General features: G+C 58.6%; 104 protein-coding genes and 3 pseudogenes (1 of these 107 running past the window's edge). 57 read left to right on the forward strand and 50 right to left on the reverse strand.

Translation table 11 applies throughout. From position 1 onward, the window contains the following. Positions 1-553 precede the first annotated feature (553 nt). The 4 genes from GGD50_RS19420 to GGD50_RS19435 all read right to left on the reverse strand — a co-directional run bounded on the left by GGD50_RS19420 (position 554) and on the right by GGD50_RS19435 (position 3,438). The gene (locus tag GGD50_RS19420) at positions 554-1,138 is read right to left on the reverse strand and encodes a YceI family protein (RefSeq protein ID WP_183938663.1); all 585 of its coding nucleotides are present in this window, start codon (positions 1,136-1,138) and stop codon (positions 554-556) included. 19 nt (positions 1,139-1,157) lie between these two features. Next, complete coding sequence (locus tag GGD50_RS19425) at positions 1,158-2,012, reverse strand: hypothetical protein (RefSeq protein ID WP_183938664.1); 855 nt, start codon at positions 2,010-2,012, stop codon at positions 1,158-1,160. Positions 2,013-2,413: 401 nt separating this feature from the next. Further along, complete coding sequence (locus tag GGD50_RS19430; RefSeq protein WP_183938665.1) at positions 2,414-3,031, reverse strand: TetR/AcrR family transcriptional regulator; 618 nt, start codon at positions 3,029-3,031, stop codon at positions 2,414-2,416. 56 nt (positions 3,032-3,087) lie between these two features. Further along, a complete protein-coding gene (locus GGD50_RS19435; RefSeq protein ID WP_183938666.1) occupies positions 3,088-3,438 on the reverse strand; it encodes a DoxX family protein in 351 nt (116 codons plus the stop codon). 140 nt (positions 3,439-3,578) lie between these two features. Here GGD50_RS19435 and GGD50_RS19440 point away from each other — a divergent pair, with 140 nt between their 5' ends. From GGD50_RS19440 to GGD50_RS19475, 8 genes are all read left to right on the forward strand, one after another. Further along, positions 3,579-4,685, forward strand: a complete 1,107-nt coding sequence (locus GGD50_RS19440) for an alcohol dehydrogenase catalytic domain-containing protein (RefSeq protein WP_183938667.1) — start codon at positions 3,579-3,581, stop codon at positions 4,683-4,685. An 11-nt stretch (positions 4,686-4,696) separates the two neighbouring features. Continuing rightward, on the forward strand, positions 4,697-4,972 hold the full coding sequence (locus tag GGD50_RS19445) for a DUF3861 domain-containing protein (RefSeq protein WP_183938668.1): 276 nt from the start codon (positions 4,697-4,699) through the stop codon (positions 4,970-4,972). A gap of 51 nt (positions 4,973-5,023) precedes the next feature. Next, a complete protein-coding gene (gene fghA / locus GGD50_RS19450) occupies positions 5,024-5,860 on the forward strand; it encodes an S-formylglutathione hydrolase (protein ID WP_183938669.1) in 837 nt (278 codons plus the stop codon). Between the two features lie 60 nt (positions 5,861-5,920). Beyond that, positions 5,921-6,493: an S-(hydroxymethyl)glutathione synthase gene (gfa, locus tag GGD50_RS19455; RefSeq protein WP_183938670.1), complete on the forward strand. Its 573-nt coding sequence runs from the start codon at positions 5,921-5,923 to the stop codon at positions 6,491-6,493. A gap of 450 nt (positions 6,494-6,943) precedes the next feature. Continuing rightward, the gene (locus GGD50_RS19460; protein WP_183938671.1) at positions 6,944-8,389 is read left to right on the forward strand and encodes an aldehyde dehydrogenase family protein; all 1,446 of its coding nucleotides are present in this window, start codon (positions 6,944-6,946) and stop codon (positions 8,387-8,389) included. Positions 8,390-8,526: 137 nt separating this feature from the next. Beyond that, a complete protein-coding gene (locus GGD50_RS19465; protein ID WP_183938672.1) occupies positions 8,527-9,645 on the forward strand; it encodes a serine hydrolase domain-containing protein in 1,119 nt (372 codons plus the stop codon). A 23-nt stretch (positions 9,646-9,668) separates the two neighbouring features. Continuing rightward, a complete protein-coding gene (locus GGD50_RS19470; RefSeq protein ID WP_183938673.1) occupies positions 9,669-10,055 on the forward strand; it encodes a VOC family protein in 387 nt (128 codons plus the stop codon). A gap of 166 nt (positions 10,056-10,221) precedes the next feature. Then, positions 10,222-11,103, forward strand: a complete 882-nt coding sequence (locus GGD50_RS19475; protein ID WP_183938674.1) for an MBL fold metallo-hydrolase — start codon at positions 10,222-10,224, stop codon at positions 11,101-11,103. Positions 11,104-11,269: 166 nt separating this feature from the next. Here the strand turns inward: GGD50_RS19475 and GGD50_RS19480 are convergent, their stop codons facing one another. Beyond that, entirely contained in the window at positions 11,270-12,292 is a 1,023-nt protein-coding gene (locus GGD50_RS19480) for a LacI family DNA-binding transcriptional regulator (RefSeq protein ID WP_183938675.1), read from the reverse strand. A 258-nt stretch (positions 12,293-12,550) separates the two neighbouring features. Between GGD50_RS19480 and GGD50_RS19485 the strand changes: the two genes are divergently transcribed. The 8 genes from GGD50_RS19485 to GGD50_RS19520 all read left to right on the forward strand — a co-directional run bounded on the left by GGD50_RS19485 (position 12,551) and on the right by GGD50_RS19520 (position 20,528). Beyond that, the gene (locus GGD50_RS19485; protein ID WP_183938676.1) at positions 12,551-13,885 is read left to right on the forward strand and encodes an ABC transporter substrate-binding protein; all 1,335 of its coding nucleotides are present in this window, start codon (positions 12,551-12,553) and stop codon (positions 13,883-13,885) included. A 100-nt stretch (positions 13,886-13,985) separates the two neighbouring features. Further along, a complete protein-coding gene (locus GGD50_RS19490) occupies positions 13,986-14,933 on the forward strand; it encodes a carbohydrate ABC transporter permease (RefSeq protein WP_183938677.1) in 948 nt (315 codons plus the stop codon). Further along, positions 14,930-15,871 (forward strand): carbohydrate ABC transporter permease, encoded by a 942-nt coding sequence (locus GGD50_RS19495; RefSeq protein WP_183938678.1) that lies wholly within the window; start codon positions 14,930-14,932, stop codon positions 15,869-15,871. Before GGD50_RS19490 ends, GGD50_RS19495 begins: the two co-directional genes overlap by 4 nt. Beyond that, on the forward strand, positions 15,868-16,056 hold the full coding sequence (locus GGD50_RS19500; protein WP_183938679.1) for a hypothetical protein: 189 nt from the start codon (positions 15,868-15,870) through the stop codon (positions 16,054-16,056). The genes GGD50_RS19495 and GGD50_RS19500 overlap by 4 nt, the downstream gene beginning before the upstream one ends. A 4-nt stretch (positions 16,057-16,060) precedes the next feature. Further along, on the forward strand, positions 16,061-17,158 hold the full coding sequence (locus GGD50_RS19505; protein WP_183938680.1) for an ABC transporter ATP-binding protein: 1,098 nt from the start codon (positions 16,061-16,063) through the stop codon (positions 17,156-17,158). Then, positions 17,151-18,146, forward strand: coding sequence for an ATP-binding cassette domain-containing protein (locus GGD50_RS19510; RefSeq protein ID WP_183938681.1), 996 nt, complete (start codon positions 17,151-17,153; stop codon positions 18,144-18,146). The genes GGD50_RS19505 and GGD50_RS19510 overlap by 8 nt, the downstream gene beginning before the upstream one ends. 11 nt (positions 18,147-18,157) lie before the next feature. Beyond that, on the forward strand, positions 18,158-19,837 hold the full coding sequence (locus GGD50_RS19515; protein WP_183938682.1) for a dihydroxyacetone kinase subunit DhaK: 1,680 nt from the start codon (positions 18,158-18,160) through the stop codon (positions 19,835-19,837). 271 nt (positions 19,838-20,108) lie between these two features. Then, complete coding sequence (locus GGD50_RS19520; RefSeq protein WP_183938683.1) at positions 20,109-20,528, forward strand: DUF4168 domain-containing protein; 420 nt, start codon at positions 20,109-20,111, stop codon at positions 20,526-20,528. 215 nt (positions 20,529-20,743) lie between these two features. Here GGD50_RS19520 and serA read toward each other — a convergent pair whose 3' ends face one another. The 3 genes from serA to GGD50_RS19535 all read right to left on the reverse strand — a co-directional run bounded on the left by serA (position 20,744) and on the right by GGD50_RS19535 (position 23,504). Next, positions 20,744-21,982: a phosphoglycerate dehydrogenase gene (gene serA / locus GGD50_RS19525; RefSeq protein ID WP_183938684.1), complete on the reverse strand. Its 1,239-nt coding sequence runs from the start codon at positions 21,980-21,982 to the stop codon at positions 20,744-20,746. Between the two features lie 181 nt (positions 21,983-22,163). Further along, a complete protein-coding gene (locus tag GGD50_RS32790; RefSeq protein WP_343069971.1) occupies positions 22,164-22,898 on the reverse strand; it encodes a L,D-transpeptidase in 735 nt (244 codons plus the stop codon). A 279-nt stretch (positions 22,899-23,177) separates the two neighbouring features. Next, positions 23,178-23,504 (reverse strand): hypothetical protein, encoded by a 327-nt coding sequence (locus GGD50_RS19535; RefSeq protein WP_183938685.1) that lies wholly within the window; start codon positions 23,502-23,504, stop codon positions 23,178-23,180. A 466-nt stretch (positions 23,505-23,970) separates the two neighbouring features. Between GGD50_RS19535 and GGD50_RS19540 the strand changes: the two genes are divergently transcribed. Both GGD50_RS19540 and GGD50_RS19545 read left to right on the forward strand, forming a co-directional pair. After that, positions 23,971-24,804, forward strand: coding sequence for a creatininase family protein (locus tag GGD50_RS19540; protein WP_183938686.1), 834 nt, complete (start codon positions 23,971-23,973; stop codon positions 24,802-24,804). Next, complete coding sequence (locus GGD50_RS19545; protein WP_183938687.1) at positions 24,801-25,973, forward strand: YncE family protein; 1,173 nt, start codon at positions 24,801-24,803, stop codon at positions 25,971-25,973. The genes GGD50_RS19540 and GGD50_RS19545 overlap by 4 nt, the downstream gene beginning before the upstream one ends. A 59-nt stretch (positions 25,974-26,032) precedes the next feature. On the opposite strand, the gene GGD50_RS19550 is transcribed toward GGD50_RS19545, so the two are convergent. Continuing rightward, the gene (locus GGD50_RS19550; RefSeq protein WP_183938688.1) at positions 26,033-26,473 is read right to left on the reverse strand and encodes an RbsD/FucU family protein; all 441 of its coding nucleotides are present in this window, start codon (positions 26,471-26,473) and stop codon (positions 26,033-26,035) included. A gap of 193 nt (positions 26,474-26,666) precedes the next feature. On the opposite strand from GGD50_RS19550, the gene GGD50_RS19555 reads away from it, so the two are divergent. Genes GGD50_RS19555 through GGD50_RS19570 form a run of 4 tightly spaced genes read left to right on the forward strand, consistent with a single transcriptional unit; the run spans position 26,667 to position 31,265 of the window. Next, the gene (locus GGD50_RS19555; protein ID WP_183938689.1) at positions 26,667-27,665 is read left to right on the forward strand and encodes a LacI family DNA-binding transcriptional regulator; all 999 of its coding nucleotides are present in this window, start codon (positions 26,667-26,669) and stop codon (positions 27,663-27,665) included. Further along, the gene (locus tag GGD50_RS19560) at positions 27,662-29,179 is read left to right on the forward strand and encodes a sugar ABC transporter ATP-binding protein (protein WP_183938690.1); all 1,518 of its coding nucleotides are present in this window, start codon (positions 27,662-27,664) and stop codon (positions 29,177-29,179) included. The genes GGD50_RS19555 and GGD50_RS19560 overlap by 4 nt, the downstream gene beginning before the upstream one ends. After that, positions 29,179-30,222, forward strand: coding sequence for an ABC transporter permease (locus tag GGD50_RS19565; RefSeq protein WP_183938691.1), 1,044 nt, complete (start codon positions 29,179-29,181; stop codon positions 30,220-30,222). The genes GGD50_RS19560 and GGD50_RS19565 overlap by 1 nt, the downstream gene beginning before the upstream one ends. A gap of 53 nt (positions 30,223-30,275) precedes the next feature. Then, entirely contained in the window at positions 30,276-31,265 is a 990-nt protein-coding gene (locus GGD50_RS19570; RefSeq protein WP_183938692.1) for a substrate-binding domain-containing protein, read from the forward strand. A gap of 768 nt (positions 31,266-32,033) precedes the next feature. Here the strand turns inward: GGD50_RS19570 and GGD50_RS19575 are convergent. Continuing rightward, entirely contained in the window at positions 32,034-32,684 is a 651-nt protein-coding gene (locus GGD50_RS19575) for a hypothetical protein (RefSeq protein ID WP_183938693.1), read from the reverse strand. A gap of 496 nt (positions 32,685-33,180) precedes the next feature. Here GGD50_RS19575 and GGD50_RS19580 point away from each other — a divergent pair, with 496 nt between their 5' ends. The 4 genes from GGD50_RS19580 to GGD50_RS19595 all read left to right on the forward strand — a co-directional run bounded on the left by GGD50_RS19580 (position 33,181) and on the right by GGD50_RS19595 (position 36,206). Further along, the gene (locus GGD50_RS19580) at positions 33,181-33,723 is read left to right on the forward strand and encodes a hypothetical protein (RefSeq protein ID WP_183938694.1); all 543 of its coding nucleotides are present in this window, start codon (positions 33,181-33,183) and stop codon (positions 33,721-33,723) included. 313 nt (positions 33,724-34,036) lie between these two features. Continuing rightward, complete coding sequence (locus GGD50_RS19585; RefSeq protein ID WP_343069973.1) at positions 34,037-35,266, forward strand: TadE/TadG family type IV pilus assembly protein; 1,230 nt, start codon at positions 34,037-34,039, stop codon at positions 35,264-35,266. A gap of 131 nt (positions 35,267-35,397) precedes the next feature. Next, positions 35,398-35,829, forward strand: a complete 432-nt coding sequence (locus GGD50_RS19590; RefSeq protein WP_183938696.1) for a TadE/TadG family type IV pilus assembly protein — start codon at positions 35,398-35,400, stop codon at positions 35,827-35,829. Next, complete coding sequence (locus GGD50_RS19595) at positions 35,826-36,206, forward strand: TadE/TadG family type IV pilus assembly protein (RefSeq protein ID WP_183938697.1); 381 nt, start codon at positions 35,826-35,828, stop codon at positions 36,204-36,206. The genes GGD50_RS19590 and GGD50_RS19595 overlap by 4 nt, the downstream gene beginning before the upstream one ends. Before the next feature lie 90 nt (positions 36,207-36,296). Here the strand turns inward: GGD50_RS19595 and GGD50_RS19600 are convergent, their stop codons facing one another. Together GGD50_RS19600 and GGD50_RS19605 are read right to left on the reverse strand one after the other, a co-directional pair. Further along, positions 36,297-36,770, reverse strand: coding sequence for a chemotaxis protein CheW (locus tag GGD50_RS19600; RefSeq protein WP_183938698.1), 474 nt, complete (start codon positions 36,768-36,770; stop codon positions 36,297-36,299). Next, positions 36,770-38,803, reverse strand: a complete 2,034-nt coding sequence (locus tag GGD50_RS19605) for a methyl-accepting chemotaxis protein (protein WP_183938699.1) — start codon at positions 38,801-38,803, stop codon at positions 36,770-36,772. The genes GGD50_RS19600 and GGD50_RS19605 overlap by 1 nt, the downstream gene beginning before the upstream one ends. A 556-nt stretch (positions 38,804-39,359) precedes the next feature. Here GGD50_RS19605 and GGD50_RS19610 point away from each other — a divergent pair. From GGD50_RS19610 to GGD50_RS19620, 3 genes are all read left to right on the forward strand, one after another. Beyond that, entirely contained in the window at positions 39,360-40,274 is a 915-nt protein-coding gene (locus GGD50_RS19610; RefSeq protein WP_183938700.1) for a DMT family transporter, read from the forward strand. A gap of 452 nt (positions 40,275-40,726) precedes the next feature. After that, the gene (locus GGD50_RS33515) at positions 40,727-40,909 is read left to right on the forward strand and encodes a YcxB family protein (protein WP_425503987.1); all 183 of its coding nucleotides are present in this window, start codon (positions 40,727-40,729) and stop codon (positions 40,907-40,909) included. A gap of 203 nt (positions 40,910-41,112) precedes the next feature. Further along, positions 41,113-41,592 carry a DUF2231 domain-containing protein gene (locus GGD50_RS19620; RefSeq protein WP_246451338.1) on the forward strand — a complete coding sequence of 160 codons (480 nt, stop codon included), beginning with the start codon at positions 41,113-41,115 and terminating at the stop codon, positions 41,590-41,592. Between the two features lie 34 nt (positions 41,593-41,626). Here the strand turns inward: GGD50_RS19620 and GGD50_RS19625 are convergent, their stop codons facing one another. From GGD50_RS19625 to GGD50_RS19665, 9 genes are all read right to left on the reverse strand, one after another. Then, entirely contained in the window at positions 41,627-42,040 is a 414-nt protein-coding gene (locus GGD50_RS19625) for a curlin (protein WP_183938702.1), read from the reverse strand. Between the two features lie 179 nt (positions 42,041-42,219). Then, a complete protein-coding gene (gene csgH / locus GGD50_RS19630) occupies positions 42,220-42,621 on the reverse strand; it encodes a curli-like amyloid fiber formation chaperone CsgH (protein WP_183938703.1) in 402 nt (133 codons plus the stop codon). A gap of 36 nt (positions 42,622-42,657) precedes the next feature. Further along, positions 42,658-43,095 (reverse strand): curlin, encoded by a 438-nt coding sequence (locus GGD50_RS19635; RefSeq protein ID WP_183938704.1) that lies wholly within the window; start codon positions 43,093-43,095, stop codon positions 42,658-42,660. A gap of 346 nt (positions 43,096-43,441) precedes the next feature. Then, the gene (locus GGD50_RS19640) at positions 43,442-44,452 is read right to left on the reverse strand and encodes a zinc-binding alcohol dehydrogenase family protein (RefSeq protein ID WP_183938705.1); all 1,011 of its coding nucleotides are present in this window, start codon (positions 44,450-44,452) and stop codon (positions 43,442-43,444) included. Positions 44,453-44,603: 151 nt separating this feature from the next. Next, a complete protein-coding gene (locus GGD50_RS19645) occupies positions 44,604-45,395 on the reverse strand; it encodes a transporter substrate-binding domain-containing protein (protein WP_183938706.1) in 792 nt (263 codons plus the stop codon). A 33-nt stretch (positions 45,396-45,428) separates the two neighbouring features. Continuing rightward, complete coding sequence (locus tag GGD50_RS19650; RefSeq protein ID WP_183938707.1) at positions 45,429-46,157, reverse strand: amino acid ABC transporter ATP-binding protein; 729 nt, start codon at positions 46,155-46,157, stop codon at positions 45,429-45,431. Next, entirely contained in the window at positions 46,141-46,791 is a 651-nt protein-coding gene (locus GGD50_RS19655) for an amino acid ABC transporter permease (RefSeq protein ID WP_183938708.1), read from the reverse strand. Before GGD50_RS19655 ends, GGD50_RS19650 begins: the two co-directional genes overlap by 17 nt. A 13-nt stretch (positions 46,792-46,804) precedes the next feature. Continuing rightward, complete coding sequence (locus GGD50_RS19660; RefSeq protein ID WP_183938709.1) at positions 46,805-47,488, reverse strand: amino acid ABC transporter permease; 684 nt, start codon at positions 47,486-47,488, stop codon at positions 46,805-46,807. Then, positions 47,485-48,600, reverse strand: coding sequence for a mannitol dehydrogenase family protein (locus GGD50_RS19665; RefSeq protein WP_183938710.1), 1,116 nt, complete (start codon positions 48,598-48,600; stop codon positions 47,485-47,487). Before GGD50_RS19665 ends, GGD50_RS19660 begins: the two co-directional genes overlap by 4 nt. Positions 48,601-48,811: 211 nt before the next feature. Between GGD50_RS19665 and GGD50_RS19670 the strand changes: the two genes are divergently transcribed. Beyond that, positions 48,812-49,708, forward strand: coding sequence for a GntR family transcriptional regulator (locus tag GGD50_RS19670; RefSeq protein ID WP_183938711.1), 897 nt, complete (start codon positions 48,812-48,814; stop codon positions 49,706-49,708). A 424-nt stretch (positions 49,709-50,132) separates the two neighbouring features. Here GGD50_RS19670 and GGD50_RS19675 read toward each other — a convergent pair whose 3' ends face one another. The 4 genes from GGD50_RS19675 to GGD50_RS19690 form a co-directional block, all read right to left on the reverse strand. After that, positions 50,133-50,819: a class I SAM-dependent methyltransferase gene (locus tag GGD50_RS19675; RefSeq protein WP_183938712.1), complete on the reverse strand. Its 687-nt coding sequence runs from the start codon at positions 50,817-50,819 to the stop codon at positions 50,133-50,135. A gap of 158 nt (positions 50,820-50,977) precedes the next feature. Further along, entirely contained in the window at positions 50,978-51,997 is a 1,020-nt protein-coding gene (locus GGD50_RS19680; RefSeq protein ID WP_183938713.1) for a sensor histidine kinase, read from the reverse strand. Then, positions 51,997-52,701, reverse strand: coding sequence for a response regulator (locus GGD50_RS19685; RefSeq protein ID WP_183938714.1), 705 nt, complete (start codon positions 52,699-52,701; stop codon positions 51,997-51,999). The genes GGD50_RS19680 and GGD50_RS19685 overlap by 1 nt, the downstream gene beginning before the upstream one ends. Positions 52,702-52,746: 45 nt before the next feature. After that, positions 52,747-54,234, reverse strand: coding sequence for a DUF4153 domain-containing protein (locus tag GGD50_RS19690; RefSeq protein WP_183938715.1), 1,488 nt, complete (start codon positions 54,232-54,234; stop codon positions 52,747-52,749). A gap of 328 nt (positions 54,235-54,562) precedes the next feature. Here GGD50_RS19690 and GGD50_RS19695 point away from each other — a divergent pair, with 328 nt between their 5' ends. Together GGD50_RS19695 and GGD50_RS19700 are read left to right on the forward strand one after the other, a co-directional pair. Beyond that, positions 54,563-54,733, forward strand: a complete 171-nt coding sequence (locus GGD50_RS19695; protein ID WP_183938716.1) for a hypothetical protein — start codon at positions 54,563-54,565, stop codon at positions 54,731-54,733. 143 nt (positions 54,734-54,876) lie between these two features. Continuing rightward, positions 54,877-55,980: a porin gene (locus GGD50_RS19700; RefSeq protein WP_183938978.1), complete on the forward strand. Its 1,104-nt coding sequence runs from the start codon at positions 54,877-54,879 to the stop codon at positions 55,978-55,980. A gap of 241 nt (positions 55,981-56,221) precedes the next feature. Here GGD50_RS19700 and GGD50_RS19705 read toward each other — a convergent pair. Both GGD50_RS19705 and GGD50_RS19710 read right to left on the reverse strand, forming a co-directional pair. Beyond that, a pseudogene (locus GGD50_RS19705) lies at positions 56,222-56,895 on the reverse strand (VIT1/CCC1 transporter family protein). Positions 56,896-57,121: 226 nt separating this feature from the next. Beyond that, complete coding sequence (locus GGD50_RS19710) at positions 57,122-57,430, reverse strand: PepSY domain-containing protein (RefSeq protein WP_183938717.1); 309 nt, start codon at positions 57,428-57,430, stop codon at positions 57,122-57,124. Between the two features lie 491 nt (positions 57,431-57,921). On the opposite strand from GGD50_RS19710, the gene GGD50_RS19715 reads away from it, so the two are divergent. Continuing rightward, complete coding sequence (locus GGD50_RS19715; RefSeq protein WP_246451366.1) at positions 57,922-60,000, forward strand: putative bifunctional diguanylate cyclase/phosphodiesterase; 2,079 nt, start codon at positions 57,922-57,924, stop codon at positions 59,998-60,000. A 259-nt stretch (positions 60,001-60,259) separates the two neighbouring features. Here the strand turns inward: GGD50_RS19715 and GGD50_RS19720 are convergent, their stop codons facing one another. After that, the gene (locus tag GGD50_RS19720; protein ID WP_183938719.1) at positions 60,260-61,132 is read right to left on the reverse strand and encodes a TIR domain-containing protein; all 873 of its coding nucleotides are present in this window, start codon (positions 61,130-61,132) and stop codon (positions 60,260-60,262) included. 202 nt (positions 61,133-61,334) lie between these two features. Here GGD50_RS19720 and GGD50_RS19725 point away from each other — a divergent pair, with 202 nt between their 5' ends. Then, on the forward strand, positions 61,335-62,585 hold the full coding sequence (locus tag GGD50_RS19725; protein WP_183938720.1) for a sensor domain-containing diguanylate cyclase: 1,251 nt from the start codon (positions 61,335-61,337) through the stop codon (positions 62,583-62,585). A 143-nt stretch (positions 62,586-62,728) separates the two neighbouring features. Here GGD50_RS19725 and GGD50_RS19730 read toward each other — a convergent pair whose 3' ends face one another. Beyond that, positions 62,729-63,748: a LacI family DNA-binding transcriptional regulator gene (locus tag GGD50_RS19730; RefSeq protein WP_183938980.1), complete on the reverse strand. Its 1,020-nt coding sequence runs from the start codon at positions 63,746-63,748 to the stop codon at positions 62,729-62,731. 253 nt (positions 63,749-64,001) lie between these two features. Continuing rightward, positions 64,002-65,208, reverse strand: a pseudogene (locus GGD50_RS19735) (ABC transporter substrate-binding protein); the annotation flags it as partial. A 286-nt stretch (positions 65,209-65,494) separates the two neighbouring features. On the opposite strand from GGD50_RS19735, the gene GGD50_RS19740 reads away from it, so the two are divergent. The 3 genes from GGD50_RS19740 to GGD50_RS19750 all read left to right on the forward strand — a co-directional run bounded on the left by GGD50_RS19740 (position 65,495) and on the right by GGD50_RS19750 (position 68,913). After that, entirely contained in the window at positions 65,495-66,484 is a 990-nt protein-coding gene (locus GGD50_RS19740; protein ID WP_183938721.1) for a tagatose kinase, read from the forward strand. Continuing rightward, the gene (locus tag GGD50_RS19745) at positions 66,481-67,749 is read left to right on the forward strand and encodes a class II D-tagatose-bisphosphate aldolase, non-catalytic subunit (RefSeq protein ID WP_183938722.1); all 1,269 of its coding nucleotides are present in this window, start codon (positions 66,481-66,483) and stop codon (positions 67,747-67,749) included. Before GGD50_RS19740 ends, GGD50_RS19745 begins: the two co-directional genes overlap by 4 nt. A 228-nt stretch (positions 67,750-67,977) precedes the next feature. Further along, on the forward strand, positions 67,978-68,913 hold the full coding sequence (locus GGD50_RS19750; RefSeq protein WP_183938723.1) for a sensor domain-containing diguanylate cyclase: 936 nt from the start codon (positions 67,978-67,980) through the stop codon (positions 68,911-68,913). Between the two features lie 44 nt (positions 68,914-68,957). Here GGD50_RS19750 and GGD50_RS19755 read toward each other — a convergent pair whose 3' ends face one another. Further along, positions 68,958-69,173, reverse strand: a complete 216-nt coding sequence (locus GGD50_RS19755) for a hypothetical protein (protein ID WP_183938724.1) — start codon at positions 69,171-69,173, stop codon at positions 68,958-68,960. A gap of 152 nt (positions 69,174-69,325) precedes the next feature. Further along, positions 69,326-70,366: an AraC family transcriptional regulator gene (locus tag GGD50_RS19760; protein WP_183938725.1), complete on the reverse strand. Its 1,041-nt coding sequence runs from the start codon at positions 70,364-70,366 to the stop codon at positions 69,326-69,328. Between the two features lie 213 nt (positions 70,367-70,579). On the opposite strand from GGD50_RS19760, the gene GGD50_RS19765 reads away from it, so the two are divergent. The 6 genes from GGD50_RS19765 (at position 70,580) to GGD50_RS19790 (ending at position 77,761) form a co-directional block, all read left to right on the forward strand. Then, positions 70,580-71,731, forward strand: coding sequence for an ROK family transcriptional regulator (locus GGD50_RS19765; protein ID WP_183938726.1), 1,152 nt, complete (start codon positions 70,580-70,582; stop codon positions 71,729-71,731). An 899-nt stretch (positions 71,732-72,630) separates the two neighbouring features. Beyond that, positions 72,631-73,968: an acetyl-CoA hydrolase/transferase family protein gene (locus GGD50_RS19770; RefSeq protein ID WP_183938727.1), complete on the forward strand. Its 1,338-nt coding sequence runs from the start codon at positions 72,631-72,633 to the stop codon at positions 73,966-73,968. 177 nt (positions 73,969-74,145) lie between these two features. Further along, on the forward strand, positions 74,146-74,994 hold the full coding sequence (locus GGD50_RS19775) for a PA3715 family protein (protein ID WP_183938728.1): 849 nt from the start codon (positions 74,146-74,148) through the stop codon (positions 74,992-74,994). A 181-nt stretch (positions 74,995-75,175) separates the two neighbouring features. Further along, the gene (locus tag GGD50_RS19780) at positions 75,176-75,919 is read left to right on the forward strand and encodes a CDP-diacylglycerol diphosphatase (RefSeq protein WP_183938729.1); all 744 of its coding nucleotides are present in this window, start codon (positions 75,176-75,178) and stop codon (positions 75,917-75,919) included. A 216-nt stretch (positions 75,920-76,135) separates the two neighbouring features. Next, a complete protein-coding gene (locus GGD50_RS19785; protein WP_183938730.1) occupies positions 76,136-77,008 on the forward strand; it encodes an undecaprenyl-diphosphate phosphatase in 873 nt (290 codons plus the stop codon). Positions 77,009-77,524: 516 nt separating this feature from the next. Further along, on the forward strand, positions 77,525-77,761 hold the full coding sequence (locus GGD50_RS19790) for a hypothetical protein (RefSeq protein ID WP_183938731.1): 237 nt from the start codon (positions 77,525-77,527) through the stop codon (positions 77,759-77,761). 142 nt (positions 77,762-77,903) lie between these two features. On the opposite strand, the gene GGD50_RS19795 is transcribed toward GGD50_RS19790, so the two are convergent. Further along, positions 77,904-78,209 (reverse strand): hypothetical protein, encoded by a 306-nt coding sequence (locus GGD50_RS19795; protein WP_183938732.1) that lies wholly within the window; start codon positions 78,207-78,209, stop codon positions 77,904-77,906. A 405-nt stretch (positions 78,210-78,614) separates the two neighbouring features. On the opposite strand from GGD50_RS19795, the gene GGD50_RS19800 reads away from it, so the two are divergent. Continuing rightward, the gene (locus GGD50_RS19800; protein WP_183938733.1) at positions 78,615-78,953 is read left to right on the forward strand and encodes a carboxymuconolactone decarboxylase family protein; all 339 of its coding nucleotides are present in this window, start codon (positions 78,615-78,617) and stop codon (positions 78,951-78,953) included. A 66-nt stretch (positions 78,954-79,019) separates the two neighbouring features. Here the strand turns inward: GGD50_RS19800 and GGD50_RS19805 are convergent, their stop codons facing one another. From GGD50_RS19805 to GGD50_RS19835, 7 genes are all read right to left on the reverse strand, one after another. Next, on the reverse strand, positions 79,020-79,568 hold the full coding sequence (locus tag GGD50_RS19805) for a DsbA family protein (protein ID WP_183938734.1): 549 nt from the start codon (positions 79,566-79,568) through the stop codon (positions 79,020-79,022). Between the two features lie 109 nt (positions 79,569-79,677). Continuing rightward, the gene (locus GGD50_RS19810) at positions 79,678-80,469 is read right to left on the reverse strand and encodes an amino acid ABC transporter ATP-binding protein (protein WP_183938735.1); all 792 of its coding nucleotides are present in this window, start codon (positions 80,467-80,469) and stop codon (positions 79,678-79,680) included. 11 nt (positions 80,470-80,480) lie between these two features. Next, positions 80,481-81,770, reverse strand: a complete 1,290-nt coding sequence (locus GGD50_RS19815) for an amino acid ABC transporter permease (protein ID WP_183938736.1) — start codon at positions 81,768-81,770, stop codon at positions 80,481-80,483. A gap of 1 nt (position 81,771) precedes the next feature. Further along, positions 81,772-83,025, reverse strand: a complete 1,254-nt coding sequence (locus tag GGD50_RS19820; RefSeq protein WP_183938737.1) for an amino acid ABC transporter permease — start codon at positions 83,023-83,025, stop codon at positions 81,772-81,774. A 115-nt stretch (positions 83,026-83,140) separates the two neighbouring features. After that, positions 83,141-84,157, reverse strand: a complete 1,017-nt coding sequence (locus GGD50_RS19825; protein ID WP_183938738.1) for an amino acid ABC transporter substrate-binding protein — start codon at positions 84,155-84,157, stop codon at positions 83,141-83,143. A 111-nt stretch (positions 84,158-84,268) separates the two neighbouring features. Beyond that, positions 84,269-84,742, reverse strand: coding sequence for a RidA family protein (locus GGD50_RS19830; protein WP_183938739.1), 474 nt, complete (start codon positions 84,740-84,742; stop codon positions 84,269-84,271). A gap of 12 nt (positions 84,743-84,754) precedes the next feature. Further along, the gene (locus GGD50_RS19835; RefSeq protein ID WP_183938740.1) at positions 84,755-85,993 is read right to left on the reverse strand and encodes a PatB family C-S lyase; all 1,239 of its coding nucleotides are present in this window, start codon (positions 85,991-85,993) and stop codon (positions 84,755-84,757) included. A gap of 119 nt (positions 85,994-86,112) precedes the next feature. Between GGD50_RS19835 and GGD50_RS19840 the strand changes: the two genes are divergently transcribed. Beyond that, positions 86,113-87,012, forward strand: a complete 900-nt coding sequence (locus GGD50_RS19840) for a LysR family transcriptional regulator (RefSeq protein WP_183938741.1) — start codon at positions 86,113-86,115, stop codon at positions 87,010-87,012. A gap of 60 nt (positions 87,013-87,072) precedes the next feature. Here the strand turns inward: GGD50_RS19840 and GGD50_RS19845 are convergent, their stop codons facing one another. The 9 genes from GGD50_RS19845 to GGD50_RS19885 all read right to left on the reverse strand — a co-directional run bounded on the left by GGD50_RS19845 (position 87,073) and on the right by GGD50_RS19885 (position 97,728). Continuing rightward, a complete protein-coding gene (locus GGD50_RS19845; protein ID WP_183938742.1) occupies positions 87,073-87,915 on the reverse strand; it encodes a VOC family protein in 843 nt (280 codons plus the stop codon). A 14-nt stretch (positions 87,916-87,929) separates the two neighbouring features. Further along, positions 87,930-89,162: an MFS transporter gene (locus GGD50_RS19850; protein WP_183938743.1), complete on the reverse strand. Its 1,233-nt coding sequence runs from the start codon at positions 89,160-89,162 to the stop codon at positions 87,930-87,932. 11 nt (positions 89,163-89,173) lie between these two features. Beyond that, positions 89,174-90,283: a flavin monoamine oxidase family protein gene (locus GGD50_RS19855; protein ID WP_183938744.1), complete on the reverse strand. Its 1,110-nt coding sequence runs from the start codon at positions 90,281-90,283 to the stop codon at positions 89,174-89,176. Positions 90,284-90,486: 203 nt separating this feature from the next. After that, complete coding sequence (locus GGD50_RS19860) at positions 90,487-91,167, reverse strand: cupin domain-containing protein (protein ID WP_183938745.1); 681 nt, start codon at positions 91,165-91,167, stop codon at positions 90,487-90,489. Continuing rightward, positions 91,154-92,194 (reverse strand): alcohol dehydrogenase, encoded by a 1,041-nt coding sequence (locus GGD50_RS19865; protein ID WP_183938746.1) that lies wholly within the window; start codon positions 92,192-92,194, stop codon positions 91,154-91,156. Before GGD50_RS19865 ends, GGD50_RS19860 begins: the two co-directional genes overlap by 14 nt. 23 nt (positions 92,195-92,217) lie before the next feature. After that, positions 92,218-93,345, reverse strand: a complete 1,128-nt coding sequence (locus GGD50_RS19870; protein ID WP_183938747.1) for a flavin monoamine oxidase family protein — start codon at positions 93,343-93,345, stop codon at positions 92,218-92,220. 296 nt (positions 93,346-93,641) lie between these two features. Beyond that, positions 93,642-94,565 (reverse strand): transcriptional regulator GcvA, encoded by a 924-nt coding sequence (gene gcvA, locus GGD50_RS19875; protein ID WP_246451340.1) that lies wholly within the window; start codon positions 94,563-94,565, stop codon positions 93,642-93,644. A gap of 159 nt (positions 94,566-94,724) precedes the next feature. Beyond that, positions 94,725-95,189, reverse strand: a complete 465-nt coding sequence (gene cueR / locus GGD50_RS19880) for a Cu(I)-responsive transcriptional regulator (RefSeq protein WP_183938749.1) — start codon at positions 95,187-95,189, stop codon at positions 94,725-94,727. 55 nt (positions 95,190-95,244) lie between these two features. Then, a complete protein-coding gene (locus tag GGD50_RS19885) occupies positions 95,245-97,728 on the reverse strand; it encodes a heavy metal translocating P-type ATPase (RefSeq protein WP_183938750.1) in 2,484 nt (827 codons plus the stop codon). 161 nt (positions 97,729-97,889) lie between these two features. Here GGD50_RS19885 and GGD50_RS19890 point away from each other — a divergent pair, with 161 nt between their 5' ends. From GGD50_RS19890 to moaA, 12 genes and pseudogenes are all read left to right on the forward strand, one after another. Beyond that, positions 97,890-98,081: a heavy-metal-associated domain-containing protein gene (locus tag GGD50_RS19890; RefSeq protein WP_183938751.1), complete on the forward strand. Its 192-nt coding sequence runs from the start codon at positions 97,890-97,892 to the stop codon at positions 98,079-98,081. Positions 98,082-98,183: 102 nt separating this feature from the next. After that, on the forward strand, positions 98,184-99,731 hold the full coding sequence (locus tag GGD50_RS19895) for a multicopper oxidase family protein (RefSeq protein WP_183938752.1): 1,548 nt from the start codon (positions 98,184-98,186) through the stop codon (positions 99,729-99,731). A 187-nt stretch (positions 99,732-99,918) separates the two neighbouring features. Then, entirely contained in the window at positions 99,919-101,280 is a 1,362-nt protein-coding gene (locus GGD50_RS19900; protein ID WP_183938753.1) for a cation diffusion facilitator family transporter, read from the forward strand. A gap of 99 nt (positions 101,281-101,379) precedes the next feature. Continuing rightward, positions 101,380-101,655, forward strand: a complete 276-nt coding sequence (locus GGD50_RS19905) for a metal-sensing transcriptional repressor (protein WP_183938754.1) — start codon at positions 101,380-101,382, stop codon at positions 101,653-101,655. A 676-nt stretch (positions 101,656-102,331) separates the two neighbouring features. Further along, positions 102,332-105,082, forward strand: a complete 2,751-nt coding sequence (locus tag GGD50_RS19910) for a nitrate/nitrite transporter (RefSeq protein WP_183938755.1) — start codon at positions 102,332-102,334, stop codon at positions 105,080-105,082. Positions 105,083-105,097: 15 nt separating this feature from the next. Further along, positions 105,098-108,840 (forward strand): annotated as a pseudogene (locus tag GGD50_RS19915) (nitrate reductase subunit alpha). Next, positions 108,837-110,363, forward strand: coding sequence for a nitrate reductase subunit beta (gene narH / locus GGD50_RS19920; protein WP_183938756.1), 1,527 nt, complete (start codon positions 108,837-108,839; stop codon positions 110,361-110,363). Before GGD50_RS19915 ends, narH begins: the two are co-directional and overlap by 4 nt. Next, positions 110,363-111,073, forward strand: a complete 711-nt coding sequence (gene narJ, locus GGD50_RS19925; protein WP_183938757.1) for a nitrate reductase molybdenum cofactor assembly chaperone — start codon at positions 110,363-110,365, stop codon at positions 111,071-111,073. Before narH ends, narJ begins: the two co-directional genes overlap by 1 nt. A 12-nt stretch (positions 111,074-111,085) precedes the next feature. After that, a complete protein-coding gene (gene narI, locus GGD50_RS19930; protein WP_183938758.1) occupies positions 111,086-111,817 on the forward strand; it encodes a respiratory nitrate reductase subunit gamma in 732 nt (243 codons plus the stop codon). Positions 111,818-111,916: 99 nt separating this feature from the next. Continuing rightward, positions 111,917-112,708 (forward strand): peptidylprolyl isomerase, encoded by a 792-nt coding sequence (locus GGD50_RS19935; RefSeq protein ID WP_246451373.1) that lies wholly within the window; start codon positions 111,917-111,919, stop codon positions 112,706-112,708. Positions 112,709-112,717: 9 nt separating this feature from the next. Next, on the forward strand, positions 112,718-112,999 hold the full coding sequence (locus GGD50_RS19940; protein WP_183938760.1) for a hypothetical protein: 282 nt from the start codon (positions 112,718-112,720) through the stop codon (positions 112,997-112,999). Then, entirely contained in the window at positions 112,996-114,000 is a 1,005-nt protein-coding gene (gene moaA, locus GGD50_RS19945) for a GTP 3',8-cyclase MoaA (RefSeq protein ID WP_183938761.1), read from the forward strand. The genes GGD50_RS19940 and moaA overlap by 4 nt, the downstream gene beginning before the upstream one ends. 33 nt (positions 114,001-114,033) lie before the next feature. Here the strand turns inward: moaA and GGD50_RS19950 are convergent, their stop codons facing one another. Continuing rightward, positions 114,034-114,347: the 3' portion of a LysR family transcriptional regulator gene (locus tag GGD50_RS19950; RefSeq protein WP_246451343.1), read on the reverse strand. Its footprint extends 730 nt past the window's final position; 314 of the gene's 1,044 nt are visible here — the last part of the coding sequence; its start codon lies beyond the right edge, outside the window; it ends in the stop codon at positions 114,034-114,036.

The following is a 114,347-nucleotide window of genomic DNA, read 5'->3' on the forward strand; positions in this document are numbered from 1 at the left end:
CCAGCACTTCGCCGGCCCTTGGGCCTTCGAGCTGAACGGTCATGACTTCCAGCGGTTTACCGGCGGCAACGGCTACGGCGGCGCGTACGTCCATTAGATTTCCTTTCGATGGTTGCCAGAATTGCCGCGGTGCGGCCTTGATTGCGAGTGTCAGGTCGCGGAAGAATAAGGAATGCGTCGGCTGAAGGTTCGCGGTCCGCAAATGGGCGAGCTTGGCCGCGCGGGTGTACCGCAAACGAGCGAGATTGCAGGCGAAAGCATTGACAGATCCTCCCGATGCGCGCTTACGGTTTTATCTCCGTCCTCCAGCCGCATGGATCTTCGTTAACATACTGATTAGAATTTGCATACTAAAAAGTATCCGAAATAGTTGGAAATTTCACCCGGCCGCCACCCCCGCGCCGGGCGACTATGGAAGCTGCGAAGCGACCGGTGAAGCGGCTATTTGTTCTGGGCAAAGCGTTTTCTGATGCGCCTATACAGAAAAGGTACCGTCTGCGACAGCGACGGTACCTTTCTCACGAAATGACCCTGCGGTCGGGATTGCGTTTAATCAGCCTTGGTGCTCGCGGCCTTCCACCTGGATCACGAGATCGACATCGTCACCGATCATCCCAAGTGCTGCCTTCATGCCGAAATCGCTCCGCTTGACCTTAGTTGTCGCGCTGAAGCCGACAACGTGGCTCTTGTCCCACGGGTTCTGACCTTCCTTATTGAACTTGACATCCAGCGCAGTGGATTTCGTGACGCCCGCAATCGTTAGGTCGCCAGTAATTTGGCCCGTGGTGTCGGAGGTCTTCTTGAACTCCTTGCCGACGAAGGTGATTTCCGGAAATTCCGTCGCATTGAACCAATCAGCACCCTGGATGTCGCCGTCGCGTTGCTTGTTGTTCGTCGAGATCGAACCGACCTTGACCTTGACATCAAGGCTGCTTCCCTCGGGCTTCGTGGCGTCGAAGTCGAAAGCGCCTGAGAATTCCTGCGCGACCCCAATCACTTTCGAGAAGCCCAGGTGATCGATGTAAAACGCGATTCCCGAATGCACGGGGTCGATGTCGAACTTGGTGGCCCAAGCGGGCGACACTGCCCCGGCGAGCGACGTCATCGAAAGCAACAAAGCTGCAAGTCTATATTTCATTTTCATTCTCCTCCTCAGGTTAAGCTGGAAAACTCGATCCATAGTCCAGGAACGCGACAGCGAGCGCCAACGCGGCCGGAAGCACAGCCAGGGCGACATGGACGAAAAGGCGCGGAAACTGCCGGGATACGCCGAGCATCCGGCAGATACCCTCCGAGAACACTGGCAGCACGACGCAGAGGCCGAGGATCGCAATGGCGACGGGATCGGCTTTGCGCGTGATCAACACCACGGTGAAAGCGACGGAAATCAGTCCACCCAACGCGCCGATCGATGAGGCGCCGCCAAAGCGGAAAACGGGGTTGACGATGTGTACCAGGAGAATTCCCAGGCAACCGGCTGCGAACATCAGACAGAGCTGAAACGAGGAGGACGATGCGCCGAGAAGGGCTATCGGCGCGAAGCCGAGCGCAAGCACGGCAACGACGCCGCCCCGCTTTACGTCATCCTCCGCGCGAACCGACGTCCCGCGCAAGATGAGCCACATTATGGCCACGCCGGCCGTCGCAGCAGTCACCACTTCCCACGTCGCCACTCCCAAGCGGGGCAGGCCAATATAGAATGCAGCCGCCACCGGCTGAAAAAGGGACACAACTCGAACCGCGCGTTGGGCGGCGATCTCGACCGCAAACCCCACTGCCGTCCCGATAACAATCACGTAGAACAGCTTGTTGACCGCCCCGACAGGCGGAAAAGCCGGCACTTTGTTGTAGACAAGCCAATAGGCTGCCAGCAATGCGGCAGGCATTAGGAGGTCAGTAAGGCGCACCAGGCGGCGCCAGCGCATCAGGCCCGACGCGAAAATGCCGACGAGCACCATGACGAGCAGAGACGCGGCCAGCGCCTCCTGCGGAGAGTTGCCAAATCCAAGCATGCGACGTTTTCCGAATTGCGACAGGTATTCTGCGGTGCCCGGTCCGCTAGCGCGTGACATGCGGCACCAAAGCAGCCGGCGCTTTAGCGTCCGGGTTGCTTGCTCCGACAGATCGCTGTCATCCTACTTTTGCTCATAGTCCCCCCCAATAACCGCATGCTCCTCAACAGCGGTCGCCACTTCCAGTTTGGATACCAAATAGTTTTCACATACTATCTGGTTTCTGGATGAAAGCTAGTCTCTGAATTTTTGGATGTCAAGCGCGCTATGGACGCAAAAACGGGCTCTCGCCCCGCTGCGTGCCGGCTGTCCTGATCGATAGATTGTTGAGACGTTAAGAGCGCGCGGCGACTAACGGTACAGCCGTGCGTCTGTCATGCCGTATGGCATGATGGTCCCCGTCAGGCCTTTACCGGGACGCCAGACTTGGTTGCTCGCGACGACCGATACATGTCTCGTAAAACGACCCGGACCATGTCTCCAGGGGCTCCCTCCTTGAGGAAGCTCGAAATACCGCCATAGGTGAGCTCGAGAACGATACCGCCGATATAGAACGGGTTTGCAGGGGACTGCATGACGAGATCCAACTTGTCGATGAGGATCTTGCCGACGCCCTCCCACTGATCCCGGAAAAGCTTGATGTGACGATCTCCCAGTGTGTGATCATGCTGTGCCATGCGCAGCAGCTCGATCGCCAGCATTCCCCACCGTCGGTCATCTCCGCGGTTGTTCGCCCATGTCGCGAGAACGTCAATGAGCTCCATGGGATCATCGCAGTTCCCGAGAAGTTCCGTCAGTTGAACCACGTCGCCGCCGGCATTGCCGGCAAGGAGTTGGAGGAAGATGTCTTCCTTATTGGCAAAGTTCGAGTAGAACGCCCCCTTCGAATAGCCGGCCTCCTCGGCGATCCGCTCAATCGAAGCCCCGGCGTAGCCGTATCGTGCCATGACTTCATAAGCGGACGCTAGAAGCTTCTCTTTCGTTCGAGCCTGACTTTGCTCACGTGTCAGCCGTGCCATTCGCAATTCCTGTTCTCGCGTATCCAGACACCGAGGCGTACCCCAAAATGCAGCGGTCATACAAGAGCTGTTAGCAGACAAATGAGCGCCCAAAAGATTGGATATTCCGGGCCCATCTTCTGCCAGCGCCAATTCAGACCGTTGATCTTCACGACCGCGTATCCGGCCCCAAGCAATACCAAAGCACCGCACACGGCTGCAACCCTGGGGTACACGGAAAAAATCATTCCGACAGCCGCGCACGTCTCGGCAACCATGGTAAGCACCACGAACAGCGTCCCGGGTTTGAAGCCCGCCGCTTCGAATGTTTCGCCGGCCTTCTCACGGTGCAGGCCCTTGCCAACGAGGTGGGGAATGAACCAGACGCCGCAGAGAATGCGGAGCCAGTCAACCAAAACGAAATCCATTTCTCCTCCTTGACGCCGGGCCTTTGCCGGGTCCGCGAGGATAGTTGCATTCCTCGCTTGCCTTTTAAGATACTAAACGGTATTCACAATCCAAATGGTATGTCAATACGAGGCAATCTTTGAGTTTGGGAGGAATACCGATGGAAATGATGCGTGCCGCGCGGCTCCACGCCGTGGGTCAGCCGATGAGCATTGACGAGGTTGAGCGTCCGAAGGCAACCGGGAGCGACGTGATCGTCCGTGTAAAAGCCTGCGGAATGGTTCCGAACCTCGCGAATGTTCTGGCTAACTGGGAGACTTGGTATCCGCAGATGCCGCTGCCGCCTCGGCCTGCGATTCATGGTCTCGATCCGAGTGGCGTGGTTCACGAGGTCGGTCCCCAAGTTGTCAGTATCAAACCGGGCGACCGGGTCTATGTGAACCCCGGGCGTTTCTGCGGCGCATGCCATCATTGTTCTTCGGGCAAACCGCAGGCCTGCGAATATTGGACGCTCGGCGGATACTTTGGATACAACCAGAAAAGCATGGAAATGTTCGCCCGCTATCCTTATGGCGGTTTCGGCGAATTCATGGTCGCCCCACAGGCGCAGGTCATCAAAATCCCCGACAACATGACGTTCGTCCAAGGTTCCCGCATGGGCTATCTCGGTACGTCCTACGCCGCCCTCAAGAAATGCGGTTCGTTGATGGGCAAGACTTTGATCATCAACGGCGCCACCGGAACGCTGGGCCTGGGTGCGACGCTGTTCGCGTTGGCGATGGGTGTCGCAAAGATTTATGCCGTGGCCAGGGGCGAGGCGCTTCTTGAACGGTTGAAGGCGATTGCGCCGGATCGCATCGTCACTTTCTCGAACGTGAAGGGATCCTCAGGAGCCTTCGTCAAGGAGCAGACGAACGGAAGCGGTGCGGACTTGATGCTCGATACGCTCGGCGCCAAGGCGCCGCTCGACTCCATGCTGGACGCCATGGGCGGCGTCAGACGAGGCGGCCGCATCGTCAACATCGGCGGCACGTCGGGGGCTTTGCCCGTCGACGTCAAATGGTGGATGGACGAGCAGATGGAATTGATCGGCTCGGTATGGTTCACGGCCGCGGAAGGCATGGAGATCGCGGCGATGGTCGAAGCTGGGATCATCGACATCTCGATCATGTCGCCGATGGTATGGCCGCTGGAGAAGATCAATGACGCCATTTCCGGCGTCGGAAAAGACGAAGGCGGCTTCACCTACTACGCTGTCGAACTGTAGCGGAGTTCCACTTGGCCTATACCTACCGGATCACCGTCGAGCGGCTTGAGGGGGATATTCCCTCGGCCGCCGACAAGGCCCTCGTCTTCGAAGCAACCAATCATGACGACCTTTTCAAGGTCCTGTCGATGGTGCGCGAGAAACAGATGCTGCCCTGCGACGAGACGGCCGAGTTCACCGTTGGTCTGAAACTGTTCACGGAAGTTCTCTTGAGGCACCGCTCGGATACGCCTTTCAAGGAACTGTTTCCCCATATCGGCAGCTTCATGAACTCACTGAAACGCTGAATCTCATCCGCGGCGACTGCGGCGCGGTGGCGGTCGATAAAGGATTACGACATGAAGACCATTTCGCTTGAGCGGTCCTATGGAGGGACGCAAGGTGTCTACGCGCACCGTTCGAGCACCTGCGGCTGCGACATGACCTTCGCCGTATATTTGCCTCCGCAGGCGGATGAGCGTCCGTGCCCGGTTGTTTGGTACCTATCGGGGCTGACCTGCACGCACGCCAACGTCATGGAAAAAGGCGAGTACAGGCGAGCGGCAGCCGCTCTCGGATTGATCGTCGTCTGCCCTGACACCAGTCCAAGAGGTGAGGGTGTGCCCGATGATCGGGACAATTGGCAGTTTGGCAGCGGCGCGGGGTTTTACCTTGACGCGACCTGCCCCCCATTCGACGCAAACTACCGCATGTACTCCTATATCTCCGAGGAGCTTCCACGTCTTGTTGCGTCGGAATTCCCGGCGGATATGTCTCGGCAAGGCGTCTTTGGACATTCGATGGGCGGGCACGGCGCGATCACACTCGCGCTGAAGCACCCCGACCGCTTTCGGAGCTGCTCCGCGTTTGCACCAATCGCGCGCCCCATGGCGGCGGGTTGGTCCCGTCCGGCGTTCGAGCGGTATCTCGGCACCGATGAAGAGACCTGGAGACAATACGACAGTTGTGCGCTCATCGAAGATGGCTTCCGGTTTCCGGAACTTCTCGTCGACCAGGGCACTGCCGACACGTTCCTGGAGGACGGTCTGCGTCCATCGGAACTCCAGAGGGTATGCGACCAGGCAGGCATTCGCCTGAGCCTGCGCATGCAGGAAGGCTACGGCCATTCCTACTATTTCATTTCGACTTTCATGGAAGACCATTTGAGGTGGCATGCGGAGCGACTCAATCGCTAATCGGTCACCCGCCGTTCTGAAGGTCGGGCGAGGTGTCCGGCCAAATAGGAGGAAGAAACTATGGCAAATGTCGGCATACACCCCCATGTCGATGGGGGATTGAGGAAAGGCGGCGCCGCGTTCACCGGTGGTACTCTCGTTTGCGAATGCACCACGAACCCGGTTAAGGTGAAGATCAAGGGCAATATCGCCCACAATCATGCCTGCGGCTGCACAAAGTGCTGGAAGCCGATGGGCGCAAATTTCTCCATCGTTGCGGTGGCACCGACGGAAGCCGTCGAGGTTGTCGAGAACGGCGATAAGCTCGCGGTCGTCGATGAAAATGCCCTGATCCAGCGACATGCCTGCAAGGAGTGCGGCGTTCATATGTATGGACCGGTGGAGCGGGATCATCCGTTCAAGGGCCTGTCCTTCATCCACCCTGAGCGTTTCGAAGAAGAAGGATGGGCGGAACCCGGGTTTGCCGCCTTCGTATCCTCAATCATCGAGGCAGGGTATGACCCCTCGAAGATGGACGCAATCCGCGAGCGCCTCGCCGAGCTCGACCTTGCACCCTACGACTGCCTCTCCCCGGGGCTGATGGACTACATCGCCACATGGACGGCAAAGAAAAGCGGCGTCTTGGCAGCTTAAACTCCGAGGAGCCGGACGGCCGTCCGGCTCCGACGTTGGTTCGTTTCACAGATTGGTTTTCTCGTTCATTCTGTGAGCTGTAGTTCGCGTCCATTCAAGAGCAGTCAACGTCACCCCGACAACCGAGTGCGCGATTGGAGGTTGACGCTAGCGATACGGACGCTCACTTCGAACGGATTCGAAGCTTCAAACACTGCTGGCGTTCGCAATTAAGTTCTGTCCTACGATCCCGGATAGGCAGATTGCGCTGGATTGAGCCGACTATCATCGGGAAGCAAATGAACTCAACCAGAGGGTGCTCCCTATGAACTATCTCGCGGCAAATCGATAGTCCAAGGACAAGCTTCAGCGCACCCACATGGGAGAACCTTCCCGGCTATCAGGATTGTGGGAATTTCGCCGACAGCATCACCGAATTGGTGAGCAGCACGGAAACCGACGGATAAAGCAGTGAAACAAGCGCACAAGTTCTATATCGGCGGAGACTGGGTCGACCCGACGCTATTAAGCACGCGCGAGGTCATAGACCCGTCCACCGAGCAGCCGATAGGAACGATTGCGATTGGCAGTGCGGCTGACGCCCATAAGGCGATCGCCGCGGCGCGTAGCGCCTTCGCTTCTTTTTCTCAGACGACGAAGGAGGAACGCTTGGCGTTGTTAAAACGCATTCTGGCGATCCTCAAGCGTCGCAATGACGAGATCGGCGATGTCGTCTCCCGCGAAATGGGAGCGCCGCTTCTCATGGCTCGGGCCGAACAAGCCGCCCTCGGCGCCATCCATTTCGAGCAAACGATCAAGGCTTGCGAAACCTTCGCCTTCGAATACATGCAAGGCTCGACTCGCATCGTGCATGAACCTGTTGGCGTGGTAGCAATGATCACGCCGTGGAATTGGCCGATAAACCAGATCGCCTGCAAGGTGGCTCCGGCACTTGCGACCGGCTGCACGATGGTGCTCAAACCCTCGGAGATCGCGCCGTTCAACGCGGTCATCTTTGCCGAGATCATGGATGAGGCCGGTGTACCGGCGGGGGTCTTCAATCTGGTCCAGGGTGACGGTCCAACCGTTGGAACAATACTCGCCAGCCACCCGGACGTCGACATGGTATCCTTCACGGGCTCGACGCGGGCCGGCATCGCCGTCGCACAGGCAGCGGCACCGACAGTCAAGCGGGTGCATCAGGAACTCGGCGGCAAGTCGCCAAACATCATATTGCGGAGTGCCGATTTCGCCGCTGCCGTTAGCGCGGGCGCACGCCGGTGTTTTGGCAATTCCGGGCAATCCTGCAATGCGCCGACGCGAATGCTCGTGCCGGCGGAGCGAATGGATGAAGCAAGCGCAATCGCCGCGAGAGAAGCGGCCATGCTCGTTGTCGGTCCTCCTTCTGATGCTCGCACGAACCTGGGGCCGGTGGCCAGCGTGGCCCAGTTCGAAAAGATACAGGCGTTGATCGCGGCCGGTATCGCGGAAGGGGCTGAACTTGTTGCCGGCGGCCTCGGGCGCCCCTCGCATCTCAACGCAGGCTACTACATCAGCCCGACCATATTCGCCCGTGTGACGAATTCGATGACGATCGCGCGCGAGGAGATCTTCGGTCCTGTACTGTCGATTATCGGCTATCAAACCGAGGACGAGGCGGTGGCGATCGCCAATGACACGCCCTATGGTCTTGCCGCCTATATACAGGGCGATCCGCTGGAGGCACGGTCGGTTGCTTGCAGCCTCCGTGCCGGCACGGTTCGCCTCAATCAATCGGCATGGGATGGTGCCGCGCCATTTGGAGGATACAAGCAATCCGGCAACGGCAGGGAATATGGGAAGTTCGGCCTGCATGAATTTACCGAAATCAAGGGTATCGTCGGCTTCACGAGTGATGAAGGCGTGACGAAAACCTGAATGCCGGTACAACCGGAATGAAGTCGCACTACTTGCATTGATGTTGCGCTGCGCGAACGATATCGCATACCTTGCAGAACATAAGCGGAACATGTAGTTCTGTATCCGCTGTTCGGAAATTCTGGAGGATAGTTGCGATGAAGGCGCGGATCGACGCGGTCATGGAGAGGGCGATCAGGGCCGGCAAGATCGTCGGCACTGTCGTGATCGTCACCAAAGACGGGGAGACCGTTTATTGCCGCGCTGCCGGCTATGCCGATCGCGAAATGGGAAAACCCGTTGAGACAGAGACGATTTTCCGTCTCGCTTCCGTGACGAAACCGCTCGTGGCAGCGACGACTCTCGCTCTTGTCGACAAGGGCAGGCTGGCGCTTGGCGACCTCGCGCGAGATTATCTTCCCTATTTCCAGCCCAGGCGGCCGGATGGGGAGATCGCCGATATCACCATCCGGCACCTGCTGACTCATACGGCAGGCCTCAGCTATGGCGCGGATCGCAAAACCACGCCACCGGAGCGGATGTTCGATGCCGGCCTTGCCGACACCGACCTCGATTTCGAGGAGAATTTTAGCCGACTATCGACCTTTCCGCTCCTGGCCGTACCGGGTACGCTCTGGTCTTATTCGATCGCCATCGACGTTCTTGGTGCAATTCTATCGCGGATCGAGGCGTGTAGCCTGAATGAGGCCGTGCGTCACCATGTGACCGGACCGCTAGGGATGAGCGATACCGGTTTCTCGGTCGGTGACCGGGAGCGGCTTGCCACGCCCTATGCCGATGCCCATCCGGCTGCCGTCAGGATGGAGGATCGCCATCTGATTCCGGACAGTGACGGCAATCTGATGACTTTTGCGCCGACCCGGCTGTTCAACCCCAAGGCTTTTCAATCCGGCGGCGCTGGCATGGTGGGCACGGCGCCGGATCTGATCACCTTTCTCGAAGCCGTCCGCCGGGGCGGGGCACCCATCTTGGAGGCCGATACGGCGAAAGCGGCACTTCTCAACCAGATCGGCAATATCCCGCGCCCAGGCGAACCAGGACAGGGGTTCTCCTTTTTAGGTGCGGTGATTCAGGACTCGGTCCTGGCCGAGACTCCGATGTCGAAAGGATCGGTAACCTGGGGTGGAGTTTATGGGCATAGTTGGTTCATCGATCCCATGAAAGGCATTTCGGCTGCCATCATGTCCAACACGGCGGTCGAAGGCTGCCTGGGAGCTTATCCGCAAGATATCGTGCGGGAGATCTACGGCGCTTGAGGCATCGAACATGAGGAGCCAAGATGATTGATCACACCGGTATTAACGTTCGGGATCTGGATTACGCCAAGAACTTCTATCGCGCGGCGCTAGCGCCGCTCGGCTACACAATATTGAAGGACTTTCCGAATGCGGCGGGATTTGGTGCTCCGCGCCCGGATGGCGGCGGCGATCCGGGTGGAGACTTCTGGATTTCGCAGGGCACGCCTTACGAGCCGCGATCGCACATCGCGTTCAGTGCTCAAACCCGTCACGATGTTGAGGCATTTCATCAGGCCGCATTGGCGGCTGGTGGCACTGACAACGGAGGACCTGGGATTCGCGCCCATTATCATGCAAATTATTATGCCGCGTTCATACTTGACCCGGACGGCTACAATATCGAAGCGGTTTGCCATCGAGAGATTTAGGAATGCGTGATGAGCGGTGGGCTGACGCAGTTGCCAGCCCTATGAACACTGACCCGGCCGGCCCGAAGAATAGCAATTGCCGCCTGGTGGCAGGTCCGCGCTTTAGTGATCCGCAATGCCGCCTACATGAGTGAATCTGATCGGGATTTTTAAGGAGGAGCATCGCGTGAGTGTCGCTGTAGAATTGTGCTCTTACCCTGGCCTTGACGATCGAATCATAATTGTCAGGGCGGGAGACGAAGTCGATGGCGTGCTTGTGCGCACGGCAAGATATAACGTCCTGATCGATACTCTCGGGACGCCCGACCAATGTCAGATGGCGCTGGATCTGCTTGGGGAAAAAGCGAATGATCGCCCGCTGATCGTCGTCAATTCACATATGGATTGGGATCATTTCTGGGGCAACGCGGCCATCGCCGGAAAAGCCCCGATCATTGCCCATGCGGCAGCGCTCGAACGCCTACGCGATCCATCGTCGCCGCAGACCTTGAGCGAAAAGGCGAACCAGGACGCGCGGTTTCGAACCGTTGAACTCATTGGGCCCGACATTACCTTTTCTGGCTCGATGGTGCTTCATGGTGGTGATCTCACCCTGGAACTCATTCACACCCCAGGACACACACCAGACCATATTGCCGTGTGGATCCCTGAAATCCGGGTCTGCCTAGCCGTTGACGCGGTCGAGCATCCGATTCCGGAAGTCTGGAGTGATAATCCGGATGATCTTCGATTGCTCTGCTCATCACTGAAGCGCATCCGCGATCTCAAAGCGAAGTTCGTTATCCCGGCTCACGGCATGACATCGTCTCCCGCCACGGTGGACAAGAATGTGGCCTATTTCGAAACATTGGCGGATCGTGTCGGCAGGCTGAACGAAGAGCAGTTGGCGGACCAGGCGCTCAGCAAATTGCCGGGTCTCCGGCTTCAAGATCTTGTGGCAATCCCTAGTGGGATGACCGCACCGACCATCGAGTTTTATGAGAAATGCCACGAAACGAACCTTCGGGCGACCGTAGAGGCATGCAAAGAGAGAATTAAGTTCGGATAGCAGACGATGGCAGCCAGTCGGAAACTATGCAAAAACACTTACCTGGATGTTTGATCCCAGGCTTTGATGGGGCAGCCGCTAGGCCTTCCCGGACGAGGTAGACGCTCCAATTGAGGTGCGAACATCAAAACGAGCGGAACTTTCGAAGGGGCGGCGAGGATGCCGCCTAAAGATTTTCTTTGAGAAGGACCTCGATCCTGATGCGTTCTTGTTCGGCCAGCGGCTCGCGTGCGTCCGCGCGGGCCCGCATGATGCGGATGGCGCTGCGCACCGCGTGACCGGGGTCCTGGGCGATGACGGCATCAATGCGGCCGTCGCGTAGCGCTTCCTCGCTGAAGGGCGTACGCTCGTGGACGACCACCGAGAGATTGACGAGATCAATGTTCGCGGCGGCTGCCGCAAGGGGCACGCGCGCTTCTGAGCTCAGTACATAGACGGCAATGATATCCCTGTTGTTTTCGAGGACACGAGCAATGATCTGGTTTGCGCGTTTTTCGTCAGCATGGGTCTCGATGGATGGAAGAGACCTAAGGTTCGGAAATTGCTCATTGATTATGGTGTCGAAACCGTGCCGGCGCTGAATGCTGTCGAGCGATTGCATCGTGTCTGCAACAACCATCACCTTGCCCGGCGCCCGGCAGACAAACGTGCCTATCAACTTCCCGGCGGTTGCCCCAGCCGCGAAGTTGTCCACGCCCACGAAATCGGCCGCTGGAAGCTTTTCCTGACCCGATAGAAATTGCACGACCTTGATGTCTCTTTCGAGGAGACGCGCCAAAGCATCGCGCACTTGGGGCGACTCCGGCGCCATGAGGGCGACGCCATCGAGCTCGTCTTCGCCTATCCCAGCGAGGTACTTGGCAATGCCATGGGCGTCTTCGGTCGGGATTTGAACATAGTCGATATCCGTCAGGTCCGCCTTGAGGGCCGCCCCCAAATCCTCCACTCGGCGTAAAAGCTCGCGAAGATAAAGATCGCCTGACTTGGGCAAGACGAACCTGAAGCGATAGCTTTTATTGCGTGCCAGGCTGACGGCGGCGGGATTGCGAATAAAGCCAATGCGTTCAATGGCTTCGTGAACGCTGCGGACCGTTTTCTTGCTCACATTCGGGCGGTCGTTCAGGACGCGATCCACGGTCGCGAGACTGACGCCGGCCGCTTCCGCGAGGTCTTTTGCTGTTGGCCGCATGTAGGCTCCAATCGATTTTCAGTCAGCCACATCTCTCCCAAAAAATTGAAAAATGCAAGAATTGATGTGCGGACCTCAAAATTTGCTTGCATTGAGGTCCGCACCTCAGTTATTAATTTGTTGTGACGGCCTCGGCGGCCAGAACTGAAAAGGAAGTCGAGAAACCGGCTCGGGAATGCGTTTCGCAACGCCCTTGCCGCAACGCTTTCATTTACCCTCTCGATGGAGGTCGAGAGGTTCAACGGGAGGATCCCAGTTATGAAATCTCTATTGATGAACTCGGCACTCGCTGCCGGGATGTATATCGCTGTGTCTGCAGGTACGGCTTCGCATGCACAGGCCGCAGACCTTACCCTCTGCTGGGCAGCCTGGGATCCCGCCAATGCGCTCGTGGAGCTGAGCAAGGATTTCGAAAAGAAGACCGGCAACAAGATGCACTACGAGTTCGTGCCGTGGCCGAACTACGCCGACCGCATGCTCAACGAGCTGAATTCCGGCGGCAAGCTTTGCGACCTGCTGATCGGCGACAGCCAGTGGATCGGTGGGGCCGCCGAGAATGGGCAATACGTCAAGCTCAACGATTTCTTCAACAAGGAAGGAATCAAGATGGACGACTTCATCCCGGCGACCGTGGTCGGCTATGCCGAGTGGCCGAAGAACACGCCGAACTATTGGGCAATGCCGGCCTTTGGTGACGTCGTCGGCTGGACCTACCGAAAGGACTGGTTCTCGCGGCCGGAATTGCAGGCCGAATTCAAGAAGAAGTATAACCGTGATCTCGCCGTTCCGAAGACTTGGGACGAGCTGATGGATATCGCCCAGTTCTTCCAGGGCCGTGAGATCGACGGCAAGAAGGTCTACGGTGCGGCCATCTATACCGAACGCGGCTCCGAAGGCATCACCATGGGCGCCATGAATGCGCTTTACAGCTACGGCTTCGAATATCAGAATCCGAAGAAGCCCTACGATCTTGAAGGCTTCGTCAACTCGCCCGGAGCGGTCGCCGGCCTCGAGGAATACAAGAAACTCTACGACTGTTGCACACCGCCCGGCCATTCCGACGCCTACATGACCGAAGACGTCGATGCCTATAAGTCCGGCCAGGTCGCCTTGCAGATGAACTTCACCTTCACCTGGCCGGGCATCAGCGCCGACGCCAACGTCGGTGGTAACAAGTCAGGCTACTTCCCCAATCCGGCCGGCCCGAATGGCGTTCAGTTCGCCCAGCTCGGCGGCCAGGGTATTTCCGTAGTTTCCGCCTCCGACAAAAAGACGGAAGCGCTCGAATACATCAAGTGGTTCGGCCAACCCGAGATCCAGCAGAAATGGTGGAAGCTCGGCGGCTATTCAGCCTTGAACGCGGTCGTCGACGACCCGAGTTTCGCTTCCAGCCAGCCCTACGCCAAGCCGTTCCTGGATTCGATGGCGATCGTGAAGGATTTCTGGGCCGAGCCGTCCTACGCATCCCTTCTGCAGGCGTCGCAGAAACGCTTCCACGACTATGTGATCGCCAACCAGGGTAGCGCGAAAGACGCTCTCAACGGCCTGGTGAAGGATTGGAAGGGCGTCTTCCAGGACGACGGAAAATACTGACGCTAACACCGCTTCCTCCCAGCAGTGAGCGTCGCGCAGGGCCGGCCACGCGGACCGAACCGGCCCTGCCTATCATCATCTTTATGCCAAGGAGACGGACATGCTCCACTCACCGATCGATCGGATCGCCAGTGCGACTCCGCCTGCAATCGCGACCCGCGTCAGGGGCCTATCTGATCGCGCCATAGCCTGGCTCTTCGTAGCGCCGTCGATTGTGTTGCTGCTTGCCATAAACATCTTTCCATTGATTTGGACGATTCGGCTCAGTTTCACGAACTTCCGGGTGAACCGGCCTAACGCGCCGATAGAGTTCGTCGGCTTGCGGAACTACATCAACATCCTGACAGACAGCGATATCTGGCAGAGCATGCAGGCGACCGCGCATTTCCTGATCTGGACCATCGTCCTGCAGGTGCTGATCGGCTTTTCGCTCGCCTACCTGATCAACAAGAAGTTCCGCGGCAACGACCTTTGGACGACGATCATCGTGCTCCCGATGATGCTGAGCCCCGCAGTCGTCGGCAATTTCTGGACGTTCCTGTACCAGCCGCAAATCGGTCTCTTTAACTACGTGGTCGGCTTCTTGACAGGACAAGACCCCTCCAGCTTCTCGATGATTGCGAGCACCCAGCTTGCGCCCTGGGCGATCGTCATTGTGGACACCTGGATGTGGACGCCCTTCGTGATGCTGATTTGCCTTGCGGGACTGCGCTCCATTCCGAACAGCATCTACGAGGCGGCCGAATGTGACCGCGCCAGCAAATGGCGGCAATTCTGGACCATTACCATCCCGATGGTGCTGCCATTCCTGATGCTGGCCGTCCTCTTCCGCGGGATCGAGAATTTCAAGATGTTCGATCTGGTGGTGCAATTGACCGGTGGCGGTCCGGGATCGATCACCGAGCTGACGTCCATCAACCTGAAGCGCGCCGCTTTCGAGCAATGGCGCACCGGCTACGCGTCCGCCTATGCCGTCATTCTTTTCGTCACCGTTTTCGGCCTCGCGTCGATCTATGTCAAAGCTCTGAACAAGGTGAAACAACGATGAGCAGCTATTCCGTAACCGAGCCATCAGGGCGTCAGAAGTGGTTTGCCGGTATTCTGGTCGTCCTCTATTCCGTCATCACGCTTCTTCCGCTGTTGTGGATCATCGCGACCGGTTTCAAATCGCCGGCCGACGCAATTGCCTACCCGCCGAAACTGGTCTTCCAGCCGACGGTGGAAGGATACGTCAACCTCTTCACCACCCGTACCCGTGTGCCTGAGGATCAGCTCAAGGCGCTCGGCGAGCCAACGACCTGGTATGACAAATTGGTTCGCAAGGATGGGGTGATCATTACCGGCGCCTCCCGCTTTGCCGAGCGGTTCTATAATTCCGTCATCATCGGCTTCGGCTCGACGGTTCTGTGCATCGTGCTCGGTACGGCCGCCGCTTATGCCTTCTCGCGCTTCAAGGTGCCGCTGAAGGACGACTTGCTGTTCTTCATTCTTTCGACCCGCATGATGCCGCCGATTGCCGTCGCGATCCCGATCTTCCTGATGTTCCGATCGCTCGGCCTCAGCGACACGCATGCCGGCATGATCCTGCTCTACACGGCCGTCAACCTGTCCCTCTCCGTTTGGTTGCTCAAGGGTTTCATCGATGAAATCCCGATCGAATATGAGGAGGCTGCGTTGATCGACGGCTACACGCGCTTCCAGGCCTTTTACAAAGTCGTGCTGCCGCAGGCCGTCACCGGCATCGCCTCAACCGCGATCTTCTGCCTGATCTTCGCCTGGAACGAATATGCCTTTGCGGTGCTGCTCACATCCGGCAATGCCCAGACGGCGCCGCCGTTCATCCCGACCATCATCGGCGTCAGCGGCCAGGATTGGCCAGCCGTCGCCGCCGGTGCAACCATCTTCCTGGTTCCGGTCATGGTCTTCACCATCCTGCTTCGTAAACATCTCTTGCGTGGCATTACCTTTGGAGCGGTACGCAAATGACGACCTTTCTCAATCGCCTAATCCGCTTGCGCCGCGATGCATGGGAAATGCTGGCGTCAGTCCTGATTGCGCTTGGCGTCGTCATGCTGATGCAGCCCCTGTCGCTGTCGCTCTACTCCTACTCTTTCCTCGTGACGCTGGTCGGAACGGTCATGTTCATCATCGTCAGCCATTTCCCGGAGTGAACCCATGGCACAGATCAGAATTCAGAATGTGCGCAAGGATTTTGGGGCGTTCAACGCGGTCAAATCCTCCACCTTCACCGTCGAGGATGGCGAATTCTTTATGCTTCTCGGACCGTCGGGATGCGGGAAGACGACGACGCTTCGGATGATGGCCGGCCTCGAGCTTCCAACCAGCGGTGAAATCTACATCGGTGGCGAAGAGGTGGGCATGAAGCGGGCGAGCGAGCGCGACATCGCCTTCGTCTTCCAGATGTTTGCTCTTTATCCGCACATGAACGTCCGCAAGAACATCTCCTATCCCCTGGTCAGCCAAGGCATGAGAAAGGCGGAAGTCGCCACGCGGGTCGCGGAAGTGGCCAAGATCCTGAGGATCGAAAACATCCTCGACAAGCCCGTCGGCGGCCTCTCCGGTGGCGACCGGCAGCGCGTCGCGCTTGGTCGTGCCATCGTGCGCAATCCGAAAGCCTTCTTCATGGACGAGCCTTTGGGCGCTCTCGATGCCGAGTTCCGCGAGCATATGGCGGAAGAACTGCGGGCTTTGCACGACCGCATGGGCGCCACCACTGTTTATGTGACCCATGACCAGTTGGAAGCCATGCAGATGGGCGACAAGATCGTGGTGATGAACCACGGTGTCGTCGAACAGTTCGGTAAGCCCCAACAGATCTACGACTGGCCGGCGACGAAATTCGTCGCAAAATTCATCGGCTCGCCGCCAATGAATTTCCTGGAATTCGAGGGCTCGATTACAGCAGGCAGCAACTTCGTGACCCTCTCGGGACACAGGGTCAAGGTGCCGGAATCTCGTGACGAACGTCTTGGCAAACTGGCGCTCGGCGTCAGGCCGGAGCATACCAGGTTTAATGACGGTTCTGCTTACAGAGGGCGGGTTGTCGCCGTTGAATATCTCGGTACGACCCAAATCGTCACGATCGATACGCCACATGGCGAGATCAAGGCCCGTACACCATCCAACCAATCCGCACGTGTCGACGACCTGATTGGCCTGGACTTCGATTCCAGAAACCTGACGATCTTTGACTCTGCGACCGGAAACGCGCTTGTTTCCGAGGCCAACGAAGGAGTGTTGCGCCGTGGCTGAGGTTATCTTGAAAAACATCACCAAATCCTTCGCCGGCCATCGGGCGCTCGATGAGATCTCGATGATCGTCCCTGACGGCTCGTTCGTCGTCCTCCTCGGACCGACGGGTGCGGGCAAGACGACGACGTTGCGGATGGTGTCGGGTCTCGATAATCCCGACGTCGGCGAGGTCATGATCGGCGGACGGTCCATGCGTGGGCTGACACCGGCGCAGCGCAACGTTGCGATGGTGTTCCAGCAATACTCGCTCTATCCGCATCTATCGGTCCGCCAGAATCTGGAGTTCCCCCTGAAGTCGCCGCTGCTGAAGACGCCGCAACGGACGATCGACGAGAAAGTGCATGCGATCGCGGAAATCCTCCAGATCTCCCACAAGCTCGACAACAAGGCGACGGCGCTTTCCGGCGGCGAGATGCAGCGCGTGTCGATCGGACGCGCGCTGGTCAGAAACCCGCAGATCTATCTGATGGATGAGCCGTTGAGCTCACTTGATGCGAAACTGCGCGCCGATCTGCGTGTCGAACTCAAAAGCATTCAGGCTAAATCCGGTGCGACGCTGCTTTATGTCACCCACGATCAAGTCGAGGCGATGACCATGGCAACCCATGTCGGCGTTCTGCACGAGGGCAGGCTCGTCCAGTTCGGTTCTCCGCGCGAAATCTACGAACAGCCGGTCAGCGTCTACGCCGCGACGCGCCTCGGGCAGCCCCGCATCAACGTCGTTCCTGCCGAGCTTTTCCCCGGCGCGCCGGCGAGGGCCAAATCGATAGGCTTACGCCCGGAACATATCGATCAAGGCGATGGACAGGAGGCGACTGTTACCCGCGTCGAGCATCTCGGCGATCAGACCCGCCTGCATCTTTCGTTCCAGAAACACAATCTGATAACCGTTACCGATGCCCATACTAGGCTCAAGGGTGGCGAAACCATTAAGATCCAGCCGAACAAGCCGCTCTATTTCGACGCGGCCGGCATGCGCTTAGTTTAAGGGAGGCGAGAATGTCACAGTTCCTCAACAGCAAGGAAAACGCAGTCACCGAAGCGATCGACGGCCTTCTGGCCGCATCCGGCGGCGCACTCAGCCGCGTCGACGGCTATCCGCATATCCGCGTCGTCGTCCGTTCGGACTGGGACAAGAGCAAGGTGGCGATCGTCTCTGGCGGCGGCTCTGGTCACGAGCCCGCGCACGCCGGTTTCGTCGGCAGGGGCATGCTCACTGCCGCCGTCTGTGGAGACGTGTTTGCGTCCCCCAGCGTCGATGCGATCCTCGCCGGTATCCTGGCGGTCACCGGACCGGCCGGCTGCTTGCTCATCGTGAAAAACTATACTGGCGACCGCCTCAACTTCGGTCTGGCGGCCGAACGCGCCCGCGCCTTCGGTCTGAACGTCACCATGGTTATCGTCGATGACGACATTGCGCTGCCCGATCTGCCGCAGTCCCGCGGCGTGGCCGGAACGCTTTTCGTTCACAAGATCGCGGGTGCTCTGGCAGAGAGCGGTGCTGATCTTGAGGCCGTCGCTGAAGCCGTGCGCAAGGTCATCGCCGCCACCAGCTCGATCGGAATGTCGCTCGACACTTGCACCGTGCCCGGCTCCCCGAAGGAAAACCGAATTCCCGAAGGTCGCGCCGAACTCGGCCTCGGCATTCACGGCGAGGCCGGCGTCGAGCAGATCGAGTATTCCGGTGCGAGAGCAGCGGTTGCTGCGATGGTGGAGCGCCTTGCCGCAGCGATGGATGACAGACCCCACGTCGTCCTCGTCAACAATCTCGGCGGCACGTCGATCTTGGAAATGTCGGTCGTGGTTCACGAACTCGCCCAATCGGCCATCGCAGGCAAGATTTCGCACATCATCGGACCGGCTGCGATGATGACGTCGCTCGACATGCAAGGCTTCTCCATCTCGGTCTTTCCCGCCGACAAAACAGAGCTGGCGCTGTTGTCCAAGCCGGTTGCTCTCCCCGCCTGGCCGGGCGTCACCGCCATCAAACCCGTTGCCGTCCTTTCGCTCCCGGACGGACTGACGCCCATCGCCCCGCTGGCGTCCAGGCACGAACCCACGCGCCAGTTCCTGACGGATTGCTGTAACCTTCTCATCGAGGCAGAGGGGGATCTGAATGCTCTCGATGCCAAGTCGGGCGACGGTGATACCGGTTCGACGCTCGCTGGAGCCGCGCGAGCCCTCATCGAGGCGCTCGACCGTCTTCCCCTTTCAGATCATACGCAGCTTTTCCGCGCCATGGGGCAGGAACTCAGCCAGACCATGGGCGGCTCGTCGGGCGTACTTCTCGCGATCTTCTTTGCCGCGGCCGGTGACGGCGCGTCGAGCGGGCTGACTATGCGCGAAGCGCTGAAGGCAGGCCTGTCCCGAATGCAGGAGATCGGTGGTGCGCGCCTGGGAGATCGAACGATGGTCGATGCTCTCTTGCCCGCATTGGATGCACTCGACGAAGGATTCTCCGCAGCAGCAGCAGCAGCGCGCGCCGGCGCAGACCTAACCGCGACACTCGTTCACGCCAAGGCCGGGCGCGCCGCATACATCAATGCCAAGCAACTCGAAGGCCACATCGATCCCGGTGCGGAAGCGGTGGCCAGGCTGTTCGAATACCTGGCTCGTCGCTCTGATGAAGCGGGGCAGCGCTCGGATGATCAAGCGATGGGTAGGCGCGTAACGGGCTGAGCTTGGGCCCCGGCTTTATGCAAAGACTGCCGCCTGCGGTGGAATGCCACGACGACAAGAAAAAGCATAGGGTCAGTTCGTAACCGCCATAAAGCGGTCGCGCTGTGGTCAGCAGATCGCCGCGCTATTGCCCCATAGAAAACGTTTGACGGTCACATTGTCGTCAGATCGTTCTTCAACCCTAACCGGCGGCCAAATCAATGCGATATGCCGCCACTCGCTCTACGCCATCAAAGAGGTGTTCTCCCCGTACTCCCAAAGAGGAATTAAGATGATCACTCGTATCCCTGCCGCATCGTTGACCGCTGCCGCCTTGAGCTTGATGTTTCTCGGCAATCCCGCGTCCGCACAGCAAGCAACGCAAGAGAAGCCGACGCAAGGACAACAACCAGAGAGCAATGGTGCGGCTGCGGCCGTCAGCGATCAAAAGATCGAGGCTTTTGCGGTCGCGTATCAGCAGGTGGACAAGATCAGGCAGGAATATTCGGCCAAGATCGGAGCAACGTCGGATCCAACCGCGAAGCAACAGTTACAGACCGAGGCAAGCAAACAGATGGTGCAGGCCGTCCAGACCTCTCCAGGCATCTCGGTAGACGAATACAGGACAATTCTAGCGGCTGCCCAGAAGGACCCGGTGCTCGTTAAGAAAGTTCAGGACAAGCTTCAGAAATCCGCGCCTGCTCAGCAGTAAACGACGCCACGATCAGCAAGCAAAATTGACCATCCATAAAAGCCGCGCCGAGTGTCGCAATCTTGGCGCGGCGTCGATGAGAACTTCTTCATCACAATGACCGCGAGCCGCCCACGCCGGTCGACATGTCACGGCTCTTCCACACTATTGGCTTTTCCAAAGAGACGAAACTCGCCGTCGTGGCGTGGATTCTAACTTCTTTTGATCGCCAGGCGTCAGTAAAGCAATCGAGCTCGTATCGTTCCCGGAATCTGGCGAAGCGCATCAAGTATGTCACCCGCTGCCTGGTCAGCACCCTCGGCTTCAATGACCACGTATCCCGTTTCGCCATACGTCTGCAGGAACTCGCCGACGATATTGAGCCCACGGGACGAAAAAATCACATTCAGGCTGTTTAGGATACCAGGGCGATTTTCATGAACGTGGATGAAACGCGTGCCGTTTGGACGTGGCGGCAATTGAACCTGGGGGAAATTGACTGCACCCAGCGTCGAGCCGACGTCTGAGTACTCGACCAGCTTCCTGGAAACTTCCATTCCAATGCGCTCTTGGGCCTCTTCGGTCGACCCGCCAATATGTGGAGTGAGAATGACATTGTCCAAACCCTGCAGCGGCGTTTCGAAGCGCTCCTTATTGGATGCCGGCTCCTTCGGGAACACGTCCACGGCCGCGCCTGCAAGATGTCCGTCCTTCAAAACCTTCGCAAGCGCCCCAAGATCGACCACGGTGCCGCGGGAATTATTGATGAAAAAGGCTCCCTTTTTCATTCTCCGCAGCTCGGCCTCAGTGATCATGTTTTGCGTCGAACTGGTTTCTGGAACATGCATCGTCACAAAATCGGAGATTGCGAGAAGCTCGCCGAGCGAAGCCATCGATTCCGAATTGCCATGGCGGAGCTTGTCTGAAGGATCAAAATAGCGAACGTTCATACCCATGCTTTCCGCAAGAACGCTGAGCTGCGAACCGATGTTGCCGTAGCCTACGATCCCTAGCGTTTTCCCGCGTACCTCGCGGCTGCCTACGGCGGATTTGTCCCATCCGCCTTCATGAGCAGACGCCGACCGCGGGAAAATCCGCCTGGTCAGCATTATGATCTCGCCGATTACAAGCTCTGCGACCGAGCGCGTATTCGAATAGGGGGCATTGAATACGGGAATCCCGCGTCGGCGGGCGGCATCCAGGTCGACCTGGTTTGTCCCCACCGAGAAACAACCCACGGCAATAAGCTTTTTGGCGGAGCTGAAAATTTCGTCTGTCAGATGCGTGCGTGAACGAATGCCGACTATATGCGCCTCGGCTATATGGCTTTTGAGATCCTTGTCATCCAGAGCCTTCGGCAGATGAGTCAGATTGACGTAGCCAGACGACGAAAAATAGTCCACGGCGCTCTGACTGATGCCTTCCAACAAAAGCACGGAAATCCGATCGCGGGGAAGAGAAAGCTGTCGAGTCATTGAATTGCCTTCGGGTCTCGAATTCGATCAGGCCGAGTCGCTTCTCGGCCGCAAAGCTCACAGATGACTTAGCGACCAACCAACGGACAGCGCAAGAACAAACTCAGCTCCCTCGGCGGACAAAAAGGGATGTGTCTGCTGCTTGATCGAAATGCAATCACCAGCACCCGGCAGCCCCTAATCAGAGCACAACGACCTTCGTTCCCACGCCGACCCGGCCATAGAGATCCATCACATCCGGGTTTGCCATTCGGATGCAGCCAGAAGATACCGCCTTGCCTATCGAATTGGGCTCGTTGGTGCCATGGATGCGGTAGAGGGTGGAGCCGAGATAAAGCGCTCTCGCTCCGAGGGGATTGTTGAGGCCGCCATCCATGTGGTCCGGTAATTCCGGCCGGCGAGCGATCATTTCCTTCGGCGGCGTCCAATCCGGCCACTCCGCCTTGCGGCTGATCGTCTGCGTGCCCTTCCAGGAGAAGCCCTGCTTGCCGACACCAATACCGTATTTGAGAGCAGTTCCGTCGTTGAGCACTAGATAGAGGCGCTTTTCCTTGGTGGAGATCACGATCGTGCCCGGTTCGTAGCCGGAGAAGGGGACGACCGTACGTGGGATCGACGACCGCGCCAACCCGGCCCGCCTGTCATCTTTGGCGCCAGGATTGAATTGCGGATAGCTTGCGCCCGGATCGATCGATGCCTGCCGCTGTGGACGTCGGCGGTACGGGAAATCGCCGTCTTCGTCGTCGTAATAGCCATAGGGGTCACCCCGGTAGGAATAGCCATCGTCGGAACGCCGATAATCACGATAGTCCGGCGCCTCCCGCCGAGAACGCGGAGCAACATATCCGCCATCCGCGTCGTCGCCATAATCCGACAAATATCGCCATTCCTGAGCATGCGCAGCGACGCTTGCCATCAGGACAGCCAGAGCGGCTAAAAGGGCTAATTTTATAGTCTTCATGTTCACAGCTATACTTTTCCGAATAACGCGCCGGCGACAATTCCCGGAAACAGCAGGCGTAATTGTGGCAGCGGCAATTGAAATTCGTGATTTGCCGGCCTGTTTCTAGGCCCTGATGCAGATGCGAGATGTGTAAGAAAAGGATGCTATGCAAACGTGTTGAGTGATCGAGATCATGCCGCGCATTTCATGGCCGCGGACGAGCAGCGGTCGGGGCCATCGATTCAGGGCAACTCAGGTAAATACGGCAATACCCACGGCCATCCAGATTAACATTGTCCCCAATGCCATCGCTCGCCTGGCGCCGACGACTTTCTCTGCATCCCCCTCCGCTACAGGTGTGGTCACAATCCAAGGCACAAAACCAAGTGCTGCAAATCCGATGAGAGCTAAAACCAGCACAATATAATCGACTGTATGCCAGCGCCCCTGTTCATACACCCCCCAGTAACCCAGAAAGGCCATTCCCACTGCAAACATGGTGGCGGACGCGGAGCAAAGCCCAGTAACGGATCCGACAGGTGCGCGCTGGTTGCTTTTTTCACGTGTTTGCAAATTCATGAGGCGATATCCACCACGGTTGGTCGTCTCTCTGGAAATATGTCAGGAATTGAGCCCGGCGTGAAGCGCTGGTCAGCTCCGGACCGAGTTAGCTACATACCTGGAACGAGACATCTCCTTGCTTGGCCTTAAGACGATCAACTCGTTCAGCTCGGCAGATATTCGGCGCTCAACCACCCTTGCATTTATGGAGCGCAATTCCGCAATCGCAATGCACAATGCAAATCGGAACGGCAAGAGTTGCTGCATCGCTTCTAAATAACCAGCCGTGTCGCGCGGCCCATCGTTCACTCCGCATTGAAAAAAAGGCCTCCGTAACCCCTGGTGCGAGAACAGCCGTGCGGATGCATTCGGATCGAAGAAGTGCGCCGGAATATTCAGGCAATCGTTACCTTACTCTTCTATAAAACATCGGCGGGCAGCTGCGGATTTTTTGCTGGATGTGAAGCTCGATTTGTGAGGCACCATGATTTGTCGGGGCAAGTTCACCTTCGTTGGTATCTATCTCGCTGTTTTGTCTACATTTATGTTTCTTTCGGCATATCCTTCAGGCGCATCGGTCTTGCTTGAAGACCAAACCTGGACGGAACTGCGCGACCTTATTAAATCCGGAACAACAACAATCATTGTGCCGATCGGTGGCGTCGAACAAAGCGGTCCCGCTATAGCGCTGGGCAAGCACGATGTGCGCGTGAAGTATCTTGCCGCAAAGATAGCCGAGCGGCTCGGTAACGCGCTGGTTGCGCCTGTGATATCGTATGTTCCCGAAGGTTCGATTGATCCGCCGACTGGGCATATGAAATTTCCGGGCACGATTTCGATCAGCGACAAGGTTTTTGAACAGTTGCTCGACTCCGCAGCCCGCAGCTTCAAGCTGCACGGCTTCACGACGATTGTCCTGATCGGTGATCACGGAGGCTATCAAGCCGATGAGCGTCTGGTAGCCGATCGTCTGAACCGTGAATGGGGCAATACGCCGGCCAGAGTATTCGCCGCGCTCGACTATTACGAGATTACTCAAGGCGCCTATGTCGAGAAGCTTTTGTCTTCCGGGGCAAAGAGCAGTGAAATCGGGACGCACGCCGGGTTAGCCGATACATCGCTTATGCTTGCCATCGATCCATCAATGGTCCGCATGGATCGCATCCGAACGGCTCCGAAGCTTGGCGCGGCTGACGGCGTCTACGGTGGCGATCCGACGCGATCATCCGGCGAGCTTGGCCAAATCGGTGTGGATCTGATCGTCAATGGGACGACCGATGCGATCCGTGAGTTTATCGCAAATCGGCGGCCGCAATGACGAGAGAGCACAATCGTTTCAAGGCTATTTTCGTATTGGCCCTATGTGTCGTCGCACTGGAAGCGACCTCAGCTTCAGCCGACCCCTGCGCGGAAGCGTGCGGTGAGCAGTCGGCGCCGCATGAGGCCGTCAACATCTACAGCGAAACAACGTCCGACCACATGGCGCCGGCGACACTTGATGCTCTGCCACGCGTCTATGTCCCCAATCATGGGTCAGACAGCGTATCGGTCATCGACAGCCAGACGTTAAAGGAAGTCGACAGGTTCCGAGTGGGACGGCATCCGCAGCACATCGTGCCTTCCTGGGATTTGAAGACGCTTTGGGTTGCCAACGACGCCGGCCTCACAAACAAGGGCAGCCTCACACCCATCGACCCGAAGACGGGAAAACCCGGTAAGACAATTCCGGTAGACGATCCCTACAACATGTATTTCATGCCGGATGGCAGTTCGGCGATCATCGTCAATGAGGCCTACAGACGGCTCGAATTGCGTGACCCGCAAACGATGGCGATCAAATCGTTTATTCCAACGCCCGCCTGTCATGGCATCAACCATGCGGATTTTGCTGCCGACAATTCCTATGTCATCTTCACTTGCGAGTTCGCCGGAGGCGGCCTTGTGAAAGTCGACTTGTCGACCCAAAAGGTCGTCGGCAATCTCACTTTGTCTAAGAAAGGGATGCCGCAGGACATCAGGCTTTCACCGGATGGCAAGGTTTTCTACGTCGCCGATATGATGAATGACGGCGTCTTCATGATTGATGGCAGCAGCTTCACCGAGATCGGTTTCATTCCGACCGGCGTGGGAAGTCACGGGCTTGCCGTCAGCCGCGACGGGACTCGGCTCTTTGTCGCAAACCGCGGCTCGCACAATATGAAGCGAGCAGGTCCACACGGTCCAGGCAGCGTAACGGTGATCGATTTCGCCACCCGTTCGGTTGTCGCACAATGGCCCGTACCTGGCGGTGGCAGTCCCGATATGGGAAATGTCAGCGCCGATGGCAAACAATTGTGGCTATCCGGTCGCTTCGACGGCGAGGTCTATATGTTCGACACCACCTCCGGTACCGTGAGTAAGGTTCGAGTGGGCGTGGAGCCGCACGGCCTGACGGTTTGGCCACAGCCCGGCAGATATTCGGAAGGCCATACAGGTAATATGCGTTAGCTTGCATGCTCGATTTCTATCCGGTGGCTTTGACCGCCGCATCGTTTGAAGGATAACCCTCAGACGACGCCCTTCTTGAGGATGAAGTTTCCGTAGGGGCGCGATTCAGCCGTCTGGATCACCGCAAACGATCGCATCGCGATCGGATAGTACGCAAATCTCTCGATGGGCTGGCTCGCTATCAAGCGCCCTTCTGCCTGACTGCACTCGGCGATGACGTCTCGGTGTACTTCCAGCAGCTCACCTGGCGCATCGGCCGCTTCCATGTGCATGAGAGGCGCCTCAACGAAAGCGTCCAAGGGCATCATCTGAAGGATCCCGCGAACTGCGGTCGGTGCATCGACACCCTCCAGGATCAGGAGCTTTCCGCTCGTGGTATGCGTCGCCACACGAAAGCCCGAGAAGTTTCGATCGACGATCGCCAGTTCGTCGCCATGACCCATGGAGGCCATGATCCATAACACGTCGGCCGTAATGAACGGCGGAACACCCTTCAGCATGACAATTCCCTCCCAGGAGATCATCTCCGATAAGAACGATAATCAGAAAAAAACGATTGCGCAAACGTTTCGATGACGCTAGCGTGGCCACATTAGCGGATCCTGGGAGGCCTCCTGGAGGTTGGAATTCCGCTTGGGAGGATACTTTGAAAAGCCTGTTTGTTGCGCTGCTGGCGAGAGCCGGAGTGCGCCCATGACGACTATTTCCGAAGTGGCAAAGGCGGCTGGCGTTTCAGTCTCCACGGTTTCGCACGTCCTCAACAAGACGCGCTACGTCTCGCCCGAGAAGGTGAAGCTCGTGATGGAAACCGTGGAGGCGATCGGGTATATCCCCAACGCGCTCGCTCGCTCGCTCAAACTTTCCTCCACGGGCACCATCGGCCTCGCGATATCGGCGATTTCGAACCCTTACTTCAGTGACATCATCTGCGCGATTGAAGCCGAATGTTCCAAGCGAGGCTTGATCGTGTTCCTGTGTGACACGCAGGATAACCCAGATCGAGAGCTGGAGCTGGTCCAGCATCTGCATCAGCGCCGCGTCGACGGAATTATTCTTGCTCCTTCGGGCGATGCTAAAAAATCGCTGGATTACCTTATCGAATCCGACCTTCCCTGTGTGCTCGTTGACAGGCTGTCCGATAGCCGTTTCGACCAGGTCGGGACCGATAACGTCGCTGCCATTCGCACGCTCGTCGATCATCTCGCGACGCTCCGTCATAGACGAGTCGGGATCATTCTTGGGCAGCCCGGTTTTGCGACGACCGTGGAGCGAATGAATGCCTTTCGGGCTGCAATGGCGGAAACGGGAATAGAGGTGCCGGACGAGCTGATTAGCGACAGCAATAACAACACTGCTGACGCCACTGCTTCGACGCACCGTCTGCTCGAATTGAAGGAACCGCCGACGGCCATTCTTGCGTCGAACAATCTGACGATGATCGGGGCTATGAGGGCCATTCGGGAACGCGGACTTCGCGTCCCCGCGGATATTTCCGTACTCGGGATCGATGATTTCGAGTGGGCGGATTATTTCGAGCCGCGCCTGACACTGATGGCTCAGCCTTGCGATGAGATCGGCCGGAGGGCGGCGGACTTGCTGATCGAGCGGATAGGCAACAAGCGCCGCCCCTGCCAAACCGTTCGACTGTCGCCGGTTTTGCGGCTGCGTGAATCGTGTGGAGAGGCAGCATGAGCGAGGTTGTTCTTTCAGCGAAAAGTGTCGTCAAGCGCTTCGGCGGCGTTCAGGCGCTGCGCGGGGTGGATTTCGAACTAAAGGTTGGCGAAATCCACGCGCTGCTTGGTGAAAATGGTGCCGGAAAATCTACGTTGATGAACCTGTTGTCCGGTGTGCATACACCGGACGAGGGAGAGATCTACATAGCCGGCAAACCCGCGCGATTTCACGGCCCGCGCGATGCGCAAGCTGCGGGCATCGCAACGATCTTCCAGGAGCTAGACCTCGTTCCGAGCCTGAGCGTGGCTGCCAATCTCTTTCTCGGGCACGAGCTTGTCCATCCGCATGGCATGCTCGACGGTAAGGCAATGCTGCACGAGGCGCGCAAAAGACTGGAAGCGATCGATCAATCTATCGATCCCACTCAGCTCGTAAGCGAGCTTTCCATCGGCCAGCGCCAGGTCGTCTCCATCGTCAAGGCGCTCTCCTACGCATCGAGAGCCCTCATTATGGACGAGCCAACGGCCGCCTTGACCGTTGGCGAAGTGGATCGATTGTTCGACATCATGCGTGGCCTGGCGTCCTCTGGCGTTGGCATCGTCTATATCTCGCACCGTCTTGAGGAAGTTCCCCAGATCGCTCACCGCGTAACGGTCATGCGCGATGGCAAGGTGGCTGGTGTCACCGAACCGGACGCGCCGCAGGCCGAGCTGGTGCAGCTTCTCGTCGGACGTCCCTTGAACGAGCTTTATCCGCGCCGCGCAGACAGTGTTGGTGACCTACTCCTGCGGATGCGGCAGGCTTCCTTCCACCCACATCGCGCGTCTCCCGGTTGGCGGGCTCCAGTCAAAGTCGATCTGGATGTTCGGCGTGGCGAAATCGTTGGGCTCGCTGGCGTTATGGGAGCGGGTCGAACCGAGCTTTTGAGCGCTCTCTACGGAGCAGGCGTGCCGGGCCATTGGCAGGGCGAGATTGCGATTGGCGGTAGGCCGGCCACGCTCAAATCGATCGCGGCCGCTCGTAGGGCAGGGTTGGCATTCGTAACCGACGACCGGCGTGGGGCCGGCCTTATGCTGCGTATGTCGGTAGGTCTCAATCTGGTCATGTCGATCATCCGCCGGATATCACCAAATGGCTTGCTGTCTGCGCGACGCCAAGAGGATGCAATCAAGAGGTCTTTCGACCAGTTCGACATCCGTCCAAAGAATCCCGGTATCGCGGTCGGCGCTCTCTCCGGGGGCAATCAACAGAAGGTGGTTCTTGCAAAGGAAGTGCAGGGCAATCCGCGTCTATTGCTTCTCGACGAGCCGACACGCGGCGTCGACGTCGGCGCAAAGGGGGAAATCTACACCCGCTTGCGCAAGCTTGCTTCCGAGGGATTGGGGATTCTTGTCGCTTCGAGCGAAATGCCTGAGCTGATCGGTCTATGCGATCGAATAGTGGTTTTGCGCAACGGCTGCAGCGTTGCCGAGTTTTCTGGCGGCGTCAGCGAACATGAAGTCCTGGCGGCCGCCAACGGGAGGGAGGCCTGATGTCCGAACAGCAAATCACGTCCAGTCCAGCGATTCAGCCCGCCAAGCGCATTGATCCGCTTGCGGTGATGGTCCGCTTCCAAAGTTTGATCGGCCTTATCCTTGTCTTCGCCGGCGGCATCATTTTCTCGCCGCGCCGACATGGTGTCATCCTATTCCTTCAACCCGACAACATCGCCAATATCGTCCGCGCGGTGTCCGAAACTGGCATCATCGCGATCGGAATGACGTTCGTGATCATCACTGCCGGGATTGATCTCTCGGTCGGGGCGACACTTGGTCTTGCGAGCGTCGTGACAGCAACGTTGATGGTCTCAGGCGGTTTCGGGCTGATTACAACGGTGCTCGCAGTGCTGCTGATGGGCACGTGTTTCGGGTTGATCCAGGGAGCGATTTCAAGCAAGTTTCGGCTTGAGGCATTTATCGTGACCCTTGCCGGTTTACAGGCGGCTCGTGGACTTGCGCTCGTCGTATCGGGCAATCAGTATATCAATATCTCCTATGGCGATGGCCCCGGTCTCGCTCCACCCATCTTTGCCATTCTGGGCGGTCGACTATTCGGCAATGTCGTTCCCGTGGCCACGATCGTCTTTCTGATCTTTGCCTGTGTCGCCACGCTTGTGCTGAACACAACCAGGTTCGGCCGTTACGTCTATGCCGTCGGCGGAAACGAGCGTGCCGCTCGCATCTCAGGCGTTCCGGTCTCAGCAATCAAGATCGCCGTTTACGCCATTACAGGCTTTGCATCGGCGCTTGCTGGCATCGTTCATGCTGGGCAGTTCAATTTCGGAAGTGCCAATGATGGAACAGGATACGAACTGACGGCCATCGCGGCTGTCGTCATTGGCGGAACCAGCCTTTTTGGCGGTTCTGGTTCCATGGTCGGAACAATCGCCGGCACGATCATGCTAGGCGCTTTGGCCAATATTCTTCAGCTCAACAACATTACGCCAGCCATGCAGTTGCTTGCCACAGCGGCAATCATCGTTCTGGCGGCGGTCCTTCAATCCCTCGTTCGTCGCCGCGAAGGATTGGGCAGGTAGTGTGGCGGCATCTCCCGGAAGGTGGATTCGGGATCAATGTGGAGGAGACAGTAATGACACAGAATGCACTTCGATTGTCGAATGCCTGGCGCATGGCACTCCTGGCCGGTCCTTGCCTTGGTATTGCCAGCGTGGCCCAGGCTGCTGATCCGCTGGTGAAGGCTTGCGCCAAGAATGGCGAATTCGTGATCGGCTTCTCGCAGGCAAACAACGCGGAACCCTACCGCCAGCACGTCAATGATGAACTGCAGGCAGCCGCCAAGGCAGTCCCGCAATTCACGCTGCAGATTGCCGACGGGGCCGGCAACGTCAACACTCAGACATCGCAGGTTGACAATTTCATCACCCAAAAGGTTGACCTTCTGTTGATCTCGCCTTTCGAGGCGGCTCCGCTCACACCGGCCGTCAAGCGGGCGATGGACGCGGGTATCCCGGTCGTCGAACTTGATCGTAAGACGAACGGCGAAGCTGGCAAGGACTACACATCTTTCATCGGAGGAGATAACTACAAGATCGCTTTGGCTGCCGGCGAATATACGAGCAAGACGCTTCTGCCGGATGGCGGCGAGGCTGCCGTGCTGGAAGGGCTGCCAAGTTCCACACCGGCCGTCGAAAGGCTCAATGGTTTCAAGGATGGCGTGAAGGCCAATTCCAAGATCCAGATCGTGGCAGAACAGGCCGCCGACTGGCTGCCGGATAAAGCGCAGACGGCGTTCGCCGCCATGCTGCAGGCTCACCCCGATATCAAGATGGTCTATGCCAGTAACGATATGATGGCGGCGGGTGCACTGCTTGCCGCAAAGGGTGCCGGAAAGAGCGTGAAGATCATCGGCACCGATGGCCTGCCGGGTCCGGCAGGCGGAATCGAAGCGGTCGCGAAGGGCGACTGGTCTGCGACTTTCACGTATCCGACAGGAGCGAAAGAGGCGATCGACATGGCAAAGTCGATATTGCTGGACTGCGCTTCGTCGGTGCCGGCAACCGTAACGGTCGACACCACCGCTATTACGCCTGACAACGCGAAGCAGATGATGGGCAAATAAAGCTCCAGGCTCTGACTGGCTGGATGTGTCCATCCGGCCGGTCAGAGCCAGATCATCTCTGGCACCTGAGCACCACCGTTCAGCCAAAATCGACGAGACTGGCGTTGCCGCTACCGCGATTAAATCGGTCCTGTGCGAAAGAAAGTGACCTACAAAGGCTGATCCTGAATTGCAAAATAGGGATCGATCACGCCTTCAAACCCGTCAGGATACAACGCCGATTTTCCCTGGACGTCGTCGTCGGGAAGGGTATCGACGCGGAGGTAACAAGCATACCCTGCGCAAGTTCTCCGACGAATGCCGGGCAGGCCGAAAGATGCCCGTCGAAATGATCGCCAAGCCGGCGTTCTACGCACGAAAACTGGGTGCCACATTGCAGTATGAAATTACTGCATCACGAGTCTGGCAAGGGGATGAAAATAGCAACCCGCTGAAAAGAGCTGCAACCAAACGAGAGGCCCTACCTCGTGAGGGGAGGCAGGGCCAGGGAACCGGGGGTCGGTTCATTTTGCGCGAACAATTTGACGAGGGGACGTCTTGTTCGCGCCCAAAGATACTACCGCCACAAGATGAAACCAGGCTGAATACCCGCCGTAGAACCGGCAATTCTCTTCCGGGCATATTACAAACTTGTCCGAAAACGAGCATTTTCGAATAGGGCCAAAGTAGAACAAACCATCATGCTGGTTCGCGACGGAGGCTTATACCCTGTTCAGTCTTCTAAGCGTGTCGGGCATGGTCCGATGCCCATGGCAACTCTGATACAGTTCAAGCACATGACTGGCGCCATTGCACGATCATGGTCAGGAATACCGCTACGAATGCTAGAGTCAGGGCAGTGTCGGGAAACAAACCCAGCGGACCCCAATAGGAGACCCGTCTGATCGCATATGATATTTGCAGACCTTCCGGCAGAATCCACATCGGATAAAGGATCACCGGTGCCAATCTCGCCAATTGAAGAGTCCCCAGCAGATACAGGGTGCCAGGCAGAAATGCCCTAACATCGCCCCGATCGGTGAACTCGGGAATCCACAGCGGAGTAACAACAATAAAAAGGGAGAGAAACAAGGTTGTCATAGGCTCCCAAGATAGGTTCGCAAACAATGCGGGAGCCTGCATAACAACCTGAATGTTTCCAATAATTATCAAACAGGCGAACGCCGTGTACCATCGTGGCAGTTTCAGCCACTGCAAACGGCGCACCGCCGTCCAGATAACGTTAAGCAACACAGCCACCAAAACAGGCAAAGCAATAAAGAATATGAAAACGATGCCTATGTCGCCGCAGCCTCCTCCTGGGCTCGCGTGACACGCGGAATAAGCGACACCGAGAACACCCAGCGGAGCCAAGATCAGGAAGGCAAGGACAAGAGCGCCAGCCAGAAAAAGCCGATGGCGATATACTGTTGCGGGCATCGGCGCCTCCACTATCATCCAGGCGAACGCGGTTAAGCAGTTAATTTCAGCGTTCTCAGCCTATAACACTTGCATTTGCGCTTCCTTAAGGTCGTCAGAAGTTAGTCTCGGCTGGCCAAATGGCTTGCGATTTTTGACCATCACCAATCCGTCGGTCGTCGAGGAGCAGATGCTTCCGCGAGATGCAGGTTCCACGCACGCCGTTCAACCTGCTTACGGCCCCAAGATCAGCCGCCTTCCTGACCGGATTTACGGCCTTCTGTCGGAGCCAATTGATCCGATTGCCGAGATGATCGAAGTCAACTGCAGCTCCTGCACAGTCAAGCGCCATTCGGGATTCTTCTTGTTTTGGAGATCAATGCGGACGACGTCACGATCCTTCCGCAAGTCAGCGTCCGCCAGTCCTCGTTTTCGATCGCCCGAGCTTACGAAGTAAGAGTTCATTCGGCATGGCGCGCTAGGATGTCGCGCAAACCGGAGTAGGGTGATGGTAGTCTTGGACAGCGGCTTTTTCTCGAGCTTCGACTGCAGCCAGCGGATGGGGGCGGTATTTGTGACCACCTACCTGGCACAGATCGCGATCGTTGCGAGCCTCTCGGCATCCGTTCGCAGGCCTAATCGATATGGTCCGGTTGTCGAAACGATTGACCGCCCGCCATTTTTGACGCGGAGGCGGGTCATTGTTTGGGCCATCTGGGCCTCAATCTTTGCCGTAGTTGCGGCCACCTGTGGTCTTTTGCGAACGACGACGGCAGTTCTCTTGGACTCCACATCGATCGTCGAGACGAGTTGCACCGGACCGCTATCCGTCGAGTATCGGCTCGATCGGGCCAAACTCAAGGTTGCCTTCGGACACGATCCGACCTGGCTCACCAAGCGCCCGCTTGAGTCCGCCTATCTGGAAGTTACACAAGTCGATAAGCCCAGACCGATTTTCATCCGTCTTCTGGGGCGTCCCGGCTCGAAGGAGCTTCTCGAGCTCGCACCGGAAGCCATGGCCCAATACTCTCGCTATCGATCATATCTTGGCGTTCGCTAGCATAGCGAAAGCAGCGGCTTGAATGGTAGGACAACGGTTTCAAGAGCAAACATCAGACATAAAAAAGCGGGGGCGAAGACGCCTGCGAGGCTGTCTCACTTCTTCGCCCATTGGCTCATTGAACCAAGTGATAGTCTGAAAACTCAGCTTCTCTTCCACCCGTTTAATTTTACTGTTTTCTGTTCAATTCGAACTTCTTAAAAAAGAGAAAAATAAAGAATTAAGCCGCACAGTCCTCCGACGGATTTTCCGTATAATTTAAGGGGGGACAATGCTTCGACTTCCTGTTGGCTCGCGCCACCGGAAGGCAATCGTGGACTTCATTCACGATTCGTCCGGTGCTTACCTGATCATCTTTGCTTTGTCGCTCCCGGTTCTGATCGGTTTGATGGGGCTCGGCACGGATTATGGGCTGTGGACCTACAAGCAACAGAAGATGCAGTCGGCAACCGATGCCGCCGCTGTGAGCGGCGCGGCGGCCTATACCAGCAGCGGCGACGGGCCGGTTCAGTCCCAGGTCAATGCGATAGCGGCGAGCTATGGGCTGGTTAATGGCCAGAATAACGTGGTGATATCGATCCATCGCCCTCCGACGCAGGGATCCTACGCTGGAAATAATTCGGCGATCGAAGTCGTCGCGCAACAACCGATGGACGTGCTGTTCTCTGCGCTTTGGCAGCAGGCTTTCGTCGTTTCGACAAGATCCGTTGCCATCGCGAATGCGGGCAACGCCTGCGTCCTGGCGCTTGATCAGACCGCAAGTGCTGCCGCCTCGGCTCAGGGTTCAACCACGGTGACGCTGAATAACTGCAGCTTGGTCTCGAATTCGAATAGTCCCACGTCGGTTAGTGTCGGCGGTTCTGCGCTGATCCAAGCGCTGTCTGTCGGGGCTGCCGGCGGCATTAACGGTCTTAGCGGCATTAAAGCGAGCGAGGGAACGGCGACCGGAATTTGGCCTCTTACGGACCCTTATGCCGACGTTCAGATGCCGACCTACTCGGGTTGCACGACCAACGGCAAGCAAAACATCAAGGGGAAGACCGCACTCGATCCAGGTGTCTATTGCGGCGATATTACGGTGAACGCCGGCGCAGTCCTCACGCTTGACCCCGGGATCTACATTCTCGATCGCGCCAATCTGAAGGTCAATGGTGGCGCGACTTTGATCGGCCACGGTGTCACGATCGTCTTCACCTCCAGCACGGGAAGCAATTATGGCACCGCGTCGATCAATGGTGGGGCGATCCTGGATCTCACGCCACCGCTGACGGGAGACACGGCCGGTATCGTCATTTTCGGTGACCGTAACATGCCGGTCGGCACGGCCTTCAGCTTTAATGGCGGTGCGACCCAGAGTTTGGCGGGATCGATCTATCTGCCAAAGGCGGCCGTCAGCTACTCGGGGGGCAACACCGCGACAAATGCCTGCATCAAGATTATCGCGGATACGGTCACCTTTACCGGCAACTCCAACCTATCCATCGATTGCAGTGCTTATCCGACCCGCGCCATCGGCGGCGCCGCCGGCAAACTGGTCGAGTGAGGAGAACGATGGCTGTAAAAACAACGATACCAACTGAAGTATCGCACTCCGGGATGCTCGTCGCCGAGGGGCGGCTGGGTTCACCCGCTCGGGCAATACCGACGCGGATTCGGAGAAGGCTCTGTCGGGACTTGCTCAGTGAACAGCAGGGCACGGTCGCCGTCGACCTGGCGATCATGCTGCCGGTTTTGATTGCGATGACATTTGGACTTGTCGACTATTCGTTCGCACTGCTCCAGCAGGCGCAGGTGGAGAATGCTGCTCAGCGCGGTCTGCAATATGCTTTGGCTCGCGGCTTCGATAGTTCCGCCATGTCGAATGTCATCACAAGAGGTACCGGCTCTGCCGTCATCTCGGCGGCGCCTGCTCCGTCGAAATTTTGCGGTTGCCCCAGCGGTCAAGGCATCGCCAGCACGGCGTGCTCCGATGTCTGTTCGGACGGATCGCGAGCGGGCACCTATGTTTCTGCCTCGGCCGCCGCGACCTACGTGCCGTATATCACGCTTCCCTTCGTGCCCGCATCGTTTGCCCTGCAGTCAACGGCAACAGCGAGGGTTCAATGATTCGTCGTCTTGCGAGGGAGGTTGAGGGAACGAGCGCAGTCGAGTTTGCCCTGACTGCTCCCCTCTTCTTCATTCTTGTATTTTCCATCGCTCAATTTGGACTTTTTCTATGGACCCAATTGGGATTGCAACATGCCGTCGATCTCAGCGCCCGATGTGCGAGCCTGATGCACACCACCTGTCCGGATGAAAGCTCAATCCAGGCATATGCAGCCGACCAGGCTTATGGGCTTAACATAGATCCCAGCGTGTTTTCAGTGACTCAAGACACATGCGGACAGAATGTTACGGCATCCTATACCTATACGATCGCCGTTCCCTTGTTGCCCTCGGTGCAGGTGCCCATTGCCGTAACATCGTGCTTCCCGACTTATTGAACCTGCTCTCGGCGGATCTGCGATCCATGTCTGGCGATTTGCCGGCCCCCATCCGCGTCTGTCCATACGGGAGCCGGCGAATAAGGGCTGTCATGCGGCTGAGGCCACCTCAAGATTTGCGAACATGTGATCGAGGTTGAGAAAGCACACCATGCCGCGTTCAAGGGGGATGATACCATGTGAATATGCGGGGTCGTAGGCCGCACCAAAATCGGGCACCGGCTGAATACCGTCGGTGCTGATCGACAGGATATCCGAGACCTGGTCGACCACGAGACCGAGGATACCTGTTCCCACTTCCACAACGACGATGGCGCTGCGGCTGCTGTCGATAGTGCCGGTGACGCCAAGGCGCGCCGCCAGGTCGATGACGGGGATGACAGAACCGCGCAGGTTCATGACGCCGAGAACGTGGGCCGGAGCGTGGGGCAGCGGTGTTGCCGCCGCCCACCCCCGGATTTCCCGGATGGAGGTCGTCTTGATGCAGAACTGCTGCTCACCGAGATTGAAGGCGATGATTTCGAATGTCGTCGCCTGACTTTGGGCTGAAGATGTCGCCTCCATCAGAATTCCTCCCATTCCTTGGTCGCTGTCGCGGTTGCCGCCTTGCCGCCGAAGGCGCCAGCGAGCTTGCGCGTGAGTGCCCGAGCAGGCGAGGCGACCGGTTTGCTGTCTGCAACGGCAGTGCGCGGGGTGGCTCTCACTTCGATCTTGAAGCGGGCGATCAGCCGGGAAAGGTTCGCCGCCTCGTCGGCCAACCGGTTCGTCGCCGCCGTCGATTCCTCCACCATCGCCGCATTCTGCTGCGTCACCTGATCCATCTGGTTGACGGCGGTCGAGACTTCAGAGAGACCCGTCGACTGTTCCTTGGCAGCGGTGGCGATCGAATGCACATGCCCGTTGATCTTGACCACGTGACCCTCAATCAGCGTCAGCGCTTCGCCGGTCGCCGTCACCAGCTTGACGCCGGAATGGACCTCTTCGCCTGACCGGTTGATCAGCATCTTGATGTCCTTGGCCGCATTGGCCGACCGTTGCGCCAGTTCGCGCACTTCCTGAGCGACGACGGCAAAACCCTTTCCAGCCTCGCCGGCGCGCGCCGCCTCGACCCCGGCATTCAGAGCAAGCAGGTTGGTCTGGAAAGCGATCTCATCGATGACATTGATGATCTGGCCGATCTCGCCCGAAGCCTGCTCGATTCGTCCCATCGCCGAGACCGCATCTTTGACCACGGCGCTCGACTGCTCGGTGCTTCTGCGCGCTTCGTCGACCATGTGGCTTGCCTCAAGGGCACGCTCGGTCGAGTTCTTTACCGCGACCGTGATTTCCTCGAGCGCCGAGGAGGTTTCTTCCAGCGAGGCAGCTTGCTGCTCCGTGCGTTTGGAAAGGTCGCCGGACGCTATCCGCATCTCACCTGCACCGCCATTGATCGTATCGATGGCAGCGCGTACCTCGCCGAGCACGGAGCGTAGATTGTCCATCGTCGCGTTGACGTTGTCCTTGAGCTCACCAAAGGCCCCCTGGAACTCGCCCCTCATGCTTTCCGTCAAATCGCCCTCGGCCAGCGCGGCGACGACACGGCGGGTCTCGGTGATGCCGTTGTCGACAGACGCCACCAGCTCGTTGACACCGGCTGCGAAGCGGTCGAGATCGGCATTGTCATAAGCCTTGGTGATACGCTGCGTGAAGTCGCCGGCAACCGCCGCCGACACGACGGTGCTGATGCTTGACTGCAGGTCTGCACTCTTTGCCTGCAACGCTGCTTCCTGCGCATTCAGCTCGCGCACCTTGATGCCGTTCTGTTTAAATATCTCGACCGCGCGCGCCATCGCACCGATTTCGTCAGGGCGACCGACGTAGGGAACGTTCGCATCAAGGTGTCCGTCGGCCAATGTCCTCATGCTGCCCGTCAACGCGGAGATCGGTTGCGCAATGGCGTTGACACCCAGCACGGCGGACGCGATCAGGGCCGCCATAGTCAACAGGCCGACGCCAATATTGAGCCGTAAGGCGAGTGTTTCGGCCTCAGTTGCATCGCTGTCAGCCTGCGTCGCCATCGTCTTCGCCGCTTCAACGCCCTCATCAAGCAATTTCGATATCTCGACTGTGGTTGCGAACAGTTTTGCCTGGATTTCTCTTTCTCGTCCTTCGAGGACGGGGTCTTCACCTTTGATCTGCGCCTCCGCCTTTATGACCTCGATCATGTCGGCCGCAGTCGTAAGATAGCTTCCGGTCAATGCTTTGAGCTTTTCAATCCGGTCTCTGTTGACCTGTAATTGCAACCCGCCCAAGGCCTCGTCCAGATAATTGATAACCGACTTGTTACGGGTGGTAATGGAGTCGACAGCACTGGTGATTTCCTCCGGGGAGGAGGCAAGACGCAGATCTCGCACGCCGACTTGCATGCCGCGCATCGCTGCCTTGGCATCAACCAAATTGCGGGAAACAATCAGTTGGCTTTTCAGATAAGTCGAGCGTTCTTCCACCGCGAGGCCACCTTGCCACACGATGAAAAGCATGACCGTTACCATGGCGATGCTACAGACAGAAAGCGCGGCCAGTTTGGCGCCGATGCGGGACGAAATATATGACAGCATTACTATTCTCTCAAAATCGCCTGCGAGATGCTGTCATGCGGCTCGCCAAAGCCCAAAACATCGCTCTGCGTCATGCACACGATGACGAAGTTTTGCGGCGCAAGAAATTAACAGTTTATTGTTGCTATATCCGTCGATCGCTCGTCTTTTCGTAATTCGGATATTGGTGCGCTTTTAGGACTAGGCGAAGTGATGGCAATCGAAGGTTTCAAGCAGCAAAATTGATGAATATCAATTCTTTATAGTTTCAAACGCGGCGAGTTTCTGGCGAATCACTGCAGGCCAAATCAATGCGCATGACAACTCAAACGTGTTCAGCCATAGCCAATAATTTCTGCTGACGTGCCGAGTTCCTCAATGAGTTCTCGCCTTGTGCCCGGATCGGAGAGCTCGCGCACTGCTCTTATGTCGACGGTGGCGTACGCCTGGACGAACTTCCTTCGAATCCGTGAAAGACCTTCAGGGCGTTTGAATGCGCATATATGCGCCTTGCGGGGAAGGGGCGAAACCGGGTAAAGCCGGCCAGGAGAAACTTGAACTAGCTTGAGGAAAGATCATGAATTTTAGCAGGGTCGGCACGGGCGGCAACCTCGTGCTTGCCGGTGTGCTTCTGATGCTTCTCGGCGATTTCATGTTTTCGCTGAACGATGCCATGGGCAAATGGCTGGTTGCAAGTTTCTCGGTCGGCCAAATTCTAGTGGTGCGCTCGTTCGGTTCCTTCATTGTTCTCGCGCCGATGATCGCGCGGCAGGGAAGTGATGCACTCTTCCGTCTCGAACGGCCGCCCCTGCAGATCCTGCGGATCGTCATGACGACTGCCGATGTTGCTCTCTTCTATGCCGCTGTCGCCTATTTGCCGCTTGCCGATGTCATAACCTTCTACATGGCTGGCCCTATCTACGTTGCCGCAATCTCGCATTTCTTCCTTGGTGAACGCATCGGCTGGCGGCGGTGGCTGGCCGTTTTCGTCGGCTTCATCGGGGTGCTGATCGCGCTCAGACCTTCCGCGGCAATGTTCTCCTGGCCATCGATTTTCGGCCTTGGCGGGAGCCTTGGATTCGCGCTCACGCTGGTCCTTGGACGTCGACTGCGGCAGACGAGCGATGCAACCCTTGTCGCTTGGCAGACGCTCGGCGCTCTGGCCACAGGTTTGGTTCTCAGCATCGGCAATTGGCGTTCCGCCTCGACACTCGATTTCGCGGCCATGCTGGCACTCGGCGCCATCGCCGGCGGCGCCCATTTGCTGATCACCCGTTCCTTAAAACTCGCGCCGGCCTCACTGCTCGCGCCGCTGCAATACAGCCTGCTGATCTGGGCGATCGCCCTGGGCTTTCTGTTCTTCGGCGACATTCCGGACGCCCAGATAATCGTTGGATCGATCATCATCGTGCTTGCCGGCCTCTTCATCTTCCACCGGAAGAACCTGACCGATGGCATCCCAAAGGATGCTGTCGCAAAGGACGGGCATTGAAATCATTGGCATTCCGCACTCTTTTCGTGTGGTCCCCTTTCACTCGAACATGAACCTTTAGAGAATGAACTGAATTGGCCTTAATAGTTTCATATGGCTTTACTCGAAACGACTATGTCCTGATGTCGGTTGCGCTAAGCCGTCGCCCATTGCCTCGTCGGCTGTTTCGCGCCGTTGCTCTTGTTCTCGTGGCACTTCTCGTCGGCACTTGGGCCGGAATGGATTCTGAGGATGGGTATTTTGCGACGTTGTTTGAGGTCGTTAAGGCGCTTGCGTCCGGCGAGGTGCCAATCTGGATCTACAGCGTCTGCATGGTGGTGGTGCTTGTCGCGTTGTTCGGGCATTGGATAACTGGTTTGTTCGCTTATTTCTTGTTCAGGAAAATGCCGACAGCCGGGCAGCGGCATGAGGTTGAGCTGGATGAAACGGAGGTTGCCTTCCGAGCACCGAATATGGCTTCGACTATCAAATGGTCGGCAATCAAGCGAGTTATCGAAGGCCGGACTTTCTTCCTGATGAGCCTCACGAGCCGCCAGGCTGTTCTTCTGCCACGGCGCGCTTTCCCCGATGATGCCGCCTACGCCGACGCACTCGCCTTCGCCCGCGTCCATGCAAATGCAGAGGCAGCGCGATGAAATTTTGCGGCTGTCGCCGTTCAAATTGCCCCACCTGTCGCATGATCAGATAGCACCTACCAGAAGCGCCCCGCGTACGCGAAGGTGTGGAACATTCCCGTGCAACCGGAGTTCAGAATGTATCGGCAAGTTTGCTGCCAAACCCGTCATACGTTGTGATGTGGTCTGATGGCGGCGCTCGCCACGCCTTCGGGAGGCATACGATGGCCCAGGGCATGATCACCCACAATCCGCACAGCACGGCGAGCATTGCCGGCCATCCGGTCCATGCAATGCTAGTACCGTTCCCTATTGCCTTCTTCGTCGCGACCTTCCTTTGCGACCTCATCTTCTGGCGAACCGGTAATACAGCCTGGTTCACTGGCTCGCTCTGGCTGCTTGGGGCCGGGCTGGTGATGGCCGCGCTGGCCGCCCTTGCCGGCCTCACCGATGTCCTGGGGGACGCCCAGATCCGCAACCTCCGGGACTTATGGTTTCACGCCGGCGGTAACGTCCTCGTCGTCGTGATCGAGCTTTACAACTGGTACTCGCGCTATGCTCACGGCGATGCGGCGGTCATGCCGGTTGGCCTTGTCCTGTCGCTCATCGTCGTCCTCATCCTCCTGTTCACCGGTTGGAAAGGCTGGGGAATGGTCTATCGGCACCACGTCGGCGTCGCCGACGGATCGGACGAAATGCTCTGACTACGATTAGCGGGGCACAAGAACTCGTCTGCCGCTACCAACCATAGCTGAAGGTAGCGCCGCTTCCGCCATCGCCATCCTGCACCACATCGGTGCTGGTGTGTTTCCCGTACTGGAAAATGCCGTAAGCATTGTCGTTGCCGTTCTGCTGCAAGGTTGCGGAGTGGCCGTTGCCCCGCTGCTGGATAATGCCGAGATTGCCTCGGCCGTTCTGAGCCAGGCCGGCAACATTGCCATGGCCGGACTGTCGGATATCGCCATCGCGCAGGCCGCGATACAACGAGTAAAAACGGAGACCGGTCGCAAAGGTACCAGCGTCTTCGGCATTGGCCGGAGCGAAGTTTACGGAGATCCGGCCGCCGGCATAGGCTGGCAGCGACAAAGCCGCCGGGCCGATGCTGCCGGCAAGAAGAGCGACGGTAACGATCTTGAACATTTTCGGGGTCATCTTGGTCTCCATTTTCCGGCTGTCCTCAAGCCAATGGCCAACCCTCGCATTTTGCGGCTGAACCCAATCGGAATTCATTGTTCAGCTATCATTTATCAATCGGTCATGTCCGAGAGCGGCTGACACCACAAAGGGTGCCGGAAACCTGGCGCCCTTTGTGGTGAATTTTGCGAATATGCTCAGTTCGCGGCATCGATCCGCCGCGTACACCGGATGGTGTTGCTGTCAGCGGTGACATCAAGCGTGGCGTCGTAGGCGCCAGCTTTGGAGCTGAGCGAGACGGAACCGAGTGTGGCGGCGCGCCCTGGAGAGGCATCGAAGGCACCACTCTGATCGATATTGGAGCCGCCTGTGCCTCCGACACTTTCGACATGGAAGGCATAGGTGCCGCTGACGCGCTTGTCAGTACGGGCAAGCGCCTCCAACGTGACCATGCCTGCCTCCGGCGTGATGCGGATCTCGCAACGCAGGCCCCCATTGGATTGGTCGGTCGCAACCATGGCCGCCAGCGCGCCGGCGGGGAGAAGGACCAAAGCGAGCGCCGTCATAAGACGGCGCGGCTGATTGACGACATTTGGCATGGTTCGTCTCCTTGACGTTCCATCAATGCTTGCAGGTTACGGGCAGGCCTGGACGAAGGCAGCGACGTTGCCGCTGCCGCCCTGGCTGACATTGGCATTGCAGCCATGTCCCACCTGAACCCCGGCGGCGATGTTGCCGTTGCCGTCCTGCGTAAGGATGGTGGTATGGTTGGAACCGAACTGGCCGATACCGGCAACATTGTGGTCGCCATTCTGATAGGTGGCGCCATAGTTGCCGTTGCCTTCCTGGCCGACGGCGGAAAGGTTGTGGCTACCATATTGCTGGCCGACCATCCTGTTGTAACCACCATTCTGGTAGACTCTGATCCGGTTTCTGAACCCTTGTTGGGCACCACCGGCCGAATTGGACCAGCCATATTGTTCGATGCGCACATCGTTGGCCATGGCGGGGGCTGCGGTGGCAATGCCGACGATTGCGACGAGTGCGGTTGCAATGAAAGAACTACGGATCATGACTGCGTCTCCTTTGGCAGACGGTACCGGTTGAACATCTTCCTTTTAGAAACTGTCGTTGGAACCGATGCTGAAGACACCATTCAGTTGTGGTTCATTCTGAAGGGGTCATGCGCGTCAGGATGATCGCGGTCCTTAAGGTCTGCTAACCTGGAGGCCATGAGGTGGGGCGCTCGGAAACACGCCCGAGCAACCGCGGCCACCGGATCCGAAGCGCTGTTGATCGGCGCCGGCGCGGATATCCGGTCGAGATTAAAAATTCGCAGCACACTTCCCCATCGAAGTCCTGTCGTTGAGTGTCGCTCGGCACGGATTGAGCCGAAGGGTCTTCTTCGCGTTTATTGCCTCAGACATCCAAGATCGCTTTGATCACACCTGCTTCGGGACGGGCCCATTCTACCAGCAGTCCCGTGCCGTCTTCCAGGCGGCCGCGGTGGGTGTTGAGCGCGCGGGTCGGTACGCGGCCCGCCTCGATCTGGCGCACGACCTCGGCAAAGTCGTCCGGCTGCGCATTGCGGCTGGCGAGAAGGGTCGCTTCGCGTTTGTGGAACTCCGGATCGGAGAAGGTAATATCCTGCCGTACAACGGAGAGCAGCACATAGCGCGCGCCGTGGGCAAGGAACCGGAAGCCGCGTTCGATAGGGCCGGCATTGCCGGTTGCATCGATCACCACGTCAAAGCCGTCGCCGCCGGTCAGGCGGTTTGCTTCCGCCTCGGCGGAGGTGTCGGCAAGCATCGCGGCATCGGCGCCGAGCCTGTCGGTGGCGAAGGTGAGGCGATCGGCGCGCGTGTCCATGACGGTCACGTTCGCCCCGCGTGCCTTGGCGAAGATGATGGCTGACATGCCGATCGGGCCGGAACCGGTGACGAGCACGCGGTCGGCGGCGGTGATCGCGCCGCGCTTGACGCCGTGTGCGCCGATCGCCAGGAATTCGATCATCGCCGCATCGTCGAGCGCGATGCCGCCCGTCGGCACGACATTGGCCTCGGGCACCGAGACATATTCGGCCATGCCGCCATCGCAATGCACGCCGAGCACGCGGATCGACTGGCAGGCGTTCGTCAGTTCCTTTCGGCAGGCATGGCAACTGCCACAGGAAAGATAGGGCACGATATAGACGGGCTCTCCCACCTTGAGGCGGCTGCCTTCCGGGACTTCCTCTACCGTGCCGGAAAGTTCGTGGCCCATGATACGCGGATACTCAAGAAAGGGATGCTTGCCGGCGAAGATGTGAAAATCTGTGCCGCAGATGCCGACATGGCGGATGCGGACGAGAACCTCGCCTGCGCTGCGCTGCGGGGCAGGACGGGAGACGAGCGTGAGACGGCCGGGTTCCTCGCAGAAAAGCGCTTTCATGGGTATCTTCCTGTTGTCTGAAGGGGAGGGCAGCGCCATCAGACGGCCGCCGTTTATCGTAAAAATCCCCTCGCTTTCCATTTCATTGGGAAACGGACCGCATGAGCGGGACGTATCGGGCGACCGAGAGCCGGCCGCCCGTTTTATTCGCTTATGGCTTCGGCATTTCCGCCGGAAGGTCGACGTTGTTGTACTTCTTGTAGATCGCGTTCAGCTTGCCGTTGGCGAGATCTGTTTTGACCCAGTCGTTGACCGCGGCCTTGAGCGCGTCGTCGCCCTTGCGCAGGCCGACTGCATAGGGGTTCACCTTGAGCACGAACTTGACCTCCAGCGGGTCGTTCGTCCGACGCTTGTTAACGGTGTTCATGATCTGCGGCGCAGAGATCATGATGTTGTTCTGGTCGGAAACGAGCGCGGTGACGAGCGTTGCATCGTCGTCGTAGCGTACGATGTTGGCTCCAGTCGCCTGTGCCGTTGCCTCCTTGTCATTGGTAGTGCCGCGGGTCGTGGCGACATCCTTGCCCTTGAGGTCCTCCAACGCCTTGATTTCGACCGCCTTGGGCGCCGCAGCAATGATCTGAATGACGCCATGCGGGTCGGCGAAGTCGATCACCTTCTTGCGCTCGTCGCTGATAGAAAGGGAGGCGATGACTACGTCGGCCTTATTGGTGAGCAAGAAGGGAATACGGTTCGGGCTCGTTACCTCGACGATTTCAAGTTTCACGCCAAGATGATCGGCGAGCAGCTTGGCGCTTTCCACTTCTGAGCCGGTCGGCTGCATGTTGGCGTCCTGCATGCCGAAGGGCGGCGAGCCGAGGTCGATGGCCGCGCGCAGCGTGCCGCGTGTTTTGATGTCGCTCAGCGTGTCGGCCGCGGCTACCGCCGGGGCGGCGCCAAAGAGGGCGAGCACCAAAGCGCCGGTCATCAGGGTTCTGCGTTTCATTTCTCGATCTCCTCCTTGAGATGTTTCGATGGACTAGAGGTCGTTGCTGAGGAACTCGGTGAGTTCCTTCGTTTGCGGACTGCCGAGCATCGACCCCGGGCCGGTCTCCCAGACCTTGCCCTGATGCATGAAGATCACCTTGCTCGCCACCTTGCGGGCGAAGGCCATTTCGTGGGTGACGAGGATCATGCTCATGCCGCCGCGGGCGAGATCCTCCATGACACGCAGCACTTCGCCGGTGAGTTGCGGGTCAAGCGCCGAGGTTACCTCGTCGAACAGCATCAGCTTCGGCTGCATGGCGAGCGAGCGGGCAATCGCAACGCGCTGCTGCTGGCCGCCGGAAAGCTGCTCGGGGTAATTGTCCGCCTTCTCCGCGAGGCCGACCTTCGCCAGCACCTGCTCGGCGAGAGTTCGGGCTGCGGCCTTGCCCATATTTTTCACGCAGGTCGGCGCGAGCATGATGTTCTGCGCCACCGTCAGGTGTGGGAAGAGATTATAGCTCTGGAAGACGATGCCGACGTCTCGCCGCAGCGCTCGCCGGTCGAGTGCCGCGTCGTGAATCTTATGGTCGCATACGACAATCTCGCCGCTGTCGATGGTTTCGAGCGCGTTGATGCAGCGCAGCGCCGTTGACTTGCCGGAGCCCGACGCGCCGATCACAGCGACCACCTCGCCGGCGCCGACTTCGAAGCTTACCCCCTTCAGGACCGGCAAGGCCCCGAAGCTCTTGTGCACGTTGCTGACGCTAACGACGGCCGACATTGAGTTTCCTTTCCAGGCGGCGGCTCCAGGCCGAGAGGGGGTAGCAGATAACGAAGTAGAAGGCGGCGACGATAATGAACACCATGAAGGGCTCGAAGATCGTGTTGTTGACGAGCTTGCCGGCTTGCGCGAGCTCGACGAAGCCGACGACCGAGGCGAGCGAGGTATTCTTGACGATCTGCACCAGGAAGCCGACCGTCGGCGCCGTGGCGATGCGCATGGCCTGCGGTAGGATTACTCGCGTCATGCGCTGCCAGCGAGTGAGCGCCAGGCATTCGGCCGCCTCCCACTGGGTCTTCGGCACGGATTGCAGGCAGCCGCGCCAGATTTCCGCGAGGAAGGCGGAGGAATAGACGACGAGGCCGAGACCGGCCGCGACGATAGCGGGCAGGCTATCGAAGCCGATGACGGCAAGGCCGAAATAAAACAGGAAGAGCGTGACGAGCAGCGGCGTACCCTGCACGATCTGGATATAGCCGCTGGCAAGCCGCCGTACGAGCGGACTTGGCGAGATCCGGGCGAGCGCCAGCGCGAAACCAAGGATGGAACCCCCGATAAAGGCGACGACCGAGAGGCCGATAGTCCAGAGCGCACCGACGGCGATGAATTGGATATGGACGGGTGTGAGTGACATGTCCTGCTCCTCGTCAGATGGCCGTGCCGAGCGTGCGCCGGCGGGGGAAGATGACGAGGCCGAACAGGACGAACGCCATTCGCACCACGAAGGAGAGGGCGATGTAGAGAACCCCAGTGACGATATAGGTCTCGAAGGAGCGGAACGTATCCGACTGGATGCGGTTTGCCACCGCTGTCAGTTCCTCGGCGGAAATCTGCGACGTAATCGATGAGGCGAGCATCAGGAGCACGTACTGGCTGGTTAGTGCTGGATAGACCCGCTCTATTGCCGGGCGAATGACGACGTGCCAATAGGTCTGAGCGCGCGTCAGGCCGAGACATTCGGCGGCTTCCAACTGCGATTTATGGATGGATTCGAGGCCCGCGCGCACGATCTCGCAGGTATAGGCGCCGACATTGACCACAAGGGCCGCGACGGCTGCCGTGTTCGCCGTTACCTTAAGACCCATCGAGGCGAAGCCGAAATAAACGAGGAAGATTTGCACCAGCAGGGGTGTGTTGCGGATCGTCTCGACATAGATCGCCACCAGAATTTTCAGCCAGGAAGGGCCGTCTGCCCGCGCGATGGCGCAGAGCGTACCGACGACGAAACCGAAGATCGTCGCAAGCGCGGAGAGCTTCAGCGTAAGCCAGACACCCTGCAAGAAGGCCGGCCAGTAAGGCAAGAGGGCCGAAAAGTCGAAGGTGTAGCTCATATCGCTGCCCTCTGCCGGGAAACGATGGAGGAAAGGACGGGCGCCTGTGCGTTGGTCCAATCAAGGAAGGCAGCGATACGCCGCTCGACCTTCAGTGCATGATTGCCGGCGATGTCGGCAATGCGGTGATCAAGATAGGGATTGCGGAAACGGTCCATTGTGGTGGCAACATAGGCGCGTGCCGCGTCCTCCATGCCGCGTGCGGTGAAACCGGGCAGGACTTCGTCGCGGTAGATCGCCTCGAGGCGCGGGGCGATGCTGGGGTCGGCGAGGATGGCGCGCACGGTCTCGTCCGCCGGACGTCCCTCGTACTGCCAGATATCGGCAAGCACGCTGTGGCCGAGATTGAGGATGTGCAGCTTTAGCCGCTCGTAGGGTTCCAGATCATCTGTCAGCACGATGGACGGATGCTCACAAGGGAGGTGCAGGCTCGGCGCACATTCGATCGCCCAGAGAGCATAAGGTTCCGCCACGGCACCCGCAGGCTCGATCGGCTCAGAGACGATACGGTCGACCAGCGTGTTGGCGAAGAGCACATCTTGCTCGAGGAAGCGCATGAAATCCGCAGGGGCATTGGCCGTTGCTGCCAGCTCTCGCACAACGGCCTTCAACACCGGCCCGTTGCGGTTGATGAGTTCGCAGGGCAGCACCGTCAGCGGTCGTCCGCCGCGCTGCCAACGGGCGTAAAGAAGCTGGGCGAGCTTGCCGGGAAAGGAGGCAAGTGGCGTGTCAGCCCCGAGGCCCGATGAGGCCTCGCCAGGGGTGACCGCATAGCCGGCATCACCCGTGTTGGAGAGGACGAAATCGGCCTTGTCTGCAAAAAGGTCGACGACCTCCGCCCAGTCGCGGGCGGTCGAAAGGCCGCGCGACACACTCTTCACCGCTACGCGGCGTTCGACGGCCGTGCCGTTCTCAAGGCCGCGGATGACGACAGGAAAGCCCGCCGGATCGGAAAAGGCCGCAAGGCGACCAGCTCGTTCTGCCGATCCTGAGGTCTGGACGATGACGACAGGCGGTACGTCCTGACCCGCTTCCCGCGCCTCATGCAGGAACAGATCCGCATGAGCCTGGAGGAAACGGCTCGTACCAAATTGGAGAATGAGCCCGGTCATCGGCATGATACCGGAAGGCCGCCAGTGTGGGACGCAGGACAGGGATAGGAAAGGGTATAAGGATGCCTCACGCATCCACTATCTGCTTGCATGAACTCCTCCTTCCATACAGCAGGTCTGTTTTTTTTGTATAAAAGACATTATTCTGGCGGGCAATCTGTTTTTTTTATAAAAAAATCACAGAAAAAAACAACGCAGCCGAAGGGGCGGCATGAAAACGAACACGCTTTACAAACGGACATTCAATCAATGTCTCGACGTTCTGGCACGGGCTTCGCCGGGCTCGGCACTTGCGTCGGAGCCGACACTTGCGTCCGAACTCGGTGTCAGCCGCACGACGCTACGCGCCGTGCTCGCAGAGTTTGCGAACAGCGGTATCGTTGCGCTCAATGGCCGTTCAAAAGTGCTCCTGCGCCGGCCGCGTGCAGAGGATTATCTGTCGGAAACCGACCTTGGGCCATTGGCGGAAATTGTGGAGCGCAAGTTCATGACGTGGATGGTAGGGCCCGACTGCCGCCCCGGCCAGAGCGTCAACGCGCTTGATCTCGCCCGCCAATTCGGCGTTTCCACCACCGCAATCCGCGAATGCCTTAACACGTTCAGCCATTTTGGCCTGCTGGAGCGGCAGAGCAACGGACGCTGGAAGGCGCTCGGTCTCACCGTGGATTTCGTGGCCGAGCTTTTCGACATGCGTGAATTCATGGAATTCCGGGCAGTAGAGCGTTTCGTAGCGCTGCCGCGCGATCATGTCGCCTGGCGTATGCTGGCGCTGCTCGAACAGGAGCACCGGGAAATGCTGGCCGACATCGACCGGCGCTACCGCGATTTTTCCGATCTCGACCACCGCTTCCACCGGCTGGTCAACGGTACGGCCCCCAATCGGTTTTTTATAAATATCCAGGGCGTGATGTCAGTGATCTTTCACTACCACTATCAATGGAACAAGAAGGACGAGCGGCAGCGCAACCACGTCGCGATGAACGAGCATCTCGCCTATATCGCGGCGCTAAAGAGTGGAGACTTGGAACAGGCACGCCAGGCCTGCGGCCTGCATCTGAAGACCGCCCGCTCGACTCTTCTTGCCTCGGTCGAGATCGCTTCAGATTGACCCCGTCGTCAGACGGGGATTCGCGCAATAAATGCCTAGCCAACTAGGCCATTCCACACAGGAGGAAGACCTCAATGGCAGTCGACAAAAAGACAGGCCGAGCCAAAGCTATGAAAAAACGGCACAATCCTCGTCTTCCATTTTTGACGCCCGCCCTTCGATCTCTGCGAAGGCCTCGTGGAAGATGATGAGTTTGCGCGCCTGCGCCATCGCATATTCCGTATAGAAACCGTCTGAAATCCAGATGCGCGAGCGCCCTCCGCTACCCGTGCCGGCGATAGCCTCTGGGACATTACCACGGACCTCGGCGTTGGGCGCGCGGGGCCGGCACGGATCGACTAAGCTTTTGTTGAATGCCAGCGACTTGAGCGCTGATTGGAAGCAAGGGAAAGTGTAAGCGTCGAGCTGGTGAAACGCAGCTCTGTTACGGCTTGACCAAGCGAAAGACGATCTTCGTCTGGGTATAGTAGTCGAGGGCGTCGGCAAAGTCTGGCGTCCAGGTGCTTTCGGAATAGGGAAGGAAGCCGTCGAACTCGAGCTTGCGTGCGGAGACCGTGAAGCCGGTGGTCTGAAACACCTTCGCATAATCCGTGATGGAACGATCCTGGACGACGGTGTTGGTGCGTTCGGCGACCAAGGTCCGCCACTTCGGCCAGAGTGGATTGTTCGTGTGGCAACCGGTGACCGCGTAGTAGACGCCGCCCGTCTTCAGCGAGCGGAAGATGTCCGTAGCGTGGGCCGCGATATCTGGAATGAGGTAGATCACTTCATGGCTGATCGCCAGATCGAACTCTCCGTCCCATCCGAGAAGCGAGCTGCCGACCTGGTGCTGTACCGGAAGATTTCCTTTCAAGGATTCGACCCGTGCGATCGAGGCTTCGGCGATGTCGATGCCGAGCGCCTTCTGAAACGGCCGCATGGCGTAAAGATGCCGAAGGAGACCGCCTTGATTGCACCCGAAATCAAGCACGCTTTTGGCGCTCAGGTCCTTCTCGACGATCAAGTCGATCAGGTGCCGCCAGATTGGCGCATGCCAGTCTGCCATCTTATCTTCCGCGTCCGGATCGATGTACCAGGTGCTGAAGGCGGCGTCGGTCTTATCGGTTGACATGGTGCTCCTCATGCAAATCAAGCTTCAATTCTGCCAGGATCGGCTTAGCTTCCTGACCCATTCTACGAGGTTTGAGTAATCGGCGATGCCGGTCCGATCAAGTCGAATGCCCTCTGTGGTGGCACGGACATGAACCCAGACGCGGCCATCAGTTCCAATTATTTCATGCTGTGAGCAATTGGGATGGCGACCTCAAATTCCGTGCCGCCGATGCTGTCGTTCAACTTTATTGTGCCGCCATATGCCCCAAGCATCGTGCGGACGATGTCGAGCCCCATGCCCGTTCCGCCGTGTTCGCGCCGGGTGGAGAAGAACGGTTGGAAAATCTGTCCGCGATTGGCGTCAGAGATGCCGCTGCCGTCGTCTCTCACGAGCAGGGTGACCTTCTGGTCGCTGGCGGTCGCAGCCAGAGTTAGTCGCACCGCGCCATGCTGAAGTGCGTTCTCCGCGAGATTGGCAAAGACGATGCCAGCGGCCTCGGTTGGCAAAGCGAAAGTAAGTTGCGTGTTTCCGTCGATGGCAACATCCAGTGCCGGAAAACGCTGACGTAGAATGGATACGATGCCTTCAACGCTCATCTGACCTTTGGCTATCGGAAGCTCCGCATGCGCAAGCTCTCGCAACCTTAGCAAAAGCGTATCAAGTCGCTCGGCATCGGCGATGATATTGCCAAGGAAACGCAAGCGCTGAGCCTGCGACATTGGTTGGCCGGCATCGTCGTCACGAAGCAACTCTGCGGCACCCCTGATCGCCGTCAAAGGAGACTTGAGTTCGTGGGACACATGCGCGGCAAAGGAGCGGACATACTCGGTGCGATCGACCAGCTTGCCGGCGAGGTCCAGGAAGCTCTGCGACAGGGTAGCGATCTCTTGTGTGCCATAGCTCTTGAGCGGTCGGATGGCAGTTTTGCCTCCACGGGCGATTTCGTCCGTGCGAACGATGAGGGCGTTGATCGGCGCGGTGACGGCGCGTGTCAAGACGTAGGCGACCGCCAGGGTCAATCCCAAGACCACGACAAGCGCGCCGATTTCTGAGGGCGCCAATCGGGCCGAGGTGCTTTCCATGGCGCGAAACCAGACAATGATCAGGGTTGGCAGCGCCATGACGGCGAGCAGCACCGCATAGACGATAAGTGCAAGCGGCGGGCGCCATTTCGTCTTGACCTTGGGCGTCCGCATCAGGCTTTCCTCGGGAGATCACCGTTCAGCTTGAAACCGATGCCATGAACGGTCGTGATTATGCCGGACGCCCCAACGGCTGCAAACTTTGCCCGGATGTTGCGGATATGGCTATCGATCGTGCGATCGGCCACATAGGTGCTGGCGCCATATGCCGCCTCCATCAACTGTTCACGGCTGAACACCATGTTGGGGCGCGAAAGCAGCGTGTCCAGAATGGAGAATTCAAGCGCGGTTGCCGCGATCATGGTGTCACCGAAGGTCACTGCCCTGGCAGCCCGATCAAGCCTGAGGTCTCCTGCGACCAATACGAGCTCACCTATGTCCGGTTTGTCGCCATCGCCGCTGCGCTTTAGGATAACTTTGACGCGCGCGACCAGTTCGCGGGGACTGAATGGCTTGGTGACATAGTCATCGCCGCCGATCTCAAGGCCCAGCACCCGGTCGATCTCCTCGTCTCTTGCCGACAGAAACAGGATCGGAAGCCCCGACGTTCTGCGTATCTGGCGGCAAACCTCCAAACCGTCCATGCCAGGCATGCCGATGTCGAGAACGATGAGGTCGATGCCGCCGCGATGGAAGGCCATCATCGCCTCGCTGCCGTTCCGGGCGATCGTCGGCATCATGCCGGCGCGCTCCAGGGCGAAACAGATGACGTCGCGGATATGGGGTTCGTCGTCGACGACAAGGATGCGCTGCGCCATGTCCGGCCCCTAAAATACTCTTTTGTCGGTCCTATCCTTCTCCGTTTATCTTGCATTGGTGGCAGATGAGTAAAGATAGGCTTCAATCCGCGCCGCGCGGAATGTCCAGCTTCGCCAATCATGGGAGCGGCGTTCAAAGTCATGGGCAAGCGATTGTCTGATCGACTGCGCAGCACGCATTTTGTCTACGGCATCGTGGGGCAGCGAGGAAAGGTAGTTGTCGAGCGCTGGGATAGCCGATGGCCCCAATGAAGACAGGTAGTCGACGTCCAGCGGCACGCCTTCGTGCGTTAGCTCCTGGCAGTGCGCAACATTAAATGGCGCAATGAAGGCCGGAAAATCGATGAAGGCACTGAGATAGAGGACGCCTGCCAAGATCGCGATATTCATGGCGTTCAGCCATTCATTGGACCGGTTCAACAGGATGCGCAACCAGATCAAGACAAGGCCAACGGCGACGAGGCCCATCCATATCCCGGCGGCAACCCGCAATTCCGTCAACGAGTACGCCTCGACGTACAGTTCAAGCCGCAGGATCGACGACAGGCAGAGAAGGATATTCTGACCGATCCAGACATGAATGAGGCCGCGAATTAAAGGAATCTTATTTCCCGGGCCATCCCGGCGCATGGCGAGAAGAACGAAACCGGCGGCAAGCAGCGCGGTGGCGATCAGGGGATAGGCGCCGCGATGAGCATAATCCGCATGGCTCATGCCATCGGGCAGCGCTGCGCCACCCCAGAGATAGATGAGGTCGAGCAGGCTCTCCACGGCAAACAACGCATTGAATAGGATAAGGGAGCGCAGCAAGGAGCCCTGGTTGAGAAACTTGTTCTCTGCATGGTCCGGAGCCTTGCGATCGGCCGTGGCCCTTAGCGTCCGGCGCGTCAGTCGCGGTCGCAGCATGGCCCACACAAACGCCGCTACGCTCACCCAGAAGCCGATGCGCCAGAAATCCATAAATGGCAGCAGGAACGCGAAATCGATGTCGTGAAGCACGTGCTCTATCAGCGGATTGGCTGTTGCGAAGAGGAACAGGAAGATGGATGCGAGAATGAGCGGCACCATCCAGGTGCCTAGATATTGCCGGGTCGCGGTAAGGATCGAGCGTTCAGTGTGCGAGTTGAGATACTTTCGGTAATCCTGCACAAGCCGTATCGGGACAACGAGGACAAAGCGGCAAAGCACTAGGGGAAGACGGGTTAGCCGCCGGGGTACGAGCTTCGCGTTCACAAGCGCGACACACAGGATCGCGCCAAGTGAGACGGCTATCCCCATGAGAGAAGGAGCCTCGAGCAGCGGTGCTGAGGCGAATGCGGAAATGCCCAGGCACCAGGCCGCCGTCGAGAAATGCCGCTGCTTTGCTGCTGATACGAGAATGGCGGCGGTAACCAAGATCGCAAAAAGGAAAAAGTTGAGACCAGGCGTTTGGCCGAAGATCAGGAAATCCGAAAGCACCACGACCGCGACGACAATGGCGAGCCGGTTGGTGCTGCGTGGACGGACATTCCGGTAGTCCAATTTATCTGTCATCTGCACTGAGATTCTCTTTCTGACATTTCGCTTCGGTTCCGACGAGCGTGGCCGCTGGGACTGGGCGAGGATTGATCCAGCTAGCCCGGCAATCGTCTGTCAGCCACCATCCATCATTGCGGATGCGATCTGGAAGGTTTGAGGATGTGGCGTGCGGCGGGGTGTTGTTTTTGATCATGGCAACACATTGCCGGGCTCGTTTGCAGATTTTGTGCAGGGCGTAAGGAGGACTTCAGGAAAATGCGACCTGTTGGGTGTCCTTTTGCACCGAGCGACCGAAGGACGGCAGTAGCCTCAAAATTGGAAGCAGGTGCGGGGAGCCAAGTCGTTGAGCGCTTTGCAATCGGAAAGCAAAGCGGCGCTTGATGCAGCTCCCGATTCGGGATTTCAACTGAAACAACAAGCTAAAGCTGCCGGCAAGCTTTCGTCGTTGGGATCTGTGCTGGAGATGGAGCCCCTCGTGGACACGAGGCGAGCTTTGCTATTTGTGATTGTTTAGCAACGCCTAAGATTAATCCGGCATCCCTCTGCAGGTTGCGTATTTGTGCCAGTTGTCAAGCAAACAGTGGCGATGCAAGCTTGGCAGGTTTGGGGACTGCTTCGTTTTTACGTGGTATGTCATTTAAGCAGGGGGAGCCTGTAATGAAGATCAGTCGTACTGTTGTCTGCGGTTCTTTGTTCGTTGTCGCGGCGCCCAGCGCGTATGCTGCGGATGCGATCGTAGCTGCCGAGCCGGAGCCGCTTCAGTATGTCCGGATCTGCGACGCCTTTGGTCCTCGCTATTTCTATATCCCGGGCACCGAGACTTGTCTCAAACTCAGCGGCAAGGTGAGGACGCAGGGCGAATGGTATGATGCTTATGATCCTGATTCCCATTTCGGAACGCGTTGGCGTGATCGCGTCGAACTGGGCATTGATACGGCAACGGATACGGAATACGGCCCGCTGAAGACTAACACCATTCTGCGTTGGGAATCTCGCGAAGGCACGACCCAGGAGAAGCTCCTATTTGCCAACATCAGTTTGGGCGGGATCACGGTCGGCAAGCTCGATTCCCAGTTCATTTCCTTCACCGATTATGCCGGCAACGTTGCGAACGACGACGTTGTCTATGATGGTCCGTATGAGCTCAACCAGCTCACCTATAACTACGATGCCGGCAACGGCTTCACCGCTATGGTGTCGCTGGAGGATTCCAACTCTTCGGACAACGCCACATATTTTGGTGATGCCGATCCCGCTGCGACACACGATTGGGTGACGTCAAAGGCTGACCACTATGCGCCGGATGTTGTTGCTGGCGCCGGCTATAAGGGTCAGAACTGGGGCTTTAAGGTCGTCGGCGGCTATGACTCCATTGTCGAGGAAGGTGCGATCAAGGCGCGTTTCGATGCCGCCTTTGGAGACGTTAAGGCGTTCCTGATGGGCGGCTGGAATACCGATGGCGACAAGCTCAACAAATATGCCGGCACCAATCTTGCCAGCAGCGCCTGCCCGGTTGACCGCGCAGATTGCGGCTGGGGGGATTGGGCGCTGTGGACGGGCTTTACTGCACCGATTTCCGCCAAGCTTTCGTTCAATGCCCAAATTGCCTACACGGAGTCCAAAATCTTCGCCGGAACGGCGAACGTACAATGGCATCCAGTCGAGCATCTGCTCATCCAGCCCGAACTCTCGTACACGAATTGGGATGCGGCCGATAAGGATCAAGTGGCCGGTATCTTCCGCTTCGAACGGGAATTTTAGGCCGGAGGCAGAGTCGAGGCCAAAATCTGCTCTGGTCCGACCCGCGATTGTTGAATTGGCCACCGACGACCCTTTGCGATTTCGAATGCGTGGCTTTTGCGTTTGAGATCACGAGCTTTCTTCACCTCCTAGTTCGGGCCGTCGGATGAGGCGCTCGTGACCTTCTTCCGGCAGACAGCCTTGCCGGAGTAAAGCAGGAGCGAAGCAACACGTATCTCGTCGGCCGGGCCAGGGTTTGACCTCAGCCACCGAGGGCGACGGCTATTCCGACCAATACCAAGCCGAGACACGTCATCGTGATCCCCGCACGAAACGGCTTGGCATCTGAAAAGCTTGCCCATGCAAACCCGTCATGAAGAGCAAGATGATCAGAAACAGGTTGCTGGCTCTCAAGGCAAGGTTGGCATTGTCGATGAGAAGGAATGGGACGACCGCCGGAAAGGAGGTCGCCGACACCAAAAGGAAGACCGCGATTGCTGCAAGCAGGTCACCTTTGGACAGAGACAGCTTCACGGGATCTGCGCGCTTGGCGAGCGCCAGGAACGATCGATAGAGCGCGTCTGCATCCGCAGCCTTTGGAGAGAGCGACACATCTTCGATCGGAAACTCGCTCGCCAGGACTGCAAGCGCCTGGGATTCGCTCCGCGCCGCCTTGATTTGGCGAAACAGGCGCAAACGCCTGCTCTTGTAGAAGACAGTCCCCAGGATGAACAATATGGCATCAATGATGCCCCAGGCGACATTGCAGCCTATCGTCGCCACGATCAACTCGCGGACATTCAATCCCTCTTCCGCAAAAAGCAGCCTGGAACCCACCGTAAAGGTCAGCGCCATGATCAGCCCGAAAAGCACCTCGCCGAGTGCATCGCCCGGATCGATGATGTCGGTGATACGATGAATGAGGTTCGATGCCATGGATCACTTCCTCGAACATCCCTCGCATTTTGCCGGATTGAATATGGCACGCCGGCATCGAGCTAGGAAGAAGAACTACGGCGTCTATGTCGAGGATGCCAGCCCGGCAAGTTAGGTGTCGGCAGAACGTCCGATCGAGGGGCGTGGAGTTCCCGAGCAATTCCATCCCGCTGTGGAGATCAGCTTTGTTTGCGGTACGAGCCGTTAGGGTCGGCTAGCGCCGATCCTATTCAACCGAAAGAACTCGGCCCGTTTGCCGATCAATCACGACTTTTATGTCGTCATCGTCACGGTCCACGCCGCGGATGATGAAGACATTTTCTCTTCGGGTGACGCTATCCACGTCCTGCACGCCTTCGCGCCGTGCTATGTGAACCGCTTGGCGCTCAGTAATACCCATGTCGCGAGGCGGCGGCTCAATGCCGGGATTAACATGCACACCACCAGGACCGATCTCAATGCTTTGTGAGAACGAGGGTGTTGCTGACAGGATGATTGCTGTTGCAATTGCCGCTATGGCAAAAACCTTGAACATGGCGCCGTCCGAGAAACTACATAGTGATGTACTTCCTTCGCTGTTTCAGGGGAAATAATCAAGGGCGCGATTGGGCCTTTGATGGAGCCGTCTACTGTTCGGAGCGTGACGTCAGTAACTGCAGTCATGGACGATGCTCGCAATTTCCTGCGCAAGACTATCCACTTCGCGAAATACGATCCAAATCGCGCAGCAAGTTGTATCCCGCTGGGCTAAATGTTGCGTTTTGTTAAGGCTGCCTGGTGTCAACTGCAATGTGCTCACTCTTTGTCTTTCTTTGATCGACGAAGCTGCGGGCTGCAATTGCCGCTCAAATGAATTGTGCGATTCTTCCAGATGAAAGTCCGATAGGATGTATGACGCCTCCTGTCCCCGCTGCCGCCAGGAGAATCCGTATGGTCAGCCCTTTTCTCTCGCACAAGCTCGACTGGCAAACGAACGGCTTGCTTGAGATCAGCGATCCAGTCGCTTCGCCCAGCGTGATTTCCGGCATGGCCGACTTTGGCCAACTGCGGGCGCTTGCGGAAGCGCATGAATTTGCGGAAACGATCATCGCCACGATCCCCGACATTCTCTTTGAGATGGATCGAAACGGGCGGTATCTGCAGGTCTGGACGAAGCATCCGGAATTGCTGGCTGCGACCAAACAACAACTGCTGGGCAAAACGGTAAACGACGTCCTCCCGCCCGAGGACGCGGCCGCCGCGCTGCGCGCTGTCCGCGAGGCAGACGAGAAGGGCGTCAGCGATTGCCACATCATTCGCATAGTCCAACAGGACGGAGAACCCCGATGGTTCGAACATCATGTTGCAAAGAAAGCGGGCAGTGAAACATCCGCTCCAACGTTTCTGGTTCTGTCGCGGGATGTGACCGAACGGAAACTCGGAGAGCATATTCTTGACGAGGCGCGAACACGCCTCCTCACGGTGCTCCAGACCATACCCGACATGGTATGGATGAAGGATATGGAGGGCGCCTATCTTCTTTGCAATCATGCCTTTGAGCGTCTGATCGGCAGGCCGGCGTCCGAAATTGTCGGCAAAACGGATTTTGATCTATTTGATGCCGACGTTGCACGCCTTCTCCGCGAAAGGGAGCTGGCGGCGATCCGTGCCGGTGGCGTCGTCATCAATGAGAAATGGGTGACACACCACGACAGCGGACAACGCATTCTTCTGGAAACACGGAAGGTTCCAATCATTGGCGCCGGGGGGAAGACGACGGGTGTTCTTGGCGTGGCCCGCGACATTACCGAGTTGAATGCCTCCCGCGAAAAAATTCACCGAATGGCCTTCTACGATTCGCTGACGGACCTGCCCAACCGGGAACTCTTCTATGAGCGGCTGCGGCAAGCCATGGCAGGTGTCGAGGCCCACCACCAAGTGGTCGGCGTCATGATGATGGACATTGACCATTTCAAAGCTGTCAACGACACGATGGGACATCCCGTCGGCGACGAACTGCTCTGTCAGGCGGCCAGACGCTTCCAGGCAAGCGTGCGCAGCGCCGATACGGTGGCACGTCTCAGCGGCGACGAATTCGCCATCCTTCTGCCGGACATCCGGAAAACGAATGAATTGGCCGACATCGCCACCAGGATGCTCAAGACCTTCGACGAACCCTTCGTGCTGGACGGCAGGGAAGTCTTCGTCTCATGCAGCATCGGCATCGCGCTTTATCCCGACCACAGCACCGATGCAAACGATCTCGTCAAATATGCCGATTCCGCAATGTATTTGGCAAAGCGTCTTGGGCGGGGAGGCTTCCAATTCTATTCGAGGCAACTGACGGCGGACGCACAGCACCGCCTGATGCTGGAATCGGAATTGCGCCGGGCCATCGAGCGCTGCGAACTGGAAGTGTATTACCAGCCCAAGGTGCTCGTCGAAAACGGTATGATCGTCGGCTCGGAGGCTCTTCTGCGATGGCATCACGGAAAGATGGGCATGGTTCCACCAGTTCAGTTCATTCCGATTGCCGAGGATACCGGATTGATCGCGGATTTGGGGCGATGGGTATTTCGCGAAGCCTGTCGAACCGCGGCAGAATTGAACGCCGACAGCCCAGCGTCTCACAAAGTGGCAATCAATGTCTCATCCAGGCAGTTCCAGCGATCTGATCTCTTGGAGATGGTAACCGAGAGTCTTAACGAAACCGGCTGCCGCCCCGAATGGATCGAAATTGAAATCACGGAAAGCCTTCTGCTCGATCAGCAATACGAAACATTGGCCACTCTTTGCGCCCTTCGGACGAAGGGAATCTCCATTGCCATCGATGATTTCGGTACCGGCTATTCGGCGCTGAATTACCTAGCTCGCTTTCCTATCGACACCCTGAAAATCGATCGATCATTCATCAGCAGTGACGACAAGCGCAGCGCGGAACTTGTGAAGGCTATTCTCTCGATCGCTCGCTGCCTTGGGCAAGGCGTGGTGGCGGAAGGTGTCGAGACCGCCGAACAGGCGGCGTTCCTGAGGGCGAACGGATGCGACGCGGCACAAGGGTTCTTTTACAGCAAGCCCTTGCCAAAAGCCGAATTCGTAAAGCTGCCGCAGTTTTTGAGCGCTTGATCGGGATTGTGGTGGATGAACGCCGCTCGCTCGGAAGGGCAGGCGTTTCTGGTCTGCCGTCGTCTGCCGTCGGAGCTTTGAAGATCACAGAAATGGTAAGTAATGGCTAACTCTTGATGCCGATGACCAAAAAGATCAAGAGTAACAGTCTTTCGCCACTGATCCAGAGCTTGGCCGCAAATCAAAACAGTAGGGCACACGATGCGAGTTATCGACAGGCCCGCAACGATCCGACAGGTCGAGTGGAGCCATCTGTCAGCTAAAGAAACTGAACTCTCTCGGTGATTGCGTCGGCAATTTCGCCGGGGCTGAAGTCTCGAGCATCCAGGTACCCATCGGCCCCTGGAATGCCGTCGATATCGCCACGGTCCAGCAGAATATACATGACGCGATCTTGCTGTCGTTGCGCCGCGATTTGGCGGATAGTGCTCCATTCCATGCCGCACCATGTCTTGGACTGATGATCGGAGCCGACAAATAGGACAATCAGCTTGGAGCGGTTCTGATAAATGTCCTGCAGCAGGAGGTCGGCTGCTGGCCTCGCCAGTTGTCCCTGGTAATTGTGGTCGTAAAAATAGGAATGAGGACCGATGTGCTTTTCAAGCTGAGCGGCAACTTTTGCGACAAAGCTCGTTGCTTCCTGAGGAAACGACAAGCCGACGTCAAAGCGATGAGAGTTTATGTTCACCGCGCGGCCCACAGGGTTCGTCCAGGAGGGGAGTGTGAGCCCCAAGAGCTGCAGCTCTTTGGGTAAGTTTACGTCCTTCACCGTCCAATGCGTGCGGTTCATTTCCCAATCGCCAAGGCCGAGGATAAAATGTTTATCCACCATGTCGTGCCAAGTGAGAAACTTTGGAAGGGGCTGGATCTCATAGTCGACGTGAACGCGCCTTTCCCGAACGGCGATGTCGCGGATAACGCCGAATTGCGGCGAACGCTCACGGAAGGTCTCATGCGCAAATATGGTCGGCAATCGCATGAGCTGCAGCCGTGAGGCTTCCGTTGTTACGTCAAATTTGTCGGCTATCGTTTGTTCTGTGTATTCAAATATGCTGACGCAACGACTCAGATCGATGTCCAATGGCGTTCCGTCCCACGGTTGTTCTCTTCCGGAGACGATCAAATTATACATGCCGTCCTCCCATCATTTGACCCTGGACTGCACTGTTATTCCTGTGAAAAATAAACCGAAGGTGCCAGAAAGTCACGAGCTTATGAACGCTGAGATTGAATGTTCAGCGACGCTCGCCGTAGTTGGCGGTCGCCCCTTGTTATCGCGTCGTTTTTCGTTAACACCATGCGACGGGGGATGAGCATCCACTGGTTTAAAGGTAATGGCGACCGTGCAAGCATTTGGCAGACCTTCCGCGAAGCCTGCGCAGCAGGAAGTGGTCAGGCTAGCCGCACTTGAAGAGCTCGACCTGCTTGAGACACCCCGGGATGAAGGTTTCGAACGGCTCGTCCGACTAATCAAGGAGATTTTTGCCGTCGAGATCGGCATCGTTTCGTTAATCGACGCCCATCGCCAATGGTATAAAGCCTGTTCGGGCATGGGCGTTGACGAAGTTCCGAGGCAGGACACATTTTGCCGGTTCGTTCTCGACGATGAAGCGCCAATTATCGTTCAAGACGCCACGAAGGATTCCCGCTTCGCTCAAAATTCGGCAGTAACAGGCGAGGCTCACATCAGGTTTTATGCCGGTGTTCCATTGGTAACGCGGCAAGGGCATATCGTCGGAACGGTTTGCGCGATCGACCGCAGGCCGAGATCCTTCGACGAGCGGGATCTTTCGATCCTCAAAGAACTGGCCGGGGCAGCGATGGATCGCATCGAGCTTGTCCAACACGCCACCACCGATAGCCTCACCGGCGCTCTCACGCGACGAGCCTTCAAGGAAGAAGCCGACCGCCTGATCGCGCTTGCGGTCCGACATCGGCAAGATCTCTCTTGTCTGGTTCTCGATATCGATCATTTCAAAGCGGTGAATGACACTTTCGGGCACGCCTGTGGTGACCAGGTGCTCCAGCGCGTTGCCTCCGCCTGCCAATCTGAAATCAGACGCGGCGATCCGTTCGGCCGGCTTGGCGGCGAAGAATTTGCCGTCCTGCTTCCTTCCGTTGATAGCGACACGGCGTTGGCCGCCGCACAGCGGCTGAGGGCCGCTATATCCTCGCAGTCAGTCATGACGAGCAGCAGGCCGGTCAATACCACCGCGAGCATCGGCGTGTCATCGCTTTCAGCCGCGGGCGAGAACATCGAGACGCTGCTGGCGCAGGCCGATGCGGCAATGTACAGGGCCAAGCAGACAGGCCGTAACCGCTGCATTGCCTGGCATGCCTTGGGAGTCGATGGTTCGACGCCCCGCAGACGGGTGCTGAAGGCCGGATCGATCATCTTCGATAACCGACGCTCGGTCATCGAATGCACCATTAAAACACTTGGCGAGGAAGGCGCAGGCCTTACGGTCTCGAACTCCATCGACATACCCACGGAGTTCATCCTGGCCATCAGGGGGGACGCCTTCGAAATCAATTGCCGCGTCATCGCCCGCGACAGGCAGCACCTTGAATTAAGCTTCGGCTAGTACTGTTCAGAGCTTCACGGAATCGCTGAACTGCTCTATCTCTTTGTTTTCACGCAATTCCGGACGGAGAGCGGCTCACGCACTTTTCCTGGAATTGCTCTAGCGTCGCTATTGCAACCGAAGCCTATCAAACTCTGCCGCGATCATGCGGACTCCCGAAGCATCAGATCGCCGGACAACAGGAAGCGACCCGTAGCGCTGAAGTTCTCTCTGTCCGAATCGGCCTCACCGAGCATGACGAGAAGCATGTTCACGGCGCGGCCGCCGATCTCGCTGACATTTTGAGCGACCGTGGTTATCGGCGGGCAGGCGTATCGCGACAAGGGATGGTCGTCGTGGCCGGCTATTCTGAGGTTTGCGTTACCCCCATGGCCAACCTTCAGCCCTAATTTGTAGGCGGCCGCGATCGCGCCGAATGCGATACGATCGTTGGCGCAGAGGATGGTCTTAGTGGGCAGGCCGCTTGGACTTCCTGCAAGACGCATGGTTTCCTCGAAGCCAAACCGTTCGAAGTCCCATGTGCGGACCTTCGGCACTGGCAGCACATGTGGCGTCATTCCGAACTGAGCCATTGCATCCAGATACGCATTCTCGCGTGTCCTTGCGTTGGTATTGACGTCCGGCATGCCGAGATAGCTTGGGGGCTCTCCGGAACGGCATAGGTAGTCGACGATAAGCCGGAAGCTCTGCGCATTATCGGTTCCAACGAATGCGGATGTGTCGTCCAACGGCGAGTCCACATAAACAAGGGGAACGCTCTGCCCATACTCGGCCAGAGTTTGCCGGTGAGACTCCACTCCCAGCGGCGCAATAATAGCGCCTGCCACATTCAACGATTTGAGGGTGCGGATCGCCCTGTCCTCGAGATCGGACTGGCCATCCGTCGACAAGACAAGCGGGAAGAAGCCCGCTTCCGTCGCCAGCGCCTCGATCCGCCGCGTCAGCGCCATGTAGAAGGGGTCGATCGAACTCGGAATGATTATGCCAACGATATTCGTGCGTCGGCGATTGAGATTGACCGCGAAAAGGTTCGGCCGGAAGCCGGACTTTTTCAGCGCGACCTCAATGGTTTCCCGCGTCTTCTTTCGAACGGAGCTCGGATCGTTGAAATACTTGGATACGGTAGGACGGGATAGACCGACAAACTCTGAAAAGTCCTCCATCGTTTTGATCGGTTTCGGCACGACCCATGTCTCCTGACGTTGCCACAGAGTCTCTATCCGACTCTCTTCTGATGGAAAAGAGAGTTCCCCCCGATCGGGAGAAACTGAGAGTCAATCCGCCACGAACTGCACCTTCATCGTGCGTGATCCGCCGCCTTTCTCGAAGAAGGGCAGGATCTCCGATAAGGGAAGCCGATGCGATATCAGCCGCGCCATGGCGCCGGTGTCGCTTTGAGGCAGCGAAAGAGCCTCTGGCCTTTTTCATCTCGCGCTCGACCTGCTTCTGGGCATTGTCGAGTGCAGCATCGACACTTTGCTGACCGGCGAGAGCCGAGGCGATCTGCTGACCGACGAGCGTGCCGATGCCCTGGAATTCAGGGATCGCAACGAACTGGACGCCGGTGTAGGGAACCGGATCCTTGGTCGGGTGCGCGGGATCGGCGGAAAGGATGGCCTTAACCACGGTACTCGCGAACGGAGCTGCCTTCTGATATTCAGGCAGCTCATAGGTCGACTTGCGGGTGCCGGGCGGAACCGCAAGCCAGCCCTCCTTTTCGCCCACCATCTTCACATACTGTTTGGAGGTGGCCCATTTGATGAGGGATTTCGCGGCTTCTTCTTTCGTGGAAGACGTCGGGATAGCGAGGTTCCACGACCACGACCAGCTTTATCCGTTCGGCGTCACGTTGACCGGAGCGCGCGTGAACGCAATCTTGTCCGGCACTTGGCTCTGCTTGGGGTCGTAGACGCGGCCGGCTGCGAAGTCGCGTCGATCCACATCGCGCAATGGCCAGTCGAGAACAGAGCCTGGTTCTCGTTGAAGCCGTTCGAGGTCACGCCGGGAGGGCCGTCCTTCTTCCTAAGGTCGACGTAGTCGGCGATTGCCTTCTTCCATGGCTCGGAGTTGATCTGGGGCTTCCAGTCCATATCGAACCAACGGCCGCCATAGGTATTGATCATGGTTCCGAGGAATGCCATGTTCTCGCGCCAACCCGGCTTGCCGCGTAAGCAAAGACCGTACTGCTCCTTCGACTTGTCGGTGAGCTTGTCCGCGAATTCCTTGATCTGATCGTAGGTTGGCTGATCGGGCATCTTGAGCCCCGCAGCGTCGAACAGATCCTTGCGGTAGAGGGTAAACGAGCTTTCGGTGTAGAACGGAATGGCGTAGAGCTTACCGTCAACGGTCAGACCGGATTTGATCGGCGCAAGCAGATCGCCATAGTCGTAGTCGTCGCCAAGGTCGTCGATCGACTGAAGCAAGCCCTTCCTGCCCCAGATCGGCGCCTCATAGCCGCCGATCGTCATGATGTCGTATTGGCCGCCCTTGGTTGCGATATCCGTGGTCAGCCTCTGCCGCCGTTGTTGACGGTAGCGATTGTTAACTCTTCGGCTTGGGCAAGGCCCGCAGCCAAAACGCATTCGGCGACGGACGATAGCAATGCTCTCAGAAAATTCCCCATTGCCTTGCTCCTACGTTTACGAGCGTAATCGTACAAACTTACGTGCGTAAACAATAAATCCATCACTTATGGCCTGCTTGTCAACAAAAAGACTTTATCGGAAACCGGCTGGACTCCTCGGTATCAACGTAACGATTTGAAATATTGTAGCGAAATTTTATAAAGCACCGTTGCTGCCAGAATTTGCAGCAAAATCCGTGCGCTCAATAAGTTTTCGCGCGTCAAATTCGTATTTGACACGGCTACTTACGCCGATTATCCAGACTCAATAGTATGGAGGACGAACATGGCTAAGCCTGCCGGAAGACTAGCCCCTGAAAATCTAGGGCCAACGATCACCGTCGGTGAAATCCTCGTGGAACTCATGGCAACCACGACAGGCTTTGGTTTCAAAGAAGCGCAGACCCTGTATGGGCCGTTTCCGAGCGGAGCGCCTGCGATCTTCATCGATCAAGTCGCCCGCCTGGGCGGCGCGGCAGGAATTATCGCAAGCGTTGGCAATGACGATTTCGGAGCCTTGAACGTCGAACGACTTCAAAACGACGGAGTCGATACGTCCGCAATTTCGAAATCGACGGATCGTCCGACAGGCAGTGCCTTCGTCCGCTATCGAGACGACGGATCGCGAGACTTCATTTTCAACATCATGCATTCGGCCGCAGGCTCGATCGAGCTGAGCGCTCAGGCAAAGGCGCTCATCGCCCGAGCCGGTCATGTTCACGTCATGGGATCAGCTTTTGCGATACCCGGAGCGGGCCTTGCGATCCGGACTGCAATTGAGGCCGTGCGTGAAAGAGGCGGATCGGTCTCATTCGATCCGAATGTCAGGAAAGAGCTCCTCGGAAGTGGGAACCTTCGGCAACAGTTCGAATACATGCTTCAAAATGCCGATCTGCTTCTTCCGTCGGGAGAGGAACTTTTCGTTGCCGCCGGGACTGAGGACGAGGCCACCGCAGTAACACACCTGCATGATCTCGGCATCGATGAGATTGTTCTCAAGCGTGGCAAAGATGGCGCGACCTACTTCGGCGCCACAGGCGCGCGATATGATTTCCATGGCTTTGTCGTTGAGGAAGTCGATCCTACCGGGGCAGGTGACGCTTTCGGAGCAACCTATCTCACATCGCGGCGTCAGGGACTTGGGCCAGAAGTCTCACTCGAGCGGGCGGCGGCGGCTGGAGCCCGCAATGTAACCCTGCAGGGACCGATGACGGGTCTTCCGAACACTACCGAACTCGACACATTCATTGCGTCTACTCCACGGAGAACAAAATGAGCGCTTTTCTTCGAAACCTCGCCGCGGCTCGACATGCAGGGCAACCGGTTGGAATAACCTCCGTATGTTCGGCTCACCCGTGGGTACTCGATGCAACCATGTCTCTGGCTCGCAAAAACCCGGGGCCGGTGCTCATCGAGGCGACCTGCAATCAAGTCAACCAATATGGTGGATACACCGGCAAAACTCCCGCCGCCTTCGCAAAAGAGGTCCTCGAATTGGCAAGGGCCAGGGGTGTCCCGACATCGGACCTCATCCTCGGCGGTGACCATTTGGGACCGAACCCGTGGCGCAAGGAGACTTCTGCAGTCGCTATGGCGAAGGCCGAGGAAATGGTCGCGGCCTACGTGAAGGCTGGCTTTACAAAAATACACCTCGATGCCTCCATGCCATGCGGCGACGATCCCAAGGTACTCGGTGACGCCATAGTCGCCGAGAGGGCAGCAAAACTTGCCACGGTCGCCGAGCGTGCTGCGAAGGAGATCGGAGCGCGACCGCTTTACGTTCTCGGAACCGAAGTCCCCGTGCCAGGCGGTGCGAACCACGCCCTTGATATCGTGGAGCCAACGACGGCTTCGGACGCGCAGGCAACGATAGACATCCACCGCGAGATTTTCACGCGCAATGGCCTTTCCGAGGCGTTCGATCGCTGCATCGCATTTGTCGTCCAGCCTGGGGTCGAATTCGGCAATGAAAACGTTGTGCCCTACAAGCCCGAACTGGCCCAGGAACTCACCAAGGTTCTCGACAAGGAAGACAAGCTAAATTTCGAGGCTCACTCGACGGATTATCAAACCGAAGCATCGTTGGCCGCTTTGGTTCGAGACGGCTTCCCGATTCTGAAGGTCGGACCAGGCCTCACATTCGCGCTGCGGGAAGGCCTGTTTGCCCTCGATTTGGTCGCGACAGAATTGAACCGTGGGTACTCAAGACGCCTCGCCTCCACGATGGAGCGGCTCATGCTGGAGAACAAAGGCGACTGGCAGGGTCACTATCATGGTAGCAACACCGAAATCGCTTTGCAGCTCCTCTATAGCTATAGCGACCGCATCCGCTACTATTGGGGTCTGCCGGCGGCGGCAGACGCAGTCCGAGAATTGGAAGACACGCTGCGGGGTCGCGCCATCCCGGAGACGCTGGCAAATCAGTTCCTTGGACGCATTGCCGACAAGATTCGCCCAGGCGATGACGTTCCGACCATCGTAAAGCTTTATATCTCCGATGTGCTCGACACGTGGGGCCGCGCGTGTCGCTCCATAACTTGATTTTCGCCCGGCAGCTTCCTCTCCAAGCCCCTGACATGGCTGGATCACGGCGAAGCGCATTGCCGGCGCAATTCCCGACTGCATGTGCAAACAGACGGTCCTGACAACTATCGACGCCATCGAGCTTGACCTGATCATCGTTGGACGACAAAGTTCTAATAGACCTGAGACGCCTCGAACCGCCCGGCTTCAGGAGAACATGCAACGAGGATTGTCAAAGTCGATTCAATGGATAGCGACATCAGCCGACTATTTGAACTATTCGAGACCGCCGTTGTTCTTGTAGCTGCCTACGATGAATTTGACCGGTTGCGCTACGCGAACAAGGCGTTTCGGGCGGCCTTTTTCATCGAACCGGATGGGACGCCTTTCTGGCCAGATCTGATGCGGCGGAATTTCAATGCTAAACGCGGCACCGTCATCCACGCTACAGACTTTGACGAATGGCTGATCTCCACTCAATCCCGACGCGGCAAGGTCGGCTTCAGAGCCTTTGAGACGGATCTCGTTGACGGACGTTGGCTTTGGATGACCGAGATGGTCCAAAAGGATGGGTGGATGCTGTGCGTCGCCAGCGATGTGACGGCTTTGAAGGCAAAGTCGCGCGCCGTCCGGCAGGACCGGGATCTAGCGATAAAGGCCTCCTATACCGACGAACTGACCGGTATCGCCAATCGCCGCTTCGTCACCGCCCGGGTCGAAGACATGTTGCGGCAGCGACAGGACGCTGAGCCATCGTTCGGCTGCCTCTGCGTCCTCGATATCGACCGCTTCAAGAGCATCAACGATCAATTCGGCCATCAGACCGGCGACCTGGTGCTCAAAGACTTCGCAAAGCGGGTTCATAGCCTGGTCCGGCGCACTGACTGCTTCGGACGCATAGGCGGGGAGGAGTTCGTGCTCACGCTCCCAGCCACACCCATCGGTCAGGCGCACTTGATCGTTGAACGGATGCTCGTTTCCGTTCGCAAAGCCAGGCCACTGCAGGAGCATCCAGACTTTCAATATACATTTTCGGCAGGCCTAGCGTGCGCCCAGCCGGGTGACACAGCCCTCAGCCTTTATGCCCGCGCCGACCGGGCACTCTATATGGCAAAACTTGCCGGCCGCGATCGGATTCACGCGGAAGATTCATCTGACGATCGATCCGCCAATGCGGTATGAGGCTAGCCTTGTCCGACAGCGCCCTTTGACGCAATCGAGAGCATTCACCAGTTGCCGGGGTCTGCGGTATGATCGATGCTGGCAAATTCTTCTGCCTTCGCCCGATCCAGGATTATGCTTGTGGTGGACTTTGACTCATCCACTACGGAAAAGCGAAGGGGTGGCGGTCGTTTCGTCAGCTCCTGGTACAGGAGCAGAGCGGCCTCTTCGGCGGTATCGGCTTCGATTTCGGTTGTGACGATAACGTTGAACTTTCGCATCTCAGTTCCCTTATCTGTGCACCGCCGATCTTAGCATCACTTCGGAAGACCGTCGCCTGCCGCCGAAGCAACGACCGATTTCACGTCAGGGGAATCCGCTTGATCATACCTTCTTTGACGATGAGATCTGGGGGCCTCTGCGCGCTGCGATCTTATGCCATCTCAGCGAAGCCAAAAGTGGCCCGCAAGCGCGTATCCTTCGGGCTTTCCCCAAAGACGCTGCGATAGGTCGCAGAAAATCTTCCCGCGTGAAAGAAACCCCATCTGGTGCAGATGTCGCGAAGACTTTGCTGATTCAAGGGATCTCGTAGCTGGTCGTGAACGGCCTTCAGCCTGATCGTGCGCAGGTAAGCGCCCGGTGACGTTCCCCTGAAAGCCTTGAAGCCCGTTTGCAGGGCGCGGATTGAAATCCCGACGTCATCCGCCACCATCGACATGGTGAAAGGCTCGGCAATATTGGCGTGCATATAGTCGATGGCGCGCCGCACATGCCAAGGCGCGACCGTCGACGTCTTCTTTTTTTCGAAATGTCCGGAAAGCCGATGCTGGCCAAATCGAATCACAAGGTCCGCGAGCGTCTCACTCATCGTCGACACGGCAATCGGCGAGGATAGAAGCGGGCCGCCATTGCGCATGCCCTGCATGATCGTTTGCGCCAGGTTGCCAATAAGCCGGCCCGATGGTGTTGCGAGGTCGATGACGGGCTCGAGGTCAAGCGATTCGAGGGTCGGCGTTTCCAGAAGCGAAAAAAGCGTTCGCTTCACCACTTTCCAATCGAGGAAAAGAGCGTCCGAGCAGTGAGGGTAGCCTTGGACAAGACGATTGCCAGCCTCATGGTTGTTGGCCATGAGAATGCGACCCGGTCCGCCCTCGACCGTCCTCTTATCGATGGTCAACCGAAAGGATCCCGCGTAGGGAATGTAAAACGCAAGATGCTGCGGGGTTTCATTGAGCGTTCGAATTTCCCAGGAGCTCTGATAGGTTGAATGAATTGCCGTAAGCGTCCCGCTTGTTCGCAAATCCGCTGCCCAGCCAAAGGATCGATCATTGCTCAGCGGCTTTGCGCCAAAAACACCATAGCCCGTCGTAAAGGCTTGTACCATCGACTCGAAATCATTGCCTTCATGTGTCGGTGCGAAGCCGTAATCGGGCTCTCGAGCGCGTGCCGGATTCTGAGATGTCAACCATGCCATGCAGTTCGGCTCTCCCTCATTTCCACAACCCCGTTGCCTACTCGCCCTCTCCTATCCTGCACCTGGACTCGGTCCCCTAGTCTCCGCTAAATGCCGCCACCTCGGCTGGCTTGACCGGTCTCGATAAGCTGAGCACGACGTACAAATTGAGGATCAATCCTTGGTCTGATAGGCTAGTTTCACACCTATAGTGTAAATCAAAATGATCCGAAAATGAAGTACGTTCCTCTAGACCATGTCGCCGCTCATTTTTTGCGGGATTCTCAACCTGCCCGAGTGGCGTCCCGCAATGAGCGAGACCTATTACGGCTGATCTGGAAATCCCCGGGGATCGAGCGCTCCGACCTGACCGAGCCGCTCGACCTTACGCAGCAATCGTTGCACAGGATCGTCGAGCGGCTTCGCGATCGAGGCATGATTGTTTTTTCTGCATCGGAAACCCGGCGCCCCGGACCGCCCAGCCCGGAACTCACGCTGTGCAGGGACTGGTGTTTGACGCTCGGCATCTCGGTGAATGTCGGTTCGATCGGCCTCTGCCTCATGGGTTTTGGTGAGCCTTTGGAAAACATGGAAATTCCGCAGGAGGGATCGTCGCTCGCCGCGGAGATGGAACGGATCGAAGCAGCCGTCGAAGAACTTCTTGCCCGCCGGGGCGCTCAGCGGCGCGACATTCTCGGCGTCGGTCTGGCCGTCGCCGGCCACCGCATGCTGGATACGGCCTTCAACTGCCCACTGCCGCTCGCTCATTGGTCATTGATCGATCTGGCGCCCGTGCTTGGAGAACAGCTCGGCCTACCGGTCTGGGCAGACAATGTGTCCAGAATCGCCGCCTTAGCGGAAGCGATTTTCGGTGTCGGCCGCGATTTCGCCGATTTCGCCTACATTGCCCATCTTCACGGATATGGCGGCGGCCTCGTTTCCGGAGGGATGCCGTTTCGCGGCAGTTTCGGCAATGCCGGCGAATATTCCGTTCTCTTCGGGCGTCAGGATTACGACGATCGCCCAGCTCTCAGTCAATTGCTTCAACATCTCCATGCCAACGGGCGCTCGGACTTGACGCTGAAGGACCTGAAAAACGAAGCCCTTGTGGATTGGGACGGCGTCGCGGAGTGGGTCGACCGCGTCGCGCCCGCGCATAATCGCGCCATCAATGCGATTTGTGCCGTCTTCGACCCGGCATTGATCGTCCTCGGCGGCGAGCTTCCGCATTCCCTGGCAAGAATGCTTATCGAACGAACCGAATTCAACAATCTGCCTCGCCATGGCGTATTGCGCGACGTCCCGAGCCTTGCCGTCGCGCAAGTAGCCGACGCCCCCGGCGCAATCGGCGCGGCTTTGATACCGCTATTTGAGACCGTTCTGTGATGATGCGGCCGGCTTCGTTGGACTAAGATGACCGGCGGGTGATCAGTGGCATCGTCTAGGTTACCATGCACCGACTCCAGTCTCGATGACGGGAGTCCCGCATTCCCGACCAAGGTTGTTCCGGAACTCCCGGCCGTCGCATGGGAGCCCCCGCTTCAGCACATGCAGTAGATCGCCCGTTGCCGGGTTAAACCAGTGCAAACCTCCTCGCGTCAAAAACGCGAGATTAATATCCACTGAGACATGTGCCGTTTCAGGCCGCGGCTGCGCAGAACCGCGGCATTAAAACCATGGAACAAGCGAAGTTTTTCGCCACGCGGTGGGTTGGCTTCAATGATGCGAGCGAAGGAGCACCATCGCCGGGCCGGCCAGAGCCGCGGCCGCGATCACCAGTGAAATCCCCACCTTCAGTGCCTTTATCCGGCGCGTCCTGACGCCGCTCCAATCATACGCCAAGTCATCCCCCCAAGTGCTGCTCCAGCGTAACTAGACCTAGCGGCCTCCTGCCGCACGGCAAGGGGATGAAAATAGCAATCCCCTAAAGAACTGTAGCCGAATGAAGAGGCCCTGCCTCGTGGCAGTGAGGCAGGGCCAAGGCACCGTTTACGGCTCATGCTGCGCGAACAATCTACCGGGTGGGCGTTTGGTTCGCGCAGGGTTTGCTACCACCGCAAGATGAGGTCAAACTGAAGGCACGTTGCGGCAATCAGTATCCGCGCTGGATGTTGTGCAGGAGTCGCTATCCGGGCATGATCGTTGCGTCCGCGCCGATGAAGGAATTTGTCCCGATTGAGCGACGCCCGACGAAAACACCGGCAACGGTCATAAACGCTGGTGAGGATGTAAACATAGAAATGGATGCTGATTTGTTCTGAAAATAGTACCGGGAGGAGGGCCCAATGACGACTATCCATCAGATGCAGTACCGCGAACGGCTGCGATCCGCAAAGGAGGCGGTCGCTCTGATCCCAACGGGCGCGAAGGTCGCGATGCCGATAGCGGCCGGTCAGCCACCCGCCATTCTTGCAGCACTTGCCGAACGGGCGCGGGCGGGAGCCGTCGAGAATGTGCGGCTCCACTATCTTCTTTGTACTGGCGTTGCGGGAACCAGCGTCTTCGATTTCGACCTATGCCACCGGATCATTCCGATAAGTTATTTTCATGGAGGCGTAGAGCGTGCGCTCGACAAGAGGCGATCGGCGGAAGCATTGCCGGCCATCGACCTTGTGCCCTGCCATTTTAGCCAGGTGCCGCGCTCGCTGGTCGAGCATGTCGGGGTCGATACGTTGATTGCAACGGTCGCGCCGATGGATGCGGATGGCAATTTCAGCCTCGGCGCCAGTACCGACTATGCGCTCACAGTATCGCGCAAGCCAGGAATTCGGCTGATCCTCGAAGTCAACGCCAAGATGCCCTACGTGCGGGGCGATTGCATGATCCCCGTATCGAGCGTGACGGCGCTGGTCGAAAATGACGTCAGCCTGCCAATCCTGCCGGCTGCTCCGAGTAATGATGTCGACGATGCCATCGGTGCGATCGTTGCAGGCCTGGTTGAAGACGGCGATTGCCTGCAAATGGGTATCGGCGCCTTGCCGGATGCGGTGTGCTCGCGGCTTTCGCACCATCGCAACCTGGGTATCCATACGGAAATGATGACGGTCGGCCTCGCCAATCTGGTCAAGGCAGGCGTGGTCGACAATAGCCGCAAGCAGACGCATGTCGGGCGGTCGATCTTCACTTTCGCGCTGGGAGATCAATCGCTTTACGACTTCCTGGACAACAATCCGGAAATTGAAGCCCATCCGGTCGACTATGTGAACAACCCCTTTGTCATTTCCCAGAACGACCGGGCGGTGTCGGTCAACGCGACGCTGCAGATCGATTTGAACGGGGCGTGCAATTCTGAATTCATGAACGGCAGGCAGTTCAGCGCATCCGGCGGCCAGGTCGATTTCGTGCGTGGCGCCTATGCTTCGCGGGGAGGGCGGTCGATCATCGCCTGTCATTCCACAGCGGCAAAGGGCACGCTCTCGCGCATCGTTCCGGCGCTGACCGGGCCGGTGACCACATCCCGCAACGACACCCATATCGTCGTCACGGAATATGGATGGACGAACCTCAAGGGCAAGTCTGTGGCCGAGCGAGCAAAAGCGCTGATTGCGCTGGCACACCCGGATTTTCGCGACGAATTAGACCGGGCAGCCCATGGGACAGGGCTTTATGCTGACACTGCTTGAATTCACGAACTTCACATAGCCAGCGTCGAGATGAGGAGGCCGTCGGCGCCTCTGTCATCACTGAGCAGTTCGAGGCAGCTATATTTTATTGTAAGTAGAGGCTTACGACATATCGAAAGCGCAATGATATGGTTCCAAGCTGCGCATTGACTATTGCTTTGATTATTGAGGATTTAGATGAAGCATTTTTTGAACCTCCTGGCATCCCTTCTAGGGCTGTTTGCGGTGACCGGGTTCGGCATTGTTATCAGCGCTCCGATCGCCTTTGCCGGTCAGAACGATTGTGCCGGCCGTGCCGCCGACATCATCCGCCAGGCCTATCCCACGGCGACAGCCGGTTCCGATGGTACCTTTGTGTTTGAAGATGCGACTATCACGCTGCCAGCGCCTGATAGCGTTCGCGATGATCCGCATGCCGTGATCTGTCGGATCTGGCCAGCGCAGCCGGAGCTGATGCTGGTCGCCGTGGCGCTGATGACAGAGCTGTCCGATACTGAAAACGAAGGGGATATAGAACTGCTGATGGTCGACAGTACCAGCCTCAAGGTGAAGCAGCGATTGCGTCTTGAAGGGTTGGTTTCAGACGACGCCGTTCGGGTCACAAGCGTCGCCTTTGATACGGCACGCTATCAACTTGCTCCGGGAAAAATGGCTTTCGGACTGCGTATTGCGCTGGAAGGCAGTTCGCGTCCCAATCCTTTCGGTGAAACGACGTTGTGGCTCTTCGCAATCGATAATGATCGGCTGAAGACAGTTCTCGACAACATCGCGATCGGCAGGAGCGAGGGAGAATGGGATACCATGTGCGCAGGGGAGTTTCATGAAACCATCCGCACGCTCTCGATGGAATCGTCAGCAAATACTGCGGTTTCAGACATCCTTGTGAGCGAAAAAGTCACGACAACCGTCAACAAGGCCGGCAAGGCCGATGAGTGCAACACCGATGAGAAGGTCACGACCGGTAAACGCCGAGTGCTGTACGAGGGGTCGCAGTATAACGTTCCCAAGGATCTCAAGCGGTTTTGACGCGCGTGCCACTTCGGCGTTCGTGCCGGACGAACTTGTTCCGACAGACTGAAGGAAAATCTTCGCCGAATTCTTGACGTCGGTGGTTCTTCCGCGTCTATCACAAGGGATTTAAGGTAGGTATCAAGAGGGCCAAGTTTTCGAAAATGATTGAATCACCAGCAAGAATTCGAAATTGCGCATGAAGCACCATCCTGCCGTTCTTTTTATCTCTCTCGCTATTGCAGTCATCGTCATGAGTTCATTCGCCAGCCGCTCTGCTTTGGGGCTGGTCGTTAAAGCCTGCGAGATCAACTCTACCCTGACGGGATCGCCGTATCCGTGCCTCAAAGTCGTTGAGGCGCAGGATCCGTTGTCTTCCTTCGCCCTTCTTCGCGAGCCGACTGACAAAGAGCGAACCATCTTTGCGCCGTTAGCCGACGTGCCCGGCATCGAAGATCCCCGCCTTCTGGCGGCGGGAGCGCCGAACTATTTTGAGGCAGCGTTGAGAGAGCAATCAGCCGCAATCGGCCTGCGCGCAGGGAAGGTTTCGCCGCAGGAATTTGCGCTGGCGATAAACGCCGCCAGTTGGCGCACACAAGACCGGCTTCATATCCACATGGGGTGCGAGACGCCTCGCTTTCGCGCTCTGCTGAAGACGCATGCGGGAGAGATTGGAAGCAGCCGGTTTACAAACTTGAGGACCGACGCCGGCTGGTGGGCAACATTCTATGCGGCCGATGACTTATCAAATTTGAACCCGTTGAAGGCTGTTGCAGACGGTGTTGCTGGAGCCCGCTCAAATATGAAGAACGTGGTCGTTGGCGTCTTCGGCTCCACATTGCCGGATGGGCAGCATGGCTTCTATATTCTGGCGAGAATAATCGGAGCCAACAAATCCCGCGGGTCCGCGGAGGATATGATCGATCCCAAGTGCCAACTCTAGGGTCGCTCCTCTTGGCATTGCCGTAGGGTTTGCGATCACGGCCATAGGCACCGTCCTTTCTGGCGTGTATATGACGTCCGGTTCGCGCCTGCCTGCGTCATAGTGTTCGTCTCGCCGCATCCGGCTTGACACTTCGGCGACTGCACAGGACAAGAATGCGGCCTGTGCACATGCGGCATTGGCTCGATATGGCAAATCGAACCTGGATGCTGAGACATGGCCGATACTTGTACGCAAGGCATAGACACGGGTTTTGTCGCGCTGGGCTACACCAAAACGGCGATATTGGGCGTCGTGCAGGGCCTTACGGAGCTGCTTCCCATCTCGTCCACAGCCCATATGCGCCTTGTCCCGGCGCTTCTTGGCTGGGAGGATCCAGGATCGGCGTTCTCGGCGGCCATGCAGTTGGCTGCCCTGGCCGCGATCGTGTCCTATTTTTGGAGCGATGTGCGATATGTGGCGTTCGGTTCTGTTGCCGCGGTCAGGCAAGGGAATTGGTCGTCGCCTGCATTGCGCCTCGCGTTCGGCATCGTCGTGGCCACGGTACCAATCGTCATCGCCGGCGTTCTGTTGTCCTCGTCTTTGAATGCGTGCGGCACACCCATCAGGCATCTGTGGGTTATCGGAGTCTCCTGCCTCGTCATGGCGATCCTTCTCGCTTTGGCTGAGCTTTATTGCCGGCACCGGCGAGACGTGAGCAGCATGAGCATCGTCGATGCCCTGATCGTCGGTCTCGCCCAGGTCGGAGCGCTTTTTCCCGGTGTTTCGAGGTCCGGATCGACTCTGACTGCCGCTCTGTTTCTTGACTTCAAGCGAGACGAGGCTGCACGCTTCTCGTTCCTGCTCGGACTGCCGGCCATTACCTTGGCTGGACTGAAGGAACTGTTCGAGCTTTACCGGGCGCATCTTTCTCTTCACGCTTGGTCGATCCTTGCCGTCGGTCTGATCGTCGGCAGCCTCTCCTCCTTTGCGACGATCTGGGGCCTCATGCGCTTCCTGGAACGTTTCTCCACCTGGCCGTTCGTGATCTATCGCGCCCTTCTGGGCATCGTCATCCTGGCGGGCGTATTCTATGCCGGCTGGGTATAGTTCAGGATGGATGGGTGCAGTCACATGTGTGGTGTGACCTGACAAAATCGCAGGTTTGCTAAAATGCGAACGATGTTTTTCTGAGTAAATTTGGCGGCATCGGAGCTATAGCTGCGACGACCGACAGCTAGTCGGCGATCGTTGGAAGTGCATCGCCGGGAGCGGCGGCGAGCAGGACGCCCCCCGCCACGAAAAGATGTTGCACCACTTATCCTCCAGGACAATCGATCGAACGCGCTGCCGCATCGCAAACACCGACAAGCAGACCCGGACTTTTCCACAGTCGGTCGGATACGCCCGAAAAAAAGAATCTATTCCGATTCGCTTAGGGGGAAGAAGCGCTCAGCCTCGTTTCATGGAGCTGATCTAATACCGGGATGGCGCCGTGATCGGGATTTTCCACGGGAGCGCCTGCTGGATCCGCTATAGGCGGGCGCCGCAGGTCTCGAAGAGAGAACGAACGCGATGCAATTAAAATTACGAAAACATGATTTTACTCGGTTTAGGAAGGTTTGAATGCTGCGCATGATTGGAGCGTTCATTAGAAAGAATTTGCCGCTCGCGATGGCTGGTCTGCTCACCGTTCTCGCGATCATCATTTATAATATGGGCGAGTTGCTTGAGAAGTATCATCACAAGCTGATGGAGAACATCCATTACGCGCTCGCAGCCATCGTCCTCTTTGGCATATTCTACATCATTGCCATGCTTGTCCGCGCGGTTTGGACCGCCAGTCAGGACGATGACCCGTGAACCGAAGCTGCAGTCGCCAAGGGCAAGCGGATGTTCGCGGTCGTTGCCGGCCTCTCAGCCATGCCCACAGTTATGTGGGGTAGCTCAACTGGATCTTGCCGCCGCCGCGTGTCGAACTTTCACAACATGGCGGCGCGAGTTCTTAAATCCCTGATCCGTCGAGCTGCTGGGTGTCGTCGCCTTCCCAGGGGGAGGGCATCGAGGTGCGATTAAGATTGGCCGAGGGCATCGGCATCCAACACTTCAATTCCGGCTCGGCATATTCGATGATGTGGCCAGGCGAGGAATCGGAAGCGCGCCAGCTTTCTGCACCAAACTGATCGCCATTCGACCAATAGGCGAGGTCAACTTCTGCCGGCCCCTGTTCGGACGGGCGTATCGTCACGAGGATCCGACTGCCGTCTTTCGGTGCGCTTGCCATATGGCGCCAGCGGTCTGGCTCGTCCATCGTTTTTCCTCCTGACTTGCTTCAGTTTGGAAGTGTCGCCTCGCCATCGAAAACGGTCAACTCAAACTTTGCGCAACCTATCCCCTATCCTACAGATGCTGGAGGATTGTTTGTGGAAAGGAGCAAGCTGTCTTAGAGCAGTTGCGCGCCACGATACCGTTGTCTTATGGCGAGGCTGTCTCACTTGCACTCTCGGCCCTCGCCAGCCCTTTCGGGCGCCACATCGGCACAGTCGAATGCCATCGCAACATATGACAGAACCTCATGATTGCGTGAGAATAAACCATTTTTGCTCATGAATATTTTCCGTTACAACTTGTGTTGTGAGACGCTAGAAGGCTGTTTTTCCTACATGATCTGGCTTTGGCGCTCCTCACATGGATCAGCGGTTACGGAGGACTTCGAATGCTTGAATGGGCAAAATACCGGCAGAAATTATCATCGCGCGTGGGCGAATTAGGGCGGCTGTCGCCGGCTACGCTTGACGGCGTGCGCACGCTCGGCGGCGCGGGCCAGCAGACCGGCCATTTGGACGCCAAGACTCGCGAATTGATCGCGCTTGCGGTTGCAGTCACGACCCGCTGCGACGGCTGTATTGCCAGCCACACGGCAGAAGCAGCCAAGGTTGGAGCGACGCGCGAAGAGATTGCCGAGGCGCTTGGCGTCGCAATTGCCCTCAACGCGGGCGCAGCATTGGTATATTCGTCTCGTGTTCTGGACGCCTTTGACACGGTCGTAGGCTGATCGGATGATGCCCGCTTGGCGGAGAAATACACCTTCGTTCTTCCCGTCAAGCGCGGCGCCATGCACCTACTTATTCGCCAGCGCATCCGTGATTGCGTTTCGCATTTCCTCCAGACTCGGAGCGCCAGTTATTCTTTTTCCATTGATGAAGAATGTCGGCGTCCCTTCGACCTTGAAATCGTTCCTTGCCTGCTCGCTGAGCTTCGTCAATCCATTCAGCTCGGATTGAGCCGATAGCGCGGCATCGAACTTGGCACGATCGATCCCGGCAGAGCGTGCGATTTCCCGCAACGTCTGCTCAGGACTGGGCGAGTTCACGATTTCATCTTGGCGCTCATAAAACGCATCCAGAACTTGCTGTGTTTGGGATTCGGCCTGCGCGTCAGCAAGCATGAAGATGACAAGATCGACATTGTTGCGCAGCAGTGGTCGAAACAGGATCCTGACCTTTCCGCTGCGGACAAACTCCGCTTCTATTTTCGGCGCGACCTCCCTTCGATAGAGGGCACAATGGGGGCAGGTCGGAGATGAATATTCAATCACGGTGACGGGAGCCGAAGCTGAACCTAACGGGCGATCCGCGCGCCCGAGCGGTTGCAGCAGGTCAGCAGCCATTGAGATCATCGGCAAGAAAACAATCCAGATGACGAACTGCGCGGCCGCGAGGCGAGCAAGCTTCGAAGGAACGGTAAAGATAGCGGATACCTCTTATCTGCACCGAAGGTCAGTGACCCAGGATCTGGCCCAGGAATGTCCGGGTGCGTTCCGATTGCGGCGCGCTGAAGAAGGCCTTCGGTTCGTTTTGCTCAACGATCTGGCCCTGGTCCATGAAGATCACCCGGTCGGCAACCGCTTGAGCAAAGCCCATTTCGTGGGTGACGCAGAGCATCGTCATGCCTTCTTGGGCAAGGGCGATCATCGTATCGAGGACTTCCTTGATCATCTCGGGATCGAGCGCCGAGGTTGGCTCGTCGAACAGCATGATGCGCGGCTTCATGCAGAGCGCCCGCGCGATCGCCACGCGCTGCTGCTGACCGCCCGAGAGCTGGCCCGGATACTTGTGTGCCTGATCCGGTATTCTGACCTTCTCAAGGAAATGCATGGCAAGGTCTCTTGCTTGCTTTTCCGGCACCTTGCGGACCCAGACCGGCGCGAGTGTGCAGTTTTGCAGAATGGTCAGGTGCGGAAAGAGATTGAAGTGCTGGAACACCATTCCGACCTCGCGGCGCACTTCCTCAATCCTCTTCAGATTGTTGGTGAGTTCGATGCCATCGACGACGATCGTGCCGGACTGGTGCTCTTCAAGCCTGTTGATACAGCGGATCATGGTTGATTTACCCGAGCCGGATGGCCCGCAAATGACGATCCGTTCGCCACGCCGTACCTTGAGGTCGATATCGCGCAATGCGTGGTACTCGCCATACCATTTGTTCATGGCGGTGATCTCGACAGCGATGTCTTGAAGTCCAGGCCGGTCGTCCTGCGAATGCGCTTGTTTTGTCATCGTGTTGCTCATGCACACTCCTCCTAACGATGGTCGGTCTTCAGCCGGCGCTCGAGATACATCGAGTAGCGCGACATGCTGAAGCAGAAGACGAAAAACACGGCGCCGATGAAGATGAAGAGTTCCCAGTAGATGCCCTGCCAGTTGGTATCGGCCCGGATTGAATTGGAAAGTGCGATCGGGTCCAGCAGTCCAATGAACACGACGAGCGTCGTGTCCTTGAACAGGCCGATGAAGGAATTCACGATGCCGGGAATTGAGATCTTCAGGGCTTGCGGCAGGATGACCAACCGCTGCGCTTTCCAGTAGTCGAGCCCCAGAGCTTCCGCAGCCTCATACTGACCCCGTGGCAGGGCAGCCAGACCGCCACGAATGACTTCGGCCATATATGCGCTGGCAAACAGCGTCACCATGATGACCACGCGCAGAATGAGATCGAAGTTCGTTCCGGGTGGAAGGAAGTAGTTGAGCAGAAGCGAGGCCGTGAAGAGCAGCGTAATCAGCGGCACACCGCGAATAAACTCGATGAAGGTGACGCTGAGGAGATGGATAAGCGGCAAGCTCGAACGACGGCCGAGCGCGAGCAAAATCCCGAGCGGCAGCGACAAAGCGATCCCTGTTACGCCGATGATGATCGAAAGGAGGAATCCTCCAACCTCACGCGAGGCGATAGGGTCAAGTGCGATCGCGAATATCTCGTTTGCGAGGGTCGAGAAAGGCTGGACGGCGTAAATCCACCAAAGCGCAGCGCCGAGAATGGCGGTAGCGACCGCAAGCCCCTGGTTGAGGCGCATAGTCACCGAAAAGAGCCCGGCAGCAACCACGAAGCCGCAATAGGCGGCAGCCGGAAACCAGAGGCTTCCGCCCCAGATCAGCCAAAAGGTAAGGCCGGGATAGATGGCGCTGAACCAGAGCGCGCGTTGCGGCACGGTGCGAAACAAGATCGGCGCCAAGGCTGCGAACAGCAAGGTGAATGCCAAAACCGGCCGCCAATACAGGTGCGACGGATAGAAGCCAAACAAGAGCTGCGGCCAACGATCTCGGATGACTCCCCAGCATGCGCCGGGCCTGCCATCGAGGATCTGGCGACATTCGGCAAGCGAATTTGCCCGCCAGATCGAGTTTCCGAGCCAGGGCGCAATCGCCATTGCACTCCATGCGACTGCGACCAGGGACCCCACCGTCAGAAATGTGCTGAGCCAACCGTTGAAGAGATTGTTTTTGGCCCATCTCATGACGCTAGCCTGGCCGACCGGGCGCGACGAGGGAGTGACCATGTCTTGGCGCACCCAGGAGACGTTATGCATGTTCATCTTAACGCTCCTTCAGCCTGACGCGACTGTTGTAGATGTTCATGACGGCGGAGATCGTGAGGCTGATGGCGACATAGATCAGCATCATCAGCAGCATGCCTTCCAGTTCGCGGCCGGTCTGGTTGATGGTGATGCCGCCGAGGGTGGAGCGCAGGTCCATGTAGCCGACTGCGAGCCCAAGCGAGGTATTCTTGGTGATGTTGAGGTATTGCGAGATCAGTGGAGGGACGATGATCCGCAAGGCTTGCGGCAAAATAACCAAACGCATTGTGCGGGCCGAGGAGAGACCAAGCGCATGGGCGGCTTCCGACTGCCCGCGGGAAATGGCTAGAATCCCGGAGCGAACGTTTTCCGCAATGAAGGCGCCGGTGTAGACACTGAGCCCGATCCACAACGCAATGAACGCGTTTCGCAGTTGCAGACCACCGACAAAGTTCAGGCCCTTCAGGACTGGACAGTCCAGATGAAAGCCGAGCGCCCAAAGCAGAACAACGCTCGGCACCACAAAAACGCACAGGCTTTTCCAACAGGTCACAGGGCGCTGGCCGGTAGCATTTTGGACCCGATTTGCGTGCTTCACCAATGCCCGATGAGCAAGAAGCGAAAGCGCGAGCACGGCCAGGACTGCCGCATAGTTGAGGTCGAATGATCCCAAAGCGCCGGGGGCTTGGCCAAGGCTTCGCGAGAAGTCCGGCACTGGCACATAGATGCCGCGATTGGTGACGGCAATACTGTCCCAGAACATCATGGAGGCTGCCGGGTTTTCGCCCCGAAATGCATTCGGTGTTGGCATGGCCTCCGACATGACGGCAGCGACGACGATGATCCAGAGCAGAGCCGGGATGTTACGGAAACTTTCGACGTATACCGTCATCAGTCGGGCAACGATCCAGTTGTGTGAAAGCCTGAGAACGCCGGCCAGCACACCGAGAACGGTGGCCGTCGCGCAGGCCATCGCGGCAACTATCAGCGTATTGAGCAATCCGACCAGTGCCGCGCGGGCATGGGTGCTTGTGCTCGAATAGTCGATGGCGTGAGGCGCGATGTCATAACCGGCCGTGCTCCACAGGAAGCCGAATGAGAAGTCTTTCCCGAGCGCCGCGAGATTGCGGATCGTGTTGTCGATAAGCCAAGCTGTTGCGAGAATAAGCAAGCAGAATGTGATGACTTGGATTGTCCGCGCCCGATAGCGAGCGTCATTGACGAGCATGCTCAGGTGAAAGGGTTCGCGCGGAGAGCTGCTATTCATTGCCATGTGGAATCTCCCTGAAGGTTCGCTGCGCGACCTTCGGCACAGAAGCGAGTGCCGCAGGGGCAAACGAGTACCGGAAAGGAAAGCGCGCGGGACCAGCCCGCGCGAGACAGCGTTCTTAGCGGAGCGGCAGGCCGTACATCAGTCCACCGTTGGTCCAAAGCGCGTTAAGGCCTCGGGAAAGCCCGATCGGCGTCTTGTCGCCCAGATTTCTCGCGAACATTTCTCCGTAATTGCCTTCGGCTGCGATTGCGCGCTTTGCCCATTCTGCATCCAGCCCCAGCATCTCCCCGAGTTTGTCTTCCTTGCCAAGGAGGCGGTTGACGTCGGGATTGTCGGTGCCGGCGGAAAGCTTCTCGACGTTTTCAGCGGTGACACCGAGTTCTTCAGCAGAAACCAGTGCGTTGAGGGTCCAGCGAGCAACGTCCGCCCACTGGTCATCGCCCTGGCGCACCAGAGGCCCGAGCGGTTCTTTCGAAATGACTTCCGGAAGGATGATGTAATCTCCCGGGTTCTTGAAGCTCGACCGAGTGGAAGCGAGGTCCGATCCGTCTGATGTGATGACGTCACAGCCGCCAGCGAGATATTTCTGCTGCACGTCCGCATTGTTCTCGACTGGAACCGGTTCGTATTTCATGTTGTTTTTCCGGAAATACTCCGCAAGATTGAGCTCCGTGGTGGTGCCGGTCTGAATGCAGACAGTCGCGCCGTCGAGACCCTTTGCGCTGCTGATGCCAAGTGATTTCGGCACCATGAAAGCCTGGCCGTCATAGTAGTTCACGCCAGCGAAGGTGAACTTGAGGTCCACATCGCGGGAGAATGTCCATGTCGTGGTCCGCGACAGGATGTCGATTTCACCGGAGGCAAGTGCCGTGAAGCGTGTTTGTCCCGTCGTCGGAATAAAATTCACCGCCTTGGGATCCTTCAGCACCGCTGCAGCAACTGCCCGGCAATAGTCTACGTCCATACCGTGCCAGGTGCCGGAGGCATCGGGCGCCGAAAAGCCGGCCTGGCCGCCGGTCACGCCACAGTTCAGCTTGCCGCGGGCTTGTACGTCGGCCATCGTTCCTGCTGAAGCGATGCCGGCCATCAGCGTTGCCGCCGCGATCGTGGCTATTGCAATCGTCATTTTCATAATCATTCTCCCGGTTGGTGATCCGGCGGCGATGGCTATTGCCGTTTTTCTCGCCGAGCGGATCGATTGAGTTCCCGAATAAAGTTCACCGTTGGTCGATACCGACGATCCTCATGGTTCTTGAGTGATCTCGAGGATGGCTTCGATTTCGACTGGTGCGTTCATTGGCAGGGCTGCAACGCCGACCGCTGAGCGCGCATGCTTGCCCTTCTCGCCGAAAGCGCCGACCAACAGGTCGGAGGCTCCATTGGCGACGAGGTGTTGTTCGGTGAAATCCGCAGTTGAGGCCACGAAGACCGTGATCTTCACGATCTTTGCAATTCTCTCGAGGCTGCCAAGATTGGCTTCTGCCTGCGCAAGAATGTTCAAGGCACACTGCCTGGCAGCGAGCGCCCCTGCGGCGACGTCGAGATCCCGTCCAAGCAGGCCGGTAGCGATCAATTTGCCATCGGCGAGCGGTAGCTGGCCGGATGTCAGAACGAGACTTCCGCTTGCCATGACCGGAAGATAGTTGGCCACGGACTTCGCCGCTGCGGGCAGCTCGAGATTGAGTTCCACGAGCCGTTGTCTAATGGTTTGTGACATTGGTTCCTCCGCTCAAATCTCTGCGACGGCAGAGGTGATGCGGCGGATGGCTTCGTCGACGGTGGAGCGCGGGCAGCCGAGGTTGACGCGCATGAAGCCGTGCCCCTCAATGCCAAACTTCTGTCCCTTGTCGAGCCAAACGCGGGCCTTGGTCAGCATGAACTTGTCGAGAGCCGCCGCGTCCATTCCCAAGCCCCGGCAATCCATCCACGTGAGATAAAGAGAGTCTGTCGAAAGTACCTTCAGGCGCGGATCGGCTTGATTGATCGCCTTGGCAAAATGCGCGTGATTTGACCGCAGATAGACGAGCATCTCTTCGAGCCACGGTTCGCCATGTGCATAGGCCGCTTCTGCCGCGACCATCCCGAGAACGTTGACCAGCTCGAAGACGTTGCGTTCATACTGGCGGTGCAGTTCATCCCGCAGCCGCCTGTTCGGGATGAAGACATTCGCGCTTTGCAGGCCAGGCAGGTTGAAGGTCTTACTGGGCGCGGTGCAGGTGATGCTGTTTTGAGCAAACTTTTCGCCGAGCGAAGCGAACGGGATGTGCTTCCTAGCCGGATTGAGGATCACGTCCTCGTGAATTTCGTCGGAAATGACCAGCACGCCGTTGCGGGCGCAGATCTCGCCCATGGTCCGCAGTTCGTCCTCGGACCAGACATTGCCGGTCGGATTGTGCGGGTGGCTGAGGATGAAGATCTTCGTATTGGGACGGATCGCCGCCTCAAAGGTTTTCGCGTTGAAGCGGTAGCCATCGCCGGTAAATTCCAGCGGCGCGTAAGCGAGGTGGCGACCATTCAACAGGACGTCGTTGTGAAAATGCGCATAGACCGGCGGCTGGATCAGGATGGTGTCGCCGGGGGCTGAAAAAGCCTGTACTGCCGTCTTGAGCGTCGTGATGATACCCGAAGTCTGCAGGATCCATTCCTTGGCGATGTCCCAGCCGAAGCGCCGCTGCTGCCATCCAACAACGGCATCAATGTAAGATGCGGTCGCGCCGCCGGGATAACCGAACACACCATGGTCGGCGGCGTCATGAAGTGCATCGATGACGGTTTGCGGGGCTTTGAAGTCGGTATCGGCGACCCACATGGGCAGCGGGTCGGCCGCTGCCTCGTCCGGCGCCAGCAATTTGCTGGCGTAGGCCCACTTCATCGAATTGCTGTTCTTGCGGTCTATGACTTCGTCGAAGATCGACCGTGCGGCTTTTTCGTTTGCGTCAGGTTGAGGTGCGGTTGCCAGCTTCGCCACGGCAGTATTCCTTTTGTCGATCGGACGCCTTGATGGCGCTCGGTTGACGAAAAGCTTATTCGCAATGCATTATGAGCGGAAATGGTATGTTTTCATCTACCCATGAGCGAGCATCATAGATGATAGATCGACAGCATTTGGCGATCCTGCGGGAAGTCAGCCGGCGTGGCAGCGTCACCGCGGCCGCGGAGAAATTAAACGTGACGCAGTCGGCTCTTAGCCATACGGTCGCGAAGTTCGAAGAGCGGCACGGTATCAAGATCTGGATGAAAACCGGTCGAGGCCTGCGGTTGACGCAGACAGGAGAGTATCTACTCAGCGTCGCCGAGCGGGTCTTGCCGCAGATGGAGCACGCGGAGCGGGTGCTGAATGACTTCGCGGTCGGTCGGCGAGGAGCGCTGCGCATTGGCATGGAATGCCATCCCTGCCAACGCTGGCTGTCGCGCATTGCCATACCTTATCTGACACGCTGGCCTGACGTCGATTTCGATGTTCGCACTGCCTTCCGTTTCGACGGTGTCGAAGCGCTTCTCGGCTACGAGATCGACCTGCTCATCACGCCGGATCCCGTTGAGGCGCCGGACCTTATATTCACGCCGGTCTTCGATTACGAGCTTGTCCTGATGGTGCACGAGACGCATCCTCTCGCTAGCCAGCCGTGTGTGCAGCCTCAGGATCTGATCGACGAGGAACTGATCACCGTGCCGGTCACTTTGGAACGCCTGGACATCTACACGCAGTTTCTCGTTCCCGCGCATTGCCGGCCGCGTCAGCATCGCACTGCCGAAACCATCGATCTCATGCTGCAGCTCGTCTGCGCGGGCAGGGGAGTGACCGTGCTTCCGGATTGGCTGCTCAATGAGGATGCTGCCGGCCTGCCGATCCGGGCACTGCGCCTGGGCTCTTCCGGCATTCGGAAGAGCATCAATCTTGGCGTGCGCCGCGGCGAGGAGACGACCTCATACATTGACGGCTTCTTGAAGCTCGCAAGTGAGATGGGGCGCTCTCCCGCGCCCTGATTGCGGAATCCGGCGACGTGATGGGACTTTGGCATAAGCCCGATCGATTGCACCTGGCCGTTAGCTGGCGGGAACGAAAGTGATGGCCGCACCGAAGGCGTTCTCGGCTGCAACGACGATGCGGTCCTCGACCGTGGAGAAAGAGATGCCGGCCGCTGAGAGCAGATCCTGCTGTCGCGCAAAATTTTTAACGGCGACGGTGTAGCCGGCGAAGCGGTTTTCACCCGACGTTTTCGCTACCTTGAAAACTCCGCCCTCTGCCAGCGGGAATACCATGCTTTCAGATTGATCCCGCCTCGCGGAAACTCCGGTAAAATCCGTCAGGAAGCCGGTGTGTTCCGCTGGGTTTCTGGCCGCCAGCGTAACCGCCGCGATATTCGTCGCGCCGTTCGGATGCCGCTGGAATTCCGGGTTCCAGAAGTTCTCCGGGACATGCTGCTGGCAGACGAAGAAGGACGCGTTCGGGATATCGAGGTCCATGGCGAAAGCCAGCGAAAACGCGACATGCACTTCGCTACCATCAGGACGCTGGCCCTTGCGCTCGAAAAAGAACGGCTCGAAAGAACCGATGCCTTTTTCCGCAAAGGTCTGGGCGTCAGCCTTCGCATTCGCGCTGTCGAGCACGAACATCGCAAAGCCTTCGCGCTCCTGCAGATAATCGCGCACGAAGGCGCCGAAGCTGAAGCGTCCCGGCCCGTGCGGCGGTATCACCCCCAAGTTGTTGCGAAGCGTAATCAGCTCAATGAAGGACGAGCCGAATTGCACGAGCCGGTTCTCCGTCCCCCAGGGATGCCTGTTGCGAGCTCCGACCTTGAAGCCGAGGCGCGTATAGAACTCAGCGGCCGCTTCAAGATCGTGGACCGCCAGGACAATGTGGTCGATACGCCGTTTTGAGGTAGCCATGAGATGCCTTCCGTTCAGTTGGATTTCGGCAAGCGGGCTGCCCGCCAGACGAGCGGAACAAGGATGAAGGCTACGGTCGGCAGCACCAGCCAGTTGACCGTCGTCCAGCCGGATGTATGCAACAGCGATCCGGCAAAGAACGAGGCGCAGGCGACAGTGCCGAAAACCACGAAATCGTTGGCGCCCTGCGCCTTGCCGCGTTCGGATGGCGTGTGGCAGTCGGCGACCATGGCGGTCGCGCCGATGAAACCGAAATTCCAGCCAAGGCCGAGCAGGATCAGCGCGCCCCAGAAATGCGCAATGTTCATGCCGCCGAGCGCAACGAGCGCCGAGGCTCCGATCAGCAGCAGGCCGACGGCTGCGACACGCTCCTTGCCGAAGCGCGCCATCAAGCGGCCTGTGATGAAGCTCGGTCCGAACATGGCAAGGACATGCCACTGGATACCAAGGGCGGCTGAGCCGACCGAGTGGCCGTGTCCGACCATCGCGAGCGGTGCGGCGGTCATGATGAAGGTCATCAGCCCATAGGAGACGACGCCGGTCGCAACCGCGAGCAGGTAGCGGGGGGAGGCGAGAATTTGAAAAAGGGGTCGGCCGTCTGTTGTCTTGGCCGGCCCCGATCCGACGCTTTGCGGGCGCCGCAGGGCGAGGAGGATCGGGATCGCCAGCATGGCCAGCGCGGCCTGACTTAGGAAACTGCCGGCAAAGGTATGTCCAGGAAGCGCGTCGCGGGTCCAGATGACCAATTGCGGGCCGATAACGGCCGCGACGAGTCCTCCGATCATTACCCGGGAAATGGCTCTATCGCGCTCGGCACCAATCAAGCCGTCCGTGGCGGCAAATCGATAGCTTTGCACATAAGCCGAATAAAGTCCGGCCATGAAGGTGCCAATGCAAAAGACGACGAAGCTCGCCTGGATGATACCGAGCGTTGCGATCAGGCCCGCCGTCATGCCGGTTGTGGCACCCAGGAGATAGCCGGCTCGGCGGCCGAACCGCCGCATGATGACGGCGGCCGGCAACGTCCCCAGAGCCAGGCCGAGATTGAGCATGCTGACCGGCAAGGTGGCAGCGGCTGGATCGGTCGCTAATTGTTGGCCGACGAGGCCGCCGAGCGAGATAATGATCGGCGAGCTGGCACCGCCGAGCGACTGTGCTGCCGTCAGGACCCTGACGTTTCGCGAGACGGTCTTTTGTTGTTCCGACGCAGATATGCTGTCGTGGAATGTCTTCTCGACGATCCCCATGCGCAGTCCTTTCAGTCTTTGTTCGTCGCGAATTTCTGGATGAGGTCGGCGACCGCGGCTGCCGAGGCTTCCACAGCGCCTGCGAGATAGCCGGCTTCGATCGGGCTCACCTCGCTGCCGGCGAGGGTTAGCCGCTCCTTCCAGGGTCCTGTCACCCAGCCACCCTCCGGCGCATGCGGATGGCCGGTCGAGAACCAGTCGGCGGATGTGGCCGTCAGCGGGTCGGCGGCCCAGTCCTTGTAGAGTGTTGCGCGCGGATGGGCGGCTTGCTCGCCGAAGAGACGGGCAAACTGCTGAATGCAAGCTTCGGTCAGCGACCTTTCTCCGGCCGCTTTACGCTGTTCAGCGCCCATCCCGACGAAGCCGAAGAGTGCCGCCCTGCCGGAGGATGTCGTTGCATCGTGAATTTCCGCGAGAGGTCCGACCATGCTTTGCGCCGTGCCGGAAAAACCCGCCTCCCGCCAGAAGGCGCGATCATAAATCGCGAAGAACTTCGCATGCGGCGCCATCCAGGTCGACGTTTCATTCCAGAGCTGTACGGTCGCGGGCGCCAGTGGCGGTTCAAACCCTACTGTCGCATCGAGAATGCGTGGCGGCAGTGCCGCAATGACGCGCCGAGCCTGTACTCTCTCCTCTTGTCCGTCTGCCAACCGCACGAACAATTCAACGCCATCTTCGGTGAGACGCATCCCGGTGACCTCAGCCCCGCACCGAAGCCGCCCCTCGGGCAGGCTTCCCGCGATTGCCCGGACCAAGGCCGCGGACCCTCCGACGAGCCTAAAGGCTTCGGGTTCCTGAGTGAGGCCCGGGTAGCGCTTCGGCGCCTCCCGCGACATGCGCTCGAAAACGACATCGCCGTCATCGTTCTGGGCAAAAGTTGGAAGGTCGAGTTCAGCGACCAGATTGGCGATGGCTGGCTGCATGCGCGGCCAGAACCAGGATGGACCGAGGTCAAAGCCATCGGCGTGCGGCTGACCTTTCTCGTTCACCGTCTGAATTCGGCCTCCAAACGTCGCCCGCGCCTCAAACAGCAGGAAATTAATCCTGGCGGCTTGCAGTAGCCGCGCCGTATTCAGTCCCGCCAGACCGCCACCAATAATCGCAACATTTATCTTCATCATTGTCTCGTCCAAGGGGAGTGGGATAGGGAGCCAGCCGGTTCGCGGCGCTGAAGAGGCGATCGCGGCTTGGAACCGGGCTCTGGATCAGATCGTGAGCGCCTTATCATGAGCTGACGCAAACTAGAAATGGCGTTGCATCATGGATCGATGAGCAGCGCTCATAATGATTTGAGAACTCCGGCCGGGAGCCCGCTCCCTTCCAGTCAACTCGGCATCGGTAGCACATCCACATGCTGAAGCGGCGCATCCTTGATCCATATCTCCGCACCTTCGGACCCTACCAAGCCTTCGAACGGCTTGCCTTGCGGCAAGCGAATCCAGCTCTGGGGCTCGAGCTTTTCGCCCGACACCGTCAGAGTGCCGGTGACAACGAGAATCTCAAGGCCGCGCTGATTTTCCACCGTGATAGTTGCGGCGGGTTGCCAGCGCTCGATCGAAACACGTTCCTCGCCGTCATCGAACAGCACGCGCGCGGCGTCAGACCCCGGGCGCAGCGGTCCCGCTCCACCTTCGCCAGGTTGGCGAACGATCTGCGCATCGTCGCCCTCGCGATACTGCCAGAGACGCACAAAGATCGTGCATCCCTCTTTCGAAGCGGGCGTATGCGAAGTGCCGGGCGGATTGCGGAAGTAACTCCCCGCCGGATAGTCGCCATGCTCATCCTGGAATGTGCCTTCGAGGACGAGAATTTCCTCGCCGCCGCTATGGACATGGCTGGGGAAGGTGCTTTCCGGCGCGTAGCGCACGATCGAGGTGGCGCGTGCGACTTCGCCGCCGACGCGATAGAGCATCCGGCGATCGACGCCCGCCTGAGGGCTTTGGGTCCACGCGAGTTTGGCCGAATGAACGATCAGCGGTTTCGTCAGATCATCATTGATGCGCATTGGATTGATCTCCCATCGTCAGGACTATTCGGAAGTTTGCGTCGCCGGATCTCATCTTTTGCACGGCTTCCTGGGCACGCTCCAGCGGCATGGTTTCGATCCTCGGCCGAACCCCGCTTAGGACGCTGAAGTCCAACGTCTTCTCGTTTTCGAACGGGGAGCCGGTCATCGAGCCGATCACGCCGCGTTCAGCCCCCACCAGATAGCCGGTCGACACCGGCAGCGGATCCTTGCCGACACCGAGCACGATCAGCCGACCTTCCGGCGAAAGTGCGGGCATCAACGCGTTGACAGCGACCGGATTGCCGGTGGTGGTCAGAATAGCCTTAGCCCCGCCCATCGCGTTGAGCTCACCGGCGGGGTTCTCCTTGTTCGTGTCGATATAGCGATGCGCTCCGAGCGCGAGCGCATCGGCGGCGATGTCCTCACCACGGCCGACCGCCACCACCCGAAATCCCATTCTGCGGGCATATTGGAGCGCCATATGGCCGAGCCCGCCAATGCCGAGAATGGCGACGGTATCGCCTGCTTCGGCGCCTGATTTCTTCAAGGCATTGAACGTGGCGATGCCGGCGCAGAGGATCGGTGCGGCCTCCTCGGGCGAGAGTTCGTCGGGAATGGAAACGAGGCCGGTCGCGCGCGCGATCATCATCTCGGCATAGCCGCCGTCGCATGAGGATCCGAGAACAGGCTGGTTGCGGCAGAGATTGAAACGGCCGCGCCGGCATTCGCTGCATTCGTTGCAATGGCCGCCGAGACGGCCGACGCCCACACGTTGCCCGATCTTCCAGATTGAAGGCGTATTCGGGCCGAGGGCAAGGATGCGGCCGACCACCTCATGGCCAGGGACGCGCGCTGGCTGCAACGCCGGATCCGCCTTGTCGATGTCGCTGGCATCCGCGCCACAGATGCCGCAGGCTTCGACAGCGATCAGCACTTCACCCGCGTTTGGCACGGGCGTCGGCCGTTCCACCAGTTCGAGACCGGCCGACGTTGTGACCTGCATTGCGCGATAGGTCGAATTCATGGTGTTCTCCTGTTTCGTCTCTCTCAAGTGCCCGAGGTTTCCGGCCGTTTCCGGCTTTCAATCAATTTCTTGGCCGCCTGCTCACCGGCGGCGACCGCGCCAGCCAGATAGCCGGGGTCATGAACTGCCGTTTCACTGCCGGCGAGCGTCATCCAGTTGCTCCATTCGGGCCCCACCCATTTCCGTTTGCCACCTGTGGGATGACCTGACGCCGCCAGGTCCGACGTAGTGGCCGTGAGCGGATCGGCGGCCCAATCCTTGTAAAGCGTTGCGGCAGGCTTTAGCGCCTCCGGACCGAACAACCGGCCGAGTTGATTGACCGAAGCCGCAATGATGGCGTCGCGGCCAGCCTCTCTTCTCACGTTCGCGGGAACGCCGAGGAAACCGAAAAGCGCGGCCTTGCCCGAGGCCGTGGTGGCGTCATGGATTTCAACGAGCGGTCCGACCATGCTTTGCGCCGCGCCCGAGAGCCCTGCGGCACGCCAGAAGGGCTTTTCGTAAAGGGCGAAGAACTTCGCATGCGGCGCCATCCAAGTCGGCGTAGCATGCCAGAGCTTGCGGAATGCCTCATCCGGCGCCGGTTCGAATTCGATCGTCTGTGCCAATAAACGCGGCGGCAGCGCAAAGATAACATGTGCGGCCTCGATCACCTCGGCCGAACCATGCAAGACATGGACCTGAAGCCCGGCGCCGCTGTCCGTTCGCACGATCCTGGTCACCCTCGTTCCGAGCCGGATACGGTCCTTGGGCAAGCGATCAGCCAGTGCGGAAATGATGGCTCCGCTGCCGCCAACCAATCGCATTGACTGTGGTTCTTGCCGGAGCGTCCGGTAGTGTTCGGGCGCAGATCCGGGTGATCGCTCGAACGCCATTGCACCATCGGCATGTTGAGGAAAGAACGCGAGCCCAAGCTCTTGCGCAAAGCGAGCGATCTCGGGATGCATGTCTGGCCAGAACCAGGAGGGGCCAAGGTCAAATCCATCGATCGAAGGTTCATCATCGGCACCGACCGACAGAATACGCCCGCCGAGACGTTCCCGAGCGTCGACAAGAGCAAAGTCGAACCCGGCGCGATGAAGGCGATAGGCTGCCGTCAGGCCCGCAAGCCCGCCGCCGACAATCAATATGGTCTTAGAAAAAGTAGGGGTCATTGTCGCTAGCCACGGCGTGGATGTGGATCTCCGACGCGGTACCAATCACGACGTCGTCATGGAATATTGCGCTCTCGAAGCAGGCCACGGTCATTCTCTCTGGTGTCGTTTTCGCTAGGTGATGCGCCGATGTATCAGCGGCTCATCCCCGACGTGCGCATCCGGTATGTCGGCACGCGTCACCGTTTTTGAGTGCCCTGTGCGGTACGATTTGACAAACGAGAGTTTCTTGGCCGCGACAAAGAAAATCTTTGCCGACACGGCTCACTGATTTCAGCGAGCAGCTTGAGATTGGATTAAGTCTGGTAGGCTGCCGCTTCCTCGACGAGCCAATCGCGAAACGTCCTTAGTTTCGGAAGCGACGAATATTCCGGCCGGTAGACCACATAATAGGCGAGCTTCGAAGGCACTAGAACTTCGGAAAACAGCCGCTGCAGCCGACCCGCTGCCAGATCGTCGCGTGCGAGGATACTTCGAGCCAGAGCCACGCCGCGCCCTTCGATGGCGGCCTGGAGCACCGCTCCCGAATTGTCGATCCTCATGCCCCTTTGTGCTTGCCCTTCCCGTACACCGGCTGCCCGCAGCCACATATCCCAGGTGACGAAACCAATTGCCGGATCGACGGAGAGGTCGTGGATGAGGGTGGTCCGAGCCAAATCTCCTGGTTCGGCAAAACCGGTCGCATCGGGGAAAGAGGGCGAACAGACCGGAAAAATTTCCTCTTCCATAAGTTTTTCTGCGACGAGGCCGGGCCAGGTTCCGTCTCCATATCGCACGCCGATATCGATGCCGTGGGCCTTGTAATCGACAAGCTTCAAGCTCGTCTCGAGCCGGATGTCCGTCTCCGGGCATCTCATCTGGAAGCGATCGATGCGCGGCAGCAGCCATTTGGCGGCAAAGGCGGGGCTAACCGCCACGTTGAGAATACCGCCGGTCGAGAACTCGCGAAGCCGATCCAGTCCCATGCCGAGACGATCCAGCCCGGCGCGGATGTCGGGCAGTGCGCGCTCCGCGTTTTCGGTCGGAGTGAGCCTGGTTTTTCCGGTTGCGCTGCGATGAAACAGCGGCATGCCCAGCCATTCTTCAAGTCCACGCACCATCTGCCCTACCGCAGCGGCGGTGACATTGAGCTCTTCGGCCGCGCCGGAAAAGCTCCCATGGCGCTCGCTCGCTTCGAACGCTCGCAGCGCATTCAGATAGACCGGTGATTTCCTGTTCAACGTTTTCCTCTTGGTCTGGATGTGAACTCGAAAGCGAGCAACATCTCCATTCTCCTCCATTGGCAGGTCAAGTTCCATCAATGGAGAAAATGATGCTGCCGCAACACTGCTGCCCGGGCGGCATGGATGCCGCATTTGGCCGGAAAACAGCCGTCAACATCAAAGCTTGCGCTTCACCTTTTGGGGCGGCAGGTTTCGCAAATTCTGTTTTCGGTTGGCGATGGGCTCGTCCGAGCCATGGTTCTCCAAACCTTCGAGAATGGGGCAGGCCGGGCGCTGATCCCCCGCACATTTCGACACGAGAGTTTCGAGGGTCGCCGCCATCTGCTGCAATTCCTGGATCTTGAGACGAAGCACGGCGATGTGGTCAAGCGCGATCCTTTTGACATCGGTGCTTTGACGGTCTCGATTGGTCCAGAGATCCAGAAGCTTTTGGATTTCAGCCACCTGAAAGCCGACATCGCGCGCGCTGCGGATGAAACGCAGCATATGTACATCATCTTCCGAATAGTCGCGATATCCTGAAGCTTTGCGGTCGGCTGCCGAAATCAGGCCGGTCTGCTCATAGTAGCGGATCATCTTGGCCGAAACGCCCGATGCCTTGGCTGCTTGTCCGATATTCATAGGTCTTTCCTCATGTGGGAGGCCGATCCCGGAAGGATCGGCCCTGTCTGATGTGTCAGTAAGTGGCCTTGAAACCACGAAGACTCAGCGCATTGCCGAGCACGAAGACGCTCGACATGGCCATGGCGCCCGCTGCCAAGACCGGCGAGAGCAGGATGTCGAAGGCCGGATAGAGCGCGCCGGCGGCGACCGGGATCAGGGCGGTATTGTAGGCAAAGGCCCAGAACAGATTCTGCCTGATGTTGCCGATGGTCGCCTTGGACAGCGCAATCGCATTCGGCACGCCGAGCAAGTTACCCGACATCAGCACCACATCGGCCGCTTCGATGGCGACATCCGTGCCGGTACCAATGGCAAGCCCCACATCCGCCTCCGCGAGCGGTGGGGCATCATTGATGCCGTCACCGACAAAGGCAAGCTTGCCATACTGTCCCTTGAGGCGACGGACGGCATCGACCTTGCCGTCCGGCAATACTTCAGCGACGACCTCGTCGATGCCGAGTCGGGCCGCGACAGCACGGGCGGTGCGGGCATTGTCGCCGGTGATCATCGCGACCTTGAGGCCAAGCCCGTGCAAGGCCTTGATCGCTGCGGGCGTGGTGTCCTTGATCGGATCGGCCACGGCAACAATTGCTGCCAGCCTGCCGTCGATCGCGGCATAAAGAGGCGATTTGCCCTCGTCACCGAGACGTTCGGCGGTCGCTGTAAAACCAGTCACGTTCAGGCCAAGTTCGGCCATGTAGCGGTCGGCACCGACCTCGATGCGCTTACCCTCGACACCGGCCGTCACGCCGAAGCCCGTAACCGATTGGAAATCCGACACGGCAGGCAGCGCGATCCCTTCGGCCGTGGCGGCATCGACGATCGCGCGTGCAATCGGATGTTCGGACTTGGCCTCGACGGCGGCGATCAGGCCCAAGACCTGTGCGCGGTCGAAGCCCTCGGCCAGTTCCAGATCGGTCAGCCTGGGCCTGCCTTCGGTCAGCGTGCCAGTCTTGTCGAGCGCAACGACATTGGCATCCCTGAGCAATTGTAGCGCCTCGCCCCTGCGGAACAGCACGCCGAGTTCCGCGCCGCGGCCGGTGCCAACCATGATCGAGGTCGGCGTCGCCAACCCCATGGCGCAGGGGCAGGCGATAACTAGCACGGCCACGGCGTTGATCAGCGCATAAGTCAGTTGCGGCGACGGGCCGAAGACATACCAGATCGCGAAGGTCAGCACGGCGACGAGAATGACCGCCGGCACGAACCACATGGTCACCTTGTCGACGATGGCCTGGATCGGCATTTTCGAGGCCTGGGCCTCTTCGACCATGCGGATGATCTGCGACAGAACCGTGTCGCCGCCCACCGCGGTGGCCCGGAACGAGAAGGCGCCTTTCTGGTTGACGGTGCCGCCAACCACGGTGCTGCCTACGGCCTTGGCGACCGGGATCGGTTCGCCGGTGATCATCGATTCATCGACATAGCTTGTGCCCTCGACCACCTCGCCATCGACGGGAACGCGCTCACCAGGACGAACCTCGACGATATCGCCGGCAAGAACCGAACCGACCGGCAGTTCGACAACCTTGTCGTCGCGCCGCACCCGAGCGCTGCGCACCTGGAGCCCGGCCAGGCGCTTGATCGCCTCGGAGGTTTGCCCTTTGGCGCGGGCCTCCAGCAGGCGGCCGAGTAGGATCAGTGTGATGATGACCGCGGCTGCCTCATAATAGACGTTGATCGTGGCGGGCGGCAGCAAGGAGGGCGCGAAGGTCGCGACCAGCGAATAGAGATAGGCGGCGAGAGAGCCAATGGCGACGAGGCTGTTCATGTCGGGCCTCAGCCGCCACATCGCCGGCAGCCCCTTCTCGAAAAAGCGCATGCCGGGACCGAAGAGGACGATCGAGGTCAGCGCGAACTGGAGATACCAGCTCCACTGCACGCCGATCGTGACCCGGATAAACCCGTGCATGGCAGGGATCAGGTGCGAGCCCATCTCGATAACGAAGACCGGCAGGGTAAGCGCGGCGGCAATGATGAAATCGCGGCTAAGCTCGCGTCGCTCCGCGTCCTTCTTCTCGGCACGGACGGCGTCTTCGTCCATCCGGTCGGCGCCGATCAGCTTGGCCTCGTAGCCGACGCCTTCGATAGCGGCAATCAGGGTGGCGGCATCGGCCGATCCCTTGATCGTCGCCCGCTCGGTCGCAAGATTGACGGTGGCCTCATTGACACCGGGAATGGCCTTCAGGGCGCGTTCGACATTGCCCACGCAGGAAGCGCAGGTCATGCCTTCGACTGCAAGCTCGATGGCGGCGGCGGGAGCGGCGCCAACCGAATAGCCGACATCCTCGACGGCCTTCACCAACACGTCGCGGTCGATGGGCGCGTGGGCGCTGATGCTCGCCTTCTCGGTGGCGATATTGACCGACACCTCATCGACGCCGGGCACTGCCCTCAGGGCGCGCTCGACGGTGCCGACGCAGGAGGCGCAGGTCATGCCCTCAATGGGGAGTGATATCACTGTGGATAGATCTGTTTTTCGAAGCGGGGCATTCACGGCCGCCTCCTTTCTGTCTCGAAATTTGCATTCGAGCGAAACATGAGGCTTCCAACCATGGGAAGGTCAATAGCAAAAATTTCTGTTTGAAACCCCTTGACCTTCCCATCGTTGGAAGCCCCACTTTGAGCGCCATGAGATCGAAACAAAGGAGATTTCTCATGGAACTCAGAATCGAAAACATGACCTGCGGCGGCTGCGCGAGGGCCGTCACCAAGGCGATCCAGTCGGTCGACGCCGACGCTAACGTCGCTGCCGATCCTGTGTCACGCACGATCAAGGTTGAGACGAACGCCAATGCGGCGGAGGTCCGTCAGGCGCTCGAACAGGCCGGCTATCCGGCGGTAAATTGACCGCGGCGTCGGATAGTGCTTCGGCAATCAACAAACAGGATGCAAGGCAGCGAACGGCCTCGCCGGCCGATCGTTCTGCGCGATTAAAGAGGAAACCACTCGATGCATAGACGCACCTTTCTAACGAGCGTGGCGGGTCTTGCGGTCACCAGCGTCGTCGGGGCGCTCGTCGCAATCGACAAAAGCAGCAAGAGCGCCAGTGCCATGGACATGGGCGACATGAACATGGGCGGGATGGATATGGGCGGGATGGATATGGGCGGGATGGATATGGGCGGCGTCAGCAATCCGAGAGCGGAAGGCATGCCCGTGCTCCCTGAAGGGCAGCCGCTGCGCGAATTGCCACGGCTGGCCAACCAGTCGGGCGAAGTCGGCCTGTTCCGTGCCAACCTTGCCGCCGAACCCGCAATTGTGCGCTTCGCCGAAGGGCTCGACACGCGTGTCCTCCTTTATAATGGCGGCAATCCGGTGATCGAGGCTCGCGAAGGCGACCGAATCGAGATCGACTTCAGGAACGGCATTCCCGATCAGCCGACAACCGTTCACTGGCATGGCATGCCGGTGCCGGCCGATCAGGATGGCAACCCCACGGTTCCCGTGGCCGCAGGTGCGTCGCAGCGATATGTTTTCGACCTGCCGCAGGGCAGTGCCGCACCCTACTGGTTCCATCCGCATCCGCATGGGCATACCGCTGAGCAGGTCTATCGCGGCCTTGCCGGTATCTTCCTGGTCAAGCCCGAGAAGGACCCGATCCCCGCCGAATACGGCGACACGATCCTGATGTTCACCGATCTCCGGCTTGCTGCCGATGGCTCGATCCCGGAAAACGGCATGATGGACCGCATGAACGGCCGCGTTGGCGATCATGTGCTGGTCAACGGCGAGAAGAACCCGGTGTTGGCCGTGGCGAAAGGCGAGAAGCGGCGTCTGCGGCTGTTCAACGCGACCAATGCGCGCTTCCTGCGCCTAAACTTCGAGAATGCCTCGATGGTGCTGATCGGCACTGATGGCGGCCTGCTCGAGGCGCCGGTCGCGCTCGATGAACTCCTGCTTGCGCCCGCCGAGCGGGCCGAGCTTGTCGTCGCTTTCGATCAGCCGGGACCGGCCAAGCTCACCACGCTTGACTATGAACGCGGTTGGATGGGGCCGGGCAAGCCCGAGGAGGCCGGCATGACCTTGCTCACGGCAAATATCTCCGACAGTCCAGCGCCTGCCATGCCGGCGTTACCGGCGAAGTTACGCGAGATCGCGCCCTTGCCCGCGCCAGTCAAAAGCCGCCGCTTCGTACTAAGCGAATCGATGAGTGGCATGAGCATGGCCTTCCAGATCAACGGCGCCAGCTTCGACATGAACCGCATCGACGAGGTGATGAAGCGCGGCGATGTCGAGCTTTGGGAAATCGTCAACAAGGCAGACATGGATCATCCGTTCCATGTGCACGGGACGCAGTTTCAGATTGTCGAGTACGAGAAGGACGGCAAGGTGACAAAGGCGCCCTACCGCTCCTGGAAGGACACCGTCAACGTCGTCTCAGGCCAAACGGTGCGCTTCCTCATCCGTCAGGATATGCCGGGGCAGCGCATGTATCACTGCCATATCCTCGAACACGAGGATCTCGGCATGATGGGCCTACTCGACGTCCAGGCCTGAACCTGCAGCCAACACGGGCAGATCCCGGTTGGCAAGGTTCTTCAACCCTTGTGCATCTCGAACCTCTGCGCATCTCGCTGGCCGCGGCGGGATGCACTTGACCATATCCTCTCCGGGAGGATAGGAGAAGGGCAATCTGTGGCGTCGGCACGATCATGGCCGGACGATCGATTGCTGTGAGGGTTGCATGTTTACGACGATAAAGGCTTGGCTTGGCTTCGGTACGCACGACCATCATGCAGCCGGCCATAGCCATGGAGCTCACGGTCATTCCCATGGCGATGCGGGGGGACACGGTCATACTCACGGTGTTGTCGATCCAAGCATCGCGACTTCGGAGCGAGGGATCTGGGCCGTCAAATGGTCTTTCGTCATCCTGGCGATCACGGCGCTGCTGCAATTGATCGTTGTTTTTGTATCGGGCTCGGTGGCGCTGCTGGCGGATACGATCCACAATATCGCGGATGCGACCACGGCTATTCCGCTCTGGATTGCCTTTGTGTTGGTGCGGCGCCCGCCTACGGGCAGGTTCAACTATGGCCTGGGTCGCGTCGAGGATTTGGCAGGCATGCTGATCGTTCTCATCATCCTGTTCAGCGCGATCGTCGCCGGCTACGAAGCCATCAACCGCCTTATCCATCCGCAGCCAATCACCCAGCTCGGCTGGGTGACGGCAGCAGGCATCATCGGTTTCGTCGGAAACGAGATCGTGGCGATCTTCCGCATCAAGATCGGCCGTGAGATGAACAGCGCCGCATTGATCGCCGATGGTTATCACGCGCGAACCGACGGGCTGACGAGCCTTGCCGTTGTGTTGGGCGCAACCGGTGTCTGGCTGGGTTTTCCGCTTGCCGATCCGATCATCGGGCTTCTCATCACCATCGCGATTTTCGGCATCGTCTGGCAGTCGGCCCGCGCGGTCATTACGCGAAGCCTTGATGGTATCGAGCCCGGTGTTGCTGATGAAGTGCGTCATGCCGCGGAACACGTGCCAGGCATCCAGCAGATTACCGATGTCAAGGCCCGCTGGCTTGGTCACAAGCTGCACGCCGACGTCACGATTGCGGTCGAGCAGGCTAAATTGATTACGGAAGCAAACGCTATCGCGCGCGCTCTCCGCGAGGAGCTGCATGCCCATCTGCCGCCTCTTGGCAGCGCGACGATCCAGTTCGGCATGACGGATGTTTCTGCCGCCGTCGCTGCAAGTCATGGTGACCATGGACATCATCATGCCCCGGCCCCCTTTACCGTCAGATCTTCGCTGGCGAGGGGGCTTCTCGAAATCATCGACACCCCGGATGGCGAGCGGATGCGGCTTTCAGTCGCCAGCCACGCGCATGGCCTGCAGGCGGTCGTCAACATCAAACGGGCGGGTGGCATAATCGAGATATTGAGGCTGTCGGCGTCTCCGTCAGACCATCACGCAATGCTGAGCGCGCGGGCTCCGGCCGAACCGCACGAGTTCGATGCGGAGCTCGTGCTCACCGCCGGCGACAAGGTTGAAGCCCTGCCATTCCGGATGGAGGAGCCGGAGGGGCATCATCATTGATCCGGCACGCGGTTTGAGCCGACGGCCCCTTGACCCCAAGTCAAGTGCACTACCGCGCTGGCATTGACAGTCATCCCCTCTAGGGGAATACAGGACATCATGACGGAACACACACACGCCACTCATCCGGAGATCATCAAGCGGCTCAAGCGCGCTGAGGGCCATTTGAAGAGCGTGATCACCATGATCGAGGACGGCAAGCCATGCCTCGACATCGCCCAGCAGCTATCCGCCGTCGAGAAGGCGATCGTCAACGCAAAGCGCACTCTTATCCAGGACCATCTCGATCATTGCCTCGAAGAAACTGTCGGAGCGCTGCCTCGCGACAAGCGGCAGTCCATCGACGAATTCAAGACCATTACGAAATACCTCTGACGGCATGGCCGATCTGCTGGCTTATTTCGGATTGTTCGCAGCAGCCTTCGGCGCAGATCCTCACGGCTGCGGGGGTCCAAGAAGACGATGGATTGGATTTGCAAAAACCAATCTAAAGGAACGCAAATTCGCCACTCAGGCGCCGGCCTTGTTTTCGGTAACAGATTGGCCTCTGAACCAATCGATTGCGGAACGAGTCTCTTATTTGTCCGTGGTTAGCGGCACAAGCTAGAAGGCTCCGGGACTTCTGATCTCGGACCGATTTCCGGTGCCAGGCCTTCAATGCTCAGGTCTTTTCGGTCAGACCCGTTCCACACCAAGGCGATACCGTGACCTTGCTGGGCGGCCAGTACGGCATCGTAATAGCGGCCGACGGAAAGCGCTGGCGCACTTGCCGCCAAGCTTGGCAAAACTTAAAATGGCCCCGACGTTTCGGCGTGGCGCGAGGTCTTACACGAGACTGACGGTGGGCAGGCTCTGCTTCCCACCGGGACGTCCGCCCTGCAACTTATGCTTGATTTAATCACTTATTCCTGTGATGCTCATTTCATTGCTGAGATACTTCGTATCTGACGCTGGATTTGATTGAGATCAAAGTCGTCCCCCTGCATTCGTAGTTATTCCTGATTTCGAGACTGAAGAAGGACACATCCCTCGTCACGAATGGAATATCGCCATGCCTGCTCTCGAAGACATTGACGTAAAGGCTCAGCGTACCGCCCTCACCGCAAGCACGGTTGCGTTTACCGTGTGTTTTGCAGCCTGGACCATTTTCGCCATTATCGGAATTCGAATTCGAGACGAGCTCGGGCTCAGCGAGACCGAATTTGGCCTTCTGGTCGGCACGCCGATTCTGACCGGTTCATTGATCCGTGTCGCGCTCGGAATCTGGACGGATATTTATGGCGGGCGCATCGTGCTCGTCGGGACCATGCTGGCCGCGGCTGCCGCAACCTTTTTGCTGACATTCGCTCATACATATCCGCAAATGCTGCTCGCGGCCCTTGGGGTCGGTATCGCAGGCGGTTCGTTTGCCGCTGGGGTTGCCTACGTTTCGCGGTGGTATCCGCCTGGCAGGCAAGGCATGGCGCTTGGAATTTTCGGGGCAGGGAATGTCGGTTCGGCCGTTACAAAGTTTCTGGCGCCCTTGGTCCTGGTCGCCTGGGGCTGGCATGCGGTTGCAGAAATCTGGGCGGCAGGCCTGGTAATCACCGCGATCCTCTTCTGGTTCACGACGAAAGACGATCCCGTCCAAGCCGAACGGCGCCGCACCGGTCAAAGGCCGAAGAGCGCATGGCTCGAGCTTGAGCCGCTGAAGAATGTGCAGGTCTGGCGGTTCTCGCTCTATTATTTCGTTGTATTCGGCGCTTTCGTTGCCCTTGCACTGTGGCTGCCGCAATATCTGATCAGCGTTTACGGGCTCGATATCCGCACCGCCGGTATGATCGCCGCCTTCTTCTCCGTGCCGGCCAGCCTTTTTCGCGCTTACGGGGGCCATCTCTCGGATGTCTATGGCGCGCGCCGCGTGCTCTATTGGACGTTCTTCGTCTCCGTTGTCGCCACTTTCATCCTCGCCTATCCGCCGACCGAATACGTGGTCACAACACTCAAAGGCCCCGTGAACTTCCACCTCGAGATGGGGCTGGGGGGTTTCACCGTCGTTCTCTTTGTCCTCGGCTTCTTCATGGCGCTCGGCAAGGCTGCGGTCTACAAGCACATTCCGGTCTATTATCCGGATCATGTCGGCGCCGTCGGCGGGCTGGTCGGGATGATCGGCGGTCTCGGTGGGTTCCTGTTGCCGATCCTCTTCGGTGTCCTGCTCGACCTTACCGGCCTCTGGACGAGCTGCTTCATGGCGCTTTTCCTGCTGGTCTCGGTCGCTCTCCTCTGGATGCATGTGGCCATCCGTCAGATGGAGCGCGGTGCCACGGAAAAGACCCTCGCTGCGCTGCCGCCCTTCCCGGAAATGCAGGGCATGCCGGCACCGAAGGCCGAGCCTCGCCGCAGCGATGCGGTGCTGACCGACTGGCGTCCGGAAGATCCGACTTTCTGGGCGGAAAAAGGCCGGCGCATCGCGCGGCGCAATCTCAGGCTTTCGATCCCGGCGCTGCTTCTGTCCTTCGCTGTCTGGCAGGTCTGGTCGGTGGTCGTCGCGAAGCTGCCGCTCGTAGGCTATGCCTTCACCACCGATCAGCTCTTCTGGCTGGCGGCTCTTCCCGGCATTTCCGGCGCAACCTTCCGGATTTTCTATTCCTTCATGGTGCCGATTTTCGGCGGGCGGCTGTGGACGACGCTGACGACCTGGTCGCTGATCATACCCGCTGTCGGCATAGGTTTTGCGGTGCAGAACCCGGATACGCCCTATGTCGTCTTCCTTCTTCTTGCCCTGCTTTGCGGCTTCGGCGGCGGTAACTTCGCCTCGTCGATGTCCAATATTTCCTTCTTCTTTCCGAAGTCGGAAAAGGGCAATGCGCTGGCCCTCAATGCCGGTCTCGGCAATCTCGGCGTGAGCGTCGTCCAGTTCGTCGTGCCGCTGGTTATCACCACCGGCATCTTCGGTTGGCTCGGCGGCGATCCGGTCATGACGAAGGCAGCGACCGGCGCAACGCCGCTCTGGCTTCAGAATGCAGGCTTCTTCTTCGTCCCGTTCATCGCGATCTCGGCTTTCGCCTCCTGGTTCGGGATGAACGACATCGCTTCGGCAAAGGCGTCCTTCGCCGAGCAGGCGGTCATCTTTCAACGCCGGCACAACTGGATCATGTGCTGGCTCTATACCGGAACCTTCGGCTCCTTCATCGGCTATTCGGCGGGCTTCCCGCTGCTTGCCAAGACGCTGTTTCCCGATGTCAACGCGCTGCAGTTCGCCTTCCTCGGCCCACTGGTCGGCGCGCTTTCCCGCTCGGGAACCGGCTGGCTTGCCGACCGCTTCGGTGGCGCTCGGGTCACCTTATGGGTCTTTGTGCTGATGATGGCCGGTGCCTGCGGTGTCCTCTGGTTCATCGCGACCAAGGATCAGCCGGATGCCTTCTGGGGCTTCTTCATCTCCTTCCTGGTGCTCTTCTTCGCGACAGGTGTCGGCAATGCCTCGACCTTCCAGATGATCCCGGCGATCATGGGTAAGGAAATGATCCGGCTGATGCCGGACGCGACGCCCGAAGCCCGCCGTCTGGAGGCCGAAAAGGAATCCGCCGCGATGACCGGCTTTACCTCGGCGATCGCCGCCTTCGGCGCCTTCTTCATTCCGATGGGCTACGGGCTGTCGATCACCTTCACGGGCGGGCCGCAGGCAGCACTCTGGGCCTTCCTCATCTTCTACGTGACCTGCCTCGTCCTCACCTGGGCCGCCTATACCCGCAAGGGCGGCCTTCTCTACGACGTCGAGCGCAACAAGCGAAGCACCGCCGGCAAGGCCGCTGCCGCTGAATAAGACCAGGAGAACCACATGTCTCATTTCCTCGACCGGCTCACCTTCTTCCGAAAGAATGTCGGCCAGTTTTCCAACGGCCACGGCATCGTCACCAGCGAGGATCGCTCTTGGGAGGATGGCTACCGCAAGCGCTGGCAGCACGACAAGATCGTCCGCTCCACCCATGGCGTGAACTGCACGGGCTCCTGCTCGTGGAAGATCTACGTGAAGGGCGGCATCGTCACCTGGGAGACGCAGCAGACGGACTATCCGCGCACGCGGCCGGACCTGCCGAACCATGAGCCGCGCGGCTGTTCGCGCGGCGCGTCTTATAGCTGGTATCTCTATTCCGGCGCGCGTGTGAAATACCCGATGATCCGAGGCCGGCTCCTGAAGCTGTGGCGCAAGGCGCGGCAAACCATGTCGCCGGTCGCCGCCTGGGCGTCGATCGTCGAGGATGCCGAAAAGCGCAAGTCTTACATCTCCATCCGCGGGCACGGCGGCTTCGTGCGGGCGAATTGGGACGAGGTGACGGAAATCGTTGCTGCCGCCAACGCCTACACGATCAAGGCGCATGGCCCAGACCGCGTCATCGGCTTTTCGCCGATCCCGGCGATGTCGATGGTCTCCTATGCGGCGGGCGCGCGTTATCTCTCGCTCATCGGCGGCGTGTGCATGTCCTTCTACGATTGGTATTGCGACCTGCCGCCGGCAAGCCCGCAAACCTGGGGCGAGCAGACCGACGTGCCGGAGAGTGCTGACTGGTACAATGCCGGCTTCATCATCGTCTGGGGCTCGAACGTGCCGCAGACGCGTACGCCGGACGCGCATTTCTATACCGAAGTCCGCTACAAGGGCACCAAGAGCGCTGTCGTCAGTCCGGACTATGCCGAGGCGACGAAATTCGCCGATATCTGGCTGAACCCGAAGCAGGGAACCGATGCGGCGCTGGCGCTCGCGATGGGTCATGTGATCTTGCGGGAATATTATCTCGAGCGGTCGGTTCCCTATTTCGAGGATTACACGCGTCGCTACACTGATATGCCGTTCCTGGTGCGGCTTGTGGAGCGGGAGGGCCGGCTGGTTCCCGAGCGCCTGCTTCGGGCTTCGGAACTGGAAGGCGGGCTGGGCGAAACCAACAATCCGGAATGGAAGACAGTCGCGATCGACGAGAAGACGGGCGAACTGGTCGCGCCTCTCGGCTCCGTCGGCTATCGCTGGGGCGAAGCGGCCAAGTGGAACCTTGAGGAGAAAGATGGCCATGGCCACGACACCTGTCTCAAACTCTCGCTTGCGGGCGAGGGGGCTGAGATCGAGGCAGTGGACTTCCCCTATTTCGGCGGCCGGGCCACGGAGCACTTCGTGGCGACTGAGCATGGCGAAATCCTGACCCGCAATGTCCCCGTCCGGACGATTTCGGGCACCGATGGCAAGCCCATCAAGGTTGCGACCGTCTACGATCTGATGATGGCCAACTACGGTCTCGATCGCGGCTTCGGCGGTGCGAACGTTGCCCGCGATTACGATGAGAATGTGCCGTTTACCCCTGCTTGGGCGGAGAACATAACCGGCGTCAAGCGTGATGCGATCATCACCGTCGCCCGGGAGTTCGCGACCAATGCCGAGAAGACCAATGGCCGCTCGATGATCATCATCGGTGCCGGCATGAACCATTGGTACAACATGGACATGAACTACCGCGGCGTGATCAACCTCCTCGTCTTCTGCGGGGCGATCGGTCAGTCCGGCGGCGGCTGGTCCCATTATGTCGGGCAGGAGAAATTGCGGCCGCAGACCGGCTGGACGCCGCTTGCCTTCGGGCTCGACTGGTCTCGTCCGCCGCGCCACCAAAACTCGACGTCGTTCTTCTATGCCCATACCGACCAGTGGCGCTATGAGACGCTGACGGCGGCTGAGATCCTGTCGCCGACGGCGCCGGAAGGCGATTGGCAAAGCAGTTTCATCGACTACAACGTCCGCGCTGAGCGCATGGGCTGGCTGCCGTCGGCCCCGCAACTGAAGGTTAATCCGCTCTCGATTGCGGCAAAAGCGAAGGCGGCCGGCCTGGAGCCGAAGGATTACGTCGCCAAGGCGCTGAAATCCGGCGAGCTCGAGCTTTCATGCGAGGATCCGGATGATCCGGCCAACTGGCCGCGCAATATGTTCGTCTGGCGCTCTAACCTGCTCGGCTCCTCGGGCAAGGGGCACGAATACTTCCTAAAGCACCTGCTCGGCACCGAAAACGGCGTCATGGGCAAGGACCTCGGACCGGAAGGGGCTGTTCGCAACAAGGAAGTCGTCTGGCATGACGAGGCGCCGCGGGGCAAGCTTGACCTGCTGGTGACCCTGGATTTCCGCATGTCGACCACATGCGTCTACTCCGACATCGTCTTGCCGACGGCCACCTGGTACGAGAAAAACGACCTCAACACTTCGGATATGCATCCCTTCATCATCCGCTATCGGCGGCGGTTGATCCCGCCTGGGAGGCTCGTTCCGACTGGGAGATCTACAAGGGCATTGCCAAGGCCTTTTCGCGTATTGCCCCGGAAGTGCTCGGCGTCGAGCAGGATGTCGTCTTGACGCCGATTCAACACGACACCGCCGGCGAAATGGCGCAGCCCTTCGATGTCAAGGATTGGAAACGCGGCGAAATCGAGCCGATACCAGGCCTCAGCATGCCATCGGTCGCTGTTATCGAGCGTGACTACCCGAATATCCACGCCCGCTTTACGGCGCTCGGACCGCTGATGACCTCGATCGGCAATGGCGGCAAGGGCATCAACTGGAAGACCGAGCATGAAGTGGCAGCGCTCGGAGCGCTGAACGGCGTGCATGCGGATGGTGTGGCAAAGGGCATGCCGAAGATCGAGACGGATATCGATGCCGCCGAGGTCATTCTGATGCTCGCGCCGGAGACCAACGGCGAAGTGGCGGTGAAAGCCTGGGAGGCTCTCTCGAAAGCGACCGGCCGCGAACACAAGCATCTCGCCCTTCCCAAGGAAGACGAGAAGATCCGCTATCGCGACATCCAGGCGCAGCCGCGCAAGATCATTTCGTCGCCTACCTGGTCGGGCATCGAAAGCGAGAAGGTCTGCTACAACGCCGGCTATACGAACGTCCACGAGCTGATCCCCTGGCGTACGCTCACAGGCCGCCAGCAGCTTTATCAGGATCATCTTTGGATGCGGGCGTTCGGGGAAGGTTTCGTCACCTGGAAGCCGCCGGTGGACCTGAAGACAATCGGTGTTGTGAAGGATCGCCATCCGAACGGCAATAAGGAAATCGTCCTCAATTTCCTGACGCCGCACCAGAAGTGGGGCATCCATTCCACCTATACCGACAACCTGTTGATGCTGACCCTGAACCGGGGCGGGCCCGTCGTCTGGGTTTCCGAGACGGATGCGAAGTCGGCGGGCATCGTCGACAACGACTGGGTCGAAGTCTTCAACGCCAATGGCGCGCTGACGGCCCGTGCCGTCGTTTCGCAGCGCATCAAGCAGGGCATGGTGCTGATGTATCACGCACAGGAAAAGATCATTAACACCCCTGGCTCGGAGATTACCGGTAACCGCGGCGGCATCCATAACTCGGTGACCCGCGCGGTCCTGAAGCCGACCCATATGATTGGCGGCTATGCCCAGCTCGCTTACGGTTTCAACTATTACGGCACCGTCGGTTCCAACCGCGACGAGTTCGTCGTCGTGCGCAAGATGTCCAGGGTCGATTGGCTGGAAGAGCCGCTGGCAACCAATACCCAGAAGGAGGCTGCAGAATGAAGATCCGTGCTCAGATCGCGATGGTTCTGAACCTCGATAAATGCATCGGCTGCCATACCTGTTCTGTGACCTGCAAGAACGTCTGGACCAGCCGCGAAGGCGTCGAATATGCCTGGTTCAACAATGTCGAGACCAAGCCCGGCGTCGGCTATCCCCGCGAATGGGAAAACCAGGAGAAATGGAACGGTGGCTGGCGGCGCAAGCGCAATGGCAAGATCGAACCTAAGATCGGTGCGAAATGGCGCATCCTCGCCAATATCTTCGCCAACCCCGATCTGCCGGAGATCGACGACTATTACGAGCCCTTTACCTTCGACTACGACCATCTGCACACGGCGAAGGAATCGAAGGCCTTCCCGACGGCGCGCCCCCGGTCGCTGATCTCAGGCGAACGCATCGAGAAGATCGAATGGGGTCCGAACTGGGAGGAAATCCTCGGCGGAGAATTCGAGAAACGCTCCAAGGACGTGAACTTCGAGGGTATCGAGAAGGAAATCTACGGCCAGTTCGAAAATACCTTCATGATGTACCTGCCGCGGCTGTGCGAGCACTGCCTCAACCCGGCCTGTGCTGCCGTCTGTCCTTCGGGCGCCATCTATAAGCGCGAAGAGGACGGCATCGTGCTCATCGACCAGGACAAGTGCCGCGGCTGGCGTATGTGCGTTTCCGGCTGCCCTTACAAGAAGATCTATTACAACTGGTCATCCGGTAAGTCGGAAAAGTGCATCTTTTGCTATCCGCGTATCGAGGCCGGCCAGCCGACGGTCTGCTCGGAAACCTGCGTCGGGCGCATTCGCTATCTCGGCGTGCTGCTTTACGATGCCGACCGCATCGAGGCGGCCGCAAGCGCACCGAACGAGAAGGATCTCTACCAAGCCCAGCTCGATCTTTTCCTCGACCCGAAGGATCCGAAGGTGATCGCCCAGGCGCGCGCCGACGGCGTACCGGAAGCGTGGCTCGAGGCCGCTGTTGTTTCGCCGATCTGGAAGATGGCGATGGACTGGAAAGTGGCGTTTCCACTGCATCCCGAATATCGCACGCTGCCAATGGTCTGGTATGTGCCGCCGCTTTCACCGATCCAGTCGGCAGCTTCTGCCGGCAAGATGGGCCTGAACGGCGATATGCCGGATGTTCGTTCGCTGCGCATCCCGCTGCAATATCTCGCCAACCTCCTGACTGCTGGCAACGAAGAGCCCGTGGCGCTGGCGCTGGAGCGCATGCTTGCCATGCGCGGCTATATGCGCGCCAAGTCCATTGACGGCCGCATTGACGAGCGTATCGCGGAGAATGTCGGGCTCACCGGAGCCGATATCGAGGACATGTACCGGATCATGGCCATCGCCAACTACGAGGATCGCTTCGTCATCCCGACGGCGCATCGCGAATGGAGCGAGGACGCCTATGATCTGCGCGGCTCCTGCGGCTTCACCTTTGGCAATGGCTGTTCCGGTGGCTCAAGCGAGACCAATCTCTTCGGCGCGAAGCCGCAGAAAAAGGCCAAGAACCCGATGGAGATCGCATGATGACCGAGAGACAAGCCGTTCTTACCTTCCGCGCACTCTCCGCACTCCTGACCTATCCGTCGGAGGAGCTTTGCGCTGCCGTACCGGAGATCGAAGAGGCGATCGCCTCCGAGAAGCTCGTGCCGCCTGCGATCGCATCGGCGCTTCGCCCGCTTCTCAATGATCTTGCATCACTCGATCTCTTCGAGCTGCAGGAACGCTATGTCGAACTATTCGACAGAAGCCGGCGCCTTTCGCTGCATCTCTTTGAGCATGTGCATGGAGAAAGCCGCGATCGCGGGCAGGCCATGGTCGATCTCGCCGCTCTTTACGAAAAGGACGGACTGGAACTCCAGGCCAACGAACTGCCGGACTATCTGCCGCTCTTCCTCGAATATCTGTCGACGAAGCCGCTTGGCGAGGCTCTCAACCTTCTCTCTGAGACCGCTCATATCCTGGGTGCGCTCGAAGAGCGGCTGGTATCACGGGAATCTCCTTATGCGGCCGTGCTAACGGCCATTCGCGTCATGGCGGGTGTCTCGCTCGATACGTCCACTGAAGTCGAGCTTCCCGCTTCAGCGTCCGGCGACCTTGCCGCCCTTGATGCGGAGTGGGAAGAAACCGCTGTCACCTTCGGCCCTGGAGGCGGCGCCATGGACGGTTGCTCCAGTGAACGGCTTCAGACCCGATTGCGTGCGGCACATCGCGATGTGCGCAGCAACGCTCATTGAAGGAGGAAGATCATGTCCGAGACGATCAATTCCGCACTCTTCGGCTGGTATCCCTATCTCTGTCTCACTGTCTTCCTGCTCGGCAGCTTGATCCGCTTCGATCGCGAGCAATATACTTGGAAGACCGGTTCGTCGCAGTTGCTGCGCCGCAAGCAACTGCGCTGGGGTTCGAACCTGTTTCACATCGGCATATTGGTGATCTTCTTCGGTCACGCCGGCGGATTGCTGACACCGATTGCAATCTTCGACGCGCTTGGGATCTCGCACAGTTTCAAGCAGGGACTCGCGATCGTCGTCGGCGGTGTCTCCGGCATCGCCTGCTTCATCGGCATTACGCTTCTTGCCCATCGCCGCTTCTTCGATCCGCGCATCCGTGCGACGTCGAGTTTCGGGGATATGGCGATCCTGCTCATTCTGTGGCTGCAACTGACGTTCGGCCTCTCCACCATCTTCGTTTCGCTTCAGCATATGGACGGACATGAGATGGTGAAGTTCATGAACTGGGCGCAGGGCATTTTGACGCTGCAGCCGGCTGCCGCTGCCTACGTCGCGGATGTGCATCCCATCTTCAAGATGCACCTGTTGCTCGGCATGACGATCTTTTTGCTGTTTCCGTTCACCCGCCTTGTCCATATCTGGAGTGCGCCGATCTGGTATCTCGGACGTCCCGGCTATCAGGTCGTGCGGAGCCGCTTCGATCGCGAGCGTCATCCGTCCCGTTCCTACAGGCATCCGGGGGAGTGAGCCATGGTTTCCATCATCATCGACCGTACCACCACGCAGGTAAGCGGCGAGCACGAGCACCGGCACGAGCATAAGCCAAACCGGTCCGAGGCAGTCGTCATGCCGCCGGTCAGCGTCAACGGCGTGTCGATCTCCCGCAAGGACATCGCCGCAGAGACGCAGAATTTCCCGGCCGACAATCCGGGCGCTGCATGGCATGCCGCGACGCGGGCACTCGTCGTTCGCCATCTGCTTTTGGAGGAGGCACAGCGACTGGGCTTCCTCATCGAGCCACAGGCCGATGCCGAGGGGCGCGTCGAAACCGATGAAGACGCTTTGCTGCGTGCACTCCTCGAACGGGAAGTACAGACGCCCGCGGCGGACGAGGAGGCGTTGCGTCGGTTCTATGACAATAACCGCAAGCGTTTCATGACGTCGCCGCTTTTCGAGGTAGATCACATCCTGATCGCAGCGCGGCGGCAGGATGCCGTCGCTTTCGCAGAAGTGCGGGAGCGGGTGGTTTCGCTTGCCGGCGCTCTGGAGCGCGAGCCGGAGCGCTTTGCCGAATTGGCCAGAGACTGTTCCGACTGTCCCTCACGCGAGGTCGGCGGCAGTCTCGGGCAGATCAGCTTGGGAGATACGACGCCGGAATTCGAGGCCGCGCTGATCGAGCTTGCTGTCGGCCAGATATCAGCGCCCGTCGAAACCCGCTATGGGGTCCACCTCATCCGCCTCGCCCGGAAGATCGACGGTTCGCTCCTGCCGTTCGAAGCGGTCAAGGCGCAGATCGCCTTCTATCTCGAAGAGCACGTCCGTCGTCAGGCAACGGCGCAGTATATCTCGCTGCTCGTTGGCCGCGCAGATATCCGCGGAATCGCGCTTAAGGGTGCTGCGACACCTCTTGTGCAGTGAGGGCAAGGCATGTTCGGCACTCTCATCGCTTCGCTCGACAATCCGGAGACTGCTGCGGCGCTCATGGACGCGCTGGGGATGGAAGGTCTGGCGGAACGGCTTGAAATGGCGGCCGCCGCGGAGGGGATCGAGCCGGCCGCCTATCTTGCCATTACCGTCAGGTCGTTCATGGAGACGGCATCCGACGATCATTTCGTCCAGTTGATCGGCATCATGAACAGCGCCAAGGATCCAGGCCTTGCCGCAATCCGCGCTATTCTCGCCAAGGCTTTGCCGGAGGCTGCACCATGAGGGGGTCCTGCCCGCTGACCGATCTCTTCGGCCGCAGGATCACTTATCTCAGGCTGTCGGTGACCGATCGCTGCGATCTGCGCTGCGTTTATTGCATGCCGGAAAGCATGGCGTTCCTGCCGCGCCGGGACCTGTTGACACTGGAGGAAATGGACCGTTTGGCATCGGCGTTTGTCACGCGTGGCGTCAGCAAGATTCGCATTACCGGCGGCGAGCCCCTGGTGCGCAAGGGGGTGATGGGTCTGTTGGAGAGCCTGTCCCGCCATCTTGCAAGCGGCCGGCTCAAGGAACTCACCTTGACGACGAATGGCACTCAGCTTGCCCGCCATGCGGAGCAATTAGCCCGCGTCGGCGTGCGGCGGATCAATGTCTCGCTCGATACGCTGGATGCGGATCGGTTTCGAGCGATTACCAGGCGGGACGAATTCCATGCGGTGATGGATGGATTGCTGGCTGCGCAGAAGGCCGGCCTTGCCGTAAAGCTCAACGCGGTTGCCTTGAAGGGCATCACCGAAGGCGAAATCCACGAGCTGATTGCCTTTGCCCATGGCAGGGGCATGGACCTGACTTTGATCGAGACCATGCCGCTTGGCGATGTCGGTGCGGACCGGACCGATCAATATTTACCGCTGGGCGATCTCAGGCGGCTGATCGAGGCGCGCTGGACACTGGTCGACACGCCGGAGCGGACCGGTGGGCCGGCGCGATATGTTCGGGTGGCCGAAACCGGCGGTCGCATCGGCTTCATCACGCCGATGAGCCATTCCTTCTGCGAGAGCTGCAACCGCGTGCGCGTCAGCGCGACGGGAGTGCTCTATACCTGCCTTGGTCAGGAGGACAAAACCGACCTGCGCGCGGCCTTACGCGGCTCCGAATCCGACGAGGCATTCCACGCCGCGATCGATGAGGCCATCGGGGCGAAACCGCGTGGCCATGATTTCCGCATCGATCGCACGGGCGCGCCAAAGCTTGCCCGCCATATGTCGACGCTCGGAGGCTGATCGATCTGCACTCCCGCTGCTGGCGGCGAGAGATCATCCCTGATGGTGCAGCTCGTCCGCCAGGAAATCGCTGAGGGCTTGAACGCGATGACTGGCCGCGCTGCCGTTTGTGACCGCATATAAATTGGCGCTTTCCGGTAGAAACCGTTCGAGAGCCGTCACCAGTGCCCCGGACGCCAATTCTTCGCGGACGTCCCAGATGGGGCTCAAGATGACGCCATAGCCCTTCAAACCCCAGCGTTTTAAAATGGAGCCGTCGTTTGCCACACGGTTTCCAGAGACTCGCGTCGAGATTTTCCGGCCGTCATCCACAAAATGCCAAGTCGAGAACGTCGTTGCCGGCCTCG

The organism is Martinezella paranaensis (assembly GCF_014200235.1).
In the GTDB taxonomy this organism is placed as follows: domain Bacteria; phylum Pseudomonadota; class Alphaproteobacteria; order Rhizobiales; family Rhizobiaceae; genus Rhizobium; species Rhizobium paranaense.

What these genes read in the sequence shown, in the direction of transcription:
- GGD50_RS19910 (WP_183938755.1), top strand. Translation starts at nt 102,332, where the DNA reads ATGCCTGCTCTCGAAGACATTGACGTAAAGGCTCAGCGTACCGCCCTC.
- GGD50_RS19700 (WP_183938978.1), top strand. Translation starts at nt 54,877, where the DNA reads ATGAAGATCAGTCGTACTGTTGTCTGCGGTTCTTTGTTCGTTGTCGCG.
- GGD50_RS19750 (WP_183938723.1), top strand. Translation starts at nt 67,978, where the DNA reads ATGGATAGCGACATCAGCCGACTATTTGAACTATTCGAGACCGCCGTT.
- GGD50_RS19625 (WP_183938702.1), bottom strand. Translation starts at nt 42,040, where the DNA reads ATGACCCCGAAAATGTTCAAGATCGTTACCGTCGCTCTTCTTGCCGGC.
- GGD50_RS19740 (WP_183938721.1), top strand. Translation starts at nt 65,495, where the DNA reads ATGGCTAAGCCTGCCGGAAGACTAGCCCCTGAAAATCTAGGGCCAACG.
- GGD50_RS19600 (WP_183938698.1), bottom strand. Translation starts at nt 36,770, where the DNA reads ATGGAGGCGACATCTTCAGCCCAAAGTCAGGCGACGACATTCGAAATC.
- GGD50_RS19840 (WP_183938741.1), top strand. Translation starts at nt 86,113, where the DNA reads ATGATAGATCGACAGCATTTGGCGATCCTGCGGGAAGTCAGCCGGCGT.
- GGD50_RS19795 (WP_183938732.1), bottom strand. Translation starts at nt 78,209, where the DNA reads ATGGACGAGCCAGACCGCTGGCGCCATATGGCAAGCGCACCGAAAGAC.
- GGD50_RS19940 (WP_183938760.1), top strand. Translation starts at nt 112,718, where the DNA reads ATGTTCGGCACTCTCATCGCTTCGCTCGACAATCCGGAGACTGCTGCG.
- GGD50_RS19645 (WP_183938706.1), bottom strand. Translation starts at nt 45,395, where the DNA reads ATGAAACGCAGAACCCTGATGACCGGCGCTTTGGTGCTCGCCCTCTTT.
- GGD50_RS19850 (WP_183938743.1), bottom strand. Translation starts at nt 89,162, where the DNA reads ATGGGGATCGTCGAGAAGACATTCCACGACAGCATATCTGCGTCGGAA.
- GGD50_RS19495 (WP_183938678.1), top strand. Translation starts at nt 14,930, where the DNA reads ATGAGCAGCTATTCCGTAACCGAGCCATCAGGGCGTCAGAAGTGGTTT.
- cueR (WP_183938749.1), bottom strand. Translation starts at nt 95,189, where the DNA reads ATGAATATCGGACAAGCAGCCAAGGCATCGGGCGTTTCGGCCAAGATG.
- GGD50_RS19515 (WP_183938682.1), top strand. Translation starts at nt 18,158, where the DNA reads ATGTCACAGTTCCTCAACAGCAAGGAAAACGCAGTCACCGAAGCGATC.
- GGD50_RS19635 (WP_183938704.1), bottom strand. Translation starts at nt 43,095, where the DNA reads ATGATCCGTAGTTCTTTCATTGCAACCGCACTCGTCGCAATCGTCGGC.
- GGD50_RS19655 (WP_183938708.1), bottom strand. Translation starts at nt 46,791, where the DNA reads ATGTCACTCACACCCGTCCATATCCAATTCATCGCCGTCGGTGCGCTC.
- GGD50_RS19760 (WP_183938725.1), bottom strand. Translation starts at nt 70,366, where the DNA reads ATGGCATGGTTGACATCTCAGAATCCGGCACGCGCTCGAGAGCCCGAT.
- GGD50_RS19765 (WP_183938726.1), top strand. Translation starts at nt 70,580, where the DNA reads ATGAAGTACGTTCCTCTAGACCATGTCGCCGCTCATTTTTTGCGGGAT.
- GGD50_RS19430 (WP_183938665.1), bottom strand. Translation starts at nt 3,031, where the DNA reads ATGGCACGGCTGACACGTGAGCAAAGTCAGGCTCGAACGAAAGAGAAG.
- GGD50_RS19440 (WP_183938667.1), top strand. Translation starts at nt 3,579, where the DNA reads ATGGAAATGATGCGTGCCGCGCGGCTCCACGCCGTGGGTCAGCCGATG.
- GGD50_RS19855 (WP_183938744.1), bottom strand. Translation starts at nt 90,283, where the DNA reads ATGATGAAGATAAATGTTGCGATTATTGGTGGCGGTCTGGCGGGACTG.
- GGD50_RS19465 (WP_183938672.1), top strand. Translation starts at nt 8,527, where the DNA reads ATGAAGGCGCGGATCGACGCGGTCATGGAGAGGGCGATCAGGGCCGGC.
- GGD50_RS19830 (WP_183938739.1), bottom strand. Translation starts at nt 84,742, where the DNA reads ATGTCACAAACCATTAGACAACGGCTCGTGGAACTCAATCTCGAGCTG.
- GGD50_RS19720 (WP_183938719.1), bottom strand. Translation starts at nt 61,132, where the DNA reads ATGTATAATTTGATCGTCTCCGGAAGAGAACAACCGTGGGACGGAACG.
- narH (WP_183938756.1), top strand. Translation starts at nt 108,837, where the DNA reads ATGAAGATCCGTGCTCAGATCGCGATGGTTCTGAACCTCGATAAATGC.
- GGD50_RS19520 (WP_183938683.1), top strand. Translation starts at nt 20,109, where the DNA reads ATGATCACTCGTATCCCTGCCGCATCGTTGACCGCTGCCGCCTTGAGC.
- GGD50_RS19535 (WP_183938685.1), bottom strand. Translation starts at nt 23,504, where the DNA reads ATGAATTTGCAAACACGTGAAAAAAGCAACCAGCGCGCACCTGTCGGA.
- moaA (WP_183938761.1), top strand. Translation starts at nt 112,996, where the DNA reads ATGAGGGGGTCCTGCCCGCTGACCGATCTCTTCGGCCGCAGGATCACT.
- GGD50_RS19845 (WP_183938742.1), bottom strand. Translation starts at nt 87,915, where the DNA reads ATGGCTACCTCAAAACGGCGTATCGACCACATTGTCCTGGCGGTCCAC.
- GGD50_RS19640 (WP_183938705.1), bottom strand. Translation starts at nt 44,452, where the DNA reads ATGAAAGCGCTTTTCTGCGAGGAACCCGGCCGTCTCACGCTCGTCTCC.
- GGD50_RS19560 (WP_183938690.1), top strand. Translation starts at nt 27,662, where the DNA reads ATGAGCGAGGTTGTTCTTTCAGCGAAAAGTGTCGTCAAGCGCTTCGGC.
- GGD50_RS19665 (WP_183938710.1), bottom strand. Translation starts at nt 48,600, where the DNA reads ATGACCGGGCTCATTCTCCAATTTGGTACGAGCCGTTTCCTCCAGGCT.
- GGD50_RS19470 (WP_183938673.1), top strand. Translation starts at nt 9,669, where the DNA reads ATGATTGATCACACCGGTATTAACGTTCGGGATCTGGATTACGCCAAG.
- GGD50_RS19485 (WP_183938676.1), top strand. Translation starts at nt 12,551, where the DNA reads ATGAAATCTCTATTGATGAACTCGGCACTCGCTGCCGGGATGTATATC.
- GGD50_RS19500 (WP_183938679.1), top strand. Translation starts at nt 15,868, where the DNA reads ATGACGACCTTTCTCAATCGCCTAATCCGCTTGCGCCGCGATGCATGG.
- GGD50_RS19480 (WP_183938675.1), bottom strand. Translation starts at nt 12,292, where the DNA reads ATGCGGCCAACAGCAAAAGACCTCGCGGAAGCGGCCGGCGTCAGTCTC.
- narJ (WP_183938757.1), top strand. Translation starts at nt 110,363, where the DNA reads ATGACCGAGAGACAAGCCGTTCTTACCTTCCGCGCACTCTCCGCACTC.
- GGD50_RS19690 (WP_183938715.1), bottom strand. Translation starts at nt 54,234, where the DNA reads ATGACAGATAAATTGGACTACCGGAATGTCCGTCCACGCAGCACCAAC.
- GGD50_RS19755 (WP_183938724.1), bottom strand. Translation starts at nt 69,173, where the DNA reads ATGCGAAAGTTCAACGTTATCGTCACAACCGAAATCGAAGCCGATACC.
- GGD50_RS19790 (WP_183938731.1), top strand. Translation starts at nt 77,525, where the DNA reads ATGCTGCGCATGATTGGAGCGTTCATTAGAAAGAATTTGCCGCTCGCG.
- GGD50_RS19865 (WP_183938746.1), bottom strand. Translation starts at nt 92,194, where the DNA reads ATGAATTCGACCTATCGCGCAATGCAGGTCACAACGTCGGCCGGTCTC.
- GGD50_RS19900 (WP_183938753.1), top strand. Translation starts at nt 99,919, where the DNA reads ATGTTTACGACGATAAAGGCTTGGCTTGGCTTCGGTACGCACGACCAT.
- GGD50_RS19820 (WP_183938737.1), bottom strand. Translation starts at nt 83,025, where the DNA reads ATGGCAATGAATAGCAGCTCTCCGCGCGAACCCTTTCACCTGAGCATG.
- GGD50_RS19815 (WP_183938736.1), bottom strand. Translation starts at nt 81,770, where the DNA reads ATGAACATGCATAACGTCTCCTGGGTGCGCCAAGACATGGTCACTCCC.
- GGD50_RS19725 (WP_183938720.1), top strand. Translation starts at nt 61,335, where the DNA reads ATGGCGACCGTGCAAGCATTTGGCAGACCTTCCGCGAAGCCTGCGCAG.
- GGD50_RS19505 (WP_183938680.1), top strand. Translation starts at nt 16,061, where the DNA reads ATGGCACAGATCAGAATTCAGAATGTGCGCAAGGATTTTGGGGCGTTC.
- GGD50_RS19435 (WP_183938666.1), bottom strand. Translation starts at nt 3,438, where the DNA reads ATGGATTTCGTTTTGGTTGACTGGCTCCGCATTCTCTGCGGCGTCTGG.
- GGD50_RS19555 (WP_183938689.1), top strand. Translation starts at nt 26,667, where the DNA reads ATGACGACTATTTCCGAAGTGGCAAAGGCGGCTGGCGTTTCAGTCTCC.
- GGD50_RS19810 (WP_183938735.1), bottom strand. Translation starts at nt 80,469, where the DNA reads ATGAGCAACACGATGACAAAACAAGCGCATTCGCAGGACGACCGGCCT.
- GGD50_RS19540 (WP_183938686.1), top strand. Translation starts at nt 23,971, where the DNA reads ATGATTTGTCGGGGCAAGTTCACCTTCGTTGGTATCTATCTCGCTGTT.
- gfa (WP_183938670.1), top strand. Translation starts at nt 5,921, where the DNA reads ATGGCAAATGTCGGCATACACCCCCATGTCGATGGGGGATTGAGGAAA.
- GGD50_RS33515 (WP_425503987.1), top strand. Translation starts at nt 40,727, where the DNA reads ATGGCTTCGACTATCAAATGGTCGGCAATCAAGCGAGTTATCGAAGGC.
- GGD50_RS19905 (WP_183938754.1), top strand. Translation starts at nt 101,380, where the DNA reads ATGACGGAACACACACACGCCACTCATCCGGAGATCATCAAGCGGCTC.
- fghA (WP_183938669.1), top strand. Translation starts at nt 5,024, where the DNA reads ATGAAGACCATTTCGCTTGAGCGGTCCTATGGAGGGACGCAAGGTGTC.
- GGD50_RS19770 (WP_183938727.1), top strand. Translation starts at nt 72,631, where the DNA reads ATGACGACTATCCATCAGATGCAGTACCGCGAACGGCTGCGATCCGCA.
- GGD50_RS19710 (WP_183938717.1), bottom strand. Translation starts at nt 57,430, where the DNA reads ATGTTCAAGGTTTTTGCCATAGCGGCAATTGCAACAGCAATCATCCTG.
- GGD50_RS19620 (WP_246451338.1), top strand. Translation starts at nt 41,113, where the DNA reads ATGGCCCAGGGCATGATCACCCACAATCCGCACAGCACGGCGAGCATT.
- csgH (WP_183938703.1), bottom strand. Translation starts at nt 42,621, where the DNA reads ATGCCAAATGTCGTCAATCAGCCGCGCCGTCTTATGACGGCGCTCGCT.
- GGD50_RS19550 (WP_183938688.1), bottom strand. Translation starts at nt 26,473, where the DNA reads ATGCTGAAGGGTGTTCCGCCGTTCATTACGGCCGACGTGTTATGGATC.
- GGD50_RS19935 (WP_246451373.1), top strand. Translation starts at nt 111,917, where the DNA reads ATGCCGCCGGTCAGCGTCAACGGCGTGTCGATCTCCCGCAAGGACATC.
- GGD50_RS19605 (WP_183938699.1), bottom strand. Translation starts at nt 38,803, where the DNA reads ATGCTGTCATATATTTCGTCCCGCATCGGCGCCAAACTGGCCGCGCTT.
- GGD50_RS19680 (WP_183938713.1), bottom strand. Translation starts at nt 51,997, where the DNA reads ATGCGGACGCCCAAGGTCAAGACGAAATGGCGCCCGCCGCTTGCACTT.
- GGD50_RS19805 (WP_183938734.1), bottom strand. Translation starts at nt 79,568, where the DNA reads ATGGCTGCTGACCTGCTGCAACCGCTCGGGCGCGCGGATCGCCCGTTA.
- GGD50_RS19570 (WP_183938692.1), top strand. Translation starts at nt 30,276, where the DNA reads ATGACACAGAATGCACTTCGATTGTCGAATGCCTGGCGCATGGCACTC.
- GGD50_RS19825 (WP_183938738.1), bottom strand. Translation starts at nt 84,157, where the DNA reads ATGAAAATGACGATTGCAATAGCCACGATCGCGGCGGCAACGCTGATG.
- GGD50_RS19670 (WP_183938711.1), top strand. Translation starts at nt 48,812, where the DNA reads ATGAAAACGAACACGCTTTACAAACGGACATTCAATCAATGTCTCGAC.
- GGD50_RS19420 (WP_183938663.1), bottom strand. Translation starts at nt 1,138, where the DNA reads ATGAAATATAGACTTGCAGCTTTGTTGCTTTCGATGACGTCGCTCGCC.
- GGD50_RS19785 (WP_183938730.1), top strand. Translation starts at nt 76,136, where the DNA reads ATGGCCGATACTTGTACGCAAGGCATAGACACGGGTTTTGTCGCGCTG.
- GGD50_RS19425 (WP_183938664.1), bottom strand. Translation starts at nt 2,012, where the DNA reads ATGCTTGGATTTGGCAACTCTCCGCAGGAGGCGCTGGCCGCGTCTCTG.
- GGD50_RS19780 (WP_183938729.1), top strand. Translation starts at nt 75,176, where the DNA reads ATGAAGCACCATCCTGCCGTTCTTTTTATCTCTCTCGCTATTGCAGTC.
- GGD50_RS19660 (WP_183938709.1), bottom strand. Translation starts at nt 47,488, where the DNA reads ATGAGCTACACCTTCGACTTTTCGGCCCTCTTGCCTTACTGGCCGGCC.
- GGD50_RS19895 (WP_183938752.1), top strand. Translation starts at nt 98,184, where the DNA reads ATGCATAGACGCACCTTTCTAACGAGCGTGGCGGGTCTTGCGGTCACC.
- GGD50_RS19745 (WP_183938722.1), top strand. Translation starts at nt 66,481, where the DNA reads ATGAGCGCTTTTCTTCGAAACCTCGCCGCGGCTCGACATGCAGGGCAA.
- GGD50_RS19715 (WP_246451366.1), top strand. Translation starts at nt 57,922, where the DNA reads ATGGCCGACTTTGGCCAACTGCGGGCGCTTGCGGAAGCGCATGAATTT.
- GGD50_RS19870 (WP_183938747.1), bottom strand. Translation starts at nt 93,345, where the DNA reads ATGACCCCTACTTTTTCTAAGACCATATTGATTGTCGGCGGCGGGCTT.
- GGD50_RS19675 (WP_183938712.1), bottom strand. Translation starts at nt 50,819, where the DNA reads ATGTCAACCGATAAGACCGACGCCGCCTTCAGCACCTGGTACATCGAT.
- GGD50_RS19490 (WP_183938677.1), top strand. Translation starts at nt 13,986, where the DNA reads ATGCTCCACTCACCGATCGATCGGATCGCCAGTGCGACTCCGCCTGCA.
- GGD50_RS32790 (WP_343069971.1), bottom strand. Translation starts at nt 22,898, where the DNA reads ATGGCAAGCGTCGCTGCGCATGCTCAGGAATGGCGATATTTGTCGGAT.
- serA (WP_183938684.1), bottom strand. Translation starts at nt 21,982, where the DNA reads ATGACTCGACAGCTTTCTCTTCCCCGCGATCGGATTTCCGTGCTTTTG.
- GGD50_RS19860 (WP_183938745.1), bottom strand. Translation starts at nt 91,167, where the DNA reads ATGCGCATCAATGATGATCTGACGAAACCGCTGATCGTTCATTCGGCC.
- GGD50_RS19610 (WP_183938700.1), top strand. Translation starts at nt 39,360, where the DNA reads ATGAATTTTAGCAGGGTCGGCACGGGCGGCAACCTCGTGCTTGCCGGT.
- GGD50_RS19800 (WP_183938733.1), top strand. Translation starts at nt 78,615, where the DNA reads ATGCTTGAATGGGCAAAATACCGGCAGAAATTATCATCGCGCGTGGGC.
- GGD50_RS19650 (WP_183938707.1), bottom strand. Translation starts at nt 46,157, where the DNA reads ATGTCGGCCGTCGTTAGCGTCAGCAACGTGCACAAGAGCTTCGGGGCC.
- GGD50_RS19565 (WP_183938691.1), top strand. Translation starts at nt 29,179, where the DNA reads ATGTCCGAACAGCAAATCACGTCCAGTCCAGCGATTCAGCCCGCCAAG.
- GGD50_RS19685 (WP_183938714.1), bottom strand. Translation starts at nt 52,701, where the DNA reads ATGGCGCAGCGCATCCTTGTCGTCGACGACGAACCCCATATCCGCGAC.
- GGD50_RS19545 (WP_183938687.1), top strand. Translation starts at nt 24,801, where the DNA reads ATGACGAGAGAGCACAATCGTTTCAAGGCTATTTTCGTATTGGCCCTA.
- GGD50_RS19775 (WP_183938728.1), top strand. Translation starts at nt 74,146, where the DNA reads ATGAAGCATTTTTTGAACCTCCTGGCATCCCTTCTAGGGCTGTTTGCG.
- GGD50_RS19575 (WP_183938693.1), bottom strand. Translation starts at nt 32,684, where the DNA reads ATGCCCGCAACAGTATATCGCCATCGGCTTTTTCTGGCTGGCGCTCTT.
- GGD50_RS19595 (WP_183938697.1), top strand. Translation starts at nt 35,826, where the DNA reads ATGATTCGTCGTCTTGCGAGGGAGGTTGAGGGAACGAGCGCAGTCGAG.
- GGD50_RS19730 (WP_183938980.1), bottom strand. Translation starts at nt 63,748, where the DNA reads ATGGAGGACTTTTCAGAGTTTGTCGGTCTATCCCGTCCTACCGTATCC.
- narI (WP_183938758.1), top strand. Translation starts at nt 111,086, where the DNA reads ATGTCCGAGACGATCAATTCCGCACTCTTCGGCTGGTATCCCTATCTC.
- GGD50_RS19890 (WP_183938751.1), top strand. Translation starts at nt 97,890, where the DNA reads ATGGAACTCAGAATCGAAAACATGACCTGCGGCGGCTGCGCGAGGGCC.